The following is a 115,343-nucleotide window of genomic DNA, read 5'->3' on the forward strand; positions in this document are numbered from 1 at the left end:
GAACCGGCGCTGGAAAGCTCAACGATTCGGGAATCCAGATCGCGTATCACAGCTTCATAGTGTCGGATTTTTCGGGCGCATTCATCCCTCTTGGCACTGTAAATCTCTCGGAGATCTGCCCGGTCCCGGGGATTCTCCAGTCCGGAGATGCGTCGGAGGGAAAGGATTCTGTGGATTTCCGCGAGAGAATAGTCCATGTTTTTCAGCTCCAGAATCCACTCCAGATCCCGCAGGGTATCGTCGTCAAAGACGTATTGATTGTTGCGCCGCGGAGGAACCAGCAGACCGTAGTTGATATAGTAGTACAGATTGTCTCTGGAAATTCCGTACCGGCGGGAAACCTGTCCGATTTTCATTTGTGCCACCTCAAGAACATTATAACAAAAACATGGAGTATACTCAACGTTTTTGATAAAAACCCTCGGAATTGCCTCTTGACATCGATTTAACTCAATAAAGTAGTATAGCGGTAAAGGAGATGAATATCGTGAAAATCATAAAAAAAGCAAAGGAACGGACCGCGGAGGACAATCGCAGACTCCGGGGAACGGTAGCGGAAATTATCGATAACGTGTGTGAAAACGGCGATGCGGCTCTGAAGGAATACAGCGCCCGCTTTGACGGATATGTGCGGGAGGAGCTGCGGGTCAGCCGCCGGGAAATTGAAGAGGCGTACAGCAGAATCAGCGAGCAGGAGCTGCAGGATCTGAAGGAGGCACGTAAGAACATCGAGGCCTTTGCCAGAGCGCAGAGGGAATCGATGAGCGAGGTGAAGGACTTCAGCCCCGCACCGGGAATTTTTCTGGGGCACAGAATTATTCCGGTTTCCTCCTGCTGCTGCTATGTGCCGGGCGGAAGCTATCCGCTGTATTCGACGGCGCTGATGCTGATCACACCGGCGAGAGTTGCCGGCGTCAGACGGATTGTGGCGTGCTCCCCGGCGGTACACGGAACAGGAAGCATTCACTACAAAACCCTGGTCGCCATGGATCTTGCCGGCGCGGATGAAATCTACGCGGTCGGAGGCGCGCAGGCGATCGCCGCGTTTGCCTACGGAACAGAACAGATCCGTCCTGTGGATATGATCGTAGGACCCGGAAACAAATTTGTCGCAGAGGCCAAGCGGCAGTGCTACGGACAGATCGGCATCGATTTCATCGCCGGACCCAGCGAGGTGCTCGTGATTGCCGACGGACAGGCGGATCCGGAGGTTCTGGCGGCGGATCTGCTGGCGCAGTGTGAGCACGATCCAAACGCGAAGGGATTCCTGCTGGCGACGGAGGAGTCGCTGGCGAACCGGGTCATAGAAGCGGTCGGACGGGAGCTTGAGAGCCTGAAGACGGCGGGAATCGCCCGGCAGTCCTGGGAGGACTACGGTGAGGTGGTCGTCGTGGACAGCCTGAAGGAGGCGGTGGATGTAGCCAATGAATATGCGCCGGAGCACCTGGAGGTCAATCTGGAGAATCCGGATCAGATTATCGGGAAACTGGAGAATTACGGATCGCTCTTTGTCGGAGGGAATACGGCGGAGGTGTTCGGGGACTACGCCTCCGGCACCAACCACACGCTGCCGACTGTCAGAGCTTCCCGTTACACCGGCGGCGTCTGGGTCGGCACCTTCCTGAAGGTATGCACCGATCAGCGGATGACGGCGGAGGCGTCGGGGAAGATCGCGCCTCTGGTCAGCCGGATGGCCCGCGGCGAAGGTCTGGAGGGACACGCAGTTGCGGCGGAGAAGAGACTTCGCTGAGCAGGCTGAACCGGCGGAACGCCGGTGAACACGGAAAATCCTGTCTGAAGGCGCGGCAGCGCCGAAATCAGGAAAGCAGTAGAAAAGCAGTAGATGAGAAAGAAAGGGAACATTATGTCTAAGAATGCAGAACCTCAGAGCGGAATGACTCTGAAGAGAGCCTTCGGAATGCGGGAGGCGGTGACGATCACCGTGGGCACGGTCATCGGCGTCGGCCTGTTCACTACCGGAGCCCAGATTGTTGGAACCATGGGTTCCATGGTGGTTGTGGCGACGTTTATCGCGATGGTGATCAGCGTGTATCCGGCCATGCTGTACGGCGAGATGGGCGCGGCGCTGCCCTACGCCGGAGGAACTTATAAATACGCTCAGCTGGGGCTGGGAAAGGCGGCCGGGACTATGGCGGGATGGAATTTCATCGCGTCGCTTATCGCGGTGACGTCGGGAGAGGCGCTGGCGTTCGCCTTCTATTTCAAAACGATTTTCAGGGCGTTTGAGGTCGAGCTGCCGGTCAGTGACGCAGTGCTGGCGATGATTCCCATCGTGATCTTCATCGTCACCAATATCCTGGGAACCGAGATGACCGGAAAGCTGCAGAACGGATTCATGTTCTTCTTCTGGGGCGTCGCGATAATCTGGTTCCTGGCGATGATTCCCAACATTCAGATGCCGTCCTATGTGGTGCTCCCGGACGCGATGAAGACCATGACGCCGTGGGGATTCATCGGATGTGTGGCGATGATATGGTGGTGCTTTGCGGGCTTCGAGACCTGCTGCGCAATGGGTGAGGAGATCCGTTATCCGCAGATCAACCTGCCCCGCGCGCTGATTCTGTCGCCCTTCATCGTATTCGCAGTAAACGCGCTGTTCCAGTGGTTCCTTGTGGGAATTACGCCGGTGAACAAAGTCGCAGCCCTGGCCTCCGCCAACGCACCCTTCGCGGAGGCGATGTCCGCGGCGGGGATTCTGGGACTTCCGATGGCGCTTCTGGCAGTGGGAATCGCCTTCGGCGGGGATTTCTCGACACTGAACGCCAGCATCGCCGTGCCGCCCCGCTATTTGTACGCCATGGCAAGAGAGGGCTCCATGCCGAAATTCTTCGCGAAGCTGCATCCCAGGTATCAGACGCCCTATATCTCGATTCTGTTTCTGGGGATCCTGTCGCTGATTCTGACGGTGTATCCCATTAACTTTGTGGCGTCCGTCAGCCTCTTTGCGGATCTCTTCTATTACATTATCGGAATCGCCGCGGCGCTGGGACTCCGCATCCGTCACCCTGAACTGAAAAGGCCCTTTACGGCGCCGGGCATCCGGGTCGGCGTTCCGGTCAGCATTGTCATTTATTTCATCATGATGACTCAGCTGGACCGTTACGCGATTGTGACAGGAATTATTTGGTGTATCGTCGGTCTTGTGGTATATTATATCTGTCGGAGGATATACGGAGAGGCGGAGAATGAGAAGCTCGACGCCTATGTACTGCAGGAGGAGCTGCCCGGCGACGCTGAACGCGCGTCGATGGATCGGGAATACCGGATCTGGAAGACGGTGGTAATCGCGGCCTGCGTCGTGGCGGGAGTGCTCTATCTGATACCATTACTATGAGAATACAGCTTTCAGATCATTTTACATACAAAAGACTTTTACGATTCGTATACCCGTCGATACTCATGATGATTTTCACATCGATTTATGGGGTTGTCGATGGGTTATTTGTGTCCAACTTCGCAGGTAAGATCCCGTTTGCCGCGGTGAATCTGGTGATGCCGGTGCTGACCATCATGTCGACGCTGGGATTCATGATCGGAACCGGCGGCAGCGCGGTCGTGGGAATCACACTGGGCGAGCGGGACCGTGACCGGGCGAACCGGTATTTTTCCATGTTCATTTATACGCTGATCGGCGTCGGGATTATCGTGACTGTAATCTGCGAGCTTCTGCTGACGCGGCTGGTGAGCCTGCTGGGCGCTGATACGGCGATGGCGCCCTACTGTGTCCTGTACTGCCGGATTACGATGATTTCCATTCCCATGTTCATGCTGCAGGTGGCGTTTCAGACCTTTTTCAATACTGCGGAAAAGCCCAAGCTGGGATTGTTTATAACGGTGGCCGCCGGTCTGACCAACATGGTGCTGGACGGCATTCTTGTGGGCATCTTTCACTGGGGCGTGGCGGGCGCGGCTGTCGCCACGGTGTGCAGTGAGTTCATCGGGGGAGGCATTCCGCTGATTTATTTCTCACGAAAAAACGACAGTCTTCTGCGGCTCGTTCCCGCCCGCATTGAATGGAAAATCCTGGGTCGCGCCTGCTTCAACGGCTCATCTGAGATGATGAGCAGCATTTCCGGTTCGCTGGTCACCGTACTGTATAATTATCAGCTGATGCGCTTCGCCGGCTCGGACGGCGTTGCGGCCTATGGAGCGATTATGTACGTCATGTTCATTTTCCTGGCGATTTTCCTGGGCTTCACCTTCGGATCCGCACCGATCATGAGCTACCACTACGGAGCCGGCAACAAAGACGAAATGAAAAACCTTCTGCGCATTGCCGTCCGGATTCTTTCCGTCTTCGCGGTGGCGATGCTGAGTCTCGGAGAAATCAGCAGCGGACTGGTGACGCGGTTCTTCGTGGGCTACGACGCGGAGCTGTACCGGATGACGCTCCACGCTTTTCGTATTTATTCGCTGGTCTTTCTTGTCAGCGGTTTTAATATTTACGCATCTTCCCTGTTCACATCGCTGGGAGACGGTCTGGTGTCGGCGATTCTGTCCTTTATCAGAACGCTGGTTTTCCAGGTGATCTGTATCCTCCTGCTTCCGGTGCTGTTCGGTCTCGAAGGCATCTGGTGGGCTTCGGTGGCCGCGGAGCTTATGGCGTTCGCGGTGTCGGCGTATTTTGTGATCGGAAAGAGAAAAAAATATCAGTATATGTAGGCGTGCAGGTGCCGGTGGACTCCGGTTTCCGGGGCGTCGGCGGACCCTGCGGCAGATGAGTCGAGGTGAGGACGGATGAAGTATTTACTGGCTTATGACATTGGGACGACAGGAGTCAAGACCTGCCTTTTCGGGGTGGAAGAGACCTTTGAGCTTCTGGCGTCAGCCGGCCGGAGTTATCCTTTGTATGTGCTGCCAGACGGCGGAGCGGAGCAGAGCGGCGAGGACTGGTGGCTGGGGATGTGCGAGTCCACCCGGGAGCTTTTCTCCGGAACAAAGGTCAGTCCGGCGGAGATCGCGGGGATCTCCTTCTGTTCTCAGATGCAGGGTCTGGTGCTGACCGACGCCTCCGGCGTTCCGGTCCGGCGTCCCATGAGCTATATGGATCAGCGCGCTGTGGAGGAGATTCGGAAGGGTATCGCCTACGGGATACGGATCGCCGGCGCGAATATTTTCAAGCTGCTGCCCAGTCTGGTGATTACCGGCGCGGTCAGCAGCAGCGTCAAGGATCCGCTGTGGAAATATAAATGGGTCGAGGCGCACGAGCCGGAAAACTTCGCCCGGGCCGCCTGGTGGCTGGATGTAAAGGACTATCTGGTTTCTCGCTGCACCGGGCGGTTCACCATGACGGAGGACAGCGCTTTCGCCACACTGCTCTATGACAACCGTCCGGGGCATGAGGGATGGAGCGGAAAAATGTGTTCCATGTTCGGGGTCAGACGCGAGCTCCTTCCGCCGATTATACGGTCTGAGGACCAGGCGGGCGAGCTGTGCCCCGGGGCGGCCGGAGAACTGGGGCTTGCCGCGGGGACTCCGGTGTTCGGCGGCGGAGGCGACAGCAGTCTGATCGGAATCGGCGCCGGCGCAGTCGGCATAGGAGACACGCATATCTATTCCGGCACCTCCGGCTGGGTATCCACCGTGACTGACCGCCGTATGGCGGACACTTCCTGTATGATCGCTGCGATAACCGGCGCCCGGAGCGGACGGTTCAACTACTTCGCAGAGATGGAGACCGCCGGAAAAACGCTGGAATGGGTGAAGGATCATCTGGCTCTGGACGAAATCAATATCTATCTGGAAAAGAAGGATATTTCGCAGGGTTATGAGAGCACATACAGGAGCCTTTATGATTATATGACGGAGACGGTGAAAGACGTTCCGCCCGGCTCCGGAGGCGTAATCTTTACGCCCTGGCTGCACGGGAACCGATGTCCCTTTGAGGATCCGGACGCTACCGGGATGTTTTTCGGCATCCGTCTGGAAACCGGCAAAACGGAAATGATCCATGCGGTGCTGGAAGGCGTATTTTACCATCTCCGCTGGATGCTGGAATGTCAGGACCGGAAACTGAAGACCTCCGACCCCATCCGCTTCGTGGGAGGCGGTGCGCTGTCTCCCGTTTCCTGTCAGATGCTGGCGGATATCACCGGGCGGACGATTGAGACGGTACGCTCCCCGCAGAACGCGGGAGCGGTGGGGGCCGCCGCCGTGGCGGCGGCCGGCCTCGGGATTCTTCCGGATCTGGACTGCGTGCGGAGCTTTATCCCTGCCGCGGCCAGATATTCCCCCTCCGCAGAAAAGCATCGCCTTTATGAGCCCTATTATCAGACCTTCCGGAAGATCCACAGCGCGAACCGGAAGCTGTATAAGGGTTTGCGGAAATAATCTGTATACGGGCCTGCGAAAATAATCGCTCTTTACTTTCCGGGCCGGGTCGTGTAGAATATTGAAAAGGGATGAACGGAAAGAGCAGAGGCTCTGCCCGGGAATCCGCAGTGCGGGCAGCCTGAGGGCGCTTGCGGACAAAAGAATACCGCTCTGTACTGACCGCGAGGGCACGCCCCGAACGGAAAGGCGGAAGAGCCGCTGAATCTGACAGCTCCTGCGCCTTTCGGCGCAGGAGCTTTTTCAGACGCGTCTGAAATGCGAACGCGTCTGAAAAAGCGCGAATGTGGACGGATGCGGAGCGGCGGTGAACAGGAGGAGAAAATGGAAAAGAGAGTCGCTATGCTTGCGATCGTTGTAGAGGATAACGAACGGACGGAGGAGCTGAATCATGTGCTTCATGAGTACAGCGAGTACATTATCGGAAGAATGGGTCTGCCCTATCGGGACCGCAGTATTTCCCTGATCAGCATCGCAATTGACGGACCGGCCGACGCGATCAGCGCCCTTTCCGGAAAACTCGGACAGATCCCGGGGGTTTCGGCAAAGGCTGTATACGCAAAGCTGCCGGAGGACGCGTGAATCGCTTCTCTGTCGCAGCAGAGCCGGATGCGGCCGGCATACGGATTCGAGCCCTGCTGGACAGGCTGGAGCGGGAGCACAGCCTCAGCCGGGATGAATGGGTCTTTCTGTTTGAACATCGGAATGCGGAAAGTCTGGAATATCTGAAGCAGAAGGCCCGGGCCGTCGCTGACCGGTGTTTCGGGAAGGATATCTACACCCGCGGACTCATCGAATTTACCAACTACTGCAGAAATGACTGCCTCTACTGCGGAATCAGGCGAAGCAACCGGAATGCGGAACGCTACCGTCTGACCCGGGAGGAGATCCTGCAGTGCTGTGAGGACGGATATGCGCTGGGCTTCCGGACCTTTGTGCTCCAGGGCGGCGAAGACGCGTCGTATTCGGATGAGGATATGGTCAGAATCGTCCGGAGTATCAAAGCCGGATTCCCCGACTGTGCGGTGACGCTGTCTGTCGGGGAAAAAAGCCGTGATTCATACCTGCGTTTCTTTGAAGCCGGAGCGGACCGGTATTTGCTTCGGCACGAGACTGCGGATTTCGAGCATTACCGGCGGCTGCACCCCCCGGAGCTTTCCCCGGAGCACCGAAGGGAATGCCTGTGGAATCTGAAGGAAATCGGCTATCAGGTCGGAACCGGATTCATGGTCGGAGCACCGGGACAGACGGCGGAATGTCTGGCGGAGGACATGCTGTTTATCCGCGAGCTGGAGCCTCATATGGTCGGAATAGGACCCTTTGTGCCCCATCATGAAACGCCCCTGGCGAAGGAGCCGGGAGGCTCGGTGGAGTTGACTTTGTGGTGCATAGGCGTGCTCCGCCTCATGCTCCCGCAGGCGCTGATCCCCGCAACGACAGCCCTTGGAACGATTGCGCCGGACGGACGGGAGCAGGGGATTCTCGCCGGGGCCAATGTGGTGATGCCGAATCTGTCGCCGGTGGCGGTACGGAAGAAATATGAGCTTTATGACAACAAAATCTGTACAGGCGAGGAGGCTGCGGAGTGCCGCTTCTGCCTGGCAGGGAGAATGGAACGGATCGGGTACCGCATCGCGGTATCCAGAGGAGATCATCCGTCGATAAGAAAGGAAGATACAAATGTATGATATGATGTCGCCGCGCGCAGAGGAATTCATTGACCACGAGGAAATTCTGAAGTGTCTTGAGTACGGCGAGAGGAACAAAGACAACCGGGAGCTGATTGACGAAATCCTCGAGAAGGCGCGGCTCCGCAGGGGACTTTCCCATAAAGAGGCGATCGTGCTCCTGAACTGTGAACTGGAGGACAAAAATCAGGAAATTTACGCTCTGGCGGAGCAGATAAAAAAGGACTTTTACGGAAACCGCATCGTGATGTTCGCGCCGCTGTATCTTTCCAACTACTGTGTGAACGGCTGTGAATACTGTCCCTACCACCAGCGGAACAAAGATATCCCGCGGAAAAAACTGACGCAGCAGGAAATCCGGGACGAGGTGATCGCTCTGCAGGATATGGGACACAAAAGGCTGGCCATCGAAGCCGGAGAGGATCCGGTGAACAATCCCATCGAGTACATCCTGGAGTCCATCAAAACGATCTACAGCATAAAACACAAGAACGGCGCAATCCGCCGTGTGAATGTGAACATCGCCGCTACGACGCCTGAGAATTACAGGAAACTGAAGGACGCAGGAATCGGAACGTATATTTTGTTCCAGGAAACCTATCACAAGGAAAACTACGAACGGCTGCACCCCACGGGACCCAAGCACGACTATGCCTGGCACACGGAGGCGATGGACCGGGCCATGGACGCCGGCATTGACGATGTGGGGCTGGGCGTGCTGTTCGGCCTGAACAATTACAAATATGATTTTGTCGGGATTCTGATGCATGCGGAGCATCTGGAGGGGGCGAAGGGATGCGGCCCGCACACCATCAGTGTTCCGAGGGTGCGCCCGGCGGATGATATCGATCCGGAGGTGTTCGACAACAGCATTTCTGACGAGACCTTTGCGAAAATCGTCGCCTGCATCCGCATCGCGGTGCCGTACACCGGGATGATCGTCTCCACCCGGGAAAGCCAGAAAACCCGGGAGCGCGTGCTGCATCTGGGGATTTCGCAGATCAGCGGAGGCTCCAGAACCAGTGTCGGCGGATATGTGAACGAGGAGCGTCACGATGAAACCGCGCAGTTCGATGTCAACGATCTGCGGACGCTGGACGAGGTGGTGAACTGGCTGATGAGGATGGGCTACGTCCCCAGCTTCTGCACGGCGTGTTACCGCGAGGGGCGCACCGGCGACCGGTTCATGTCCCTTCTGAAGAGCGGTCAGATTGTCAACTGCTGTCATCCCAACGCACTCATGACCCTGAAGGAGTATCTGGAGGATTATGCCTCTCCGGGAACAAAGGAAATCGGGGACGCGCTGATCGCGCGCGAGCTCGACGTAATCACAAACCCCGCAGTGAGGGAAAAGTGCGAAGATTACCTGAACAACATTCACACAGGCAAAAGAGATTTCAGATTCTAAAACTGGGGCGCCGGCCGGGACGGCCGGGACATAATGACGCCGCGACGACCTGCGACATGGGCGCGACGACGCGCCGACCTGCGCGACAGTACGCCGCGCTGACCTGCGACATGGGCGCGACGACGCGCCGACTTGCGCGGCAGTACACCGCGCGCCGCGTCGACCTGCGACAGGGCGTGACACCGCGCCGACTTGCACGGCAGTACGCCGCGCCGACGAAGGCTCGCGAAATCGGGATATACAAAAAGCCCCGGTGCACGACGGGAGGAATATATGAGCTTGAATGACACACCATCCGGTGAACGGATCCATATCGGCTTCTTCGGCCGCCGAAACGCCGGGAAATCCAGCATTGTCAACGGTATCACAGATCAGAAGATGTCCATCGTTTCCGACCGGGAAGGAACGACGACAGACCCTGTGTACAAGGCCATGGAGCTGCTGCCTCTGGGACCGGTTGTAATTATTGACACGCCGGGGTTTGACGATGAAGGGACTCTCGGCGAGCTTCGGGTCGCAAAAACCCGAGAAGCATTACGCAAAACAGACATCGCGGTTCTTGTTATTGACGGCGTCCGTGGGGAAACGCCGGAGGACAGGGAACTTCAGCAGCTCTTTATCAAGGAGGGGATCCCATTCATCGTCGTGTATAACAAGGCAGACCTGATGGATCCGGCTGCGGTCGCTGAAATCGAGGACTGTCGCGAAACCGGAACGGCCGACGGCCCCGCAGACGGTGAAATGACAATTGACGAGGAGCAGCCGGTGATTCTTTGTGCCAGCGCAGAGACGGGCCGGGGAATCCTCAAGCTGAAAGAGACACTGGCCGCTCTGTCGCCGAAAAAGTCAGATGCGCCTCCGCTGGTCAGTGATTTGCTTGCTCCAAATGATCTTGTGGTGCTGGTAATACCTATTGACGAGTCGGCGCCGAAGGGCCGCCTGATCCTGCCCCAGCAGCAGGCGGTGCGTGACATTTTGGATGCGGGCGCCATTGCCCTTGCCTGCCGGGAGATGGAGCTTACGGAAACGCTGAAGCGTCTGGGCCGTCCGCCGGAGCTGGTGATCACAGACAGCCAGGCATTTAAGGCTGTTGCGGAAATCGTTCCGGAATCCGTGCCGCTGACATCTTTCTCGATTCTGATGGCGAGGCACAAAGGCTTTCTGGATGCGGCTCTTGCCGCGGTGCCGGCTGTCGGCAGACTTTCTGACGGCGATCGGGTTCTGATTGCGGAAGGATGTACGCATCACAGACAGTGCAACGATATCGGCACGGTAAAAATTCCCCGCTGGCTCCGCGCATACTCTGGCGCAAATATTGAGGTGGAGACCTGCTCCGGGCGCGAATTTCCGGAAAACCCTGACGGATACCGCCTGGTGGTCCACTGCGGCGGCTGTATGCTGAACGAGCGGGAGGTTCAAAGCCGTATGCGGCAGACCGTATCACAGGGTGTGCCGTTCATCAATTACGGCGTACTTATCGCACTTGCGACAGGAATTCTTCCGCGCAGCATCCGCGCGCTGAATAAAAGCGTACCCGCTGAAACGCACTGAAACCCGCTGAAGAGCATGCCGACAGCCCGGAAAACCCTTTCGACGAGGTGAACCCATAACCCGGAATTCGTGCCGCCGGCTGGGTCGCGAGCGGAGAAATCCGAAAACCCTTTCGACGAGGTGAACCCATAACCCGGCGCCGCACCACCGACCGAACCGTGGGTGCAGAATCCAAAAACCCTTTCGACGAGACTGAATGTCAAATATCAAATCGCAAATTAACGATTACAAACCCGCTTAAAAGACCCTTGTTCGGAAAATCTGCCACAAAATCGAAAAAAATCCAAAAATGTGGCAGAGTTTGCGTTGCACATTTACATTTTTTACCATCTAAGCCTGTGAAATACACATATAGGATAAATTTTGTGTTATATTTTTGTTAAAACGCAGTACGAATGACTTATTTTCGATACTCCAATTTTGCAATATATGTTATACATAGTAAAAACGCCATGAAATCTGCCACATTTCTCGAAAAAAACCAAAAATGTTGCAGGGCTGACCGCCCTCTAACTCGTCCGGGATCGTTCAAGGTTGTCCGGCTCTGTTCTGAATCTTAAACCGGAAACTGCCTGGCGCTGTGCACCGCCGACTCTTTTTATCTTGTACCTGCATGCAACTATATTTCTATTCGTGTATACGACCATATACCCGTACATACACTCATGCATTCATATACCTATCTGGAACTGCATGAGTGCATAGCCGTGGTTTTTAATACTTTTGGGCCATCAGCATTTCGCGTATATTCGGATGCGAAACCATGCGGTAAACCTATACGGCAATGGAAAGAAGTGTCGGGATAACTCCGACACACTGAAAAAGGGGGTTGACAGTTCAACCGCCGTCTGTTATGATACTTAAAAATATTTAGTTAAAATATTTTAATTAAATATTTTTAAATTATCTCGTGCGATCTCGCGCGCAACGCGAATTGCCGTATGCGACCGGCGTGGATTATCTCGCGCGACAATGCACAAAAACTGCTTACGAAACAGCATGTCCGGACAGGAAGACCGGCAGACGAGGAGGTACCCGTTATGAATTTTGAAAAAATCAAGGAAATTATGGTAGACACATTGAGCTGTGATGGGGAGAAGATCCGGCCTGAGGCGAGAATCGCAGAGGATCTTTCCATTGATTCGCTGGATGCCGTGGAACTGGTCATGGCGTTGGAGGAAGAGTTTGATATCAAGATTCCGGATGAGGAACTTAGCAACATGAAAACTGTACAGGACATCGCGGATTGTGTCGCCAGATATCAGGCGTAACGCGGTGCACCGGTTTTGCAGGAAACAGTCGGGCAGGAAGCAGGCGGGAAAATGGAAAAGAAAGAGATATTCGATCTTATAAAAAAATTCGAGAGGTCGGAGCTGACTGCACTGGAATATGAGACAGACGGCGAGAGGCTTCGTCTGGAAAAAACAGAGAAAAAAGATGAGAACATTGAGAAACTGCTGAGCCAGCTTCTTCCTCTTGTGACGGCAGGCGCAAGAGCCGGTTCGGGAGCAGGTGTCAGCATGTTTTGTGCGGACGCCGCGGAAAACGATTCGGGTTTTGGTGTTTCGCCGTCCGTCGGCGGCTTGCAGACCGCTGCGGCTGCACCGTCCCCGGGCGCTTCTCTGAAATCGTCGCCGATGTTGAATCCCGACGCTTCCCCGGTTTCTGATTTGCCGAGGGAAGCCGGTTCGCCGGGAATCTCGCCGGAAACCGTCAAAGCGCCCCTGGTTGGGATTTTCTATCGCGCCGCAGCGCCGGGGGCGAAGCCTTTTGTGGAAATCGGCGATACGGTCAGAAAGGGTGAAGTCATGTGCATTATTGAGGCCATGAAGGTCATGAATGAGATTAAGGCTCCCTGTGATCTGACAGTAACGAAGGTTCTGGGGGTTGACGGTGAACTGGTGGATTGCGGAAGGACACTGTTCGAGGTGGAGAAATGCTGAGAAGAGTTCTGATTGCCAATCGCGGGGAGATTGCGGTCCGGATTGTCCGGGAGTGCAGAGACGCTTCAATCGGTACGGTGGCGGTTTACTCAGAAGCGGATCTCAACGCGCTTCATGTGATGCTGGCCGACAAGGCCGTCTGCATCGGGAAGGCTCCTTCCGCTCTGAGTTATCTGAACATGGAAAACATTATCGAAGCAGCCAGAGGAACCGGATGTGAGGCGATTCATCCGGGCTTCGGGTTTCTCTCGGAAAATCCGGAGTTTGCAGCTTTGTGCAGGGAAAACGGACTGATATTCATCGGGCCTCCGGCGCAGGTGATAGAGAAGCTCGGGAACAAAGCTGAGGCCAGGAAGACCATGAAGGCGGCCGGAGTGCCTGTGGTGCCGGGCTCTGACGGGCCGGTGGATACTGTGGAGAATGCGGAAACGATCGCGGAACAGATCGGATATCCTGTGCTGATCAAGGCCTCTGCAGGTGGGGGAGGCCGCGGAATGCGTGTGGCGGAGAATTCCGGTGAAGTGCGCCGGGCCTTTGAGGACGCGCGGCTGGAGGCGGAGAAGTGCTTCGGCGACGGAACCGTTTATCTGGAAAAGCTGATTCGGAATCCACGGCACGTGGAGTTTCAGATTCTCGCGGATCAGTATGGCAACGTGATTCATCTGGGCGAAAGGAACTGCTCGATCCAGCGCAGAAATCAGAAAATGATTGAAGAGGCTCCGGACTGGTGTCTGGGGGAAGAGCTTCGTGCGCAGATGGGAGCGGATGCGGTGAAGGTCGCCCGGGCCGCGGGATACCGGAACGCAGGAACTGTGGAATTCATTGTGGACGGAGAACGGTACTACTTCATCGAGATGAACACGAGACTTCAGGTGGAGCATCCGGTTACGGAGATGATCACCGGGGTCAATCTTGTCAGAGAGCAGCTGAGAATCGCGTCGGGACTTCCGCTGGAAATCAGTCAGAGAGACGTCCGGACCCGCGGACATGCCATCGAGTGCAGAATCAACGCAGAGGATATTTTTCAGAGCTTTGCGCCCAGCCCGGGACATGTGGGGTTTCTGCATTTTCCCGCCGGCAATCATGTGCGTGTGGAAAGTGCTTTGTACAGCGGATGTGATATCAGCCCGTTCTATGATTCCATGGCGGCGAAGATCATCGTCTACGGCGACACCCGGCTGGAGGCCATCCGCAGGATGCGCCGTGCGCTGGGCGAGACCATCATCAAGGGCGTCCGGACGACGCTTCCGATTCAGCATCTGATCATGTATCATCAGGAATTTCTCCGGGGACACTACAACACAGGGTTCATTGAGAACAATCTGGAGGAGCTGATCAGCATCTATGAGGCAGCAGGAGGCCGAAATGAATCCATTCAGTGAACGGAAAGACATTCTGAACGCAATCAATCGGGTGATCCGGCCGGAGACAGAAACCGGCGGGCGCGGCGATGACGGGGAGGTTCTGGAGTGCAGGGCATGCGGGAGCCGTTCTACAAAGGGAGAGCTGCGCGAGAATCTGTATGTCTGTCCTCACTGCGGATTCCACAGCAGGGTTTCTGCCCGGAGCAGGATACGCATGATTGCCGACAAAGGAAGCTTCCGGGAACTTTCCAGAACGCTGGAGGGCTCGGATCCGCTGGATTTTCCGGGATACCGCGAAAAGACGGCGCAGGCCCGTGAGACAACCGGACTGCGGGAGGCCGTGATCACGGGCACCTGCCGTGTCGACGGATGTAAGGTGGTGCTTGCCGTGATGGACAGCCGGTTTCTGATGGCCAGCATGGGAATGGCAGTGGGAGAAAAAATCACCCGCGCCTGCGAGTACGCAGTCAGGAAGAAACTTCCGCTGATCGTCTTTGCCGCATCCGGCGGAGCCCGGATGCAGGAGGGGATTTTGTCCCTGATGCAGATGGCGAAGACCTCTGCGGCGATCGCAAGGCATGACGAGGCCGGGCTTTTGTATATCAGCGTCCTGACGAATCCGACGACCGGAGGCGTCACAGCGAGCTTTGCGAGTCTGGGGGACGTGATTCTGGCAGAGCCGGGAGCACTCATCGGGTTCGCGGGTCCCAGAGTCATCGAGCAGACCATAGGAGAGAAGCTGCCGGAGGGGTTTCAGCATGCGGAGTTTCAGCGGGAGCACGGATTCGTGGATGCGGTGGTTTCCCGGGCGGAAATGAAGGAAACGCTGGCGCGCCTCCTTCGCCTGCATCAGTGATGAAAGGCACGGGCGCGCAGGGCTCCGCGGCCGCATCAGGAGACGAGGCACGGGCGCGTGGCCGCATCAGAGGAGAAAAATACAGATGGACAGAGAATTCACGGCTGCGGATAGGGTTCTGGCAGCCAGAGATCAGAAGAGGCCGACATGCAGGGAATATATCGACCGGATTTTCCATGACTTCACGGAACTTGCGGGAGACCGGGCTTTCGGGGAGGATCCCGGCATTCTCGGCGGAATCGGAAGTTTTCACGGGATTCCGGTGACGGTGATCGGACAGCAGAAGGGAAGAAGTCTGGAGGAGAATCTGAAGTACCGTTTCGGGATGCCGAATCCGGAGGGCTATCGGAAGGCTGTACGGCTGATGAAGCAGGCAGAGAAATTCGGCCGCCCTCTGATCACCTTTGTCGACACCCCGGGAGCATATCCGGGGAAGGAGGCGGAGGAAAGAGGTCAGGGAGAAGCCATCGCACGGAGCATCGAGGTGATGAGCCGGCTCGAGATTCCCTGCATCGCCGTTTTCATCGGAGAAGGAGGAAGCGGCGGTGCGCTGGCGCTGGCTGTGGCGGATCGGATCATCATGCTGGAGAACAGCATCTTTTCAATTTTGTCGCCGGAAGGCTTCGCCAGTATTCTGTGGAAGGATGCCGGACTCTGGAAAGAGGCGGCGGAGGCCATGAAGCTGACAGCGGAGGATCTCAGCCGGCTCGGAATCTGTGATGTTATCGTGCCGGAGCGGAATATCGCGGGGGAAGCCGGGCGCGACCGGCTCTTTGTGGAGACAGATCGGGTGATCTGGGAGCAGCTTGAACGGCTCCTGAAGCTCAGCGGCCGGGAACTTCAACGGGGAAGATACAGAAAACTCAGGAACGTAGGGAATTTCAATGGCAGGAATTAAGATAACCGGGTACGGCTGTGCCCACGGAGACAGAACGGTAACAAATGAGGACCTGGCGCGCGTTGTGGATACCAGCGACGCGTGGATCCGCAGCAGGACCGGAATAGAAAGCAGATATTTCGCGGACAGCCGGTCGAACCTTGATATGGCCTGTGAAGCCGCGGAGACGGCGCTTCAGCGCTGGGGAGGCGACCGTAGAGACGTGGACCTTCTGCTGGTCTGCACCTTTACGCCGGATCTGGCGACGCCTTCGGTGTCGTGCGGAGCGGCGGGGAGACTGGGGCTTTCACAGAAAGTCATGTGTCTGGATATCAACGGTGCCTGCTCTGGATTCGTGTACGGCTGCACTCTGGCGCACGCCATGCTTACCGCCGGAGAAGCGCGCCGCGCGCTGGTCATCGGAAGTGAGAAGATCTCTCCGCTGATGGATCTGACGGAGCGGGGAAGCGCGATTCTTTTCGGGGACGGAGCGGGAGCCGTGGTGCTGGAGGCGGATGGCACAAAGGAATTCGCTTCGTGCTCCGACTGTGTCCCGGAGTCGGAGACACTGTTCTGCGAGCGCTTCGATCCGGCGATTATGATGAAGGGACAGGAGGTCTACCGGTTTGCGGTCAACGCAGTTCCGGAAAGCATTTACGGCGTCCTCCGAAAAGCCGGAAGAAGGGCGGAGGACGTGGACTGGTTTATTTGTCATCAGGCAAATCTCAGAATTCTGCGCAGCGTCGCGGGGAAACTGGATGTGGGAATGGAACGGTTTTATGTGAATATTCAGCGATACGGGAACACATCGGCGGCCAGCGTCGCCATCTGTCTCAGCGAGATGCTGGAAAATGGATTGCTGAAACCGGGACAGCGAGTCGTCATCACCGGCTTCGGAGCAGGGCTGACGTGCGGCTCGGTTCTGCTCACCGTATAGCACTTGCGGCGGAGCGCAGAGGCTGCGACGCAGCAGGGAGTTCGGGGCGGAACGCAGTACTTGCGATGCAGCAGGGAGTCCGCGGTGGAGCACAAGGTGCGCGGCGGAGTATAGCGTCCGCGACGGAATATAGAGGGCAAAGCAGAGTAGGAGGAATATGGATATCAACAAAATGTTCGGGATAGAATTTCCGATTTTTCAGGGCGGTATGGCGAACATCGCGACCGGGGAATTCGCCGCGGCTGTTTCCAACGCCGGCGCCATGGGAATTATCGGAGCCGGAGGTATGGACGGTGCGGATTTGCGGGAGAATATCCGGCGCTGCAAAGACAGAACGGATCGCCCCTTCGGCGTCAATATCATGCTGATGAATCCCTGCGCAGACGAGATGGCGGAAATCGTCTGTCAGGAAGGGGTTTCCCTTGTGACCACCGGAGCCGGGAACCCGGGAAAGTATGTAGAACGATGGAAAAAGGCGGAAATCCGCGTTTTTCCGGTAGTATCGTCCGTGGCGCTGGCAAGACGTCTCGCCGCTTCGGGCGCGGACGGACTGATTGCGGAGGGTTGTGAAAGCGGAGGCCATATCGGAGAGCTGACTACGATGACGCTGGTTCCGCAGGTCGCGGATGCGGTGGATCTTCCGGTAATCGCGGCCGGAGGCATCGCCGGAGGCCGTCAGATGGCGGCCGCGGAGCTTCTGGGAGCTTCCGGCGTGCAGATCGGCACGATCCTGCTTGCCAGTGAGGAATGTCCGATTCATCAGAACTATAAAGACGCGCTGATACGAGCGAAGGATAACGACACTGTAGTTACCGGAAGAACCGTGGGAGCGCCGGTGCGGATACTGAAAAACCCCATGGCCCGGGAATATCTGAGAAAGGAACGGGCAGGCGCGGAGAAGATGGAGCTGGAAGCCTTTACACTGGGATCGCTGCGCAAGGCGGTGCTGGAGGGCGACGTCAGAAACGGTTCGCTTATGGCGGGGCAGGTGGCAGCACAGATTAAGGAAATCCGTCCGGTTCGGGATATCCTTGAACAATTGGAGAAGGAATATGAAGAAATTGCTGGATAAGCTGTCGGTCCCTGTCATCCAGGGCGGCATGGGAATCGGGATCTCCATGGGAGGCCTCGCCGGAGCTGTGGCCGCGGAGGGCGGCATGGGAGTCATCTCCACCGCGAATATCGGGTTCCGCGAGCCGGATTTCCGGGAAAATCCGCTTGCCGCCAATATCCGGGCGCTGCGGCAGGAGATCCGCAAGGCGCGGGAAATCGCAGGAGGACGCGGACTGCTCGCGGTAAACGCAATGGTTGCGACAACGGAGTTCGCAGTCATGGTCCGGGAAGCGGTTCGTGCCGGAATCGATGCGGTAATCAGCGGCGCCGGGCTGCCCCTGACCCTGCCGGAGGCGGCCGGAGAGGGTGCTCTTCTCGCGCCTGTCGTGTCGGGAGACAGGGCTGCTGCGCTTCTGCTGAAGCACTGGGAACGCAGGTTCCAATGCCGGCCGGATTTTGTCGTCGTAGAGGGCAGCGAGGCCGGAGGGCATCTCGGGTTCCGGAAGGAGGAGCTGCTCGACGGTACGGCCCGGAGCCTGCGGGATACGGTGAAGGCAGTGAAACAGAAGGTGGGAGAGATCCCTGTATTCGCGGCGGGTGGCGTTTTCAGCAGAGAGGATATCGATGAAATCCGCCGGGCCGGCGCGGCAGGAGCTCAGATTGCAACACGTTTCATTGCGACGGATGAGTGCGACGCCAGTCAGGCGTATAAGGATGTGATTCTCGCGGCCGGAGAGGAGGACGCGGTGATTATCGACAGCCCGGTGGGAATGCCGGGGAGAGCGCTGCGCACGCCGCTGATCGACAGAATCCGGACACAGGGCCGCATCCCGCCCCGGAGCTGCATGAACTGCATCGTGACCTGCGACCCCGGAACTACCAAATACTGTATCAGCCGGGCGCTGATCGCAGCGTATCACGGTGACCTGGAGAACGGACTGTTTTTCTGCGGGAGCAATGTGGGACGCGTGAACCGGCAGGTGACCGTGCATGAACTGATAAAGGAGTTGACGAAATGAAAACTGCAATTTTGTTCGCCGGACAGGGTGCGCAGCACGTCGGTATGGGAAAGGATTTTTATGCGGAATATCCGAGGTTCCGTCAGGTGTTTAACCTGCTTCCGGAGGAGCAGCGGCGGATCGCCTTCGAGGGGCCGGCGGAGGAACTGAGGAAGACGGAGAACACTCAGCCGATTATGCTGGCATTCGCCCTCGGCGTGTACCGGGTGCTGCAGGAATATGGCTTTGTCCCCGACATGGCCGCAGGCCTCAGCCTCGGTGAATATTCCGCGCTCGCTGCCGCGGGAGTCTTCGATGACAAAACAGCGATCGAACTGATTACGTTCCGCGGAAAGCAGATGGCGAAGGCCTCAGAGGGGACGGATACTGTGATGAGCGCGGTAATCGGACTGGACCGGGAGGCGGCGGAGAACGCGTGCCGCGAAGCGCAGGCGGAAGGAACTGTCGAAATCGCCAATTATAACTGTCCCGGCCAGATCGTGGTGTCCGGAACGGAAGCGGGCGTTGCTGCCTGCGAGAGGAAAGCGAAGGAGCTGGGAGCACGGCGGTGTATACGCCTCGAGGTCAGCGGGCCCTTTCATACATCATATATGAAACCGGCGGGGGAAGCACTGGCGGAATATTTCCGGGGCAGGACCTTCGGGAGCATGAAGCTTCCGGTGGTGTTCAACTGTCTCGGCAGAGAGAAAACCGGGGCAGAAACCGTCAGGGAACTGCTGGTCAGGCAGGTTTCAGGCAGTGTGTATTTCGAGGACACCATACGGTACATGGCGGAGCACGGGATAACCGGGGCTCTGGAGATCGGGCCCGGGAGAGCGCTTTCCGGCTTTGTGCGCAAGACAGAGCGGAGCATCGAAACGATGAGCATTGAGACGACAGAGGATCTCGGAAAGGTGAAAGCATGGACAGAGAAACAGCAGTAATTACCGGCGGAAGCCGGGGCATAGGCAGAGCCGTTGCACTGAAGCTGGCGGAGCGGGGCTGCGACACGGTGATAAATTACGCCGGGAACAGAGAAAAAGCAGAGGAAACCGCCGCTCTATGCCGGAAGCACGGTGTGTCGGCTGTGACTGTGCAGGGAGATATCGCGAGGAAGGAGGACTGCGAAAAGATTATTCAGACTGCGCTGGATAATTTCGGACACATCGATATCCTGGTCAACAATGCGGGAATCACGAGGGACAACATCATCATGCGGATGAGTGATGAGGAGTTCAACGCCGTCATCGACACCAATCTGCGGGGAACCTATCATATGATGAAGCTGGTCTCCCGGCCGATGATGAAGCAGCGTTACGGACGTATCGTCAGCCTGGCGTCGGCGGTGGGCCTGATGGGGAACACCGGGCAGATCAATTACGCGGCCAGCAAGGCCGGCGTCATCGGGATGACAAAGTCTCTGGCCCGGGAGCTCGCGTCCCGGAATGTGACGGTAAATGCGGTGGCGCCGGGATTTATCGAGACGGATATGACGGACGCACTGCCGAAGGCCGCGGCAGAGACCATGAGCAGAATGATTCCTCAGGGTCGTCCGGGAACTCCGGAGGAGGTGGCCGCGGCGGTGTGCTTCCTGGCCGGAAGAGAAGCCGGATACATCACAGGGCAGGTGCTGTGTGTGGACGGCGGAATGCGCATGTAGGGGGAACAAAATGAAGAGAAGAGTAGTCATCACAGGTATGGGAGCGATCTCTCCCATCGGTAATTCAGCAGAGGAGCTGTGGAGAAGTGCAGAAGCCGGAGTCTGCGGAATCGGACCGGTTACGGAATACGACAGCACCGGTATGAAGGTGCAGGTCGCAGCGGAGGTGAAGGACTTCGACCCCACGCGGTATATGGACAAAATGGAGGCCCGGCGGACCGCACGCTTTACGCAGCTCGCCATCGGCGCGGCGGACGAGGCCTTTCTGCAGAGCGGACTCGCGCCGGATGACGGGGAATCGTATCGCTGCGGCGTGAACATCTCCAGCGGCATCGGCGGACTGGATGTCATCGAGAAGGAACATCTGCGGGGGCTTAAGCGTGGCTTTGACCGCGTGTCGCCGCTGTTTGTGCCGTCGGCGATCTGCAATATGGCGGCGGGAGTCGTCGCTATACGCTTGGGTTTTCGGGGAAGCTGCACCTGTGTGCTTACGGCCTGCGCGTCCTCCGCGAACGCGATCGGGGAGGCGTTCCGCAGCATTCGCGACGGATATGCGGACGTGATGGCGACCGGCGGCTCGGAGAGCTGCATCACCGATCTGGGCATGGGAGGATTCACGGCCATGAAGGCTTTGTCAGAGGAAACAGATCCGCGGCGCGCGTCCATTCCCTTTGACGCAGAGCGGGAAGGCTTTGTCATGGGAGAAGGCGCCGGAATCGTGATCCTGGAGGAGTTTGAACACGCGAGGGACAGAGGCGCATCGATTCTGGGAGAAATCGTCGGATACGGGGTCAGCTGCGACGCACATCATATGACTGCGCCGCTGGAGGATGGCAGCGGTGCGGCCCGGAGCATAACGGAGGCGATCCGTGACGCCGGGATCCGGCCTGAAGAGGTGGGATACATCAACGCCCACGGAACGGGAACTCCGATGAACGACCGGTGCGAGACCGCGGCAGTGAAGCTTGCCTTCAGGGAACACGCCCGGAGACTGGCGATGTCTTCCACAAAGTCTATGACGGGACATACGCTGGGAGCCTCCGGCGCGCTGGAGACAATTCTGACCGCGAAAACGCTGGCTTGCCAGATTGCCCCGCCTACGATAAACTATCAGGTTGCGGATCCGGACTGTGATCTGGATATCGTTCCGAACAAGAGCAGGAAGATCGACACGGAGTATGCCATGACGAACTCCTTCGGGTTCGGCGGACATAACGCGTCGCTGATTTTAAGGAGGGTTTAGTATGCAGCTGAATATCAGTCAGATCCAGAAGATTCTGCCTCACCGGTACCCGTTTCTGCTGATCGACAGGATCACAGACATGGAGGAGGGAAAGTGGGCCAGCGGGATCAAGTGTGTTTCTGCCGGTGAAATGCAGTTCCTGGGACATTTTCCGGACTATCCGGTGATGCCGGGAGTGCTGATCATAGAAGCACTGGCGCAGACAGGCGCGGTGGCGCTTCTCAGCGAACCGGAGAACAGAGGAAAGCTGGCCATGTTCGGCGGCGTCCGCAGCTGCCGTTTCAAGAGAGAGGTGCTGCCGGGAGATGTGCTGGAGCTGTACTGTGAAATCGAGTCCCGGCGCGGTCCCATGGGATTCGGAAAGGCCATCGCCAGCGTGGGGAACGAGATCGTCGCCCAGGCCAGACTGTCCTTTGTCATCAAGGATTCAATTGAAAAATGATAAAGAGTCTGGTAGAATCGACACATAAGGAGAGTGCCGAGATGTTAGAGCAGAATTTTTCCCGTGTGTATAATAAATTCAAGCTTCTTTTGTACACCCGTGTGCTGAAGGACTTCAATGATAAAAAGGAAGAAGCGTTGTCCACTCTGGAGGTGATCTGCATGGAAATCATCGTGGCGCTGGGTGAACCGACGGTCAACGAGTTCGCCAGATTCGCCAGGATGTCGGCGCCCAACGCGGCGTACCGGGTCAGCAAACTCTGTAATAAGGGATATATTGAGAAAATCCAGAGCCAGGAGGACAAGCGGGAATATCACCTCCGCCCCACCGGAAAGTATCAGGAAAACTACGGGGACGCCTTCAACTATATCGATGTCGTTTCCGGACGGATAAAGAAGCGTTTCGACGCGGCAGACAGCGAGAAGCTCGACCGCATGCTGGAGATCATTGCCGACGAGCTCATGCCTGAGGTGGATACCATCCGGAACTGCGAATAGCGGTCCGCTCTCTGGAGGAGAACAGAAAGGGAAAAGAAAGCTTATGCCTGAATTCAGTGTCAGACGTCCATACGTGGTTCTTGTGGCGGTGCTTGCGCTCTGTGTCCTCGGAATCACCGGGTTTACCCGCATGACGACGGATTTTCTTCCGGAGATGAATCTGCCTTACATGGTGATCGTTACCAGTGATCCCGGTGCATCGCCCCAGAAGGTGGAGAGCGAAATCACCAATCCTGTGGAAGACGGAGTTTCAACGCTTCCGGGGATTAAAAATGTCACCAGCACCTCGGCGGGCAACGTCAGCCAGGTTATGCTGGAATTTGAGACGGACACCAATATGGACAGCGCCATGGTCAAGGTGACGTCGGCGGTGAATCAGCTGGAGCTGCCGGACGGAGCGGGAAAACCGTCTGTGATGGAGGTCTCCATGGACATGATGCCGGTTCTCTACGTCAGCGTTGACAAAGAAGGACTGGAGGGCGGCGAGCTGTCCCGCTATATCGAGGACAATGTCGTGCCGGACATCAAGCGTCAGGACGGCGTCGCCAGTGTTCAGACCCAGGGCATGGTACAGGACTCGGTTCAGGTGAAGCTGAATCAGAAAAAAATCGATGCGGTCAACAGAAGGATCCGTGCTGCGGCGCTGTCGAAGCTGCAGGAGGCAAAGGATAAGCTTGACCGGGGACAGACGCAGCTGAATGAGGCGAAGGCTGCCCTGCAGAAGCAGAAGGACAGTCTGAACCGGCAGCAGAAGAAGTCCGCCGGTGAAATGGCGAAATTCACCCGGACGATGAACACCCTGCTGGCCGCGAAGGCGGCTCAGCAGTCTCAGGTCACGTCGCTGGCCGCATATACGGCTGCGCTGAACGCTGAAAAGGCGCTGTACGCGCAAAACGATCCCTCCGGCTCGAGAATCGGCGAGATTGAGACGGAGCTTCGGAATCTGAAGACGAAGTCGGCCGCGGCGCAGGCGGCAGCCGACAAGAGCAGTAAACAGATTGACAAAGCACTGAAAAACTATGATAAAGTGGAGGCCGGGAAGATTACCGCGGCGGCCGCTTTCGGCGGCGCCAGCGCACAGATCGCTGTAGCGGAGGCCAGCCTGAACGACAGTCAGAAGGAACTGGAGCAGGGCTACGCAAACTATCGGAGCGGAAGGAAGAAGGCTCTGGCGAACGCCAGCGCGAATCAGCTTTTGTCCCTGGATACCCTCTCTAAATTAATCACAGCGGAGAATTTCTCCATGCCTGCCGGTTACATCACCGGAGGGAATCGTCAGTACCTGGTGCGCATCGATGAGGAAGCGAAGAGCGCCGGCGCTGTCGGAGACATGGTGCTGACCAGCATAGACGGAGTCGGCGACATCACGGTGGACAGTGTGGCCGATGTGAAGATTGAGGATAACGGCAGTGAAACCTACGCAAGAGTAAACGGAAGGGACGCTGCTGTTCTTGCGGTGTACAAAGCCAGTGCTGCCGGGACCTCTGCGGTATCGGATAATGTGAACGCCGCCTTCGACCGGATGCAGAAGGAGCAGAAGGGTCTCGAGGTGACGACGCTGATGGATCAGGGGGAATATATCAACGTCATTATCAACTCGGTCTTTTCCAATCTGATCTGGGGCGCGATTCTGGCGTTTCTGGTGCTGCTGCTGTTCCTGAGAGATTTGCGGCCGACGCTCGTGGTGGCGGTATCTATTCCGCTGAGCGTGCTGTTCACGATTCTTCTGATGTATTTTTCGGATATTTCCATGAACATCATCTCCATGTCCGGACTGGCGCTGGGTATCGGCATGCTGGTGGATAATTCTATCGTTGTGATGGAGAATATTTACCGGCTGCGGAATCAGGGAGTCAGCGCGGCGCAGGCGGCGGTTCAGGGAGCGGGACAGGTCGCGGGAGCTATTGCCGCTTCTACACTGACGACCATCTGTGTGTTCCTGCCGGTTCTGTTCACAAACGGACTGACGAGGGAGCTTGTGCAGGATATGTGCCTGACCATCACCTTCAGTCTGCTGGCCTCACTTGCCGTCGCACTGACGGTTGTTCCATCGGTTTCGGCGACGCTGATGCGGAATGTGCAGCCGAAGGAGCACCGGCTTCTGGAAAGACTCATGGTACGTTATGAAAGAGCACTGAGGTTCTGTCTCCGGAAGAAATGGGTTCCGGTTCTGCTGGCGGTCGTGCTGCTTGGGGTCTGCGCCGCCAGAGTCGCGAGCACCGGCGTGGTGATAATTCCGGAAATGTCCGGAACGCAGATCAGCGTTGCGTTAGAAGGGGATCCGGAGGATGACCTGGAGGACAATTTCAAGGTGATGGATCAGGCCTCCCGGCAGATCCGGAAAATCGACGGGGTGAAGACCGTGGGCGCTATGCAGTCCGCGACACTGTCCATGGGAATGATGGACAGCAGCTCGAGAAATTTTACGACGCTGGTACTGCTGCGGGATGACGCCGCGGATCAGAACCGGAAAATCGGCAGAAGGATCGAGAATATTCTCGACGGCCTGAACGTGAAGAGTTATACTGTCAGCACTGAGGCCATGAGCTCCTCCTCCCTGACGGGGAGCGGTCTGCAGGTGGACATTTACGGCGATGACAATGAAAAGATCCTGGACATCAGCGACGATATCATGAGCATGGTGAAGAAGGAGAAGGGGTTTGAAAACGTGGTCAACGGTCAGGAGGCCGCGGATCCGGAAATCGTTCTGAACATCGACAAAGCAAAGGCCATGCGGCGCGGGCTGACTGTCGCGCAGATATATCAGGCGCTGGCGGAGAAACTGAAGGATTCCCAGACGGCCACGCAGATCCAGATAAACGGGGATCAGATCGATGTGAACCTGAAGGACAGCCGCCGTCAGCTCACAAAGAAAAATCTGCTCGACTTCAGAATTTCCGGCACCACCACCGGTGCGGACGGCACTCAGACCACAAAAAAATACAGACTCGGCGATTTCGCCACCTTCAGGGTTCAGGACGGAATCGCATCTATCGGTCATGATAACGGTTCCAGAATGATTTCCGTCAAGGCTGACACGAAGGACGGCTACAACACGACGCTGCTGTCCCGGAAGCTGGAAAAGAAACTGAGCGCCTATCATGTCCCCGCAGGGTATGAGGTGAAGCTTGCCGGTGAAACAGAATCCGTCAACAAAATGCTGCGCGACATGGGTCTGATGATGCTTGTGGCGCTGATTCTGATTTATCTGATCATGGTGGCACAGTTCGCCAACTTCCTGTCGCCCTTCATCGTCATGTTCACGATTCCCCTGGCCTTTACAGGAGGATTTCTCGCACTGATGATCACGGGTGAGGAACTGTCCATGATTTCTCTGATGGGTTTTCTGATTCTGTCCGGAGTTGTGGTGAATAACGGCATCGTGTTCATCGACTACGCGAATCAGATGCGAAAAGCGGGAATGGACCGGGTGGAGGCGCTGGTGAAGACCGGCAGAGACCGCATGAGGCCGATCATGATGACCGCGCTGACGACGATCCTCGCAATGTCAGTGATGGCGCTGAGTCACGATGAAGGAGCAGAGATGGGCCGGGGCATGGCGATCGTCACCATCGGCGGACTGCTGTACGCCACTCTGATGACACTGTTCATCGTGCCGGTCCTCTACGACGCCTTCTATCGAAAAAGAAATCGCCGTCGCCCCGGATCCCTCCGGAGGAAATTCTTCCGCCGGAAGACATCACAGGTCTGAGACACCGGCGGGCGCAGGCGAGGGCGTCGAACACACTCCGCGGCGCCGGCGAAGCTCCGGATTCATAGCAGTCCGAGGGTTTTCAACACGAAAAGCCAGCCTGTCAGTGTGAACGCGGAAAAAAATGTTGTCAGCATCACTGTGCTGGAGGTCAGTGTACCCTCGTGCCCCATTTCGCGCGCCATGACGTAGCAGCTGACGGTACTGCAGGAACAGCACATAATCAGAATCGCGACGAGCCTGTCCTGCCGGAATCCCAGTGTGACGGCGAGGGGAACAAAAATCAGGCCCAGTCCGATGAGCTTGATGAACGCACCGAGTCCGGCGGTTCGGATGCCGGAGAGTGCTTTCTTCAGATTAAAGGACGCGCCCATGGCCATGATGCCGAGAGGCGTAGCCAGCCGGGCCAGATTTTGTACGGTATGATCCAGGATGCTCCCCATGGGCAGACGCAGCACGGACCAGAAAAGACCGGCGAATATTCCGATCAGAATAGGATTGGTGATGATTCCGAACGCCGTCTTTCTCACCTGCGCCCGATTCATCCCCGTCCGTTTCATTTTGTCCCTCTCCGGCGTGAAAATCGTGAGAACGACCACTGCCGCCGCATTATAAAGCGGAACCGCGCCCAGCATCATCAGCGGGGTCATGCCGGAAGTGCCGTAAAGGTTGGTGACAAGGGAAACCCCCAGGATGGCGGCGCTGCTGCGGTAGCTGACCTGAATGAATTCGCCCTGAACGCGCCGGTCCTTCAGCAGACAGGAGATGGCGACGCACAGCAGGATGGAGACAAGAGTCGCCAGAAAGCAGAAAAGCACGAACCGCAGATCCCAGACGCGCCCGAAGTCTTCGCTGCACAGATCGTAGAACACCAGCGCCGGCAGAGCCACCCGGAACACAAAAGAATTCATTTTCGCCACAAAAGCGTCATCAAAGATTCCGACACGCATAAAAAACATCCCCAGGAGCATGAGCAGAAATATAGGGACGACAGCATTCAGACAAAAGATAAGGTTGTTCAGCATTTCATGCTCCTTTCGGGTCCGCCGGAATTCTCAGACCCTGAGACTTCAAGGCGCGCCGGTTTCATCGAACTATGAATCGACGGGAAGTAAGGGGATAATACGGCGGGCGGCAGCTCCGCACGGATGGCGGTAAATACGGTGTTTTCCATAGTCCTATTATAGCGGCAAAGCGCATAATGTCAACGAACCGGCAGGGAACCGGAGGCTGAGGACCGAGAGCTCGCGTAATTCCGTCATTTCAACCTCGCGTAATTCCGTCATTTCAACAGTTGCCATTGTGCTCCGGCAGGAGTATAATATTGAATCTGAAAAGAAAATCCGTTGATGAATCATCAATAGAAAGGGGAGACTTATGAATATTGTTTGCTTGGACATGGAGGGAGTGCTGGTTCCGGAAATCTGGATTGCGTTTGCGGAGGAGACCGGAATTCCGGAGCTGAAAAGAACCACGCGGGACGAACCGGATTATAACAAACTGATGCGTTTTCGCCTGGACATCCTGAAGGAGCACGGGCTGGGGCTGAAAGAAATTCAGGAAACCATCGGGAAAATCGATCCACTGCCCGGGGCGCGGGAATTTCTGGATGAGCTGCGCCGGACCACGCAGGTGATTATTCTCAGCGATACCTTCGAGCAGTTCGCCAAACCGCTGATGGAAAAGCTGAACTGGCCGACCATCATGTGCAATACGCTGGAGGTTGCGCCGGACGGTGAAATTACAGATTTCCATATGAGAGTGGAGAACTCCAAGCTCAGTACCGTGAAGGCGCTGCAGTCTATCGGTTACGAAACCATTGCGAGCGGAGACAGCCATAACGATCTGGCGATGATTCAGGCGAGCAAGGCCGGATTCCTGTTCCGCAGTACAGACGCTATCAAGGCGGAGTATCCGGAGATCCCGGCATATGAAGAGTTCGACGATCTTCTGGCGGCCATCAAGGCGGCGCTCTAGTGATTGCGGAGGTTACAGGTGATGCAGAAATCGCAGTCCTCGCGGAACTCACGGAACTCACGGAACTCGCGGGTGTCGGGGAATTCACGAAACTCACGGAACCCGCGGAATTCGCAGTCCTCGAAGAAGTCTCCGGCTCGCCGGAGCTCACGAGATACGCAGACAGATAAGACGGTCGAGAAGGTGACAATGAAGCCCGGGACCATGCTGAGTCCCGTGCCGGCGGTACTGGTTTCCTGCGCGTCAGACGGAAAACAGAATCTGATTACAATTGCCTGGACCGGCATCGTCAATTCCGAGCCGCCGATGACCTATATTTCGGTGCGGAAATCCCGTTATTCTCATGAGCTGATCCGCAGAAGCGGCGAGTTCGTCATTAATCTGGCGACGGAGTCGATTGCGGAAAAGGTGGATTTCTGCGGCGTTCGCTCCGGGAGAGATGTGGACAAATTTGCAGAGTGCGGTTTTACGCCGGTTCCGTCGGATCGGATCTCTGCGCCGCTTGTGACGGAATCGCCGGTGAATCTGGAGTGCGTGGTGCGCGATGTAATTGAGTATCCCAGCCATGATATGTTTGTCGCAGAGATTGTCTGCGTTCACGGGGACAAAACCTTATTCGACGAGACCGGACGGTTTTGTCTGGATGAGGCCGGTCTCATTGCGTACAGCCACGGCGAATACTTCGGGCTGAAGCATCGGCCGCTTGGAAGGTTCGGATACTCGGTAATGAAACCGAAAACCCGGCGCCGCATCCGGAGGGAACAGAGAGCTTCACGAAAACGCAGATAGCTCCCGGACAGGCCGGATTCGAATATCAGCAGGCTCTCAGCCGCAGCGGGAGCCCGAACTGACAGCAGGCGGATGCCGGGGAGTCGAGACAGAATGAAACAGAATCGGCATGATGCGGACAAAGCGCTCCGCATCTTTTTTTGTACCGGAATTAAATCACAATCAGCTCCAGAATGAATACGGTCAGGCAGCTCATCCCGGCGACCATAAACAGGCTTGCGCCGAACCAGGCGGCGAGAACGCCGACAGCCATGGCTGCCGCACCGGAAAGGGGCGACTGGGTTGTGGTGAGGATGGCCGGAAATGTCATGACTGCCAGAGTCACATAAGGCACATAGTATAAGAAGGACTGGAAAAACTGATTTTCTATGGGGCGGCGGATCAGCGTGACCGGAAGAACCCGGCAGGCTGCCGTTGCCAGAGCCATGACGGCGATGTAAATGTAAATGTTATGCGGCATTTCCGGTTTCCTCCTTATTTACAGGCGCACTCTGTTTTTTTTTCAGTGGGAAAGCGATGGCCGCGGCGGCAGAGATTACCACGGTCAGAATGATTGTCCTGTTTCCGGCGGACAGATCCTTCACCACCGGAAGCTGCGATGCGGCGTAACTGCTCGCAAAGCTGACGGCAACAAAGGCGCAGACGATTTTGTCCCTGCGCGCGGGCGGGATGATGACGGACAGGAACATTCCGTAGAGCGCAACGCTCAGAGCGCTGACGAGCCGCATAGGGAGAAGGTTCCCCATGACGATTCCGAGCGCGGTTCCCGCCGACCACATAGGTGCCGCGACGGTCCACGCTCCCAGCATATAGAAGGGATTGACGCTGCCCGGACGGGCGATGGTGATGCCGAAGATCTCATCGGTGATGCAAAGCCCGGTAATCAGCCGCTTCATCGGCGGGGTGCTTTCCGGGAGCCGCTGGTTCAGTGCGAATCCCATCAGAAGATAGCGCAGATTGGTAATCAGAGTCATGACCACCAGCTGAAACAGCGTGGCGTTTGCCGCGTACAAAGTAAACCCGATGTATTGTCCTGCGGAGGCGTAGGTCGTGTAGCTCGCCAGAAAACCCTGGAATGCGTTGAAACCGCAGTCTCTGGCAGTGATGCCGAGAGAAAAGGAAACGGCGAAGTATCCCAGTGCGATGGGAATTCCGTGACGCATGCCCTGCAGGAAAACAGCCCGGTTGGATTCCATTCAGATCAGCTCCTTAACAGTAATTCTGACTACAACTATAACACCGGCATTGACATAAGTAAAATTCATTTATATTATATTTAAATAAGTATAACTTATGTGAACGCGCCGCTGCGCGGGACGCCGGGTATGGTATCAGACGCTGCGGGTGCGATGTCTGGGCAGAGACGCCCGTGAGCAAGGAGGAAAGACGATGAATGCACTGTCGAAAAGCCGTATTTTCTGCCGCGTGATGGAGAAGGGCAGTTTTACCGGAGTTGCGGAGGAAATCGGATATTCTCAGAGTGCGGTCAGTCAGATAATAAGGAGCCTTGAGAAGGAACTGGGGACACAGCTGATTGAGCGGCGCAGAGAGGGGATTCGTCTGACGCCGGACGGCGTTCAGTATTTCCCGTATCTGCAGGCGATTTGCGGAGCCGAGGACGCGCTGGAGCGGAAGCGGAGAGAAATGCAGGGTCTGGAAAACAGCATGATCCGTATTCTGACATTTACAAGCGTCAGCCGAAACATTCTGCCGCCGATGATGAAGAAATTCAGACAGAAATATCCCGGAGTGGATTTTCAGCTGAAGCAGGGGGACTATACATCCATCCGCAGAGATATTGTGAACGGCGAGGCGGATTTCGGATTTATGAGTACCGGCGACGCCAGCTATACAGATGTCAGAACTCATGTGCTCTATGAAGACGGAATGGTGGCGGTGCTGCCCGCGGGGCATCCTCTGGCCGCCCGGAAGAGTGTCTCTTTGACGGAGCTGGCAGAGGAGCCCTTTATACTGCTGAATGAGGGCGAGGATTATAATACGGTGGAGACAGGATTTGCCCGGTACGGACTTAAACCCCGCATCGAGTACGATGTATATGATGATTATACGATTCTGGCGATGATCCGGCAGGGCTTCGGAGTGTCCATCCTGTTTCGGAAGGTCATCCAGGGCTTCGAGAAAAATGTGGAAATCCGGGAGATCGACGAGCCGCTGAGCCGCACGGTTGCGCTGGTCTGGCGGGACTGGAATACCATGCCGCTGGCGTCGCGTCGCTTTGCGGATTACATTATCCGTCACATCGAAGAATATAACGGTTAACCGGCGGCCGTAGTTCGGGCGCCGCGGCTGGTCCGTGTGCCGCAGATCACGCAAGCCCCGCCTGAATCAGGAACTTCGCGCCGGCCAGTTCCCTGTGCAGGAGCCGGGCGATATGACGGTGCCGGAGCAGACTGTCGCCCGGATGGGACTTCAGGTAATCGGCGATGGTCAGCGTCAATGTCCTGCGGTTTGCGGCGTCCGCCACATCCCGGAGAATGTCTCTGGCACCGGCGGGATCGAGGTTTCGCAGGGTATTCAGGGACAAAATATGATCCGTCCGCACTGCGATATCCACATCTGCCCGCGCTGCAGCGACAGCGTCCGCCAGGCGGTCCAGAAAATGCTCCCGGCCGTACAGCACCAGAGGGTCCAGGGCGAAAATCTGGGCGCAGGCGTCTGCGTTGCGAAGCGTTTTTTTGTCGAAGGAGCCTTTGATAAATGTGAAGAACTCTCCGTCGTACACGCCGAATTCCTTCATGGCGTGCTGATACCCCAGCCGTACCGTGCGCCGGGAGTTTTTGGGGTCGAAGACCAGGAAATCTCCCAGATCCCATTTGCTCCGGATCAGACGGACGCCCGGTACTCCTTCCGCCTGTTTCGGAAAATACCGTCCGGGCGCGTTCATGTAGACGGCGACGCAGGAGGCGGCGCCGTGTTCCTGTGCCATGGGAACCGGCAGATTGTTGGTGTATCCGCCGTCGATATATTTGCGCCCGTCGATTTCATGATACTGAACGGCAGGAAAGGCGGAAGCGGATGCGATGATGTAGTCTGCCAGACGGCCCTTCGGAATATCACCGATCCAGAAGGGACAGCCCTTCATGGACGGAATTTCAGTCGTCAGAAGTCCCATTTCGATGGGCGAACGACGCACTGCCTCCTCGTCAAGAAATTCCCGGAGAAGCTTTTGCAGTCCGGAGATTCCCGCGCCGCCCTGCTTCACAAACTCCTTCGCGAAGTCTTTTGTTGTCGCATGCGGATCCACGTCGAAGATCATCTCCGTCCCCAGGCTTTTCCACAGCTCATACATGCTGTCCGCATCTCCCTGGGCGATCATCGCCGCGTTCAGCGCACCCACGGAAACGCCGACGACCATATCGAAATGCATATCCAGCTCCGTCAGAGCCTGCCATACCCCGGCTTCATAGGCGCCCCGGGAACCGCCTCCGCCGAGAACAAGCGCCGTTTTATCCTTTTTCATTGATGTTTCTCCTCCATCCGTGCTATACTGGTAATACAAGTATACCCGATGAAGGGAGGACAGACAATGGATGAAAGACTAAAAAAGATTATTGACGCGAGCAGCAATATCGTGTTTTTCGGCGGCGCGGGAGTTTCCACGGAAAGCGGAATTCCGGATTTTCGTTCGGAAACCGGACTTTATCACGCCCGGGAGGTCTACGGACATTCACCGGAGACAATGCTGTCGCATACATTTTACCGGCAGAATCCGGAACTTTTTTTCAGGTATTATAAGGAAAATCTGATCCACACATCGGCAGAGCCTAACGATGCACACAGGGCGCTGGCGAAGCTGGAGGCGGACGGCAAGGTGAAGGCTGTCGTGACGCAGAATATCGACGGGCTGCACCAGAAGGCGGGGAGCCGGAACGTCTACGAGCTTCATGGCAGTGTGCAGCGCAATTACTGCGAGAAATGCGGGAAACCCTATCCTCTGGATTACGTTCTGGATGAGAGCAACTGCGACGGCGGCGTGCCGAAGTGCAGCTGCGGCGGCACGGTCAAACCGGATGTCGTGCTGTACGAGGAGGCGCTGAACGAGGACGTGATCAACGGCGCGGTGAACGCAATTGCAGCGGCGGATACGCTGATTATCGGCGGAACCTCTCTGGTGGTTTACCCGGCGGCCGGGCTGATTCACTATTTCCGCGGCAGTACTCTCGTCCTGATCAACAAAGACAGTACTCCGTACGATGATAAAGCGGATCTCGTCATTCATGACGCGATCGGAAAGGTGATGAAGCTGTGAATATCCTTGTGGTAAATGACGACGGAATCCGCTCTCCGGGAATCGCGCATCTGGTGAGGGCGCTGTCGGAGCGGGCGGACGTATATGTCGCCGCGCCTGCGGGGCAGCGGAGCGGAGCCAGCCAGGCCATCACCATCAGTGAAGAGATATTTGTCCGGCCCGTGGAATTCCCCTGCGCGGAGGCCGCCTATGAGGTTGTCGGGACTCCGGCGGACTGCACCAAAATCGGCCTTCAGTTCTTCGGCGAACAGGGCGTGGCGATGGATATGGTCTACTCCGGAATCAACTTCGGCAGCAACCTCGGCATGGATACTCTTTACTCCGGTACTGTGGGGGCGGCGATGGAGGGCGCCCTGACAGGAGTTCATTCCGTGGCTGTGTCTGTGGACAGTCACGAGGCCAGCCATTTTGACGTAGCCTGCGAGCTGGCGCTGGATGTGATGTCCTTTGTGCGTACAAAGACAAGCCCGGCGACGGTTCTGAACATCAATGTTCCGGACCAGCCCAGGGAAAAGATAAGAGGAATCCGCTTCACCCGGCTGGGCGGAAGATATTACCGCGATATCTTTGTGCCCTCTGAAGGCGGAGGGTACAGAATGGAGGGTGCCCCGGACGCCGCGGCGGATGACAGAAAACTGCTGGATGTGACTGCACTGGCCGAGGGCTATGCCTCTATCACCCCTCTTGCGGTGGACAATACCCGGCTGGACCTGATGACGCCCCTCGCGGAGGCGGGCTTCGGAATCCGGCGCAGAGCGGAAGCGTCTTCCGGAAGAACCCCGGAAAGCCCTTCGGAAGCGTCAGCCGGAGCCGCTGCGGAATAACGCGAAACCCGCGGAAAAGCCGGCGGAAGGAGCGGAAAAAACGCGGAGAGAACCGCTGCAGAAACGGGAGCGGACATCGAGGAGAATATGGTTGCTTTTTGTTCAGCACTGTTGTAGAATGAAAGTGACAAAGATTTAACAAAATATCGGTTGAATTGCCAAATGGCTTTTTAAATAACAAGGAGGTACACTTAATATGAAAGATGTAGTAATCGTAGGCGCTGCGAGAACAGCGATCGGAACCTTTGGCGGAACTCTGAAGGACGTTCCCGCAAGAACTCTTGGTGCCGTTGTAATTAAAGAAGCAATTAAGAGAGCAGGCATCAAGGCGGATCAGGTGGAGGAAGTCATCATGGGCGACGTGCTCCAGGGCGGCCTCGGTCAGAATGTAGCGAGACAGATGTCATTGGATGCGGGAGTTCCCAAGGAAGTACCTGCGATGACGATTAATAAGGTCTGCGGCTCCGGACTGAGAGCGGTTGAGCTGGCTGCGCAGATCATCAAGGCGGGCGACGCTGATATCATCGTTGCCGGCGGAGCCGAGAACATGTCCGCGACTGCTTACGCGCTTCCGAAGGCAAGATGGGGAGCCAGAATGTTCGACGGAAAGATGGTCGACATGATGGTCAACGACGGTCTGTGGGACGCGTTCAACAACTATCACATGGGAATGACCGCCGAGAACGTTGCGGAGCAGTGGGGTCTGACCAGAGAAGAGCTGGACGAGTTCGCTCTGAAATCTCAGCAGAAGGCTGAGGCCGCGATTAAGGGCGGCAAGTTCAAGGACGAGATCGTTCCGGTTGAAGTTCCCCAGAGAAAGGGCGATCCGATCGTCTTCGACACAGACGAGCATCCTAAGTTCGGTTCCACGATTGAGAAGATGGCCAAGCTGAAGCCGGCGTTCAAGAAGGACGGCGGAATCGTTACAGCGGCCAACGCTTCCGGAATCAACGATTCCGGCGCCGCAGTCGTCGTTATGTCTGCGGACAAGGCCAAGGAACTGGGACTGAAGCCGCTGGTCAAGATCGTAAGCTATGCTTCCGCAGGCGTCGACCCGAAGATCATGGGTGTCGGACCGGTTCCGGCTTCCAAGAAGGCTCTGGAGAAGGCCGGCCTGTCCATCGCAGATATGGATCTGTACGAGGCAAACGAGGCGTTTGCGGCGCAGTCCGTTGCGGTAGGCAAGGAGCTGGGCTTCGATCCTGAGAAGCTGAATGTAAACGGCGGCGCAATCGCGCTCGGCCACCCGATCGGAGCTTCCGGCTGCAGAATTCTGATCACTCTGATCTATGAGATGCTGAGAAGAGACGATGCGAACAAAGGACTGGCGACGCTCTGCATCGGCGGCGGTATGGGAACCGCAGTCGTTGTTGAGAAGTGCTGACCCGGATCATACTGATCGCGCGGCGGAGTCCGCGCAGTTGTATCCGTAAGCCTTTGTTGTCACAAAGAACTTAAAATCCCTGCCCGCGCTGCCGGGCAGGACACAGCCCTGCTGACGCGGGGCTTTTTTATGCGGCCGTTCATCGACATTCACCGGAAACTGTGGTAAAATGAGGCAGGGAGCAAAAGGTGAGGAGAAGAATATGACCGGAAAAAAGCTGACGTTGATTATTGTGTTGCTGTTTGCTCTGACGATTGCGGTCGGAACGCTGGGGGGATACAGGTTCTGGCAGGACAGTCAGAGAGAGCCTGTGATTACCCTCGCGCCGGGAAACGCGGATGCCGGCGCTGTCCGTCTGCGGTACGGCGACCGTTACAGGGAGCCGGGATATACCGCCAGAGCAGGTGACGGCAGGGATATCACCGACAGGGTGAAGACACAGATACCGGATATGACGCGTGTCGGGAACTATACCGTCCGTTACACTGTGACGGACAGCGCGGGACGCGAGGTTTCGGCTGTCCGGCAGGTCACAGTGACGTGGCCTGCTCAGACAAAGGCCGGACGGAAACGGGGGCTTGCGGTGCTGATGTATCATGATGTATATGATCCGAAGCGTCCACCGGCAGACCTGAACGCGAATATGATTTCAACCGCAACATTGGAGGGCGAACTGAAGTATCTCGTGGCGTCGGGGTACTACTTTCCTGCCTGGAGCGAGGTGCGGGAGTATCTTGACGGAAAAATCGACCTGCCGGCGAAGAGTGTGGTGCTGACCTTTGACGACGGGACGAAGGGCTTTATTCATCATGCGGCTCCTCTGCTGGAACGCTACAGCGTGCGGGCGACATCCTTTGTGATATGCTCCAAAAACGGCGCGGCTATGGTGAAGAAAAACTACCGGCACATCGATCTGGAATCTCATTCCTACAACATGCACCGGCCGGGCGGGAAAATTGGTCACGGAGGCGTCATGACCGCGCTGAGCGATCAGGAGAGGGTGGCGGATCTGAAGAGGTCTCAGGAGATCCTGGGCAACCGGAACGCGTTCGCCTATCCCTTCGGAGATTATAACGACGGGTGCAGAAAATCGGTGAAGGAGGCGGGCTTCAGAGTTGCGTTCACAACCGCTTACGGAAAAATCCATCCCGGCGACGATCCGTATCTGCTGAGCCGGGTCAGAGTGAACGGAAATATTTCCCTGGAGACATTCAAAAAAATGATATAAAAATGACTGTGATTTTAAACAATATGACAGTCAAAAGAATAAAACTGTGATAAAATGACAGGAGAACAAAGTACGGTATTCGGTTAGGAGGCGAGAGTCATGGAAGAAAACAACAGAACTGAAATCAGCGGCAGCGCGCTGCTTGCGGGCGCGATTGCGCTGGAGGCTGTAGCGGTTGCGGCGGCGTACCGGACACGCGCGCTGGACCGGGTCAAGTACCGGTTGAAGAGGACCGTCGAGGCGACGAATCTGAACGCCTTTGAGAAGTCGGATCAGGGACGGATCCGCAAGCTGGTCCGCAAATACATCCGCAGAATTGATAAGGCGAGAACAAAAGAAGGTGCGATGGCGGCCAAGAAAGCGTTTGATGAAGCTGTCGCGGAGATCGGGACGTCGGCGAGGAAACTGGCGGACGAAAAACTGGAGGCTCTGGGCGACGTATACGGATACGCGATGGACAAATATGCGTATCCCGGAGGCGAGAAGGTGAAAAACGCCGCAGGAAAATATGTGGACAAAATCAGGGACGCCGCGACCAGGGAAAATGTCCGGGAGCTCAGAGACGAATTCCTGTCGCTGGCAGGCCGTGCGCTGAAAAAGAACTGAGAGAATGAAAAACGCCGCGGATTTTCGGATCCCCGGCGTTTATTTTCAGACGGCTTCGGACGGAAACGCACTCCGCAGGCCCGCGACTATACTGCCGGTACGTCTTTTTCTGCCAGTATTTCGCCGTCAATGGAAATCGTGGTTACGCGGAGGGGGACGGATTTACCGCTGTCCTGAAGTGCCTTGTTCACCGCGACTTCCAGTCCGCCGCAGCACGGAACCTCCATGCGGAGGACCGTCACGCTCCGGATGTCATTAGAGCGCAGTATTTCGCCCAGTTTCCAGGAGTAGTCTGTGCCGTCCAGCTTCGGGCAGCCGATTAAGGTGACGCGGTTCCGAAGAAAACGCGTGTGGAACCCGGAATACGCATAGGCGGTGCAGTCTGCGGCGATGAGTAGATCTGCCCCGTCGAAGTACGGAGCCCGGGACGGAGCCAGACGAATCTGCACCGGCCAGTTGGAGAGCCTGATCGGCGCGCCGGAACCGGAAGCCGGAGCAGCGCCGGTGCCCGGAGAACCTGCCTCTGAGGAGTTCTTTTTGTTTATTGCGACCGCTTCCGCGTCATAGGCAGCCGCCTCTCGTTTCACAAAGGTGATCGCGCCTTCAGGGCAGGCGGGAAGACAATCTCCCAGACCGTCGCAGTAATCGTCCCGAAGAAGCTTCGCCTTTCCGTCCACGATGCCGATGGCTCCTTCATGACACGCCGCGGCACAGATCCCGCACCCGTTACATTTGTTCTCATCAATATGGATAATCGTTCGTTTCATGCTCCTGCTTCCTTTCACTTTGATAACTCTACTATAACAAAAGAAGAGGCGAAACAGTGTTGCAAATGTTACAAAAAAAATTTTTTCAGCTTTTTTCGGTGAGAAGAGCCTGCGAAAAAATGCTCTGAAACGTCGGGGTCTCCCGATTTTTTGCATCTTTAGAGGGTTTGGATTTGCCATATCATGAGATTTATTGTATAATAATGTGAAATATAGTCAGAAGGAAGGGACAATACATGCTAGATTCAAGCACAGCATTGATGTTACTGATATTACTGGGTGTCGTGATTCTTGTGATTCTGGTGATTGCCTTCATGTTTAATATGAAGAAATCAGAGGCGCGGAATGATCAGATACTCGGAGATCTTAATGACTCGATCTCGGAACTTCAGAATAGAATGAACACCGTGGAAGGCGACCGGTCCGCCGTGATTGAGGTTGTTTCTCCCCGGGACACCGTGGAAGAGACTTCTGACACGGGCGACTGGGTGAGCTATTCCCGGGCTCCTGCGGATGAACCGTCGAAGGGACGGGAACTGCAGCCGGAATACGCGGAACAGGCGAGGCGTCCGAAGCCGGAAAAACGCACGAAGCGGAAACCGGATACGGCGAGGGAACCGGAACAGCCCCGCAGGGAAGCGGATACAGATGATTTCTGGTCTCAGTTTGAACGTTCTGATTCGGGGACGGAATCAGGGAATATGGAAAGGCAGACCATGGAAGGGTACACTCCGGCGGCGCCGGCAGGAAGAAACCCGGACGTGGATTTTGGTATGTCTGCAGGCAGACATGGCACAGAGGGACGCTCCGGCTCCGGTCAGAGCCCTCTGGACCGTCAGATGGAACCCCGCCGCGGCGCGCATGCCGCACAGAGCGGCGGACTGCTGAACTCCTTCGGATTTGGAAGCCGGAAGGATGATACGATCGTAATTGAACATCGTCCGGAGGAGCGGTGGACAGAGGAAACGGAACCGCAGCAGAGTGCACAGCAATACGCTGATTCGCAGAGACAGCCGCAGCCGCAGACTCCGCAATATGACGGACAGACAATGCAGCAGGAACAGCAGTACGGACAGCAGCAGTACGGCGATTCACAGAGACGGCCGCAGCCGCAGGCTCCGCAGTACGGCGGACAGGCGGTGCAGCAGCAGTCGCCTCAGTACGGACAGCGGCAGTACAGCGGTTCACAGAGACAGCCGCAGCCGCAGGCTCCGCAGTACGACGGACAGACGATGCAGCAGCAGCCGGCTCAGTACGGACAGCAGCAGTACAGCGATTCGCAGAGACAGCCGCAGCCGCAGACCCCGCAGTACGGCGGACAGACGATGCAGCAGAAGTCGCCTCAGTACGGACAGCAGCAGTACGGCGATTCGCAGAGACAGCCGCAGCCGCAGGCTCCGCAGTACGGTGGACAGGCGATGCAGCAGCAGTCGCCTCAGTACGGACAGCAGCAGTACAGCGGTTCACAGAGACAGCCGCAGCCACAGACTTCGCAATACAGCGATCGGCAGCAGCCGCAGACGCCGCAATACGGCGAACAGCAGATGCAGTTCCGGGCGCCCCGGTACGATGGGCAGCCGGTGCAGTCTCAGGCACCGCAGTACGGCGGGCAGCCGCAGTCACAGACGTCACAGTACGGCGGGCAGCAGGTACAGCCTCAGGACAGTCAGAGACCGTCTTCGCTGGCCGAGCAGCTGCAGCAGGCTACACAGCGTATGCAGGAAATGGCGCAGCAGGCGAGAGATGCGGTTCCGCAGATGGATAACGCACGGAAGGATCTGATGGGACAGCGGTCGCAGAATGCGGTTCGGACACCGTCGGCGGAAAGAGCGCCGGATATGACACATCGGACCGCCCGGGACACAGCAAATCATTATGTGGACAGGGAAAGCGGAACTGACAGACAGGGAAGAGTTTATTCTGTTGAGCAATTAAACGAGCAGATTAAATAGATTTAGAGAATTATTGTTATGCAGGAGGCAGATATGATTTGTAAGAATTGCGGACATCTGTTGAACGATGGAGACAGGTTCTGTCCAAATTGCGGCGCAAGGGTCGCGGTGGAAGTTCCAGATGCGAAGGAAAAGCCGAGTACTCTCGACACCCTCGTATCCGGTCTCAATCGGACAGCGGAAAAGCGAGAGGGCCCGGTAGAGAAACCGCAGCAGGTCGAAGAGGCTGCTTCGGAGGAAGACACAAAGCCCCGGCATCACTTTCAGTTCGAGGAATTCAACTGGAATCTTGACGGTTATCCCACCGAAGACACCAAAAGGACCGAGGACATCGATTTCAACTGGGAGTCTGTCGTAGATGAACGCGAAAAATCCCGGGCAGCAGAGACTGACAGCGATCAGGAATTACTGAAGGATAAAATCAAATCAGAGAATTCCGGAAAAGATGAGCGGGAGCAGTCCTCCGGCGGAGAGAAAACAGCAGAGGAAGCGCATGAGCAGGAGCTTGAGGAGATGATTTTCGGAACAAAGGACCGGGAAGGAAATATCTCCGATACAACGAGACTTGACGAGGTTGAGGATCTGGATGATCTGAGCAAGACGACCAGAATCGACAAATTCTATACGTACAACAAGAAAAACGAGGAATTCCAGGAACTTCTGGACAAGGAATACAACCGTCTGAAAGCCCAGATCGAGGCAGACGCCGCCAGAGATCACGAGGCAGAGAGGGAGAAGCCGGAAGCGGACGTGAAAGCCGCGGCGGTATCTGATGCGGAGGCGGCAAAGGCAGAGCCGGCAGGCTCTCCGGAGCCTTCGGAGACGGAGAGCACGGAAGAATCCTTCGGAGGTACCGGCGAGACGCCGGCGTGGTTCGGCGGAAGCGGACAGCCTGAGGAGTCTGAGGCGTCCACAGAGGAGGAGTCCTCCGAATTCCCGAAGGAAGAACCGGAAGCGGAGCCCATCACGCTGCGCGACGATGTTCCCTCCGGCGAGGGCTTTGAGAAGGAAATCGAATCGGATATTCCGGAATATATCAACAGTCTGGATGCGGGAAATCTGTCCCTGGCCGAGCTGCTGAAGGCACAGACCAGACAGGAGGAAGAACCCTGGACGGAGCCGGCAGACTCTGTGATGGATGACATCCCGTCTGACTCGCTGTTCTCGATACCGAATGAGGAGAAGGTGGACGAGTTCTTTGACAGGACTCCGGCAGAAACGGCTGCTGCACCGGCCGCAGAGCCTGCGGCTGAACCTGAGGGAACCGCCTTCGGGATGCCTACGCCGGCGGAGCCGGCATATGAAGCGCCTGCTGACCCGCTTTTCGGGACACAGACGGAGCCCGTTCGGGAAAGCGCGGCAGAACCCGCATATGAAGCCGAAGCTCCGGCCACTTTCAACTATGACGCACCCGCGGGAAGCGGTGCGGCGACCGGGCAGGAACAGCAGAGCGAGGACGATGAATTCCAGATTCCCGCGTTCATGAGAAACTCGGGATCAGGAGAACCTCTTAATGTAATCGAGGATTTACCGACCGAACCTGCCGCAGGGTATTATGAACCGCCGCGGCAGGAGACACTGCAGCAGTATCAGCAGCCGCTGGACATGGCGCAGCAGGAGGTATCGAGGCAGTATCAGCAGCCGTCGGATATGCCGCGGCAGGAGATGCCGCAGCCGACACAGCAGAAGGTTCAGTACCTGGGAGTCGCGCTGGCGCATCCGCCTAAGGGCGTTGTCGCAGATCCGTCGGAAATGAAGGCTCATTCCACGGCAGAACCGATTACCGGAAATGCAGGCTTTGTTCCGCCGGTACAGCAGACGCCGAAGCAGGAAGCCGTCGATCCGCGGACAAATTCTCCGGAGGAAACTTCGCCGCAGAGCTTTTCGGGAGCACCTGCCGCAGAAAGTGATCCCAACTCCCAGAGCATCGAACAGATGATCCGCGAGGACGAGGCGAACGGAAGAGAACAGGCGGACAGCAGGATTACCTTCCAGGATGTGTTCAAGGACGAGATCCAGGCTGAGAAAGAAGATAATAAAAAGAAACCGAAGAAACATACCGGCCTGAAAATCCTGGCGATTATTCTGTGCGTGCTGATCGTGCTGGAAATCATCGTGATCTGCATCAAGACCTTTGCGCCGGACAGCGCAGCGTCCGTCGCACTGCAGGATCTGTTCAACGCCGTATACGGCAGACTGTCATCGTTATTCGGATAGACCGGCATCCGGACAGATCAGCGGATGCTGACAAACTGAAGTATGGAGGAAGATATATTGAAAGGTGCCAAAGTAGAAACAAGGGAAAAGCCGCGCCGCCGGCTTAGCGTAATCATACTGCTTATCGTTATCATCATTGCGCTGCTGCTTCTTCTGGTCAATTTCATCACGGACTGGATGTGGTTCATTGAGATGAAATATGTCAGCGTGTTTTTCACGGAGCTGTTCACCCAACTGAAGATCGGAATTCCGGTCTTCGTGGTGCTCGCGGTGCTGCTGGATTACTATCTACGCCGCCTGCGGAAGGGCTATTTCGCTCACATTGACTCCCATGAACACACGGACATGAAGCGGCTGGGCCGCTACACCAACCTGGTGGCGATTCTGTTCGCCGCGTTTATGGCGTTTTACGCCGCCAACAAAATGTGGTTCAAGGTTCTGGAGTTCGCCAACAGCACGAATTTCGGCAAGAAGGACCCGCTGTTCGGGATGGAGATTTCCTTTTATATCTTCAAGCTGGATTTCCTCAAGGAAATGAACGAGTTCCTGATCGCGGCGATTCTGCTGATTATCGTGATGACGATTCTGTACTATGCGATTCTCATCACGATGCATTCGCCGGATATCCTGAAAGAGGACGACACCGCGGACTTCACGCAGGATGAGGACCGGTACAGCGGAAATTCCAATCCCTTCGGAGGGGATACGCCGTTTGGAAGAGTCTTTGACAACATCAACAATTCCAGACCGCGCAGACCGAGAAGACGGTTTGATGACAATAATTTCAAACAGTTCCTGACCATTGCGTCTCATCAGCTGACCGCACTCGGCGTGATCTTCTTCCTGATGCTGGCGCTGGACTTCTTCCTGAAACAGTTTGACCTGCTGCATGCGCATACAGGAGCTGTCTACGGTGCGGGATTCACCGACGTGAACATCACCCTGTGGATGTACCGCGCACTGATTGTGCTGTCCCTGATCGGGGCGGTTGTAACTGCCGTATGCATCCGCAGAAAACAGATTAAGAAGATCTTCACGGTGCCGGTTATCATGATCGGCGTCGGAGTGCTGGGCGTGGTTTTGGCGCTGATCGTCCAGAATCTGGTGGTTTCGCCGGATGAGCTTAACAAAGAAAGCAAATACCTGTCCAGAAATATTGAATATACACAGTACGCCTATGATCTTGACGATGTGACGACAAAGAACTTCGCGGCGGATGAGAACCTGACCAGCGCGGATATCAGCGACAACAAGGCGACGATTTCCAACATCAGAATCAACGATTACACGCCGGTCAAGACGTTCTACAACCAGACGCAGAGTATCCGTCAGTACTATACGTTCAATGACGTGGACGTGGATCGCTATCAGATTAACGGTGCGCTGACTCAGACATATCTGTCAACCCGTGAAATCGACGAGAGCAAGATCAGCGACACCTGGCTGAACCGGCACATCAAGTACACACACGGATACGGTCTCACCCTGTCCAAGGTCAATACCGTGACCGCCAGCGGACAGCCGGACGTGCTGGTGAAGAATATTCCGCCGGAGTCCTCCATCAATGAAATCGATATCAAGCAGCCCAGAATTTACTTCGGTGAACTGACAAACGATTATTCTCTGGTGGACACCAGCGAGGATGAATTCGATTATCCGGACGGCAGTGAGAACAAGTACACCAAGTACACGGGCTCCGCGGGAATCAAGCTGAATCCCTTTGCACGGCTGATGTTCGCCATTCGCGAAAACAGTCTGAAGCTGCTGGTTTCCACGAACCTGAACAGCAATTCCAGAATCATCATCTACAGGAACGTGGAGGAGCGGGTTCAGAAGATCATGCCGTATCTCAGTTATGAGGACGATCCCTATGCGGTGACTGCGAACGGCCGGATCTACTGGATTGTGGACGCCTATACGACCAGCTCCTATTACCCGTATTCAGAGCCGTACAGCGGCACCACGGGAACGACGAACTACATCCGCAACTCCATCAAGGTTGTGGTGGATGCATACAACGGCGATGTGAATTACTACATCGTCGACAAGTCGGATCCGATTGCGAAGACGTATAAGAAGATCTATCCGGCGCTGTTCAAGGACTTTGATCAGATGCCGGCCGAGCTGCAGTCGCACATCCGGTATCCGAACGCGCTGTTCCAGGTGCAGTCGGACATCTATTCCAGATATCACATGAGCAATGTGAAGGTGTTCTACCAGAACGAGGACCAGTGGGATATCGCCAAGGAGATTTACGGAACAAAGGTTCAGCAGATGACGCCGAACTATTACATCCTCAATCTCCCCGGAGAGAAGGATGCAGAGTTCATCAGCTCCATTCCGTTTACGCCGAAAGGGAAACAGAACATGACGGCGCTGATGATCGCCCGGAACGACGGCGACAACTACGGAAAACTGGTGCTGTACCAGTTTCCGAAGAGCAAGACGATATACGGGCCGAGACAGGTCGAGGCGATGATCGACCAGAATACGAAGATCTCACAGGACTTCTCCCTGTGGAGCTCCGCCGGTTCCAAGTACAGCCGCGGAAATCTGTTCGTCATTCCGATCAAGGATTCGCTGCTCTATGTCGAGCCTGTCTATCTGGAAGCGTCCGATTCCTCAATTCCGGAGGTGAAGAGAGTCATCGTCGTATACGGTGACAAGATCTCCTATGAAGCCACGCTGGGCGACGCCCTGTCGGAACTCTTCGGCTCCAGCGGAGGTGCGGACAAGTCGGATAACGTCAAGAAGGATTCTTCGTCAGACGGAAGCAGGCTCACCAGGAACGACTACATCAAGAAGGCGCAGGAGGCCTACGACAACGCTCAGGATGCGTTGAAGGACGGCGACTGGAGCGCCTACGGCAAGTACATGGATCAGCTGTCCGATTACCTGGAGAAGCTGTCCTGAGGAAGACGAAAAATAGATAAGTTGAGCTTTGGGACATTCAGTTTGGATGTCCCAAAGACTTTTTGATTCACAGAGATAAAACAGAGGTAGAACATGCTGGATTTTGACATTGATAAGATGCTGTTTACGATCCCGCCGGAAAATCATGACTGCCGCGAGGTCAGAAGAATCCTGGAGGAGCACCCCGAGGTGGAGTTTGTATCCTTTGTGGGAATCGATATGGGAGGCCATGACACCGACGAGAAAATCCCGGTCAGAGCCTTTCTCGAGGACATGGAGAAGCTGCTGGAGCACGGCGTGCAGACAGACGGCTCCAGTGTCGCGCTGCCGATGATCGCCGACCTGGGCAATGCCAAGGTGGACATCATCCCGGACAAAACCGTAAACTGGTACGTAGACTACAACTACCGCAACGTCTGCGCCAAGTACGGACTTCCGGTGGGGACGCTCCGGATTCCGTCCTTCCTGGTGCATAACGAGACGTTTGAATGCGGCTCCCGTTCCATCCTGCGCAATGCGCTGCGCTATATGAAGGAGGAACTCCGCCGTGAGCTTCGCGAGCATCCCTATGTGTTCCGCTACATCGAGGGAGCGGACAGCGTGGACGACATTGATGACTTTGTTGTCACCAGCGCCACCGAGCTCGAATTCTGGGTCAGAACCCCGGACGACAAAGGCGACCGGGAACAGCTCTTCATCGCCCAGACCCTGAAGGAGCAGTACTGGAAGCGCACCTACGGAGAGGTTCGCACTGCGCTGGAGGAGACGCTGCTGATCCTGGACAAATACGGGTTCGGCGTTGAGATGGGGCACAAAGAAGTGGGCGGCGTGAAGGCCAGAATGAATAACGGCGGACAATATAATCACGTCATGGAGCAGCTGGAAATCGACTGGAAGTATACCGACGCCATTCAGGCGGCGGACAACGAGAACCAGGTGAAATATGTGGTTCGGGATATCTTCACCCGGCACGGTCTGGACGTTACCTTTATGGCGAAGCCCTTTGAGGGCGTTGCCGGAAGCGGAGAACACACGCATATCGGACTGGCGGCGAGACGTAAAGACGGAAAGCTGATCAGTCTGTTCGCGCCCCGGAGCATGAAAGAGGACTTCATGAGTCCCGTCGGCTTCGGCGCTCTGATGGGAATCCTGAAAAACTATGAGGTCATCAATCCCTTCATCAGCTCGTCCAACGATTCCCTGAACCGCCTGAAGCCGGGATATGAAGCGCCGGTCTGCATTGTCACGTCCCTCGGGAAAGCGGTCGACAAGCCGTCCCGGAACCGGACCGTTCTGGTGGGGCTGATCCGGGATGTTCACAATCCGATGGCGACCAGGTTCGAGCTTCGCGCGCCGAACCCCAAGAGCAACACCTATCTGGTGCTGGCCACCTCCTACATGGCCGTTATGGACGGCGTGAAGGCGGTGCTGGAGGCGGAGAAGACGCCGAAGGAACTGGAAGCGTCTTTGTCGAAAAAATACGGCGAGGAGGACTTCTATCTGGAGAAGGACAGAGAGTACCGCAGCGAAGAGGATGTGTTCGAATATTATACCGAGGAGGAACGGGAAAAACTCTTCGGCAGGGCTCCGGCCACCGTCTGGGAGAATCTGGAGGCCTTCGACCGGTATCCGGAGAAGATTGAGGTGTTCAACCGGGGCAATGTGCTTCCGAACATCCTGTTCGAGTCTTATCGGGAGCAGACCCTGTCTCAGTGGAAGTTGGAACTGCACGACCGCCTGATTCCAAACACCATGGGCTTTATCCGGTCCTGCAGAAAGCGGCACACAGACGAGGACTTCTCAGACTATGATATTAAGAACTGGCTGGAAATCGACAAGATCCGCCACGAGATCGCCAAGGATACGATTACGGACAAATCCCTGCTGACGCAGGCGAAGGAAGCGCTGGACGCCAGGCAGTATGACCGGGCCTCCGCTCTGCAGCTGGAAATCAAGCGCAGAGTAGAGGAACTCACGGCGCTTTACACAAGATATAAAAAGAATCTGTTATAACCGGGGGAGAAAACGATGCTGGACATTAAAAAAATCAGAGAAGATTATGAAGGCGTAAAGGAACGCGTGGAATTTCGCGGAAAGGGAGATTTCGGGATCGCTGAGGTGAAGAGACTGGACGAGGAGCGGCGGAAGCTTCTCGCGGAGGTCGAGACCATGAAACACCGGCAGAACACGGTGTCCCGGGAGATACCGAAGCTGAAGAAGGCGGGAGAGGATACCACGTCGATCATGGCGGAGATGAAGGAGCTTTCCGGCAGAATCAAGGAAATGAACGGAGAACTGTCGCAGATTGAGGATGAGCTGCGCAATACGCTGCTGGGCGTGCCGAATACGCCGGCGGAGGGCGTGCCCTTCGGCAAGGATGACGCGGACAACGTGGAGATGCGCAGATGGGGTGAGCCCACATCCTTCACTTTCGAACCTAAGGCTCACTGGGATATCGGCGAGGATCTGGATATCCTGGACTTCGAGCGCGCGGCCAAGATTGCGGGAGCGCGTTTCACGGTGTACAAAGGACTGGGCGCCAGACTGGAGAGAGCGATCGCGTGCTTCATGCTGGATCTCCATACCCTCGACCAGGACTACACGGAGATCCTGCCGCCCTTCATGGTCAACCGGGCGGCCATGACAGGCACAGGACAGCTGCCGAAATTCGAGGAGGACATGTTCTACGTCCCTCAGAAGGATTTCTTCCTGATTCCCACCGCTGAGGTTCCGGTTACCAACCTGAGGAGCAATGAGATTCTGGACGAAGACGAGCTGCCGGTGCATTATACCGCATATACCCCCTGCTTCCGGGCAGAGGCAGGCTCCGCCGGGAGAGATACCCGGGGTATCATCCGTCAGCACCAGTTCAACAAGGTCGAGCTGGTCAAGCTGTCGAAGCCTGAGGATTCCTGGGACGAGCTGGAGTCGCTGACCGCAGATGCGGAAGAGGTCCTGAAGCAGCTGGGACTCCCGTATCATGTGGTGAAGCTGAGTTCCGGCGACCTGGGCTTCTCGTCGGCGATGACCTATGACATCGAGGTGTGGATGCCGAGCTACGGCAGATATGTGGAAATTTCCTCCTGCTCCAATTTCCTGGATTTCCAGGCCAGAAGAGCCAATATCCGCTTCCGGAGAAAGGAAGGCGGCAAGCCGGAGTTTGTTCATACACTGAACGGCTCAGGACTGGCGGTGGGCAGAACCACAGCGGCGATTCTGGAAAACTTTCAGCAGGAGGACGGAAGCGTCGTGATTCCGGAGGTGCTGAGAAAATATATGGGCGGCGCGGAAAGGATCGAAAAATAAATGTTTACATTACCGGATTATATTGAACCGGATTTCAGTGAGGAACGCTTTGTCTCCGCGCCCAACGCCCGTCTGGAGGCGGCGCCGGTGGACAAGGCGGCGCCCCGGAACTTCCATGCGATGTCCATCTTTCCGGAATACTTTAAAATCGAGGGGAAATGGTACCTGGCGGAGGAGAGCCGGATGGACTGTGTTCCGGTCTTTGAAAAGGGCAGAATTCATGTGCGGGAGTTCCGTAATCTGCGGCAGGGCGACATGGTGGTCACCGGACGCACGGAAAACTGCGAGGAAGGAATATATGTCCATGTCAACTGCTTCGACTGGGCGGTGAGAGCCAGCGCCGGCAGCTTCGCCTTCCGGCAGACCCGGAGCAGGGAAACAGCCTTTTCCTATGATTATGAACGGCTCTGTGAGCTGCTGCGATATGAGAAGGAACACAACGGATACGTGGTCTGGGTCATGGGCCCGGCCTGCTCCTTCGATTCAGTCGCGCGCGAATCCTTTGCGAAGCTTGTGGAAAACGGCTACGTGCAGGCGCTGATGGCGGGAAATGCTCTGGCGACTCACGACCTGGAGGGCGCGTATCTGGGGACGGCGCTGGGACAGGACATCCGGACGCAGGTTCCTCATGAGAACGGACATTACAACCATCTGGACACCATCAACAGAATCAACACCTGCGGATCCATTGAACGCTTCATACAGGAGGAGCACATCGATTCCGGAATTATCCGTGCCTGCGTCAGCAGTGGAGTTCCCTTTGTGCTCAACGGCTCCATCCGTGACGACGGGCCGCTTCCGGAGGTTTATGAGCATACCTACGTGGGGCAGGACGCGATCCGTTCCCACGTCCGGAAGGCCACCACGGTTATCGGGATGGCCACGGTGCTCCACACCATAGCGGTGGGCAATATGACGCCGACCTATCGGGTGCTTGCGGACGGTACAATCCGGCCCGTGTACTTCTATACGATCGACACGTCGGAATTCGCCGTGAACAAGCTGGGGGACCGGGGCAGCCTGGCCGCCAAGGGGATCGTGACCAACGTTCAGGATTTCATGCATAACGTGATCCGCCTTCTGGAGCTGTAAAGCGGGCGGAACGCCGTGCGGCGGAAAGGAAGTTTATGAGAACGGCTTTCGCGAAAGGCTTTAACAAAATATTCAACCGGCTGACCATTACAGTGGCGATCATCATCGTACAGTGCGTCTATCTGGCGATCCTCTTTTTCCAGCTGACGCAGTACGCGAGCTGGATTGAAGTCGGATTCCGCGTGCTGTCTGTCTTTGTCGCGGTGTACATCATATGGAGAGATTACAATCCGGCCTATAAAATAGGCTGGATCGTTTTGATTGCGGTTCTGCCGGCGATGGGTGCGGTGCTCTATCTTCTGTTCGGGAACAAAAGACCCTCCCGCAGCCTCAAGAGGCGGCTGTATCCACTGGAAAAACTGCATCGCGAGGATCTGAAGCAGGAGGAGAACATCCGGATGACCGGCATCGACGAGCGGCTGCAGCGGACGGTGGAGTACGTGGCGGAGAAAGGCCCGTATCCGGCATGGCTCCATACCGCCACCCGCTACTATGAAGTGGGCGACAAGCTGTTTGACGATATGCTGGAGGATTTGAAGAAGGCGGAGCACTATATTTTCCTGGAGTATTTCATCATCGAGAGGGGGCGGCTCTGGGACCAGATCTTCGCGATACTGAAGGAAAAAGCGGCGGAGGGTCTGGATGTCCGGGTGATTTATGACGACATCGGTTCCATCAACAAGCTGCCGCGGCATTTTGCCCATGAACTGACCGCCAGCGGCATCCGGGTACAGGCGTTCAATCCGATGCGGCCCTTTGTATCTCTGGTCTACAACAACAGAGACCACCGCAAGATCTGCGTTATCGACGGCTACATCGGATACAACGGAGGCGCGAACATCGCAGACGAATACGCCAACATCATCGTCCGGTTCGGTCACTGGAAGGACTCGGGGGTGCGCCTCTGCGGCGAAGCGGTGTGGAACTACACCGTGATGTTCCTCAATATGTGGAACGCTTTCCGGCCGGAGGACGTGGAATATGATTTGTTCAGGCCACATGTATGGCACCCGGAGGAATTCCCCTCCGACGGTATCGTGCAGCCGTTTTCCGATACGCCGCTGGACGACGAAAATCTGGGCGAGAATGTCTATATGGAGATTGTGAACCAGGCCCGGGACTACGTGTTCATCTACACCCCCTACCTCGTTCCGGATAACGAGATGATCACGGCGCTGACGCTGGCGGCCAAGAGGGGCGTGGATGTGCGTCTTGTGACGCCGGGGATCCCGGACAAGAAGATGATCTACGACCTGACGCGCTCGCATTACAAAACCCTTCTAGAGGCAGGCGTCCGCATTTATGAGTACACGCCGGGGTTCATTCACGCCAAGAGCTTTGTCAGCGACGACCGCATCGCCTGTGTGGGGACGATTAACATTGACTACAGAAGTCTGTATCTGCATTTCGAGTGCGGCACACTGCTCATTGATAACAGCTCCATCATGGATCTCCGCAGCGACGCGATTACCACGTTCGGCCGCAGTCACGAGATTACGTTGGACAACATGAAAACGCATTTCTTCAGGATGCTCGTGGCGGCGCTGCTGCGGGTAATCAGCCCGGTGCTGTGAGGAAGGAGAGCTTATGAGGAACAAAGAACAGCTGACCGGTTTTCTGCTCGACCATGCGGCACAGAGAACCGTGTCCTTTCATATGCCTGGACACAAGGGAAGCGGTCTGTACCGCCGCTTCGGCTACGACGGGTTTCTGAATCAGATGATGGACTGTGATATCACGGAGATTCCGGGGGCGGACAATCTGTTTCAGCCGGAGGGAGTTCTGCGGAGCACCATGGACCGGTACCGGCGCCTGTACGACAGCCGTGAATCCTATCTGCTTGTCAACGGGTCCAGCTGCGGCCTCGTCGCCGCGGTGATGGCCTCCGTTCCGGCCGGCGGGCGCCTGATACTGGCGCGTAACTGCCACAAGGCGGTGTACAACGCGCTGTCTCTGGCCGGGGCGCAGCCGGTCTACGCGTTTCCCGAAATGCTGCCGGAATACGGAATTACCGGAGAGATCCGGCCGGAGGAAGTCCGCCGCTGCGTCGCCGCCGCGCCGGACGTTTCGGCTGTGCTGATTCCCAGTCCGAATTATTACGGGATATGCAGTGATATTTCAGCTATTGCAGAAATCGTTCACGATGCGGGAATGACCCTGATTGTGGATCAGGCGCACGGAGCGCACCTGAAATTCTTTGACGAAAACCGCAGAGCCGACGGACGTTGTCTAATGGCCGCGGAAAATCTGGGGGCGGACATCGTCATCAACAGCATTCACAAAACGCTGGCGGCTTTCACGGAGGCGGCGCTCTGCAATGTGATGAGCGACAGGGTGGATTCTGACGAGCTGGAAGACGCCCTGCAGAAGATGGAAAGCACCAGCCCTTCTTATCTGCTGATGGCGTCGCTGGATATCAACGCAGATCTGCTGGAAAAGCACGGCGGGGAACTGGTGGATGACTGGCGGAAGGAACTAGAGCTGTTTTATGACAGAGCAGTTTCCATCGACGGCCTGCGGGTCATGACCCATTCCCGGCTGGATGATTCCAAAATCAATCTCGATATGAGCCGGCGGGGGCTGAACGGGTATGAGCTTGAACAGGAACTGCGGAAAAGGGGAATACTGGCGGAGCTGATCACGGGAAACCTTGTGATGTGCATGAGCGGGATCGGAAACAGACGAAACGACTACGAGCGGCTCTATGAGGCGCTGCGGGAAATTGCAGAGCCCGAAAACGCCGCAGCGCCCGCCTGCGACAGGGCAGAGCCCGAAAACGCTGCAGCGCGCGCCTGCGACGAAGACGAAACGGAGCGGCGGAACGGGATGGCGGTCGAAGCGCCGCCATGGCCGGACCAGTCCTTTGTTCTCCACCCTGTTCCGCGCAAAAGAGTCAGAACGCCGATTGACGATGCGGCAGGACGGGTCTGCGCTCAGGCGATTATCCCTTATCCTCCCGGAATCCCCGTGATCTGTCCGGGAGAGGAAATTACAGAAGAGATCGTGACATATGCGAAAACGCTCCGGGCGCTGGGGCAGAATGTCATGGGAATTGACGGTGACGGCTGTGTCCTGGTAGGCGTATGATAAGGCAGGCTTATCTTCTGCGCCGCAACTGATAAGGACGCGTTCTGAGGCAGCCGCGCAGTCCTTGCAAACAGAGGGGTGCGGCGAAAGTGAACCAATTTTGTACGGGGATGTATTTTGTATTTTTTTGTGATGAAAATGTGTATTTTTTTAGTGCTTTTTGTCACTCATAGGTGTATAATGATACCCGTATGATTATAAGGAATAATTTAAATTACTATTTAGAAAGGAAGGTTTCAATATGAGTTCTAATGCAAAGCATTTGCATAGCATCGATGCCGGTCATTACAAGAACACCGCCGGCTGTGAAACCGAAGTGATGCCGATTCCGGACATCGTCAAGATTTCGATGTCCCAGAACATCGGCGCGCCATGTAAGCCTCTCGTGAAAAAGGGCGACGAGGTCAAGGTGGGGCAGGTCATCGGTGACACGGATGCTTTTGTGAGTGTACCTGTTCATGCCAGTGTTTCAGGCACGGTTACCGGCATTGAAACACAGCGCAACGCCATGGGCGGAATGGATACTCTGGTAGTGATCGAGCCGGACAAGAAGCAGGAACTGTCCGATGAGATCAAGGTTCCGGAGATCACGGACATGGACAGCTTTGTGGCCGCGGTCAGAGCCAGCGGTCTCGTCGGTCTGGGAGGCGCGTCCTTCCCGACGCACATCAAGTTCAATCCTAAGAACAAAGATGAGGTGGACACTTTCATCATTAACGGTGCGGAGTGCGAGCCTTTTATCACGTCTGACCACAGAACGATGCTGGAGGATACACAGAACGTCATCGACGGCGCACTGGAAATCATGAAGTATCTGGAGACAAGCCAGGGCTACATCGCCATTGAGGAGAACAAGCCCGATGCTATCGCATTGTTCGATAAGATGATCGCGGAACAGGGGATTACCAACCTGAAGACGTTCAAGCTGCAGGCCCGCTATCCCAAGGGCGCAGAGCGCGTACTGATCTATGAGGTCACCGGTAAGGAATGTCCTGCGGGAGTTCTGCCGGCAGACCTGGGCGTAATCGTTTCCAACGTCACATCCGTCGCTTTCTTCGGACAGTATCTGAAGGACGGCATTCCTCTCATCAAGAAGAGAATGACGGTGGACGGAGATGCGGTGAAAACACCGAAGAACATCATCGCTCCTATTGGAACACAGATTCATGACGTCATCGAATTCTGCGGCGGTTATAAAACTGCGCCGAAGAAGATCCTGATGGGCGGACCGATGATGGGCAGAGCGATCTTCTCAGATCAGATGCCTATCGTCAAGAACAATAACGCTATTCTGGCCTTCTCTGAGGAGCAGGCTTATATCCCGGAAGAAACCGCGTGCATCAACTGCGGAAGATGCCATCAGGCGTGCCCGTTCAATCTGCTTCCTACCGGACTGGCAGAAGCGTATGAAAATCATGACGCGCAGATGCTTTCTGACCTGCAGGTAATGCAGTGCATGGAATGCGGCAGCTGTTCCTTCGTATGTCCCGCGAGAAGACCGCTGGCCTTCATGAACAAGCTGGGCAAAGGTATTGTAAAGGAGGCTGGAATCAAATAATGGATAAGAACTATTACAACAATCTGACGGTATCCTCCTCACCGCATCTGGTGACGACGCTGGATACACAGAAGACGATGCTGATGGTCCTCATCGCGCTGGTGCCATCCTTCATTATGAGTATCGTCGTCTTCGGCGCCCGTCCGATCGCACTGACCGCGGTCTGCGCGATCTCAGCCGTATTCTTCGAATGGGCGTACAACAAGTTAATGAAGAAGCCGGATACTGTGAGCGATCTGAGCGCCTGCGTCACAGGCGTGATTCTGGCGATGAACCTTCCTTCCAGCTTTCCCTTCTGGATGGCGATTATCGGAACCTTTGTCTCCATCGTCGTCGTGAAGTGCATGTTCGGCGGACTGGGCAGAAACATCGCGAACCCGGCTATCGTAGGCCGTATCGTCCTGCTTTTGTCCTTCACAACGCAGATGACGACCTGGCCGGTAACCCGTATGGACAACACTGACGCCACCACAGGCGCGACGGCTCTGGGAATCCTCAGTGAAGTCGCCAAGGGCAAGCAGGAAGTGTCCACCCTTCCGGATAATCTGTCCCTGTTCCTGGGAACCTGCGGAGGTTCCATGGGCGAGGTCAGTGCGATCGCGATTCTCATCGGAGGCGCGTTCCTGATCTGGAAGAAGATCATCTCGCCGATTATTCCGGTGTCCTTCATCGCAACCGTCTTTGTGTTCTCGCTGATCTACTACGCGATTGTCGGCGGCGACTACAATGCGTTCAATATGGCGATTTTCCATGTGTGCGCCGGCGGAGTCATGTTCGGAGCGTTCTTCTGCGCGACGGATTATGTGACGTCCCCGATCATGTCCAAGGGTAAGCTTATCTTCGGTATCGGCTGCGGCGTGGTCACTATGGTCATCCGTATCTGGTGCGCATATCCGGAGGGCGTTTCCTTCGCGATTCTGTTCATGAACATGCTGACGCCGCTGATCGACAGCAGGGTCATCCGGAGCTACTACTGCAAGGGAGGTGCAAAGAAAGATGAAAAGTAACACATTTAAAGAATACATTGCACCGATCGTCGTACTGGTTTGCATCTGTCTCGTTATCACCGCGGCGCTGGCTGTGGTCTACGGCGTCACCAAACCGATCATCGACACGAACTCCAGAGCAAAAGCAGACGCGACGAGAGGAGCGCTGCTCCCCGCGGCAGAAAAGCAGTTTGTCGAATACAAAGGCAAGCTGGTCAGCCACAGCGGAGACGGCGTGGCTGTGACAGAATGCTACACAGCGAAGAACGAAAGCGGAATGGTATGCACTGTTGAGAGCAAATCCTTCGGCGGCACGCTGACCATGATGGTAGGCGTTGACAACAAAGGCGAGGTCACAGGCGTTGAGGTGACAAACCATTCAGATACGCCGGGACTGGGAACCAAAGACTTTGAGCCCTCTTACCTGAAGCAGTATAAAGGGCTGACAAAGCTGAATTCCACATCCGTCAAGGATGACGGTCAGATCAAATACATCAGCGGAGCTTCCGTATCCGGAAGTGCGGTCCACTACGGTGTATACGCCGCGTTAGAGCAATATAAGACCATGGGAGGTGTGAAGTAATGGAAAAGAAAAGCAGACTTAGCATCCTGACCAACGGTATTATCAAAGAAAACCCGGTACTCGTGCTGGTCCTCGGAACCTGTCCGACACTGGCCGTTACCACATCTGTAAGCAACGGCGTTGGAATGGGCGTTTCCGCGATGGCGGTTCTGATCTGCTCCAACATCGTAATCTCACTGCTGAGAAACATCATTCCGGACAAGGTAAGAATCCCGTGCTACATCGTAGTTATCGCCGGATTCGTAACAGTCGTCCAGCTGCTGCTGCAGGCCTATGTGCCGGCGCTGTATTCCTCGCTGGGACTGTTCATACCGCTGATCGTAGTAAACTGCATCATCCTCGGCCGCGCCGAGATGTTCGCCAACAAAAACTCCGTTCTGGATTCCGCACTTGACGGAATCGGAATGGGCATCGGATTCACCTTCGCGCTGTTCCTGATGGGCTCCTTCCGTGAGATCCTGGGTTCCGGCACATGGCTTGGATTCCATGTACTGGACAAGTTCATCCCGGGCATGGGAATTTTCAACCTGGCACCGGGCGGATTCTTCGCGTTTGCGGTCGTCATGGCGCTGGTGACCTACCTGGCGAAAGACAAGAGCAAGATCAGAAAAGACTTCGGCTGCGCGGGCTGCGCAATGGAGGGTCTCTGCTCGGATGAAAAAAAAGCAAATAGAGAGAAAGGAGAGGTGGCATGCTAGCAAATATCGGCGTAATCATTCTCAGCATGGTGCTGGTTAACAACTACCCACTGGCACAGTTCCTCGGTATCTGTCCTTTCCTGGGTGTTTCAAAGGAACTGGATTCGGCAAAGGGTATGGGAATCGCGGTAACCTTCGTCATGGTGCTGGCAACCGCGGCCACCTGGCCGATCATGCAGCTCCTGAACAAATTTGAGATCGGCTATCTGCAGACGATTGTATTCATTCTGGTCATCGCTGCGCTGGTGCAGCTGGTGGAAATGTTCATGAAGAAGAGCATGCCGGCTCTGTATAAGTCCCTCGGCGTATTCCTTCCTCTGATCACGACGAACTGCGCCGTACTGGGCGTCTGCATCTCCGTCATCGATGATGGATACAACTACATTGAGGCTCTGGTCTGCGCGTTCGGCGCGGGAATCGGCTTCCTGGTTGCCATGATCATCTTTGCCGGCGTAAGAAGCAGACTGGTCGACCAGAGCAGAATGCCGGAATCGTTCAGAGGAGTTCCAATCACGTTAATTACTGCTGCGATCCTGTCCCTGAGCTTCATGGGCTTCCAGGGCATGGTGTCTTAAAGATTGGAGGAGACCTGAATGGATTTGATAGTAATTGCAATCGTAGTGGTTGTAGCGATCGGTCTTGTGGCCGCCTGCATCCTTAGTTACGCATCGAAGGTGTTCTATGTGCCCGTCGATGAGCGTGTATCCAAGCTGCGTGAGGAACTGCCCGGCGCGAACTGCGGCGGCTGCGGTTTCGCCGGCTGCGACGACTATGCCAACGCGCTTGTGGAGGATCCGGAGCTGTCCATCAACAAATGTCCTGTCGGCGGTGCGGCTGTTGCCGCGAAGCTGGGCGAGATTCTCGGAAAATCCGCAGAAGCAGGCGAAAAGAAGCTGGCTGTTGTGATGTGCAACGGCACCAGGGATGCGGTCAAGCCGCTCCTGGCCTATAACGACATCAAGACCTGCAAGGCTGCGAAGAACCTGTTCGGCGGCATGAACGCCTGCCCCTTCGGATGCCTGGGTCTGGGTGACTGCGAGGCGGCGTGCGACTTCGACGCTATCCACATCTGCGACGGCGTAGCTGTCGTGAACAAAGATGCCTGCGTTGCCTGCGGCGCCTGTGCAAAGGCCTGCCCGAACTCGCTGATCCGGATCAGCCCTGCCAAAAATCTGGTGGTGGTCAAGTGCCACAACACAGAGAAGGGCGGCGTGGCGCGCAAAGAGTGTTCCAACGCCTGCATCGGATGCATGAAGTGCCAGAAGGTTTGCAAATTCGACGCGATCACAGTGGAAAACAACCTGGCTTACATCGACCCCGAGAAATGTAAGAACTGCGGCATGTGTGCCAAAGAGTGCCCCACCGGCGCGATTCATGACGAGCGCAAAAAGAAAGCCGCTCCGAAGAAGAGCCCCGAGAAAATCGAAGCTCTGAAGAAGGCCGCCGCCGCAAAGAAAGCTGCCGCGGCTGCGAAGGAAGCAGGTACTGCGGCCGACAGCACCGACGCGAAGGCGAAGGCTGGCGATACGAAGGCGGATTCTGCGAAGGAAAAGACTCCGGTCAAGGAAGTCAAGGTTGAAACAACCGTTGAAAAGGCTGAGGAGAAAGCTCCGGAAACCGTCAAAGAGGTTGTGGACGAGTCCGCAGACATCGGTGACGAAAACGTTTAATTGATAACCTTCCTTATAACCGAAATAAAAGGAGATGCGAAAACTGCCGCATCTCTTTTTTTAATGGTGTGTCGGGCGGCTTGCATTATCAGATATCTGTGGTATGATGAACACAAAGAACAGTCTTAGATCTGCGCATTTAACGTGCTGCGCCGGGCTGATCCTTTGTTCACTGATCATCCCAGAACGACAGGAGGAAGAGATGTATAATAAATCAAGTTATATTGTATCTGCGATCTACATTCTGCTGGGCCTGACCCTGATTGTCAAACCGGACATCGTCGGCAATACTCTGTGCTATCTGCTGGCGCTGGCGGTCGGCGCCATGGGGATCATCTATATCCTCAGCTATATGATGACAACCGTGGAAAGCCGGGTCGTCGAAAACACGAACGGACTGGCCGGCGGAATCGTCATGATCATTCTGGCAATCTTCATCATAGCGAAAAAAGAGCTCGTCATCTCGCTGGTGCCGTTTCTGTTCGGACTGCTGATTACCGTCAAAGGGGTTCTCGGAATTCAGCACGCCATCAATATGAAACGCTTCAATGTAAGGAATTTCAAGGGAAGTCTGTTCGGCGCCATCGCAATTATGCTGTTCGGCCTGATTCTGATGATGTTCCCCTTCCATACCGTGAAGCTGTTTTTCGTCATAATCGGCGCAGGCCTTCTGGTCAGCGGCGTTCTGGATATTCTTGCGAACATGACGATCTCTCATCAGCTGAATAAAGCGCGTAACGAACAGTAGCAGCCGTAAGCCGGGCGTGCCCCGACTGCGCTGTGCACTCGCGCAGCCCCGCATCAGTCAGATTTCAGCGGTTTCCGCAGCCAGCCAGTCGGCAAGAGCGGGCGGAAGATGAGGGGACAGGACTTTGTATACCGTGGCGTGATAGTGGTTAAGCCAGGTACGTTCGCCGGTCGTCAGCATTTCCGGCAGAATCGCGGCACGGTCAAAGGGACAGAGCGTCAGGGGCGTGAACCCAAAGATTCCGTCTCCCATGTCTTCGCACAAAAGAAGGTTCTCCAGACGAACGCCGAATTCCCCCTCGAGGTATACGCCGGGTTCGTCGGACGTAATCATTCCCGGCAGAATAGCCTGAGAGGAACCGCGTTTGCTGATGGTGTTCGGACCTTCATGACAGCTCAGCAGATGGCCTACGCCGTGCCCGGTTCCGTGATTGTAATCCAGACCCAGCGCCCGGATCGGACGGCGGGTGATTTCGTCCAGCGCCAGTCCGGTTGTTCCCGGTGCGAATCGCGCAGAGGCGAGAGCAATATGAGCCTGCAGGACGGCGGTGTAGCAGCGTTTCATCTTTGTTGTCAGAGGCCCCAGAGGAATTGTTCGGGTAATATCCGTGGTGCCGTCAGGGTACTGGCCGCCGCTGTCCACCAGGAGAAATCCGGAGGGAGACAGAGTCGCATCAGTTTCCGGCGTCGGGGCGTAGTGGATTACAGCCCCGTTTTCGTTATAGCCTGCAATCGTGGGAAAACTCAGGTCGCGGGCGCCCTGATCCCGGCGGAGGGCCTCCAGATGGTCAGCGGCGTCGATTTCCGTCAGAGGCTCATTTCCGACCGTGGATTTCAGCCAGTAGAGGAAGCGGACCATCGCAATACCGTCTTTCCGATGCGCCGCACGCTCACAGTCAATTTCCGTGTTGTTTTTGATGGCCTTCATCAGGTCGATGGGTGAGGGGGCGTCAAGGATTTTTATGTTCCGGTGCAGGCTGCGGAACAAAGCATAATTGGCTTGTTTCCCGTTCATCCAGAGTGTTGTTCCCGGAGGAATCTGCGCGAGAGCGGAAGAGATGGCTTCGTAGCTGTGTACATGTGCGTCATGGAATCCGGCGGGCAGGACGCCGTCGTAAACAAAGAGCTGTACCCCGCCGTCCGCGGCCGCATTGCTCGCCGACCCTGCCGGAGACTCCGCATCTCCCGCCGGCTTGTCCGCAGACACCTTGTCTGTCGACTCTTCGGGAGACTCCGCATCGGATTCGACGACAGCTCCGTCCGACTCGGCGTCCAGCAGCGCGAAAGCGAAGAAGACCGGGTTGTTGGCGATGTCGCTGCCCCGCAGGTTCAGCAGCCAGGCAATCTCCTCCAGGCTGGTGAGCAGCAGGCGGTCCGCGCCCTTCCGCTTCATCTCGGCGCGGACCGCCCCGATTTTGTCCGCCCTGGTCCGGCCGGTCACGGAAAGGGGCAGCTCATAGACGGCGGCCGGAACTACGGGCGGGCGGTCAGACCAGACGGCGTCCGTCAGGTCCTGATCCCACCGGATGTCCACGTCCAGCGCTTCATAGCGCAGGCCGTCGGCGCGGCTGATGACGCGGCCGTCAAAGCCCAGGACGAAGCGACCGGATTCCCTTTTGTTCTCCAGGAATTCCAGAAGGGTGGGAACGCCGGGCTCACCCGCTTTCATCAGAGTGATGCCAGAGCCCGCAAGCTGGCGGCCGGCCTGCCGGAAATAGCGGCCGTCAGTCCACAGAAGGGCTTCCTGCAGTCCTACCAGAAGGGTTCCGGCAGAGCCGGTGAATCCGGAAAGGAACTGACGGCAGCGGAAATGGGCGTTGACGTATTCGGTGCCGTGGAAGTCCGTGGAAGGGACGATGTACCAGTCTATACAATGCGCTTTCATTTGTGCCCGGAGCGCAGTGATGGATTCTCTCATGAAATGCCTCCTTTGAACATCTGTGAGGGGAGCTTGCGGTTGATGATATATGCGATGACGCCGATGCCGATGCCTGCGGCGATGCCGGAGAACACAAGAACCGGGAAGTAGACGAACATTCTGGCGTTGGTGACAACCAGGGCGGCCACCAGCAGTTGTCCGAAATTGTGAGAAACGCCGCCGGCCATGCTGACGCCGATCATGGAGAACTTTCCGGTGCGCTGGAGGAGCGCCATGACCAATAGACTGATCATTCCTCCCGCCAGCGAATAAAGCATGGCGAAAAGACCGGAGAACATCAGTCCGGCCAGCAGGATGCGGATCAGATCGATCATCAGCGCATAGCGGACGTCCATACGGTACAGGGCGATGAGAATCACCAGATTGGCAAGTCCCAGTTTGACGCCGGGAATCCCCAGATTGTAGGGAATCAGAACCTCCACATAGGTGAAGATCAGCGCCAGAGTGGCGAACATGGCGCTGAGCGTCAGGCGGCGGGTCCGCTCAGTTCGAGACTGCATCGTAACCATCACCTCCCCTGATTTCAATAACGACACGATTGGGCAGACAGACGATGCTCTGGTTCGTCCGGCTGATGGAGCTGTGTTCCACGCAGAGCTGATTTTTACAGTCCGAGTATGTCATTTGCACATGGCCGTTTTTTATGCTAAACTTGTTTGTGTGTCCGTTCTGCCGGATCGTTACGGACTGGTCGCGGCTGAGGCTGTACCTCCCGTACTCCCGTCCGTTGACGGTTACGACGGCGGTCTGTCCGCGGACGCTTCCGGACAGACTGACCCAGGACAGGGCCAGACCGATGGCGACCAGCAGGATCAGAAGAAGGAAATCTGCTTTTGTTAATACTTTAAACATAGATACTGTCAATACTCCTGAGGGGAATGCTTATGAAAAAATTCGTTTCGATGGCGGCGGTCGTCGTGCTCGCCGCCCTTTTGATTATACCACAGACCGGGTGCGGGTCCAATACTGAGCCGATATCGAAGGAGAGCTTCTATTTCGATACCACCTGCAAGATCAGCATCTACGACATGAAGGATATGAGCGAGAAAAGGGCGAACGCCGCCATAGACAAGGCGTTCAGGCAATGCGCCCGGTATGAGAACCTTCTGAGTAAGACGAAAAAGGGCAGCGATATCTACAAAATCAACCACGCCGGCGGCAGGGCCGTCAAATGCGACCCCATCACCGTCGAGGTGATAAAAAAAGGAATCCGCTACGGGAAAATGACCGGCGGAAAGTTCGACATCACCATCGGAAAAGCAGAGGATCTCTGGGATTTCCACGGATCGAACCAGAAACCGCCTGATGCGGAGAAGCTTGCCGAGGCGATGAAATACGTGGATTACAGACAGATTCACGTCAGCGGCAATACGGTGACCATGGGAACCGCAAAAGGCGAGATAGATCTGGGAGGAATCGCCAAGGGCTATATCGCCGACCGGGTCAGTGAATACCTGCGGGAGCTGGGCGTGACCAGCGCCATCATCAGTCTCGGCGGGAACATCGAGTGCGTCGGGGACAAGGCGGGGTCCGACTTCAATATCGGCATCGAAAAGCCCTATTCCGACCAGAGTGAGATCGTCGGGGCGACGCCGCTGTCTGACGGGACGATTGTGACTTCAGGTGTCTACGAAAGATACTTTGAATATAAAGGGAAGAAATACCATCACATTCTCGACAGTAAAACGGGGATGCCCGTCGAGACGGATGTTACGGGGGTGAGCATCCGGTCGACAGAGGGACATTCCGTGGACTGCGACGCGCTTTCCACAACGTGCCTGATTCTGGGAAAGGAAAAGGGGAAGAAGCTGATTGAGAGCATGGATGGCTATGAGGCTCTGTTCATCCTTTCGGATGACAAAATCGTTAAAACAAAGGGATTTGAGTTTAAGGAGGAGTAACAAAAATGCCGCATATGATTGAGATGCGAAAGGTGTCGAAGTTCTATTCCGGTCACGACACGGTGAGTACCGGCTTTTCCAAGGTGGATCTGAATCTGGACATCGGCGAATTCGTGGTGGTCACCGGAGAGAGCGGAGGCGGAAAGTCAACGCTGCTGAACGTGATTTCCGGTCTGGACACCTATGAGGAGGGGGAAATGTTCGTAGCCGGACAGGACACCAGCGCCTTTCGGACAGAAGACTACGAGAACTACCGCAAAACCTATATCGGAAATATTTTTCAGGATTATAACCTGATTAACAGCTATACTGTCTATCAGAATGTGGAACTGGCGATGCTGCTCAACGGCCGGAAAAAGCGGGAACTGAAAACCGGTATCATGGGAATTCTGCGCTGGCTGGGCCTTCGGGACTACGCCAGAACCAGAGTGTCCAGACTTTCCGGAGGACAGAAGCAGAGAGTAGCCATCGCGAGAGCCTTCGCCAAGGACGCGCCGATTATCGTCGCGGACGAACCTACAGGAAACCTGGACAGCGAGTCTGCCGCGCTAGTGATGGAGACACTGTACAAAATCTCCCGTGACAAGCTTGTCATCGTGGTCACCCACAACTATGAGCAGGCCGAGCCCTACGCCACGCGCCGCATCATGATGCGGGACGGAAGAATCATCGAGGACCAGAAACTGAAGCCCGTGCAGAACGCGGAGCAGGAGAGCGAGGCCGTCACCGAAAAGGAAACGAAAAAGAAAAAGACGCATCTTTCGGCGGTATCGGAGCTCCGTCTGGGAATACGGAACACCTTCAACCTGCCCGCCAAATTCCTGCTGCTTCTCTTTATCTATCTTTTTGTCAGCACCGCAGTGCTCGGGGGATATTCTGCTCTGATGAATCAGGAGCACGAGGTCTCCCTGCAGGGGAGCAACCAGTATTTCTACGACACCTCGCCGGAACGGATCGTGCTGCACCGTCAGGACCAGAAGGCCTTTACTGCGGCCGATTACAAGAAAATCGAAGGGATGGCGAACATCGATCACATCGTCAGGAACGATCTGGCTCTGGATCGTGTCGTTTCTCTGGAATCTCAGAAAATTTATGTGGAGGGACCGGCGTACAGTGTGTCCACCATCAGCAGCGGAAAGCTGTCTTTCGGGCGCCTTCCGAAAAAAGCCAATGAAATCGTCGTGGGCGTGAACGATATGTCGGAGGCTTATGAATCTCTGAAGGAGATGGGAGAAAAGTTCCTCGGCAAGACCTACTACCTTGACACCTATAACGTGGACGAGGGTACGGGAGGAAGAATCTCCGACAAAAAAGTCCGCATCGTGGGCGTTATCCTCAATGATGAAGAGGATTCACGGGCCGCGATGTACGCCTATTCCCGTATCTACGTCACGGATGAGCTGGCGAACAGAATCCTCGTGTCCACAGTCGCCACATCCTCCGACACTGCGCTGACCATGAACGGAAAAACTGTTTCGCGGAACAACGCGCAGGCAGTGTTCATTTCAGACCGGGTCAGCCCGGGGAATGTCTGGATTTGCGAGGACGACGCAGAGAGCTATTACAAGGACGGCAAGGCTGTGGGATATCCTCTGAAGGTGAAGATTACGAACCGCTACTTCACCTCCCGCAGAACGCTGAAGATCACAGCCGTGTTCAAGGCGGACAACATGCAGTCACTGCTGGGCTACCAGAAAAGCGACTATGACACATATGCGCAGTGCATCTTTGTGAACAGCAGGGATTTCAACCGTCTGTTCGACCGGGGAAACTACCAGATTTCCGCCTATATGAAGAATGAAGTGAAGTCCGACGCAACCATGAAAGCGCTGAAAAGCGCCGGGTACCAGCCTTTGTCCATGAAGAGTGTCCTCTCGGACGCCACACAGGGCACCGCATTCATCAACAAGATCTTCAGCAGAGTGCTTCTCGGGATCCTGTTCATTGCGCTGTTCTTTATCGCCTACGCGGTGATACGGCTGATCATGCGGTCGAGAAACACGTATTACTCAACGCTCCGGATCCTTGGAGCGAGCCGCGGGAACACAGCGAATCTGCTGCGCATCGAGCTTCTGATGGTGATGCTGATCGCCGTGGCGCTGGTCATGGGCTTTGTGACCATGGTCAACCAGGGCATCCTGCCGCTGGCTGCGGTAAAGAACTTCGTCTCCTTTATGAGACCGCGGTATTACGGTGCTTTGTTCATCATCATGCTGGTCATGTCTCTGCTCATTTCGGAGCGGTATTCCCGCAAGATCTTTAAGAAGAGTGCGATGAACGTATACAGAGGGGAGGCGTAGACATGATCCGGTTAGAGAAGGTAAACAAATATTTCAACCGCCACAAGGCGAATCAGATCCATGTGATCGACAACACCAGTCTGGAGCTGCCGGAGAGCGGCATCGTCACCCTTCTGGGGGCTTCGGGAAGCGGCAAGACCACGCTGCTCAACGCCATCGGCGGGCTGGACCGGGTAAACAGCGGGAGCATCTTTGTTGACGGACAAAGGATTACCCGCCGCCGTTCCGGCAAGATCGATACAATCCGCAACGCGAACATCGGATATATCTTTCAGACTTTCAATCTGATGGATGACCAGACGGTTTTCGACAACGTTGCCGTGGCTCTGCGGATGGTGGGGATCCGGAACAGAGAGGTCATCCGGAAGAGGGTGCATTACTGCCTGGAGGCCGTAGGGATCTATGCGCAGAGGAACAAAAACGCGGGCGCGCTGTCCGGCGGCCAGCGCCAGAGAGTAGCCATCGCCCGTGCCATCGTCAAGAACCCGAAGATTATCATCGCCGACGAGCCCACCGGGAATCTGGACAGCAGCAATACTCTTGACATCATGAATCTCATCAAGAAACTGTCCGGGGATCGCCTGGTGCTGCTGGTCACTCACGAAGAGAATATCGCAGAATTCTATTCCGACCGCATCATCCGCATCCGGGACGGACGGGTGATCAGCGATGAGAAGAATGAACGGAAATCCACTCTGGATTATCAGCTGGAAAACCGCATCTATCTGAAGGATATGCCGGTGCAGGATCATCTGAATTCCCGGGGACTTTCCGTAGATGTGTATGCGGACAGGCCTGTGCAGTCTGCCATTAAACTGGCGGTACGGGGCGGAAATCTGTTCATTGACACCGGCGGTCAGTTCAGTGTTATCGATGAGACCAGTGATATGGAGCTGATCGACGATCATTATTCCGCCATCGACCAGAGCGTGTTTGAAAGCAGCGCGTTTGATTACAGCGCCTGTCTTCCGGAGAACTTCAGGGCGCGCTATCGCTCTGTCTATACGCCGCTGAACTGCATCGGAAAGGGGTTCGCCTCCATCCGTAAATTCCGGACGCTGAAGAAGCTCCTTCTGATCGGCTTTGTAATCGCGGCCATCTTCGCCTTCTACGCGGTGAGTCATATCGTGGGAATTCTGGACGTTCAGCGGGGCGATTTCATGAAGACGGACGAGCATTATGTCACGGTGGCCAATCCGGGGAAGAGCGCTGCCCTTGCGAAAAAGGCTGCGGCGACAAAGGGCGCTGCATACGTGATTCCGGGAGCTTCGACGGTGACATTCACCGTGCCGATGGACGATTACTATCAGACGGCGTCGCTCAACGGACAGCTTCAGGGGTCCATGGTCTCTCAGGAATTCCTGGATAAGGACCGGCTTTACGCCGGAGAAATGCCGGAAAAGTCACATCAGATTGTGGTGGATAAAATGGTGCTGAAGTCGTTCTTCGCCCAGAAGACGGGATCTGCCATCGGACTGACGAAGTACAGGCAGTTCCTGGGACGCAGGGTTACGCTTCCGGGTCTGAAGGCCTACACCGTCGTCGGAATTTCAGACTGCGGCTCTCCTTCGATTTTTGTCCGGAAGAGCCAGTTTACCGACATTCTGGCCGCTGCATCATCGGAAGCGGCGCAGGAAAATTATGACGGAGACCTCCGCAGCGGCGGCGATCTGTCGGAAACCGGTACAGACGAGAGCGGAACGCAGGTGCGGAATTACGACCTGGCGAAGGGAAGCCTGAAAATCAAATCCGGGCATAAGCCGGAGAAGAATTATGAGGTGATCGTCAATAGTTCACATTCCGAGGAAGACAAAATGAAGATCGGCAAGACCATCACGCCGAAGATGAACGGAAGGAAGCTGACTGTCGTAGGATATTACACCTCTGCAAAAGAGGGAGAGGACGCCTATTACGTGACAAAAAATACGGTTGCCCTGGATAATATCCACAGACAGAAAAAACTGTCGGTGTACTCCGAGGATCCGGAGACTCTGGTGGAGAATCTGGCTGCGAAGGGGCTTACCGGCACGGTGAACTTCAATCGTGAGAGGGAGGCCTACGTCAAATCTGTCCACGATGCGCTGAAGACGTCTCTGATCATGTCCGGAGTGATTCTCCTGATCTCGCTGATTGAGATTTATCTGATGCTGCGGTCCTCCTTCCTGTCCAGAATCCGCGAGGTTGGAACACTGCGCGCCATCGGCCTGAAGAAGAGGGACATTTACCGGAAGTTCGCCGGAGAGATTATCGCGATTACGGTAATTACCGCCACCGCGGGCATCGGCGTCATGTATTATATGATGTACCACCTCGTGAGCTTCAGCGCATACTACAAAAGCCTGTACACGGTCAGCCCTGTGACCGCCGGAATCACGTTCCTGCTGATTCTGGTGTTTAACCTGCTGGCGGGTCTGCTGCCGGTGGCGATGGTCATGCGCAAGACGCCTGCGCAGATTCTGGCGAGAAGCGACATATAGCGCGCCGGATGGCTCACGACTGCCGGCGGCCCCGAACGCAGGGCGCGCCGGAGACAACGATGGCGTACTGCTGACGCGCGCTCGCCGCGCCGGACAGATGCCGGAAGCCGCCGGCGCCGTCAGGCGCCGGTCCGCCAGCTCTGTACCATTGCCTGTATCAGAGAATCGATCTCCTCCAGCGGGATCTGATTGTAGTAAAAGATCAGCGCCGCGGTTTCCCGGTGTGTCAGCCGTGCCACCGGGGAAACGTGGATCGCCAGCTGTGCCGCCCGCCGGCTCAGCTCCTCCGGCGGCAGCGCCGTATGAACCTGCAGCGTGATATTGATTCCGGATCGGGTGTTCAGCGGCCGGACGAATCCGTCGGCGTATTTCTCAAAGGCGCTGAGTACGGCGTGCAGTTTCTGTGCATAGAGATTACGCAGCTTGCGGATGTTTGTATAGTAGTACCCCTTTTCCATGAACATAGCCAGGGTCAGCTGCTCCTCCTTGGAGCAGGTCTGATCATAGTCCTTTTTAATTTGTCCGAAAATCCTCGCCATCCCCGGAGGCAGTATCATGTAGCTGATTTTAATCGCCGGGAACAGGGTCGAGGAGAAAGACCCGAAGTACACAACATGATCGCCGCTGTCCAGCCCCTGCAGGGACGGCACCGGCTTCCCGAAGTACCGGAGCTCACTGTCGTAATCGTCCTCCAGGATGATGCTGTTATTTTCTCTCGCCCATTCCAGCAGCCTGTAGCGCCGCCCCACGGGCATCACAGAGCCTGTCGGGAACTGGTTGGAAGGGCTCACGTATACGGCCGACGGGATATTTACCGGAAGCTTTTCAATCACAATGCCGTCCTCCTTCACAGGAATTTTTGTCATCCCGAAGCCCAGATCCCGAAAAATACTCTGCACCGGCAGGTATCCGGGGTCTTCCGTCGCCACGTGGTCGATATGCATCCGCCGCATGATCCTGGCCAGATGGTTGGTCAGCTGCTGAGTCCCCGCACTGATGACGATCTGCTCCGGCGTGCACCGGACGCCCCGGGAGGTGTAGACGTATCGGGAGATTTCATGCCGCAGAACGCGTTCCCCCTGCGGATCACTTTCGGACAAAAGCAGGTCCGGGTGCTCGGTGAGCACTTTCGCCATACATTTTTTCCATTTGACAAAATCAAAGGAGCTGAGATCATATTTGTATTCAGGCTCCTCAAAGGGGTATGTGTCGAAGTCGAAGTTCTCCGGCGCCTCTCCTTCGCCGCCGGCTCCCGAACCGACCTCGGCGACATAGTAACCCGACTGCGGACGGCTGATGATGTATCCCTCCACCAGGAGCTGGTTGTAGGCTCCCGCCGCCGTAGTGATGCTGATGCCCTGTTCCCGGGCCAGACGGCGCAGCGATGGGAGCTTCTCTCCGGCCGTCATATTTCCCCTGGTGATCTCACGCTTCAGGTAGTCGTATAACTGTACATACAGAGGTCGAGAAGAACTGTTATCTAATTCGATTGTAAACGGCTTCATTTTGTTCCTTTCTGCAAACTGTACATCTGAAAATAATTAAAACTGAATGTTTAACAGAATACACTTTAGTGATATTATAAATGTGACCTCAGAAAAGGTCAATACCCTATAAGTGATAAAGCGAGAGAGCTGCGATAAAGCAGCGAAGCAATCAGGCAGTCGGGCAATAAAGCAATTGAGCAGCCGGGCGATGTCTCCGCGGGAATTGAAGATGAGGACGAGGTCAGAACTTTACAGAAAGAATCAGGTGATAAGACATGAAAAGACTGGATACGGACAAGACAATCTACAGAATCGTAATGACCGGGCTGATGATGTGCCTCATTCTGGTGGCAACCAGCCTGTTCAAAATCCCGGTGCCGGGAACGCAGGGCTACGTCCACCTGGGCGACGCCATGATCTTCCTGTCGGTATTGCTTCTCGGGAGAAATTCCGGAGCGCTGGCCGGCGGACTGGGCTCCGCGCTGGGAGATATCCTGGGAGGGTACGCCTTCTGGGCTCCCTGGACTTTTGTGATTAAATTCCTGATGGCGTTCATCATGGGGCTGGTCATTGATCTGCTGGAACGTCGGGGCCGCAAGGTTTCTGACAAAGGAGTGACGGCTGTCGACATCGTTGGCATGGCGTTTGGCGGTGCGGAAATGTGTGCCGGATACTTCCTGGCAGAGCGCGTCATCTACGGAAACTGGATTACTGCGGCTGTCGCCATCCCATGGAACATCGGACAGTTTGTGGTGGGTATCATCGTTGCCGTTGTGATTACGCAGGCTTTGTACAAGACCCCCGCAAAAAAATATTTCGCAGCGAGATAACCGATCTGCGCATCACAGCGGCACGGAACCGCGCGATGCCGCGATGCCCGCAAACGGGCTGAGACAAAACAGAATCTGAATTTTGAACGGGACCGCCGCATCGGAATTAATTGTCTGATGCAGCGGTTTTTTTCTCCGGGTCGCCGCCTGCGATGCGGATGATGTTTCGAACATTGGCATCGTCCATACCGATGAGATAATCGAACTTGTTATAGTCGGTCCGGCTCATTTGCCGGGCATAGTGGCGTTCATAGGGGACGTCATTCTCCTGCAGCTTTTTCTTTGTGCCCGGATGAATGTCATTGCCGATTTCCTCCCGGCTGGTGGCAGCAGACTCGACGAGAAAGTCTTTCTCTCTGCCCGCCTTGCGAACCATATTTCTGAACATGAATTCTGCCATGGTGGATCTGCAGATATTGCCGTGGCAGATGAACAAAATGTTAAGCATTGATTTACGTTACCTCCAATTGACGTGCTTTGTGACGGCCCGGGAAACGACCCCGGAACAGAGAGAACACCTCATAATACGTCAAGATATATCAGGCTACAACAGACCTAATGTGAGATGAAGTCCTGGCGTTTATTTTTTGATACTCCAGTTTGGTGTGATATACTTATTATATCGAACAGGAATAAAAAATCCAAAAAAGTTTTCAAAATGATGTCACATTTTTGCGGTTTCCGAGGTTTATATATATGGAAACGTAAAAGGATGGAAAACTAATAAATACAATATTTATCCTGAATTATCAGATGCGTACCCAAGGACAGAGTTGGTAAAACTAACAGAACTAGGGGGGGAAGATGTCTTATGAAATTTTTAACAAAAAAATGGAACATACCTCCAGGGAAAGAGAGAACTGCAACTGTGGCAACCCTTGCGGCGCTCGTGGTAGCTCCTGCTTTATGGGTTTTGTCAAATTGGATACTTTCTGATGATTGGTTTTCAGCTGCGTGGACTATGATACCAATCTTCTTGGCGATGCAGTATGTCTTTATAGGTTTCTGCAAATGCACTACGCCACTTACGTTCCGTGCACATATGATAGTACGATGGGTGGTTTGTGTGGCTCTTTGCGGAAAAGTGATTACCTCAATTGTTCTGATCCTTACGCAGGGTTTTAAACCAGGACTACTGGTATATGAAGTGATTCTGGCGTTGGTAGGGATACAGTTTTTAAGGAATGGTTATTATAAGCCAGATGATGAAATCTATAATGAAGAATAATGGTAATCTGGCCCCAACGGAAAAGTATAGATACGCCCTAATCACACTTCTTCTGGTACTGGCATTTTTTCTTGCGGCATGTCAAAAAACTGCCTGGTATAAAGAGACGCTAGATTGCGAGGAGTTAGCGAAGTATGATGAATCCACGCAGACTATCGCTTTTATCGATACAGGAATAAGCAAGGAAATTAGAAGAGGATTTCAACATAATTGATAAGTACCGATGTGGAAATAACGTGGTCAGAAAAGGAATGTCAAACCGAGTAATGTACAGAAAAGAGGGGAAATGATGTGGAAAGCTTAGTAAATCGAGAATTCGGTCACTGTTTGAGTAAATGAATTTTAGAAATTCTTTTTTTATTGAAAGGGAAATATTAGGAGCGGCATCATGGAAAAGAAACGTTATTCAATATATTTATTTATATCAGTGCTTCCGGCCCTGGCCAGTGCACAGGCAGCATATCGGACTGATGAGAATCTTCCGTATGTTACCAATTTCTTATTATTACTGGTTGTCAGTTTTGCAGCACTTACAACATGGGATTATTTCCGAAAGAAATCGGTTAGGCGAGACGTAGTAGTGTATCTCTTGAAGTGGACAGTTCCTTTTTTGTGGGGAGTGGCATTTTCTAAATTGTTCTATACGTTAGGAGCATCAGAGCCGGGGATAAGCCTTTCGGCAAGGGGATTGTTATATGCAGGTGCCGTATACTACTCGCTGTTCTTGTCAATTTTCTATCTATCTCAGAGAAAACGTACATGATGGCACATATCTGGTAAATTGACAAAGCATAAAGGTATGGAATTGAAAATAGCAGATTACTACACAGCCTTATGTCCATGACGGCGTGGGGCTTTTTCTTTGTTCGGAACAAAAGTAAATAGTGTCTGCCCATTAAGTCCCCGTCGGAATTAATGAGCGCTGACGGCAGTTTGTCAGCAGCGCCGCGGCGCACCATCCAATGGAAGGGTGCGCCGGCAGACACTAATTGATGCTCGTGCTCAGGGATTCGGCCGTTTCCGAATCCCACTGCCGCAAGGTTTTCGGATGAAACGTCTGAAAACCCTGCAGCAGGCTACCGAATATGTTCTTTGTATTATTGATATTTCAAGCATATTCGGTAGCTGAGAACACATTAAATACGCAATCAGGCATCAAAGGCTTCCGCAGGGCAGGCGAAGTCTGTTCTGTATTTTTCCTTGACGAGAGCCACAAATGAGTTTACACTGAAAAAGTAACTGTAAAGACACATGTCTTGTTAAATAAATGGAGGTTTGGAAATGGAACGTAAATATGCAGTACTTGTGGTGGATATGCTGAATGATTTTGTAACCGGAGCATTGAAATGTGACCGTGGTCTGGCAATCGTGCCGAAGACGGTTGAGCTTCTCAAAGGCTGCCGGGAAAAGGGAATCCCTGTGATCTTTTGCAATGATGCGCATCTGAAAGGCATTGATCACGAACTGAAGCTGTGGGGAGACCATGCTATTGCAGGCACCAGGGGTGCAGAGGTTATTCCGGAGCTGGAATTGTCAGATAAGGACTATGTGGTGCCAAAGCGGCGTTACAGCGGATTTTTCCACACAGATCTGGATCTTCTGCTGAAGGAACTGGGAGTAGACACTGTTGTCATAACAGGTCTCCACGCGCACATGTGTGTTCGCCATACATCCGCAGATGCATACCAGCTGGGCTACGATATTGTAGTTCCTAAGGATGCTACAGATTCCTTCACAGAGGAAGATTACAACATGGGAATCAGATATCTGAAAGAAGTTTACGGAGCGGAAATTACGGATGTAGACAGTTTCCTGGCCAGTCTGTAAAAGAAACGGCTGCATACCGATTATCTAAGGCATCGCACCAGCGGTGCTTTTTTGTAGAAACTGTTGGAAGTGCAGGCGGTATTATTATATAATAGGAACTGAATCTGAGTTAGTTTTGCCTTGAGTATATGGAGGAAGAACGAGGTGTTAGGAAAGACGCATCTTGCGGTAGGCGTTGCTACAGCGCTCATAATAACGCAACCTCATTCATTAGATGAAATCGTGGCTACCGTTATTGGGGGTGCCGTAGGTGGAATCATCTGTGATATAGATGTAAAAATTGACAGAAGCAACAGATTTGCAGAAAAGGCTAGCACAGATGCTCTATACGGAGAAATTGCAGCAGGTATTTTGGCAAGTTCGTTGCTCTTGGCAAATTGGTTCATGGAAGGAACAGTATGCCGTGTGGTAGCAGACAATGGAATGCTTGCGATACTAGGTGCAGTTCTATTTTTAATACTGTTTGTTATCGGAGAAAAAAGCAAACACCGTGATAGAACTCATTCGTTGTTTTTTATGATCGCGTTTACCATTTCAGTGATGCTGATACACCTTAATATCGGATTAGCATTTCTGTTTGGATATGCTTCTCATTTAACTATTGACTTACTTAATAAATCTCCTGAGAGATTATTCTATCCGCGGAAGAAGGGAGTTTGCTTTAAGATCTGTTATGCGGATCGATTCGGGAATGAGCTATTATTTGTTATAGGAATAGCCGTTATCGTTTTATATTTTTATGGAGTGGCTTCGTATTTTATATAAATTATAGTGTATGCTCATTAAGTCCCCGTCGGACTTAATGAGCGCTGACTGCAGTTTGTCAGCAGCGCCGCGGCGCACCATCCAATGGAAGGGTGCGTCGGCTAATTGATGCTTGCGCTCAGGGATTTTTATGTATACATACGCCGGAAATGAGTATACAAAAAGCAAAGGAAAGATAATTGACATGCTATATAATTTATACGATTAAAAAAATAGATTATTATGGCGCTCACGAATCAGGTTGCCAATTTATGTTGCCACATTTTTGTTTTTTTTTCGAAAATGTGGCAGATTTAATGGAGAAAATTTACATATACGGCTCAAAACGCCTTAAAACGCACGGTTAAGTGTACCTAACCATACGTTTTTCATGTGAACTGCGTAGGAGAAGGACAAAAAACGCATACAGAGTACAGTTTTAGAGCTGTACTGTGAAAATTTTAAATATTCACGTGAAAATTCTGCCACATTTTTGGATTTTTTTGGAGATTGTGGCAACTCCTATTATGTTGATAGGATTCAAATGAATTGTATGATGGAGAAAAATCGTTTGCCTGTATTTCCAAAGTCTTATATTTTGTTATCCCTTGATTCGGCTCGCTTTTCCGCAGATATCTGCAATTTATGATCGGGCGGAGACGTTAAGCTGTATTCTGCGCATTATAATTTCCATTATTTTCTACTGTTAATCCACTACATATAGTGCTATAATAGGTGATGCAACGCACATGATGTGCTGTTCGCAAAACAATCTGAATTTAATCAGTGTCTGCTCATCAAGATTCCGTTGGACCTGACGGGTGCTGACGATAGCTTCTAGCAGCGCTGCGGCGCGCCGTCCGATGGCAGTCTGCGGCACGTCAACTACCGGCGCCCGCCGCCTTTGCTGAAGTTGTCGGGGTCTGCGGCTCGCCGTGTATCAGTGGCGCCCGCTCGCCGGTCGTGGGCTTGTCCGTCGTGCGACAATCGCTCGCCCAGCGCCCGCCAACAGTCGGAAGGGCTCGCTCGACGACCGAGGTGTGCAGGAACTGTAATAACTAATGGAAAAGGAGTTGGAATAATGGCAATATCGGATATCAGTGAAAATGCTTTGAAGGTCCTGGAGAAACGGTACCAGGGAAAGGACGAGGACGGAAATGTGGTGGAGTCTGTGGAGCAGATGTTCCGCCGGGTTTCGGACACCATCGCCAGAGTCGACGCTAATTTTGACAATACGGCGGACACAGGGAAAGTGTCCGATGAGTTTTTCGAACTGATGACCAGCCTGCGGTTCATGCCGAATTCTCCGACACTGATGAATGCCGGACGGACGCTGGGACAGCTGTCCGCATGTTTTGTGCTGCCCGTCGGAGACAGCATGGAGGAGATTTTCGATTCCGTGAAGAATGCGGCGCTGATTCATAAATCCGGAGGAGGGACGGGATTCTCGTTCTCCCGCCTGCGTCAGAGCGGTGCGTCTGTAAAATCCACCGGTGGAGTTGCCAGCGGTCCGGTGAGCTTCATGAAGGTCTTTAATGCGGCTACAGAAGCGGTCAAGCAGGGCGGGACCCGTAGAGGCGCCAACATGGGTATTCTGCGGGTGGATCATCCGGACATTCTGGAGTTCATCGACTGCAAGGCCAACAACAGCGACATTACCAACTTCAACATCAGCATCGGAATCACCGAGAAGTTCATGCAGGCGGTAGAGGAGCAGACTGATTACGACCTGATTGATCCCAAGTCCGGAACCGCGGTCGGTCACCTGAGCGCCGTCAAGGTTTTCGAGCTCATTGTGGATCATGCGTGGAAAAACGGAGAGCCGGGAATCATCTTTCTGGACCGCCTGAACCGGGACAATGTGGTGCCGTCCCAGGGAGAGATCGAGAGTACAAATCCATGCGGGGAGCAGCCGCTGCTGCCCTATGAGAGCTGCAATCTCGGTTCCGTCAATCTGACGAAAATGCTTCGCAGAACCCTGACCGGATACGAGTTCGATTTCCGTCTCCTTGAGCAGACCGTCAACGAGGCGGTGCATTTCCTGGATAACGTAATCGAAGCCAATAATTATCCGCTGGACATCATCGCGGAAACCACCCGGGCCACCCGTAAAATCGGGCTGGGCGTCATGGGCTGGGCGGATGCGCTCCTGATGCTGGAGATTCCGTACAATTCCGAGGAGGCGATTCGTCTGGCGGACAAAGTCATGGGCTTCATCAACAACACCGGACATGCGGCCAGTGCGAGACTGGCGGAAAAACGGGGGAGTTTTCCTTTGTTCTCCGTCAGCACCCTCAGAGAGGGTCCCGCAATGCGGAACGCAACCGTCACCACCATCGCGCCTACCGGAACGATTTCCATGATCGCGGGATGCTCCTCCGGCGTAGAGCCGGTGTTCGCCTATGCTTTTGTGCGCAACATCATGGACGGAACAGAGATGGTAGAGGTGAATCCGATCCTCATGCATAAACTGGAAACTCTGGGCCTGGACAAGGACAGGGCGCTCCTGAAGCGGATCGCCAGAGAGGGAACCATCGCTCATATCGAGGAGATTCCGCAGGAAGTCCGGGATGTGTTCGTCTGCGCTCATGACATCAGGCCGGTGGATCACATCAGGATGCAGGCGGCGTTCCAGAACCACACAGACAATGCGGTCTCCAAGACTGTCAATTTCCCGAAGGAGGCCACGCGCGGCGATGTGCGGGAGGCGTATCTGCTGGCCTATGAAGAGGGCTGCAAGGGTGTGACGATTTATCGCGACGGAAGCCGTGAAGAGCAGGTGCTGAACATCGGCGAGGTAAACCATGGGAACAAAACCACTGCCCCTGAGACGCCTGCGGCGCCTCTGCATGTGGAGCCCCGCCCCCGTCCGGAAATCACCAGAGGCTTTACGGAAAAGGTCCGGATCGGCTGCGGCAACCTTTATATTACAACCAATTACGACGAAAACGGAATCTGTGAGGTGTTCACCAGCACCGGAAAAGCCGGCGGCTGTCCCAGCCAGAGCGAGGCTACGGCCCGTCTGGTTTCCGTAGCGCTGCGGAGCGGCATCTCCATCGAGGAGGTTTACGATCAGCTGAAGGGAATCCGGTGCCCGTCAACCATCCGTCAGCAGGGAATGAGCTGTACCTCCTGCCCGGACGCCATCGCCAAGGTGATCATGAAGGTGTCCAAGGCCATCGAGGAGGAGCAGAAAAACGGTATTACGGCGTCACTGGCACAGGAACGGGAGATGCTGAAAAGCAAGCCGCTTCCTAAGCCCGGAACGGTGAATATCCCGTCCAACTCGGCTGAGATCCACGTCTGCCCGGAGTGCGGCGGCCCGGTGGAGCACGAGGGCGGCTGTGTGATCTGTCGTAACTGCGGCTTCAGCAAGTGCGGCTGAAGCCGTGTCTGCACGCCCGCCGCATCGGGAACAGTCTGACGAAAGGAGCCTGACTTGGAGCAGCTGACACCCTATCTGATAACTGTCATAAAATGTCTGGCGGCCATTCTCGCAGCGATTTTTCTGGGGAATGGCGCTGTCTATTTCTTTAACAAAATGCCGGCCCGGTGGTTCTGCGACTATGGCGAGGCTCCGCCCAATGAAGCATCGAAGAAAACACCGAATGGATCGCCTGAGGGAACATCGGAGGAACCGACGGGTTCCGGCAAACGCCGGATTCGAAGCCATCCCTGGAAAATCGTTTTCACGATGCTCTTTGTCGTGCTGGGGATTTGGCTTGTCATCGATGACTGGCGTTTCGCCGTTGCCGCACTGTGCAGCGCCTGGCTGCTGATTGAAATGGCAATCGGAGACGTCCTCTGCCGGATTGTGCCGGATCAGCTGATTCTGCTGCTGGGCGTCACCGCGGTGGGCTACCTGCCGTATTATGATAACTGGCAGTTCTGCGTGATCGGCGGACTGGCCGGCTTCGGCCTGATGGGCTTTGTGGCTCTGCTGGGAAGACTTATCTACTGTCGGGACACGGTGGGCGGCGGAGACATCAAGCTTTTCGCGGCACTCGGCTTTGTCACAGGCGCCTACGGCATCGTTACGATCTTTGTGGCAAGCACGCTGCTCAGCGCAGCGCATTTTCTGTTTCTCATGGCACAAAAAAAGGTGCGGCGCGGCGAGAGCCGCCCGATGGTTCCGTACATTGCTGTTGCGGCGATCGCGTACCTTGCGTTTTTTTGGGGAATCCCCGAAATGATGTTCAGTCTGTAGAGCGGCGACGCTCCGGATGCAGAAGTGATGACGCTCCGGTTGTAGAAAATTGTGGATTCAGATGGCAATGTTTGCTATAATGAATAATACAGTACGTCCGGAAGGAAGACCATGGAACGGAATATTCTGCTGACAATCGAATACGACGGAACCGGATTTTCCGGCTGGCAGAGACAGCCGGACAGGAGAACCGTACAGGGAACGCTGGAGGAGGCGCTCTCCAGAGTCTGCGCCGTACCCGTTCAGGTAGACGGCACCAGCAGGACAGACGCCGGCGTCCATGCGCTGGGACAGAGAGCGAGCTTTCACGGGGATTTCGGAATTCCTGTGGAGCGCATTCCGCTGGCGGTAAACAATCTGGTTTCAGAAGCAGGGAAAGACGGGGATATGAGGATCCGGAAAGCGCAGCTCGTGCCGGAGGGATTTCACGCCCGTTATGACTCGAAGGGAAAGAAGTACCGTTATCGGATTCACAATGGGGAAGAGATGCCGGTATTTTTGCGTAACTACCGTTATCACGTGCGAGGCGCGCTGGACGCGGCCGCGATGCGCCGCGCCGCGGAGCACATCACAGGCACTCACGATTTCGCCTGCTTCCAGGCTGCGGGAGGAACTCCCCGTAAGACGACGGTTCGGACAGTCCGTCAGCTTACAGTCAGTGAATGTGCCGCGGACGGCGGCAGGCTCATCGATATCGATGTCGCCGGAGATGGGTTTCTGTATAACATGGTCCGGATCATAGCTGGGACGCTGGTAGAGGCGGGGCAGGGAAAAATTCCGCCGGGGGCGGTTCCCGGTATTATCGCGTCACGGGACCGGCGCAGAGCCGGACATACGGCGCCTCCGCAGGGACTGTACCTGACAGAGGTATATTACTGATTACTGAAGGCCGGGGCGGACCGCAGAACAGCCGGAACAGATGAAGGGACGGAACAGGCTGCAGAAGAGCCGGAACGGATGAAGGGCCGGAACGGACTGCAGAACAACCGGAACGAACGGATAGAGGTACGGATATATGGCACATTATGAAGATAACAGGCCCTCATGGGATGAATATTTCATGTCCATGGCGGAGCTGACCGCAAAGCGCTCGACCTGTCTCAGGCGGCATGTCGGCGCGGTGATCGTCAAGGATCGCCACATTATCGCCACAGGCTATAACGGCGCGCCGAGAGGCGTGGCGCACTGTGCGGAGAAGGGAGGCTGCCTGCGGGAGGAGCTGGGAGTTCCGTCCGGAGAGCGTCACGAGCTCTGCAGGGCGCTTCACGCGGAGCAGAACGCGATTATTCAGGCGGCGACGCTGGGACAGAGCATTGAAGACGGTGCGATCTATATCACCCATCAGCCCTGCGCCATCTGCGCCAAGATGATTATCAACGCGGGAATCAAGCGCATCGTTGTCCGGGAGGGGTATCCGGACAGCCTTGCCGTCGATATTCTGGATGAAGCCGGCCTGAAGGTCATAACGATGGGAAAAGAAACGACAGAAAAATAGAGGAAACCAATGGAAGTAAGCAGGACAGTTGTCTTTGGCTCCTTTGCGCTGGCATTTGTGATCGCGCTGGCGGCTACGCCCCTGGCGATCCGGATCGCCCCGAAGATAGGAGCCATGGACATTCCAAAGGACAGCAGAAGAATGCATGATCACGCGATGCCCCGGTTCGGCGGGATGGCCATATTTCTGGGCACCATGATTTCGATGATTTTCTTTCTGCACGATAAGCCGAAAATGCTGCCGGTGCTGATCGGCGGAACGCTGATTTATCTGCTGGGAGTCGTGGATGATCTCCGCGATCTGGACGCCCGGGTCAAATTCGGCGGACAGACCGCTGTCGCGATACTCATGTATGTGATGGGCCTGAAGATCGAATTCATCAGCAATTATATCGCGGGCGAGGGACTGTGGCGCTTCGGAACGATTTTATGCTTCGTCGTCACAGTGCTCTGGATCGTGGGAATTACCAATACCATCAACCTGATCGACGGGCTGGACGGGCTGGCGGCCGGCGTGACTGCCATCGCGTCCCTGGCCATCGCATATGTCGCGTATATTCACGGCAATCAGTTCGGGTTCCTGATCGTCTGTGCCGCGATGATGGCGGTGGCGGGCGGCTGTATCGGATTCCTGCCGTATAATTTCTATCCTGCCAGAATTTTTATGGGAGACAGCGGTTCGCTGTTTCTCGGCTTTATGATCGCGGTGCTTTCTGTGGTGGGTCCGCTGAAGCGGTCCACGATGGTGGCGGTGGTAATCCCGGTCATGGTGCTGGGCATTCCGATATTCGATACGTTTTTCGCGATTTTCCGCAGGGTGATTAACCGCAGACCGATTATGCAGGCGGACAAAGGCCATCTTCATCATCATCTGATCGCGTCCGGCTACGGACAGCGCAGGGCCGTTCTGATGCTGTACGGGATAAGCGCCATCATGGGGATGGCCGCTGTCCTGATCAGCCGGGACCTGTACAAGGATTCCTTTGTCCTGATCGGCATCGCATGTATCTACCTGTATGTATTCCTGACCGATCCGAATCATAAGATGCCGCAGATCAAGGCGATCAACATCGAGAAGGAAGAGAAGGAGGAGCAGAAAGCAAGGAAAAATGGAAAATTATAACGAATCTGTTGATGATTTTTTTGAGGTGAGGGAAAAATGAATTTATCAGAAATCGTACCAGTAAAATTTACCGGTGACAAGATGCTTGTGCTGGACCAGACGAAGCTGCCGGGGGAGCAGAAGTATCTTGAGATGACGACGAAGGAGGATGTCTTTGTCGCCATCAAGAAAATGAAGGTCAGAGGGGCCCCGGCCATCGGCGTGGCTGCGGGATACGGACTCTACATTTCGCTGAGAGATTATGACGGGACGAATCTGAACGAGTTCAGAGAGAAAGCGCACAAGGTCGCCGATTATCTGGTCAACGCGCGCCCCACCGCCGTGAACCTTTCCTGGGCTCTCAAAAGGATGCTTGCCCGGCTGGATGATTTCCGCGGATCGGTGTCCGGCGCGAAAAAGCTTTTGTTCGAGGAGGCGGACCGCATCCGTAAAGAGGACGAGCAGTCGTGCCGCAAGATGGGAGAGTACGGTCTGACACTCCTGAAGCCGGGAATGGGGATCCTGACCCACTGCAATGCGGGCACGCTGGCGACCGCCAAATACGGGACCAGCCTGGCGCCGCTGTACCTGGGGCAGGAGAAGAACTACCGGTTCCGCGTATTCGCGGACGAGACGAGACCGGCTCTGCAGGGGGCGCGGCTGACCGCATGGGAGCTGAGCAAGGCAGGCGTCGATGTAACGCTGATCTGCGATGATATGGCCTCTATCGTCATGAAGAACGGATGGATCGACGCGGTCCTTGTGGGCTGCGACCGGATGGCCGCCAACGGAGACGGAGCGAACAAAATCGGAACCTCCGGAGTGGCGATTCTGGCGAAGGAATACGGGATCCCGTTCTATATGTTTGTGCCGACGTCCACTATCGACTACGATACGCCGAAGGGCGACGACATCGAGATCGAGCTGAGGGACGGCCGGGAGATCTGTGAGATGTGGTACAAAACCAGAATGGCTCCGGTCGGCATCAAGACATACAACCCGTCCTTCGATGTCACCAGCGCAGAATACATTACAGCCGTTGTTACGGAGAAAGGCATCGTGTATCCTCCTTACGAGGAGAACCTGCAGAAGCTGCGGGAGAAATAACAGACAAAGACAGATACGGAGGGGACTCGCAGAAGCTGCGGGGAAATGACAGACAAAGACAAAATGGAGAGGAAAAAAAGTTTTTTAGAAAAGTATGTAAAGATTATCGTGGTGCTGGCGGTGGTCGCCGGATCCTCGTCCGGGATCTTCGGCGCCGCGATTTCAGCACCGTCCATGGCTATCGGGTTCTGGAGGCTGACGCTGGGCATGCCGTTTTTTGCTGTTCCGGTGCTGCTGCACCAGAGGGAACAGCTGAAGGCCATCGAGAAGAAGGATCTGCTCTGGACCTTCGCCGCGGGAGCGTTTCTGTTCGGCCACTTTTTCAGCTGGTTCACTGCCGTCAAGCTGACGAATATCGCCAGCGGCGTGGTGCTGGCGGCGCTCCACCCGCTTGTGGTGCTGGTGGTGACGGTTTTCGTGTTCCACCGCCATGTGGGACGGCGGCCCGTGATGGGAATCGTCCTGGCGCTGCTGGGCGGCGTTCTGGTGGCGGGGCTTGACAAGAGCCAGCTGTCCTCGGGGAATTTCAAAGGAGACGTTCTGGCTTTCATGGCCGCGATGTTCATGGGCTTTTATTTTGTGATAGGTAATGAGGTGCGCAGGAGAGTGGCGGGACCGCCGTATGTGTTCCTGTGCTTCCTGTCCTGCTGGATCTGTTTCTGCATCGGCATGGTGGTGACAAAGACTCCGGCACTGGGATATTCCGCGCACGACTATGTGCTGCTGGTCGGGCTGACGCTGGTCTGCCAGATCGGCGCCCACGCGGTATTCAACCTTTGCTTTGGTTATGTGGATTCCCTGTATGTTTCCGCCTGGGAATCCGGAGAATCGGTGTTTGCCATCATTCTGAGCCTGATCTTCCTTCATCAGATTCCGACGTCGTGGGAGGTGCTGGGGGCTGCAGTCGTGGTCATCGGCCTGCTGTACTACAATTACTGTACAGGCCTGGAGGAGAAGGCCAGGACGGAGATACGCGGGAACAAATGAGGTAGCGGATGAGTTACAAAGTCAGACTTCCGATTTTCGAGGGGCCCTTCGACCTTCTCGTTTACCTGATCGAAAACGCGCAGATGAGCATCTACGATATTCAGGTGTCGGAAATTACAAGTCAATATCTGGACTACATCAGTGAAATGCGGCAGCGGAACGTGAACCTGTCTTCCGAGTTCATGGTGCTGGCGGCGGAACTCATCGAGATTAAATCCAGGATGATACTGCCGAAGCCACGGCTGGACGAGGAGCTCCTGAATGTAGAGGATCCGCGCAGCCAGCTGGCAGAGCGGCTGCTGGCGTACAAACGCTGTAAAAAGCAGAGCGAGATGCTGGCGGAACAGGAACGCGCTCAGTCCGGCGTGTTTGAGAAACCCCAGGAAGACATTTCAGTGTATCTGGACAATCCGGACGTCTATCTGAACCTCAGCATAGAGGATTTCGCAGGAGCGTTTCACGCGTTTCTCGGCCGAAAACAGAGAATCGAAGCGGTTCGCCGCCACTATACCCGCGTAGAGCGCGAAAAGGTCACCATGGAAAACCGCATGGAGCTTATCCGGAGAATCTTCCGGAAAACGACGGCCGGCGGCGCCACCTCTGTTCCTTTTCAGGAGCTGGTTCCGGATCTGCGGAACCGCTATGATGTTGTGGTCTCCTTCATGTCCGTCCTTCAGATGATGCGGGACCGTTACCTCGACGCGGTACAGAAGAAGACCTACGGGGAGATTACGGTAATTGCCGGAGAACGGGACTTTGACCGGCCGCCGGATGAAGAGGGGACTGAACGCGAGTACGGGAACAGGCCGGAAGACCGACACGGCGGCGGACGCGGCGACCGGCCTGAGGAGGATCAGAATGACCAGTAGAAAAGTGATTAAATCGGCTTTCGAGTCGATGCTGTTTGTCTGGGGACAGCCGCTTCCGGCAAAGGATGCTGCGGAAATTTTCGATATCAGCGAGCAGGAGGCTATTGGCTGCTTTGAGGAGCTTCAGGCGGAATACGAACAGGAAGGCCGGGGAATCCGGATACGTAGAGTGGGGAAATCCTTTCAGTTTGTGACCTGCGGTGAGAACGAAACGTTCGTGCGGAGGCTTTGTACTCCGGTAAAAATCAAGAAGCTCTCGCAGGCCGCGCTGGAGGTCCTTGCAATAATCGCCTACAAACAGCCGGTGACAAAGGGCGAGATCGATTCCATACGGGGAATCCGGTGTGACCGCGTCGTGGAAGGCCTTCTGAAGAAGGGTCTGATACGGGACATGGGACGTTCCGAGGCGGTCGGGCGGCCGGTCCTTTACGGAACGACGGAAGAGTTTCTGAAGCATTTCGGCTTCTCCTCTCTGAAGGAGCTTCCGGATATCGAGGATATCGAAGGGATTATGGGAGTCGATGACGACGAAGGTGAAGAAGAGGATTCGAGACAGATCTCGATAGAAATGGAGATGGCAGATGGCAGTGGAACTCATTGAGGTGGAATGCCCCGGCTGCGGGGAGATGATTCAGGTTCGCCAGGAAGAATTTGTGGATGTAAAAGAAAATCCGGAATACCGGGAGAAGATTATCGAAGGGGACTTTTTCCTCAACCGGTGCCCGTCCTGCGGAGATGTGGTTATGGTGGAATATCCGCTCATGTACATGGATCCGGACCGGAAACTGAATTTCTACATGGCGCCGGAGCACGAGGACGACCTGCTGGAGCAGCTGAACAGTCTGGAGCTTCCGGAGGCTGCGGTGGACGCGGAGGCGGTGTTCCGCCTGGTTCCAAACGGTCTCGGCCTGACGGAGAAGATTCTGATTGCGGAAACGGGACGGGATGACCGGGTGCTTGAGCTCTGCAAATTTGTAATCTGGGATCAGGTCAGGGAGGAATGGCCGGATCTGGAGCCGGGCGATCTGCTGTACATGTTTGATGAGGACGGGGAATATTTTGTGATCTGGCCCTCGGACAACGGACAGGACGAGAAGCTGACGATTCCTCTGGACGCAGAGCTGTACCGGGAAATCGAGGAGCATTACATGGATGCGCTGGCGATACCGGCGGGGAAATACGCCGAGGTTGATCAGCGATGGATCGGCGAAAGGTTTGAGCGGTAGCGGCAACGTACGATAAGAGTTTCCGCAATAATATTTCATGAGGCTTATCATCTGAACTTCGTGTGGTTGTTCTCCTCTTTTCTCTCTTTTCTTAAGATAGAATGACCACACGTACTTCTGTTATATTTCTCTTTTTACTTAATTTTGGGATTCATTAAAGCTGCTTGAATTCAGCATTCTTCAGGGACTTTCCATTGGGTGCATTATCCCTGTTTCTGTTCTGTCGACTTATGCTGTATAGTTGTACTGTGTTTATTGGTCAACTTACGATAATCCGCTGAGCGATATACGGAACCTCTGCTTGAACGCACGAAACAGTGCCCAGACTTGTAGCCACGACCCCATTATCTCTTTGAACACATTCATCCCTAGGAATCTGTTATTATGATGACTTATTGCAAGCGCAACCAGCATACTGCTGTGTAGATTCAGTATCACTACCACATAAGTTTTCTCGGGTTTGTAGTAATTACCGTGGTATTACTTATCATTTATCTGCTTGACATCAAATGTTCCTTTGGATTTCTGCTATATCTCCCGGAAATCCTTTTGAACGAGAGATTTCGGTTCTATCCTATCGCATTTTACTGTAGTTTTTTCAAGACATGATAATCTCCAATAATATTATTATATCATTTTTTTAAGCTCTACGTTACAGGACCCCTTCATACCGGACGAAAATAAAAATGAAAAAATTCCCGACTTTGCCACTTGTTTGAAGTAAAAACTCCCACAGGCGTGTAGTTGCACGCTTTTGGGAGTTTCTTCTCTAGAATTATGTGACGTACTTAATATTTCATCCTAGAACGTTTTAATCTGCTTCTTCAATTTCCGGATCTCCCCATCGGAGTACAGTTTCTTTGGAATCTTCAGGTCAAAAGCATCCAGGATCTTCAATACATCTTCTGTATCTGCATTCGCAAACCAATAACTGTCATCTCCCATAGGAACCACGCCCCACTTCTGAAGAGCCTCCTGCACACGTCTTCCGGAAATTCCATAGGTCCAGTTGCGGCCATCATTCTTGGATCTGGGATTTTTCAGTAAATATTTCCTCTGAATCAGTCGAACCATGATCAATGCGATCATGCAGATCAGAAGATGCGCATGAATGTGTTCTTTGGTTTTTACAAACATCGGACGTGTTTCCAGAGTGCCTTTCATTTCATGGAACTGATCCTCAATTCTGGAAAGACCGTGATATTTATCAATGACTTCCTGCGGGTCCATGCCCAGTTCACTTGTTCTAAGCTGGTAATATCCCATGAGTGAGGTGTACTGTTCCAGTTTTGTTTCATCGATCATTGCAAGCAGTTTATCGGAATCCAGAATCTCTCCGGTATCCTTGTTCACGACGTCTTTTGACAGGAATCTCCTCAGACTTCTGGCCTGTGCATGGGTGACACGAAAAGATGACGGACTGTCCTTCAGTTTCCTGATAAAGTCAAGGAACTTCCTGTGTTCGGCAACATCGCGGGCATAGAATTTTCTGCTCCAGTAAACGACGGATTTCTGCTGAATTGTCCGGATATTCCCCTCCGCATCCCGGACTTTCCTTGTAATGATACGGGATTTGAATTTGAAATTGTCATCCACAACGGTATATCCATCCTGATCCAGTGTCCATTCTACGTCATTTTTCGTTGATTTTTTCAGGCTCTTGCTGATGATGTAACCGTTGCCGTCATCCAGAAGGCGGCACATAATCGGTCCTGTGCAGATCCCTTTGTCTGCGATAAATATGGATCTTCCGGAAAACCCCAGTTTCGTAACGGTTTCATCATATGTCGGAACAGCCGTCTGATGGTCCAGGGTATTTCCGGGAAACAGATTGATGGAAATGGGAATGCCGTTGCGATCAAGGAACATCGCCATCTGGACAATCGGTTGCTTCCTCTGCTCCTTGCAAACACCGTTCTGCCGTATGCCTTTGCCAATGATGTTGCCGGCTTCATCTTCTTCCTCAGGATCAGGATCACCAATCTCAAAGTAAAAATTCGTTACATCGTAGAACAGAAGAGAAGTATCTCTGCCCATACCTTTCATGATGGACGAATTAATTCTCTGCATGATTTTAAAGCGATTTTCATAGACGACATCTAATGTGTCATAGACATGATAGACATAAGAGTCATCCTTGACCAATGGTACATAGTAGTCATCATTCTCGCGGGCAGTAGCAAATTTCGAAGCCGGACGGCAGATTCTTCCGTAGACCAGAAGCCGCATGTAATTTGCAAGATCGTAGGTGATTCTGGAGTTATGCTTGATCGTTGCCATGAGGGAAGCCAGTCCGAGGTCATGAAAAATCGGATCCAGAAGGATCTGCGCACACATACGCGGATGTGCATACTCTCGTAGAAAGAGTTCAGTTGAATCTGACAGCCCATGTTTAGAAGGCACCAAAGGCTCATTGCAGTAAGGAAGCAGCGAATCAATTAAAGGTTTCCCGTCTTTAAAAGACTGCTTCAGTCGTCTGACATAGTCCGGCTTACCATCATCAAAACGAGATAAAGGACCGATCGATAGTTCGGTATGCTTGTAGGAAGTGATTTTGGAAGGATCTTTTTTTGAAGGTCTGCGAACACTTCGAACAAGTCTGAGATAAGGAATTCCGTTATTATTGTAGCATTCAACGAACATAGTCACCTCCGTTACATACCTATAACTCTATATATAATTATATCACAAACGCAAGAAAAAATCCAGCAGAAATACTGGATTTTCAATGTTTTTTTATGTATTTTTAGTTTGTTTTTACCTCTTCAAGTGGCAAAGTCGGGTTATATCATTTTTTTAAGCTCTACGTTACAGGACCCCTTCATACCGGACGAAAATAAAAATGAAAAAATTTTAAAATAATGTCACATTTTTGGGACTTTCGAGCTTTATATATATGAAGACGTATTTTAGAGGAGGATAATAATCTAACACTCTGAAGGATTAAGGAGTACTGAAGATTATATGAAGCATAATGAAGAACAATGACATAAGTTGCAAAGAAGCTAAGAAGATAGTGAAAAAAAGGCTCTGGTTTGCGTGGATTCTTTGCGTGACGGTAATTGTGGCTGAAGCAATTATCTGCCGCACATTTTACGGCAGCTATGCTTCACTGATGTTGCACGTGAAATATTATATTGGCGGAGCGGTAGCGGCAACTCTGATTTACTTCATCTATACAAGGCTTTTTCTGAAACCTCAGTCTGGGAAATCTCGATGAATGGGGAAACGGCCGGCAGAGTCGATGATATCCGCCGATTGATATTAAATTTACAGATCGGGTCGCTTATTACAATGCTTTTGATGAATATTATGTTAATCATAATCTGAATGCGATGGAAAAGCTGTTTGCCGGGTATCTGAATGCAAGGTTAGACAGCTATCTGGCAATGCTGGAAGAATGAAGATATTGCGGAAGTGTGCGGGAGCGTTTGTTTCAGAATACAGGACTTGTCTGCCGGCGCACCTTGCCGCCGGGCTGTGCGCCGCGGCGCTGACGGCAGACAGCCGTTATCTCTGTTCACCGGTGGCGCCGTTATTTTGTTATGGAGAAACGCGGCCATCTGTGGTACAATATCTGCGGAGAGGCCGGCACATCGACTGACCGGGAGCGGAATCCCCGGAAGGTTTGGAAGGCGTGGCAAGCCAGGACGGAATGCGGCCATTCGGGAGGGAACAAATATTGATTAAGATACTCTTTGTCTGCCACGGCAACATCTGCCGTTCGCCTATGGCAGAATATATGATGAAGGATATGGTTCGGTACCGGCAGCTGGAGGAGCAGTTTTACATTGAATCCGCCGGCGTGGCTTCCGACAATGTGGGAATGGAGATGCAGGAGGGCGCGAAAAACAAGCTGCGTTCTGTAGGAGTTCCCTATGATAATCATCGGACTGCCCGCCAGATGACCCGGGAGGACTATAAAAATTTCGATTATGTGATCTGCATGGACGAGAATAACAGAAAAGAACTGTATAATCTGTTCGGCGGCGATCCGGAGAAGAAGATCCATCTCCTTCTGGATTTTACGGAGAGAGAGGAGAAAAACATCCCCGATCCGTGGTTTACCAACGATTTTGATGATACCTACGATGATATGCTGGTGGGAATCAGCGGGCTGCTGAAGGCTCTCCGGGAGCAGGACGGAGCGCTTTCCCGGGAAACCCCGGCGGCGGCTCCGGCTCCGCGCACTGAACCGGGCCGTGTTTCGGCTCCGCGTACCGAACCGGGCCGTGCCCAGACGCCCCGAAGCCTTGACAAAATGGCGGGATGTCGTTAATATGAATAAGGAACAGAAAAGAAAGGTGGAACATACGATGAAGAGAATTAAAACAATCGAGACGAGAAATCTGAAGGAAAGCCTGAAGGACGGCGGATGCGGCGAGTGCCAGACCTCCTGCCAGTCGGCCTGCAAGACTTCCTGCGGAATTGCCAATCAGAAGTGCGAGAAGGCTGAGTAAATGATACATCAGTACAGGCTGAACGGCTATAATATCGTGCTGGATGTGAACAGCGGTTCTGTACACAGTGTGGATGATGTTGCGTATGACATCATCCAGCTTTTTTGTGACGGAGAAATTTCACGCGAGGAGATTGCGTCCCGCATGCTGGAGAAGTACGGCGAATCCCAGGGACTGACCCGCGGAGAGATTGAAGAGGTTTTCAGGGATATAGACATGCTGCGCGAGGAGGGCAAACTCTTCACGGAGGATCTGTATGAACCCCGCGCCTTTGATCTGAAAAATCACCATACGGAGCTCAAGGCGCTGTGCCTGCATGTGGCCCACACCTGCAATCTCAGCTGCTCTTACTGCTTTGCCGCACAGGGAAGGTTCCACGGAGAGCGTGGACTGATGAGTCTGGAAACCGGAAAACGCGCTCTGGATTTTCTGGTGAAGAATTCCGGTGACCGGGTGAATCTGGAGGTGGATTTTTTCGGAGGCGAGCCTCTGATGAACTGGGACGTGGTAAAGGGCATCGTGGAATACGGCCGCTCCATTGAGAAGGAGCACGGAAAAAACTTCCGCTTCACGCTGACCACCAACGGCGTGGGAATTAACGATGAGGTCATTGAGTTCTCAAACCGGGAGATGCATAATGTGGTGCTGAGTCTGGACGGACGGAAGGAGGTTCACGACCGTCTGCGGAAAACCGTGGACGGTCGCGGAAGCTATGATCTGATTGTCCCGAAATTCCGGAAATTTGTCGAGGCTCGCGGCGGCAGAAATTATTACATGCGGGGAACCTTTACTCACGCAAACACGGATTTTACCAATGATATTTTTCACATGGCGGATCTGGGATTCGATCAGCTTTCGATGGAACCGGTGGTATGTCCGCCGGAGGATCCCGCGGCACTGACGGAGGAGGATCTGCCGGTTCTGTTTCGGCAGTATGAACTGTTGGCTGAGGAGATGCTGCGCCGTGAGAGGAAGGGACATCCGATCACATTCTATCACTATATGATCGATCTCAGCGGCGGCCCCTGCATCTACAAAAGAATATCCGGCTGTGGCTCCGGCACGGAGTATCTCGCTGTAACGCCCTGGGGTGACCTGTACCCATGTCATCAGTTCGTGGGTGAGGAACAGTTCTGTATGGGGGATATCTGGCAGGGAATTACTGCTCCGGACGTTCGGGAGGAGTTCCGCAGCTGTAATGTCTACGCCCGTGAAGAATGCAGAGACTGCTGGGCCAGGCTGTACTGCTCGGGCGGCTGCGCCGCCAACGCCTGGCACGCCGCCGGGTCAGTCCGGGGTGTCTATGAGTACGGATGCAGACTGTTCCGCAAACGGGTTGAATGCGCGATTATGATGAAGGTCGCAGAAGCATACGGAGAAGAAAATGAGAATCAATAAGTATATCGCCGCCGCAGGCGTGACCAGCCGCCGGAAAGCGGATGAGCTGATCCGCGCGGGAAAGGTGGAGGTAAACGGCGTCCGCCTTACGGAGCCGGGATATGACGTGCAGCCCGGGGACAAGGTCTTTGTGGACGGGAACAGAATATCATACGGCGGCCGCGACGCGTACTACGTCATGAATAAGCCGATCGGATGCATCACGGCAGTTTCCGACGACCGGGGGCGGATTACAGTGCTGGATCTGATGCCGGATGTTGAGGAACGGGTCTTTCCGGTGGGAAGACTGGACTACAATACATCGGGACTGCTGTTCCTGACCTCCGACGGCGAGTTCGCCCATCATATCATGCATCCTTCCGGAGCGGTGAACAAAACCTATCGGGTGCGTGTGGCCGGAAGCGTCAGCGCGGTGAAACTCGCAAAGCTCCGCCGCGGCGTCGACATCGGGGGCTTCGTTACCTCCCGCGCAAAGGTGGATGTCATCACCTGGAACCGCCGCTCCACGATTCTGGAAGTCACCATCCACGAAGGCAAAAACCGTCAGATCCGCCGCATGTTCAGCGCGGTGGGATGCCCCGTGCAGGAGCTCACCCGCATCTCCATCGGCAATATCAAGCTCGGACATCTGAAGCCCGGTCAGTACCGGAAAATGACCCGGGGCGAAATCGAACATCTGCGCAGCCTGTGAGAAACGTGCCGGTTCTCGCCGGGCTGACGTGCTGCGAAGGCACAAAAGAAGCCGCGCATCGGCGAACTCTCGTCAGATGCAGCGGCCTCTTTAAAATAAAGGATACTCAAGATGTTCTCTTAATTAAATTTCATATCGGGAAGAATCGAAGAATCAGTGACAGCGCTTATTTCCGCTTCATTTCCTTCGGCGTTACGCAGGTTCCGGTTGCTCTGCAGACCACGATCGGCTCTTCCAGGAAGTCCGCCGCGGAATCATTGATGTCTTTTCTGGAAACGACGACCTTGCGGGCCTCGAACTTCATCTGGCGAGAGGTGTTTCCGATCTTGGTGATTTCGCCGTAAGCTTCAATGTAATCTCCTGCGTAGGTCGGAGCCAGGAACTCTACGTTGTCATATGCGCAGAACAGACCTTCGTCTCCGTCCAGTTTGATCAGCAGCTCGGTCGCCACGTCTCCGAACAGGTGAACCATGTGAGCTCCGTCAACCAGCTCGCCGCCGTAGTGCGCGTCCTTCGCGGACATTCTGACTCTGATCAGTGATGTGATTTTTTCTTCTGCCATTGTTGTACTCCTTTTCCAATATTTGATTTAATCGATAAAATAATTATAGTTTTCTCTTTTTCAGATGTAAATATCAATTGAAAAAAATGTCCGGAGGGTTTATGATTTAATCAGAGTGAACCGTTTTGTGTTCGACTGAAATGAGGTGAATCGAAAATGAACCAGACCAGAGACTTTGGTGAAAACAGAGTGCTGGAACCACAGTACGTTCTGCCGACATCAGCCTGGAAGCTTGATAACCGGAGGGAAATCGAACCCTTTGAGATGCGTGTGAGGCTGAAGAAAATCCACATTGAAGGCACGAGTTTCAAGCAGATTCGGATGGAAGCGAACGACAATGACGAGAAAATCAAACAGAAAATCATCGATATCGTGATCCGTCGCGGCAAGCTGCATAATCCGGTGACAGACACCGGCGGGCTCGCCTACGGCACCGTCGAGGAAATCGGACCGGAGTATGAGAACCGTCTTGGACTCTCTCCGGGAGACGATGTGATCTGCAATGCGTCCCTGACGACGATTCCTATTTATATCGACAAAGTGATATCCGTTGACCGCGCCTTCGGGCAGGCGGACGTGGAGGGCTACACGATTCTCTACTCCAGAATTCCTGTGGTACGGAAGGCAGAAGATGTTCCGATGAATCTGATGCTGTACGCGCTGAACGAGTCGGGAACCCTGCTGAAGGTCAGTAATATTGCGGTAGGAAAACGGAAATTCCTGGTAGTGGGGAACGATGAGCTTACAAATATTTTCTACGGCTACGCTATCCGGAAGATTGCCAGAGAGGATGCGGAGATCATCTGCCTTCTTGATCGTAAGACAGAGTCCGTGCTGCAGGGCAGCTCGATGGAGCGCCTGATGGAGAAGGTCTTCACCGAGGTGCGGATGGTCGATATTCTGAAGCCGATGGAATGTCTGGCGGAGCTGCGGGATCGTGCCCCCTTCGATCTGACGGTGAACTGTGCGGATATTCCGGGGGCTGAAACCATCAACATTCTAGCTACCCGCGAAGGCGGGACCGTAATGTTCGCAAATCTGATTAACAATTACAATATTGCTTTGTACATCACAGAGTCTATCTCTAAGCGGCTGAACGTCCTCTGCGCTGACGGGTACAGCGAGGTCTATGACCGGTTCGACGTGGAGCTGGTCCGCGACCTGGCGCCGTATGTGGAACGGGCGGTGGAGGCGAACGTGCAGCTGGACGATGATCCGGCCTATCCGGTGGACCGCAAGAGCCGGCTGCGCGAGGTTTCCGGACAGCGGCAGACCATGCTGGAGGATTTTGTGTGCGAAAGCCGTGCGATGGCGGCGGTTCTGGACGAGATCCTTACGGTTTCCCGATACGACTGCAACGTGCTGATTGCCGGGGACACGGGGGTCGGGAAGGAAAAAGTCGCCAACATCATCTACAAAAACAGCATGCGGAAGATGCAGCCGTTCATCAAGGTAAACTGCGCGTCGATTACTTCCGACCTGATAGAAAGCGAGTTCTTCGGCTGTGAAGAGGGGGCGATGGGCGAGAAGCGCCCCGGCGGCCGGAAGGGGTATTTCGAGCTGGCGGATAACGGAACTGTTTTCCTGGACGATGTGGGCGAGCTTTCCCAGGATATGCAGGCCAAGCTTCTGCGCGTGATTCAGGACGGCGAATTCCGCAGAGTCGGCGGGAGCGTGCCGGTGAAAACCAACGTGAGGATTTTGTCGGCAACAAACCGCGACCTGGAGGCGGCGATCGAAGACGGGAGCTTCCGGCGGGATCTCTACTACCGACTGAACGTGGTCCGCATACGGATTCCCAGCCTGAAGGACCGGCCCGGCGATATCCCGGCGCTGGTTCATCACTTCCTGAAGAAATACGGGAAGAAATTCGATATGAAACGGCACATCGATGAGGATGCGGTGGAATACCTGAAGCAGTGTGAATGGGAAGGGAATATCCGGGAGCTGGAGAACGTTGTGCAGCGCCTGATGATCAGCTCAGATCAGGAGCAGATTACGCTTCTGGACGTGATGAAGGAGCTGCACGGCGATGTCTTTGAGGCGGCGGCGCTGGACAGTGGAGATACAAAGGAAGACGGGCAGATCATGGATCTGGAGAAAATGGTCCAGAACTTCGAGAAAAACATTCTGAAGATGGCCTGTGAACAGTACGGCTCCACAAGAAAAGCGGCCAGGGCCGTCGGAATCAGCCAGACACAGCTGGTGCGGAAAAAGAAAAAGTATGACATCTGATACGCCTGGAGAGTTTCGGGAAACTGTTACGGGCTGCCGGGGACTGATCTGCTCTGAGTTCAATCCCGGCAGTCCGTTCTGTTCTGTTAAGGGAGAAACAGATTTGTCGCAATGCCGATGGCGACGCTGATGGAAAGCAATATAAGAAAAAGCTTTGCGTGAGACCTGCTGTTTGTAAATGTAATTTCACTGAGCCGGGAGCGAACCGATATAGAATCATGCCCGTTTGCCTTTGAACCCAATTCGGTTCAATTGGCGAATAATCAAATTTTTCACAATCCCCGTGTACTTAATTGTGGACATGATTTCAGTTGGATTTTATAATTAGGTTAATCGGAGAATTCCGATATCACGTAGTTTATATTAATTCAATCAATTTTCTATCTAGGAGGATACAACAATGAAAAAAGGAAATCCATATGGAACACACAGAGTCATCTCCCCGAAGGGTGTTCTGCCGCAGCCGGCAGACGTTATCGATAACGATATGGAGATCTATGACAACGAAGTCAAGATCAACGTCAAGACCCTGAACATCGACTCTGCGTCATTCACATCTGTATGCGATCACGCATGTGGAAAGAAGCCTGCTGACATCACTTCCGACGAGGACAAGAAGGCAGTTGCGGACACCATGCTGGGCATTGTTGCTAAGGCAGGAAAGCATAAGAACCCCTGGACAGGTTCCGGCGGAATGCTGATCGGTACTGTTGAGGAAATCGGACCGAACTGGAAGGGCGACCTGAAGGTCGGCGACAAGATCGCTACGCTGGTTTCTCTGTCCCTGACTCCGCTGGTTATCGATGAGATTCTGGAGATGAGACCGGCAATCGACCAGGTTGACATCAAGGGTCATGCGATTCTGTTCCAGAGCGGCATCTATGCGAAGCTGCCTGACGATATGGAAGAGGGACTGGCTCTGTCTGCTCTGGACGTTGCGGGAGCTCCGGCTCAGGCTGCGAAGCTCTGCCAGCTGGGACAGACTGTTCTGGTCATCGGCGGCGGCGGAAAATCCGGACTGCTGTGCCTGTATGAGGCAAAGAAGAGAGTCGGCGTTACCGGTAAGGTTATCTGCGCTGCGGGATCTCAGAAATCCGAAGACAGAGCGCGCAACCTGGATCTGGCGGACGAGTACTTCCACATGGACGCTACCGATGCGGTCGGTATGTATGAGAAGATCATGGAGCTGACAGACGGACAGCTCTGCGACGTCGTTATCAACTGCGTTAACATCGAGAACACTGAGATGGCTTCCATCCTGACCTGCAAGGACGACGGAACCGTTTACTTCTTCTCCATGGCGACCAGCTTCACAAAGGCTGCTCTGGGAGCTGAGGGCGTAGGCAAGGACGTCAACATGATCATCGGAAACGGCTACACCAAGGGTCACGCGGAGGTTACTCTGCAGGTGCTGAGAGAGCATGACGGAATCCGCAAGCTCTTCCAGGAAATGTATGCGTAAGCATAGGCAACAAAGGGAAATTTAACTGTACCTCATAAAACTTTAAACATTTAACAAATGCGCGGCCGGCGTTCCGGCCGCGCGAAAAATCCTGAGAATATAATCATACGAAAATCCAAGAAATTAAAAACTACTGCGTTTCGTTTAAAAACTTAAGAAACAAACGAAGATAGGAGATTTATTATGGCAATCAGAAATTGGAAGGACATTCCTTTGTTCAAGGATGTCACGGATGAACAGTGGAACGATTGGCACTGGCAGGTATCCCACAGACTTTCAACGGTGGAGGATATCGCTCAGGTTGTGAATCTGACAGATCAGGAGAAGGCTGACATCGAGAAGGTTATGGGCGGATTCCGCGTTGGAATCACTCCGTACTACGCTTCCCTGATGGATCCCGATGATCCGAGAGACCCGGTCAGAATGCAGGCGGTTCCGACGCTGGCAGAGATGCACAGATCGGAAGCGGACGATGCTGACCCGCTGCATGAGGACTCCGACTCTCCGGCTCCGGGACTGACCCACAGATATCCGGACAGAGTTCTGTTCCTGATTACGGACCAGTGTTCCATGTACTGCCGTCACTGCACCAGAAGAAGACTGGCCGGCGAGACTGACGGAGCGAGATCCAGAGAAGACATCGACGCGTGTATCGATTACATCAGACGGACTCCGCAGGTCAGAGACGTCCTGCTGTCCGGCGGCGACGCGCTCTGTGTTGAGGACGATACGCTGGAGTACATCATCAGCGAGCTGAGAAAGATCGACCACGTTGAAATCGTCAGACTCGGTTCCAGAACGCCGGTGGTTATGCCGATGCGTATTACAGACAACCTGGTCAACATGCTGAAGAAATATCACCCGATATGGCTGAACACACACTTCAACCATCCGAAGGAAATGACTCCGGAAGCAGCGGAAGCATGTCGCAAGCTGGCTGACGCGGGTATTCCGCTCGGAAACCAGTCCGTACTGCTGAGAGGCGTCAACGACTGCAAGCACATCATGAGAGACCTGGTACATGTACTGGTCAAGAACAGAGTCAGACCGTACTACATCTACATCTGCGACCTGTCCGTCGGCATCGAGCACTTCAGAACCTCCGTTGCCAAGGGCATCGAGATTATCGAGGGCCTGAGAGGACATACCTCCGGATACTGCGTACCGACCTTTGTTGTCGACGCTCCGGGAGGCGGCGGAAAGACGCCGGTACAGCCTCAGTACGTAATCTCCGAGACACCGGATAAGGTGATCCTGAGAAACTACGAAGGCGTTATCACCACGTACACGCAGCCGCATCTGCCTGATCTGCCGTGCAAATGCGACTACTGCACCGGGAAGAAGACCTACAAGTATGAAGGCGTTTCCGCTCTGGGCGAAGGACTTCAGATTAAATCCATGGAGCCGGCACACCTGGCGAGACATGAGAGAAACGCGAAGAACAAGCAGAAATAAGAGGGCGTCTGCCTGAGCAGACCCGAAGAAAAACGACATAGGGAGGCTTCGGTCTCCCTATGTCATTCAAGAATATCCACAGGCAACAATCAATTATGGGCTTATTATACGATCTGTCAACTGAATACAAGACACTGTCCATTGTCGGCATGGCGAAAAACGCCGGGAAGACCACCGCACTGAACTATCTGATCGAGGAAGCGGATGACGAAATGATCAGACTCGGAATCACATCCACAGGGCGGGACGGGGAGACCTCTGACCTGGTGACGGGAACAGAGAAGCCCCGGGTGTATCTTTATGAGGACACGGTCGTTTCCGTTCCGGCGCAGCTGTATGAGCTGGCTGAGGCGGGGCTGGAGATTCTGGAGCTGACAAAGTTCGGTACGGCGATCGGAGACATCATGCTCTGCCGTGTCGCGGAGAGCGGGTATGTGCAGATTGCCGGACCCGTGGCGACCGCGGACAACAAAAAAATGTGCGCCCGGATGTTTGATCTCGGCGCGGAGCTGATTCTGATCGACGGCGCCATCGACAGGAAGTCCATTGCGGCGCCGGAAACGTCGGACGCGATTATTTTGTCGACCGGAGCGGTTCTCTCCAGGAGCCTGAAAAAGGTGGTGGAGGAAACCTCCCATATCGTCAATCTGTACCGGCTTCCGGAGCTTGAGGACGAAACGGCCCGGCAGGCGCTGGCGGAGACGCGCGGAGAGGAGCGTGTGACGCTGATTGACAGAGACGGCGGTGTGCAGCGGCTGGAGCTGGCTACCGGACTGGGCGGCAGTCGTTTTATCGACGACGCGATTACAGAAGACACGCGGTATGTATATATCCCGGGGGCTTTTACAAACAGCGTGATCGCCGATATCCAGACTGAGAAGCTGAAGAGGGTCAGGTTCATCCTGAAGGATCCCACAAGGATTTTTATCAATGTGATGGACTGGAGACAGCTGATCAAGCGCGGATTTTCGGTAAGCGTCCTGAAGAACATCAGGATTGCGGCGGTGACCGTCAATCCTTTTTCGCCGGGCGGATATTCATTTGAACATGGAGTGCTGAGAGATACAATGCAGGAAGCGCTTCCCGACATACCGGTTATCGATGTGAGAATGTAGTCAGAAAGGGAGTAGACATGAAGCAGGGTTCTAACAGAAGGCTGGCCAATGTGAAGACCAGGACGGAGACGGGTTTTGAGTATGTCATGGCTCATCTGGATCTGAATACGCCTTTTGGAAAGAAACTCCTGAAAGAGAGAAAACCGTTTTATCCCGGTGAGGAGAACGAGCTGCGGCACGAGCTGGACAAGGTCGAAGACATGATGAAATTTGTCCGGGAAAGTGACCGCCAGGTTTCGAGAATACAGGAGACCTTCATGGAAATGAAGGATCTTTCCTACACGATCCGGAGAAGTCACAGAAACGCTTTGTCGGTGCTGGAGCTGTTTGAGGTGAAGACGATGCTTCTGCAGATGCAGAAGATCGGAAAACTTTGCGCGCAGACGGAAAGCCCTGTGCCGGAGGAGTATGTTCTGGACGACGTGACACCCCTGCTGGACAGGCTGGACCCCAGAGGAGATCGACTTAACACATTCTACATCTACGATGACTTTTCGGAAAAACTGGCTGAGCTGCGGAAGGAGAAGCATCGCTGCGAGATTCTGATCCGCAGAACGCAGAAGGCCAGGAAGGAAGAAATCCGGAAGGAATACGGCATCGTACTGACGCCGAAATTCGACGTCATCATTTCCAGGTCCAGCGAGGATCTGGAGAAAGCAAGGCAGATAAAAGATCTTGAGCAGATTTCGGAAGATTATATGTCAGTCACCTTTGAGCTGGCAAAATCGGACAAGGTATATGAGCTCGTCAGAGACATGGAAGAGGTCAACGGCGAGATTGAGGAAGAAGAGTTGAGAATACGGGAGCTTCTTTCGCAGGAGGTGGCCTCCTGTGAGGAGCTTCTGACTGAGAACTGTTGTAAGATAGGAGCTCTGGATCTTGCGCTTGCTAAGGCAATCTATGGAATCAGGCATGATTGTGTCAAACCGGAAATTGTCGAGGAGCACGTTGTTGAATTTGAAGAGGGCAGACACCTGCAGGTAGAAGAGGTCCTGCATTCCAAAGGAAAAGAATACTGTCCCGTCAGCATTGCGCTGGCGGACGGCGTGACCTGCATCACAGGCGCCAATATGGGTGGCAAGACGATTTCACTGAAATTGTCCGGTCTGGTGCCGATGCTGGCCCAATACGGATTCTTTGTCCCTTGCAGGAGGGCGAGAATCGGATTATCGAATTATATGCAGATTCTGATTGGCGACAGTCAGTCTGTGGAACGTGGCTTATCCAGCTTCGGAAGTGAAATGGAGGAGCTGAAGGAGATTCTGGACAACAGTCAGGACCGTTCTCTGATCCTGATCGATGAGATTGCCAGTGGAACCAACCCGATTGAGGGGCTGGCTCTGACCAGGAGCCTGATCGATTATCTGAAGGTCCGCAGCTATATCTCCCTGATCACGACACATTTCGACGCGGTGACAGAAGAACGCGATATCAAGAATATGCAGGTTCGCGGGCTGGCCGACGTGGACTTCAGAAAGCTGGACAGTGAACTTCATCTTGCAAACAGAAGAGAAAGAATAAATATTATTTCCCGGTATATGGACTATCGATTATATACGGTGACAGAAAACAGAGAGATCCCGAAGGACGCTCTGAATATCGCTAAGATGCTGGGCCTCAATGAGGAAATCATCGAAGGCGCCAAAAAGTATATTAAGTAAGGAGATAACAGGATGAAAAGCAAATTGAACATTGATCCTAAAATGGTCGACAGCGCGCGTCAGCACGCCGCTAATGTGGCCAGGGACATGCAGGAATTCATCGACGTACATACGACAGTAAGTACGGAGAGAACCGTCCTGAGACTGCTGGGGGTGGACGGCATTGACGATGTCGAGACGCCGCTTCCGAATGTCATTGTGGAGCAGATCCAGGCGGCCGGCGGCCTCCCGCGCGGCGCTGCGTACTGGATGGGCAACGCAATGATTCAGACGGGACTGCAGCCCCAGGAGATCGCGGAAAAGGTGGGAGCCGGTGAGCTGGATATCACCAAGCTTGACACAGCTTCTGCGAAAGAGGCGGAAGAGGCGATTATGCCTATCGTGCACGCTTCCCTGAAGAGAATCAAGGCACAGACCGCCAAGAGAAACGAATATATTGAACGTCTGGGCGAAGGCAGCAGACCGTATCTGTACGTTATCGTCGCGACCGGAAACATCTATGAGGACGTTGTCCAGGCGAAGGCTGCGGCGAGGCAGGGCGCGGACATCATCGCTGTAATCAGAACCACAGCGCAGTCCCTGCTGGATTACGTACCTTACGGACCGACCACAGAAGGATTCGGAGGAACCTACGCGACGCAGGAGAACTTCCGCATCATGAGAAAGGCACTGGATGAAGTCGGAGAGGAAGTCGGCAGATACATCCGTCTGTGCAACTATTCTTCCGGTATGTGCATGCCGGAAATCGCGGCCATGGGCGCCATCGAGAGACTGGACGTCATGCTGAACGACGCGATTTACGGAATCCTGTTCCGTGACATCAATATGCAGAGAACCATCGTTGACCAGTATTTCAGCCGTGTAATCATCGGCTACTGCGGAATCATCTTCAATTCCGGAGAGGACAACTATCTGACCACCGATGACGCGTTTGAGGCGGCGCATACCGTCACAGCGTCTCAATTCATCAATGAGCAGTTTGCGGTTCTTGCCAACATCCCGGAGGAGCAGATGGGACTCGGCCACGCCTTCGAGATGGATCCGATGATGGAGGACGGTTTCCTGTACGAGCTGGCGCAGGCTGTTATGGCCAAGGAGATTTTCCCGAACGCGAGCCTCAAGTACATGCCGCCGACAAAGTTCATGACCGGAAATATTTTCCGCGGACATATTCAGGACGCGCTGTTCAACCTGGTTTCCATCTGGAGCGGACAGTCGCTGCAGCTCCTCGGTATGATGACCGAGGCGATTCTGACGCCGCATATGCAGGACCGGTACCTGTCCATTGAGAACGCTCAGTACATCTTCAACAACGCCAGACACATCGGCGACGAGGTGGAGTTCAAGAAGGATGGCATCATCCAGAAGAGAGCTCAGCTCGTTCTGTCCAAGGCTAACGACCTGCTGGCGGAGGTTGAGAAGGACGGCCTGTTCTCGACAATCGAACAGGGTAAATTCGGCGGAGTCAAAAGACCTAAGGATGGCGGACACGGACTGGACGGCGTCTGCTCGAAGGACGACCAGTACTTCAATCCGTTCATTCCTCTGATGAAAGAAGGTGCAGAATAATGGCAGATAAGAATTGTGCTGCGGCAATTGCTCAGGTTGATCTGACCAAGGTCAAGCCTTACGGCGATACCCTGAACGACGGCTATATGGAACTCGCTTTTACTCTCCCGGTACCATACGGCGAAGAGGCAGAGGAAGCTGCCAAGCAGTATGTGGTCAAGATGGGCATGGAGGAACCGAACGTAACCTACTACCATGAACTCTGTCCGGGATATACATTCTTTGTTGTATACGCAAAGAGCACGCATACCGTTGACTTCACGAAGATCAAGGTCAAGAAGGTGGACGTCGAGGTGCTGGATCGTGTGGAGTGCGGCAAATGGATCGAGGAAAATGTCGGCAGAGACATCGTCGTCGTCGGCGCCTCCATCGAATCCGACGCGCATACTGTCGGCATCGACGCGATCATTCAGATGAAGGGCTTCCACGGACATTTCGGTCTGGAGCGTTTCAAGAATGTGGTCGCCTACAACATGGGTTCTCAGGTTCCCTGCGAGCAGCTGCTTGCAAAGGCCAGAGAGGTGAACGCGGATGCGATTCTGGTTTCGCAGACGGTTACACAGAAAGACATTCACATCAAGCAGCTGACCCAGATGATCGAGCTGGTCGAGGCAGAAGGCCTCAGAGACAAGCTGATCTGCACCTGCGGCGGACCGAGAATCTCTCATGAGCTGGCACAGGAGCTTGGATATGACGCCGGATTCGGACCGGGTAAATATGCAGAGCATGTAATGTCCTTCATCATGGAAGAAGTCGTGAAGCGCGGCTGGCAGAAGAAACCGAAAATCGAGGACAGATAACACATATTGTGTTAAGAAATGAACAAAACAACGTAAGCGTTGAAATTTAGCGGTTTCGACGCTTACGTCATGTTTTGATAAATTGTTGACAATTCATATCTCCGAGACTATAATGTAGTTGCAGCAGGGAACTGCTGCGGGAAGAATTTTTATTATTGACTTATTATAGTTATAAGGAGAAATGAGATGTTCAAGAAATTAACTGACGGCTGCGTTCACCTGGTGAACCGCTATCTGCCGGACCCGTTCATTTTCTGTATTATCCTGACGATCGTCGTGTTCATCGGCGCATTGCCGGCGACGCACGCCGGCGTCATCGCCGTGATTAACGCATGGGGCGTGGGAGTATGGAATCTGCTGGCGTTCTCGATGCAGATGGTTCTGGTTCTGGTACTGGGCAGCGCATTCGCGAATGCGCCGGCGATCAAGAAGCTGATTGCCAGAATCGCGAGTATTGCCAAGACGCCGGTACAGGCGATTATCGTTGTTACGTTTTTCTCGTTGCTGGCCTGCTGGCTGAACTGGGGATTCGGCTTGGTTGTCGGAGCTATTCTGGCCAAGGAGCTGGCGAGACAGATCAAGGGAGTCGATTACAGACTGCTGATTGCCTCAGCCTATTCGGGCTTTGTCGTATGGCACGCCGGAATTTCCGGATCGATTCCGCTTGCGCTGGCGACTCCGGACGCACCGGGAGCACCTGGCGCTCTGGCGACGGCTACCGGAGGGGCGGTAACTCATATCATTTCCACATCGCAGACGATCTTTGCGCCGTGGAATCTGATCTGCTGCCTGATCATTCTGGTATGTCTGCCGTTCATCAACGCGAAGATGCACCCGGCTCCGGGAGAGGCGATCACCGTTGACCCGAAGCTGCTTGCCGAGGCGCAGATCGAATACGCCGCACCGGTGACCCCGGCTGAGAAAATGGAGAACAGCGTAACCTGCTCGGCGATTATCGCGATCGCGGGACTGGTTTATCTGGTTTACTATTTCGCGACCTCAGGGTTCAACCTGTCGCTGAATATCGTAAACTTCATTTTCCTGATCCTGGGAATTATCTTCCACAAGACGCCGATCGGATATGTGAGGGCGATTGCGGATTCCGCGAAGGGCGCTGCGGGCATCATCCTTCAGTTCCCGTTCTATGCAGGCATCATGGGAATGATGACCTTCGCTCCGGAAGGCGGAACTTCTCTGGCGGGCGTGATCAGTAATTTCTTCGTATCGATTTCGAACAATGTGACGTTCCCGCTGTTCACATTCCTGTCCGCAGGAATCGTAAACTTCTTTGTACCCTCCGGCGGAGGCCAGTGGGCGGTACAGGGACCGATCATGATGCCGGCCGGACTGAAGCTGGGCGTCGATCCGAGCATTACCGGAATGGCCATTGCCTGGGGTGATGCGTGGACCAATATGATCCAGCCGTTCTGGGCACTGCCGGCACTGGGAATTGCAGGACTTTCGGCAAGAGATATTATGGGATATTGCTTGATAACATTGTTCTTTGTTGGTATAGTAGTATGTGGAGGTTTCGTAGTTGTAGGATTGATGGCCTAACGTTTTCGTGAAGCCGGAGATCCTGAGGAAACGGCCTTCCATGACTAAAATTTATAGAAAGGTGATTTATTATGATTGACAAAGTAATTACTGCCGATGAAGCAGTTGCTGGCGTTAAAGACGGTATGACCATCATGATCGGTGGCTTCCTCGGAACAGGTTCCCCGGAAATCCTGATGGATGCGCTTGTCAGAAAAGGCGTCAAGCACTTGACTGTAATCGCGAATGACGGCGGACTGGATGTCGGACAGCCGGCGAACGGTCCCGGAAAGACCCCGAGAGGCGTAGGCAAGCTCCTTGTCGGCCATCAGGTTGACCACATCATCGCTTCCCATCTGGGCGTAAACCCGAAGCTGAACGAGCAGTTCGCTGAGGGAACTCTGACCTACACGCTGGTACCGCAGGGTACTCTGGCTGAGAAGATCAGAGCGGCCAGCTACGGACTGGGCGGCGTTCTGACTCCGACCGGACTGGGAACTCCGATGGAGACCGAGAAGGACGAGCTGGGCAGAGACAAGATGACCATTGAAATCGATGGAAAGCGCTTCCTGCTGGAGAGACCTCTGCACGCGGATTACGCATTCTGCAGAGCTTCCGTTTGCGACAGATTCGGCAACTTCATGAGCGCCAAGGCAACCAAGAACTATAACTACGTTATGGCCGGCGCCGCGGATCACGTTGTCGTCGCGACGGAGAAGCTGGTCGATATCGGCGAGGTTGATCCGGATACATTTGACGTTGCAGGCGTACTTGTAAATGATGTTGTGGAAGGAGAACCAAAATGGCAGATATAAAACTCAAGGAAAGAATTGCCAAGAGAGTGGCAAAGGAAATGCATGACGGGGATGTCGTAAACCTTGGAATCGGCCTTCCGACCATGGTTCCGAATTACATTCCTGAGGATGTGATCGTGACCCTGCACTCCGAGAACGGATTCGCGGGGCTGGATGAGACCGTCAGCGATCCGTCCAAGATCGATGTGGATATCATTGATTCCGGCGGAAGCTACGTTACCGTGCTGCCGAGAGTTAAGTACTTCGATACGTCGGACAGCTTCGGAATCATCCGCGGCGGACATCTGGACGCCACCGTGCTGGGCGCGATGCAGGTTGCGGAGAACGGCGACCTGGCGAACTGGATCATTCCGGGTCACAAAGTTGCCGGTATGGGCGGCGCCATGGACCTGGTGGTCGGCGCGAAAAAGGTTATCATCGCGATGACCCACACCCAGAAGGGCAACCCGAAAATCATGGAGAAGTGCACACTGCCTCTGACCGCAGAGAAGTGTGTTGACCTGATCGTGACCGAAATGGGCGTTATGGAAGTAAGACCGGAGGGGCTGGTCGTAACCGAGCTGCATCCGGATTACAGCAAGGAGGACATCCAGAACGCGACAGCATGCAAGCTGATCTTCGCGGATGACCTCAAACCGATGGAAGAGGAATAATCGGATTCCGACCCGGACGATTCGGGCAAACCGGAAAAAGAGAACAAGAAACGGCGCAGTCGGACATATCGGCTGCGCCGTTGTCTATGTGCATGAACGCTGCGTCTGCGCAAGCACCGCTGCTTACGCGAGCACCGCGTTCAGAAATGCCTCCAGATGTTCTTTGTCCGGGAAAAAGGCTCGTGCTGAGGTTCCGTTCCCGCCGCCCTTGCCGCTGAATTGGGGAGCGGTGGTCTTAACCAGATTTCCGCAGTGCTTTTCGCCGGACAGGAGAATCGCGGTGTGGCTCGGTTCGTGAACCAGCGCAATCACGCCCTGACAGACGGGCCCGATTTTTTTGCCGAGATTGAACAGATCGTCTACGGACAGGTCGTCATAACGGGAGATCAGACCGGGGCGCATTTCCGCAGTGAGACGCTGTTGCTCCGCATTCAGAATCCGGGTGCGGAAAGCAGAAAGTCGGTCGTGGAGCTGCTGGTTCTTCGCCGCCTGTGCGTCGTATTTGCGGAGCAGGTCATCGTATCCCGCAGACATACGGTTTCCCAGCTCGTACAGGGTGTTGAACTGGTTCTGATAATGAGCCAGCGCGCGCTGCCCCGCTTCGAAATAGATGCGGGACATTCCTTTGTTGGGCTCGATTTTATATATCTTAATCAGACCCACCGCACCGCTCCGGGCGGGGTGAGTTCCGCAGCAGGCTACGCAGTCCGCGGGATTGTCCCGGGAACCGATGGTAACGATGGAAATATCCTCGTCAAACGCCAGCGCTTTTCGGAGAGGGAATTTCTCCGCTTCTCCGCGGGTATCAAACCGGTCCACAGAGACCGGGAGATCATGCCAGATGACGCGGTTCGCCTCTGTTTCCGCAGCTTCAGCCATTTCCCACGTCATTTTTTCGTATGTGCCGGATGACGAATCGCCATTGAACGATATGTCGATCGTGATGGAATCCTCGCCCATATGGAAGCCTTTGTTGGCGCCGCCGAACAGCCGGTAAACCGCGCCGCTCAGAATATGCTCACTGCAGTGGCGCTGCATGTTGTCGAAACGGTGCGGCCAGTCGAGGGTCGCCTCTACCGTGTCTCCGGGGCGGAGCTTCTCTGTGCGGCCGGAGATGATATGAAGAATTTCTTCTGCATCGTTCTCCTGAGTATCGACAACGGGGAAGACGGTTCCACCCTTCGTTAAAGTGCCGCGGTCGCCGCTCTGCCCGCCGCCCTCAGGGAAAAAGACGGTCTGATCCAGGGTGACAAGGGTATTATTTGAATCGCAATTGACCGATAAAACAGTCGCTGTCACGCTTTTGAGATAAACATTCTGCTGGAATAATTTTCTGGTTTTCATAGTTCCTCCCATTTACTAAATTCTGAAAAAATAATGCGGTAAAAAATGTGGATAACTACCTCTTGACAAAAAAGAATCAATAGGTATAGTCTTGAAATTCCAACGATTTTCAAGGATTGAATTTTCCACATCGGGTTGTGACAAAAATCGTATACAATTTCTCGGATTCATGTGGAAAACTCCCTCGATTCCCTATATTTATAGGCTTTGCGGAGTGTTGACAATCGTTTGCCAAACCGCGAACATAAGTTGACATAATACCGTTTCCGCAGGCTGGATTTTGTATACTTTTCCGAACAGGATTGCGGAGAGACTGCGGTGCCGCGAGACCGCGGGCGCGTGAGGCCGTGAGTTCGCAGAACCGTGTTTTGCGAAGCCTGCGCTCGCCGAACGCAATGACGCCGGTCGCCGCGGGCTCATTCCACCTTGATGGAGTCGATGAATTCCAGAAAGTCAGTGAAATCGCTGTCCAGGTATTGCATGAGCACAGGCTCATTGAATTCGAAGCTCGAAACCGGCGTCAGCTTCTCCCGCAGCGGGCTGAAGTGCAGGTCGAGCTCCAGCTTCCGTATGTTCCTCAGCGTGGCGGAGCTGACCAGAAGCTGTCCGCTGTCATCCATATGATAGACTCCGGTGAGATCGTTATACAGAAGGTACACCGGCTCCTTGACATGGTCATTAGTCGGGTTGTAAATCATGAACGTCCGGCCGTTGTGCTCCGGCAGAATCATCGCGTTCTTCGTGAGCTCGGTGCTGCTCCGGACGAATTCCTCCGGGCTGCCTTCATACCGGTATACCGTGACGAACTCAGAGTGCGCCAGATTCATATACGCCTCCATGTCGGAAATCCGCATATTTGAGATGCATCGGAATCCGCTGATCTTCATGCCGGTGAATGTCAGCGCAGTGACGATGACGCGGAAGCCCTGTGTCGTTTCAATCAGCGATTCACAGCGGCAGCTGCTCCGCCCCTCTGCCATCGTGATCTCGTTGCGGTAGTAGGTAAGTGCGTTGAGCCCGGGGAACAAATCAAGATCCACGCCGTCGGCAGCAAGTCTGGCGGCCGCCGGAAAGTCATGTCCGAAGACGCGCATCAGAAAATAATTGGCCAGCGCGTTCTTCGAGGTCAGCCGGACGCAGCTTTTGTCGAAAAGTGCGGCCTGCTGTTCCTCCGTCAGCGTTCCGTCCATTTCCAGAAGGAACAGATATTTGTCCTCCGGCTCAGGAAGAGCGAGGGCGTATTTTTTGTTGTAGCGGATGAAATACTGCGCAAGGTGCACGGCCTCCTGCTGCCGTATCGCCACCTTGCGGCCGCCGAGACCGCCGATGAGCGAGGCCTCAAGCTCCCTGAGGGAGGTTTTGTCCACACCGTCATGCCATTCAAAACGGTCGAAGCCCTGTCCCTCGGCTTCAAAATAAAAAAACTGGTAGAGGTCGCCGGACCTGGGACTGTCTCCGGTCCAGCGGATGCAGAGACAGATCACGCCCATCAGCCTCGTGTTGGTGATCCACGCGGAGTGGAATGTCTGGTACAGCGGGGTGGCGGTGCGGGCCAGACCGCCCTCCAGAACCCGGAACGTGCTTCTGATATCAGTCAAGTTGAAACTCCTTTTACTTTTGATAAAAGTATACCTTTTTTTGACAAACATAGCAACATTGTATATTGACGTAGGTACTGCCGATAGTATAGAATGACGGTATCCTTATCAAGAGCGGCGGAGGGAATAGGCCCTTTGATGCCCGGCAACCTGGATGCGGCGCAATACGGCGCTGCCGGCAAGGTGCTACGTCCTACAGTATATCTGAAAGATGAGGAACGTGAAGGTAATCACGCCTTTTCTTTCCGGAAAAGGCTTTTTTATTGCGAAGGCGCCGTGGAGAACGCGCGGCGAGGGAACACCGGAGGGTGTGAAACAGGAGGGAAACATGAAAAGATTATTTACATCGGAATCTGTTACAGAAGGACATCCGGATAAGATGTGCGACCAGATTTCAGACGCGATTCTGGACGCGATTCTGGAGAAGGATCCGAACGGACGCGTTGCCTGCGAGACGACGACGACAACGGGATACGCCATGGTCATGGGCGAAATCAGCACAGACTGCTATGTGGACATCCCCAAGATTGTCCGGGGAGTCATCCGCGATATCGGCTATGACCGCGCCAAATACGGATTCGATGCGGAAACCTGCGCCATTCTCAGCGCGATCGACGAGCAGTCCGCGGATATTGCCATGGGCGTGAACGATGCTCTGGAGCACAAGGAAGGAACCATGGACGACGGCATCGAGGCCATCGGCGCCGGCGATCAGGGAATCATGTTCGGATACGCCTGCAACGAGACGCCTGAGCTGATGCCGATGCCGATTTCGCTGGCGCACAAGCTGGCGCTGCAGCTGACAAAGGTAAGAAAGGATGGAACGCTGAAATATCTGCGTCCGGACGGAAAGACGCAGGTTACGGTGGAATATGACGGTGACAGAGTCAAGAGAATCGATACCGTCCTGATTTCCACTCAGCACGACCCTGAGGCGACTCAGGAGCAGATCCGCAGAGACCTCATCGAATACGTTGTGAAGCCCATTATTCCGGCAGAGCTGCTGGACGACGAGACCAAATACTTTGTGAACCCGACGGGACGTTTCGTCATCGGCGGACCTCACGGAGACTCCGGCCTGACCGGACGGAAGATTATCGTGGACACCTACGGCGGCTACGCTCATCACGGCGGCGGCGCGTTCTCCGGCAAGGATCCTACAAAGGTAGACCGTTCCGCAACCTACGCCGCGAGATATGCGGCCAAGAACCTGGTGGCGGCGGGCTTCGCAGATAAACTGGAAATTCAGCTGGCGTACGCCATCGGCGTTGCGAGACCGGTTTCCATCATGGTGGACACCTTCGGAACAGGAAAGCTTGCGGATGAGAAAATCGCTGAAATCGTAGATAAGCATTTCGACCTGCGTCCGGCGGCGATCATCCGCGATCTGGACCTCAGAAGACCGATTTACAGACAGACTGCTGCATACGGCCACTTCGGAAGAACGGATGTGGAGTTCCCCTGGGAGCGCCTGGACAAGGTGGAGGAGCTGAAAGCAGAGCTGCAATTGGAGGCATAATCGGTATATGGGAGTTAAAGTACTGAAATTCGGCGGGTCCTCTGTGGCGGACGGCATCCAGCTTGAGAAGACCCGCAAGATCATCGAGAGCGATCCGGACCGCAGATACATTGTTGTGTCCGCGCCTGGAAAACGCTTCGAGGTGGATAACAAGGTGACAGATCTGCTGTACCTGTGCAAGACGCACATGGATCAGAATCTGCCCTATGATCAGCTGTTTCAGGTCATCGAGGACCGCTTCAACGCGGCGAAGATGAATCTGGGTATTGATGTGGACCTGCAGAAGCATTTCGATGTTATTTTGCAGAATATGAAGAACGGCGCCAGCGCGGACTATATCGCGAGCCGCGGGGAGTACCTCTCCGCGGTGCTGGTGGCGGCTTACATCGGCTATGACTTTGTAGACACGGCGGGCCTGATTCTGTTCGACAGAAAAGGCCGTCTCCTTGCAGAGGAAACGAACCGTGCTCTTTCCGCGGAACTCTCGAAGCATGAGCATGCGGTAATCCCGGGATTTTACGGCTCTGATAGAGAAACGGGCGAGATCGTCACGTTTTCCCGGGGCGGCTCGGACATCACGGGAGCACTGGTGTCCCGGGCAGTGAACGCGGACATGTATGAGAACTGGACGGACGTCTCCGGCTTTCTGATGGCGGATCCGCGGATCGTGAAGGACCCCCGGCCCATCGACCGCATCTCGTACAAAGAACTGCGGGAGCTGTCGTACATGGGCGCGTCGGTGCTGCATGAGGACGCGATTTATCCGTGCCGCGTGGAGAATATTCCGATTAACATCAGGAACACCAACCAGCCTGAGGATCCGGGCACGATCATTACGGCGGAGGAGGAAACCAGCGAGAAAATCGTCACGGGCATCGCCGGAAGCCGCGATTTCACGGTTATCGCCATCTATAAAAACATGCTGGCTGCGGAGAAGGGGTTCGTGCGCAGAATCCTGATGATTCTGGAGGACTTTGATATCAGCATCGAGCATATGCCTACCGGAATTGACACGATTTCCGTGGTTCTGGCAGACAGCGCCATTGACGGCCGGCTGGATGAAATCCTGGAAGAATTCAACGCACAGCTGAAGCCGGATAATATTGAAGTGTTCGAGGACATCTCTCTGATCGCGACAGTGGGATACGGAATGAACCGGCGCGCCGGCGTGGCGGCCAGACTGTTCACCGCACTGGCGGATGCGAAGGTGAATATCCGGATGATCGACCAGGGCTCCAGCGAGATGAACATCATCGTGGGCGTGGAGAACGGAGATTTCGAGAACGCTATCCGTGCGATTTACGCGGCGTTTTCCTGAGCGTTTGCGACACACGCACTGCGGAATGCGGGAACTTCGGAGCACGGGAATGCAAGTGCTGCAAGATACATGCACTGAGAAATGCCGGTGCACCGGCACACAGCAACACAGGAATGACAGAAAATCCCCGGAGCATTATGTGCTCCGGGTTTTAGTATGCTGCGGGAGCATGACGGAAAATGATGAAATTATCAGGTAATTACTTACCGTGTTGACGCCGCGAGGGGAGTTTTTCCTTTACTTTTGAAGGTTCTGAATTATACTGTAATTAAGGAGGTTTTCATTGAGGTTAATGTGAGAGCGGAACCTCCACCGTTCACAGTTGCTGCGGTATTTATTCCCCGTCGGTCTGGCACGCCGGCAGACATTATTTAACGTGAGTGCTCAATGGAACAGTCACCTCCGGGTTCCCGGGTGATATTTTTTTCCGAATGCCGGGGAGAGGCGCCTTATATGAAACTGCCCTGAATGCTCCGCATGGAGAGGACGCGGAGCATTCAGGGCGGCCGGGCACATTGCCGGATAAAATTCACGAAAGGCGATGAATGCCGGTCGGGCGGAAAGGCAGCGAAAGCGTTTGCAGGAGAACAGGGTGCTGAAATGAATATTATATGTTTTCATAATCCGGATGAAGAAAACGGATATCTGAGCAACTGGTATCTGTCTCAGTTTGTAATTGATGAAATCAATTTTTCTTCTATGGAACAGTATATGATGTATAAAAAAGCTGTTTGCTTTCAAGACTGCGATACAGCAGAGCGGATTCTCAAGACGAAAGACGTTTCCCAAATAAAAAAACTGGGCCGAGAGGTATCAGATTATGATGAAAATTACTGGAACGGAGTGCGTCAGATTATTATTTACCGCGGTCTGCTGGAGAAATTCGGGCAGAATGCTGAACTGAAAAGAAGCCTGTTGGGAACAGGAACTTCAATTCTGGCAGAATGTGCTGTGAAAGACAGAATCTGGGGGATTGGTCTGTCGATGACAGATCCCGACAGAATGGACAGAGCCTGCTGGAAGGGACAGAATCTGCTCGGGTACGCGCTGATGATGACGAGAGAAATTCTTGCAATGTCGTATACTTGAGCTGTTGAAGTCATTCGACGAAGGCGAAATGAACAGAAAAACAATGAAAGCTGTACAATTCCACATGGAATTCTATGGCTTTTTGTGTATACTGGAAGTAACAGGAACCGCACCGGGAAATGAGGAGGAACTGAAATGATAAGGAGCTGCAGACGGTCGGACAGGGAACCCTGGTGCCGGCTTAACAAAGAATTCATGTCGTATGAATACGAAGACGAAAATCTATGGGAAAACCCGCTGGAAAAGGGGGACCCGGGCGAAATTTTCGACGCCGTCATGGACAGTGGTCAATCACCCAACCGGCTGTACATCATCGAGGAGGAGAGCGAAGCAGTTGGCTTTGTTAACGCGGTAGTTTTCACGAGCATATGGGCTCACGGCGAAGTGCTGTTCATCGACGACCTGTTCATTACGGAGCGATGCAGAAACAGAGGCTATGGAGGGAAGGCGCTAAGAGAGCTGGAGGATCTGGTGAACAAAGAAGGGTTCAGACGTGTGCAGCTCCTGGCGGAGGATACGAATCCCGGCGCAGTCTCATTTTACGAAAGAGAAGAATACCGGAGACAGAGAATCAATCTGTTCTGCAAGTATCTGTGAGCAGCTCGAACCAGGGACGGAAAAATTCTGTCCGCTCCTTCCGGCAGGCAACGCCCTTTTTCACAGCAGAACGGCGGGAGAAGATCCGATTCTTCTCCCGCCGTTCTGTTGTGTGGTTGAAACTGCGTTATTCCTTTTCGTAGGAATCGCCTTTCTTTATGTATTTTGTCAGGGTATTCGCCTTGCTGTCGTAGATGGCGATGTGATCTCCGTCTTTGGTATTGTATTCCACCAGATAGGAATGCTCCAGTGAGGGGTCGTCCTTGCAGAGAACCTTAATGGAGTCCTCGTAATCGCCGGTAATCTTTGTGAAGAATTCCCGGAACAACTCGCCTCGAATAATTTTATCTTTGTTCGCCAGACGGGTACCCAGGTAGGCGCAGGTGTGTCCGGCGGTATAGCTGCCGTTCAGCGTGCTGTTGGACATGCCGGAAACGTATACGTCCGGATAGAAGAACAGAATCAGCTCCGCGGCGATGGAGGATTCCACATCGCGGATTCCCAGCTTGTCCAGCTGAGCCTGCTTCTCAGGGTACAGCTTTGTGGGCGTAGCGGGATGACCTTTGTAATAATACATGTATCCGCTGCCGTATTCCTTCATCACGTATTTCGAGAATTCCTCAAAGTTGGGCTCTGAATTGACTCTGGAACCCATGAGGACCATTACCTTCTTCTTCGCTTTGGCGGCGTCCGCAAACATGGTGTCGCTGAAGTGGTACAGTGCCTTGAACTCTTTTACTGCAGAGTCGCCCTTTTTCTGAATGTCAGTCAGCATACTGTTGATTCCCACGAGGGTCATCCTGTCGGTCGCCTCCTTCAGGAACGCCGCGTCTGTGCTCTGGAAGGTTCCGTTTGTCCGGGTCACCCACCACTTGTAATTAGGCTGGGAGGCGACGGCGGCGTAGGTGTATTTCGACATGCAGAGATTTTTCCCTCCGATGGAATAATCAAGGGCGTTGGTGTTCAGACCGTGGCCGTACAGGAACGCGTTCTTTGTCGTCCGCCACTCCGCCTTCATGCTCTTCAGAGCGTCATAGGGATCAGAATCCTTTGCGTTGTATACTTTGTTAAAGAAAGAATACGAAGCGGTTCCGTCGCTCAGCAGGGTCAGGTCGAAATGGTCGTCCTTGATTTTGTTGGCGTACATCAGGTCGAAGACTCGCTTGATGCAGTTGTCGGCAAGGTAGACGTGGAACCTGGAATTCTTGTTCATGCTGTGGAGATCCTTCACGTAGGCCTGCATGCGGAGAACCTTGGTGGTAAAGCTGTAGCTCTTCGGCGTTTTGGACAGCGGATTGGAGTAGACATTCTTCGGCAGCTTCGACCAGTTATATGCGTCCGCGCGGGAAAGCGCAACGACGGTCGGAATCGGCCGGCCGGTCGTCTTGCTGGTGAGAACGCCGTCGTTCCAGAGGTTCATGGTGAACAGAAGCGGACCGAAGGTTCCGTTCAGAGCTGCGATATTGTATTCCTCCGCGACGACGCCGACCTTTTTCAGGGTCAGAGTTTTCCGGGGCGATTTGCCGTTTCCGTAATAGCGGACCTTGACGGTGTATTTGCCGAAGGCCGGGAATTTGAAATTCACTTTATTTTTGGAAGCCCGCAGGCCGGACAGACGGACGGTTTTCGTCTTCTTCTGCATCACGCTTTTGCCCGCGTACATATAGGCGGTGACGGAGACCTTCCGGATCTTTTTCTTCTTCAGGGTTTTATATCCGTAGAACGTAACGGTGCCGTCCTTGTAGTTTACCTTCTTCTGGCTGACCTTGACGCGGTAGCCTCCGGACTTCGCGGTGACCGGCTTCACCTTGACCGCTGCGGAGGCCGCGTGGACCTCGGACGTTGTGTTATTTCCTGCCGCAAAGGTAGATGCGAACGGCATAAACGCCGCTGCCATGACGAAAATCAGCAGTATACTCCCTGCCTTCTTCAGGATATTCATGGTATTCCTCCTCAATAAAAAAAACAAAAACAAATGTCGGTGCATAACAGCGTCAGTGCATGCCGGCGCACACTGCTGTTGAACTGTGCGCCGAGGCGCTGCTGACACGCTGCCGTCAGCGCCGGTTAAGTCCGACAGGGACTTAATCAGTCTGCACTGATTATAACACATACATCATCCAAAATATCAGGAAAATGAATTTTTTGTTCATAAGCGGTATCTTTTTACCGAATTTTTTTACGAGGGCAGAGCAGGAATCGCCTACAAAGAAAAACGCCGCCCGAAAGTCACAAAGGACTTCCGGACGACGTAAGAGAACGCGGTTACTGCCGTTTAGCGCCTGTATACCGGCAGAGAGCGTCGAAGCTCTCTTCACTGATGTCATGTTCAATTTTGCAGGCGTCATCCCGGGCGGTTTCCGGATCTACGCCGATGCTGGTCAGAAAGTCTGTCAGCATGCGATGACGCTCGTAAATGGTCGTCGCTATCTTCATGCCCGATTCGGTCAGCGTGATCAGACCGTCCTGATCCATCGTGATATGGCCGCTCTCGCGCAGGTGTCTGG

100 protein-coding genes and 1 riboswitch (2 of these 101 only partly in view) are annotated in these 115,343 nt (G+C 54.4%); of the genes, 83 read left to right on the top strand and 17 right to left on the bottom strand.

Translation table 11 applies throughout. The annotated features are described in order from the left end of the window. Window positions 1–356: the 5' portion of a MerR family transcriptional regulator gene (locus BHK98_RS09915; RefSeq protein ID WP_075713866.1), read on the bottom strand. Its footprint begins 931 nt before the window's first position; only the first 356 of its 1,287 coding nucleotides appear in the window; it begins with the start codon at window positions 354–356; the stop codon falls past the left edge of the window. Window positions 357–478: 122 nt separating this feature from the next. Between BHK98_RS09915 and hisD the strand changes: the two genes are divergently transcribed. From hisD to BHK98_RS10025, 22 genes are all read left to right on the top strand, one after another. Next, window positions 479–1,750, top strand: coding sequence for a histidinol dehydrogenase (gene hisD, locus BHK98_RS09920; RefSeq protein WP_143404581.1), 1,272 nt, complete (start codon window positions 479–481; stop codon window positions 1,748–1,750). 114 nt (window positions 1,751–1,864) lie between these two features. After that, window positions 1,865–3,355 (top strand): APC family permease, encoded by a 1,491-nt coding sequence (locus BHK98_RS09925; protein WP_075715128.1) that lies wholly within the window; start codon window positions 1,865–1,867, stop codon window positions 3,353–3,355. Between the two features lie 65 nt (window positions 3,356–3,420). Beyond that, a complete protein-coding gene (locus BHK98_RS09930; RefSeq protein WP_342718791.1) occupies window positions 3,421–4,683 on the top strand; it encodes an MATE family efflux transporter in 1,263 nt (420 codons plus the stop codon). Window positions 4,684–4,758: 75 nt separating this feature from the next. Beyond that, entirely contained in the window at window positions 4,759–6,351 is a 1,593-nt protein-coding gene (locus BHK98_RS09935) for a xylulokinase (protein WP_075713872.1), read from the top strand. Window positions 6,352–6,675: 324 nt separating this feature from the next. Then, window positions 6,676–6,933, top strand: coding sequence for a TM1266 family iron-only hydrogenase system putative regulator (locus BHK98_RS09940; RefSeq protein ID WP_075715130.1), 258 nt, complete (start codon window positions 6,676–6,678; stop codon window positions 6,931–6,933). Beyond that, entirely contained in the window at window positions 6,930–8,039 is a 1,110-nt protein-coding gene (gene hydE / locus BHK98_RS09945) for a [FeFe] hydrogenase H-cluster radical SAM maturase HydE (protein ID WP_465250947.1), read from the top strand. Before BHK98_RS09940 ends, hydE begins: the two co-directional genes overlap by 4 nt. Next, window positions 8,032–9,447, top strand: coding sequence for a [FeFe] hydrogenase H-cluster radical SAM maturase HydG (hydG, locus tag BHK98_RS09950; RefSeq protein WP_075713874.1), 1,416 nt, complete (start codon window positions 8,032–8,034; stop codon window positions 9,445–9,447). Before hydE ends, hydG begins: the two co-directional genes overlap by 8 nt. Window positions 9,448–9,720: 273 nt before the next feature. Next, complete coding sequence (hydF, locus tag BHK98_RS09955) at window positions 9,721–10,998, top strand: [FeFe] hydrogenase H-cluster maturation GTPase HydF (protein WP_075713876.1); 1,278 nt, start codon at window positions 9,721–9,723, stop codon at window positions 10,996–10,998. A gap of 1,040 nt (window positions 10,999–12,038) precedes the next feature. Beyond that, window positions 12,039–12,269: an acyl carrier protein gene (gene acpP / locus BHK98_RS09960; protein WP_075713878.1), complete on the top strand. Its 231-nt coding sequence runs from the start codon at window positions 12,039–12,041 to the stop codon at window positions 12,267–12,269. 51 nt (window positions 12,270–12,320) lie between these two features. Then, complete coding sequence (locus BHK98_RS09965; protein WP_075713880.1) at window positions 12,321–12,941, top strand: acetyl-CoA carboxylase biotin carboxyl carrier protein; 621 nt, start codon at window positions 12,321–12,323, stop codon at window positions 12,939–12,941. Further along, window positions 12,935–14,323 (top strand): acetyl-CoA carboxylase biotin carboxylase subunit, encoded by a 1,389-nt coding sequence (gene accC / locus BHK98_RS09970; RefSeq protein WP_075713882.1) that lies wholly within the window; start codon window positions 12,935–12,937, stop codon window positions 14,321–14,323. Before BHK98_RS09965 ends, accC begins: the two co-directional genes overlap by 7 nt. Next, window positions 14,307–15,161, top strand: a complete 855-nt coding sequence (gene accD, locus BHK98_RS09975; protein ID WP_075713884.1) for an acetyl-CoA carboxylase, carboxyltransferase subunit beta — start codon at window positions 14,307–14,309, stop codon at window positions 15,159–15,161. The genes accC and accD overlap by 17 nt, the downstream gene beginning before the upstream one ends. Window positions 15,162–15,246: 85 nt before the next feature. Then, window positions 15,247–16,059: an acetyl-CoA carboxylase carboxyltransferase subunit alpha gene (locus tag BHK98_RS09980; RefSeq protein ID WP_075713886.1), complete on the top strand. Its 813-nt coding sequence runs from the start codon at window positions 15,247–15,249 to the stop codon at window positions 16,057–16,059. After that, window positions 16,046–16,975 (top strand): beta-ketoacyl-ACP synthase III, encoded by a 930-nt coding sequence (locus tag BHK98_RS09985; RefSeq protein WP_075713888.1) that lies wholly within the window; start codon window positions 16,046–16,048, stop codon window positions 16,973–16,975. The genes BHK98_RS09980 and BHK98_RS09985 overlap by 14 nt, the downstream gene beginning before the upstream one ends. A gap of 157 nt (window positions 16,976–17,132) precedes the next feature. Further along, window positions 17,133–18,047 (top strand): nitronate monooxygenase, encoded by a 915-nt coding sequence (locus tag BHK98_RS09990; protein WP_075713890.1) that lies wholly within the window; start codon window positions 17,133–17,135, stop codon window positions 18,045–18,047. Continuing rightward, entirely contained in the window at window positions 18,028–19,047 is a 1,020-nt protein-coding gene (locus tag BHK98_RS09995; RefSeq protein ID WP_075713892.1) for an NAD(P)H-dependent flavin oxidoreductase, read from the top strand. Before BHK98_RS09990 ends, BHK98_RS09995 begins: the two co-directional genes overlap by 20 nt. Continuing rightward, the gene (gene fabD / locus BHK98_RS10000) at window positions 19,044–19,970 is read left to right on the top strand and encodes an ACP S-malonyltransferase (RefSeq protein WP_075713894.1); all 927 of its coding nucleotides are present in this window, start codon (window positions 19,044–19,046) and stop codon (window positions 19,968–19,970) included. Before BHK98_RS09995 ends, fabD begins: the two co-directional genes overlap by 4 nt. Next, entirely contained in the window at window positions 19,949–20,686 is a 738-nt protein-coding gene (fabG, locus tag BHK98_RS10005) for a 3-oxoacyl-[acyl-carrier-protein] reductase (protein WP_075713896.1), read from the top strand. Before fabD ends, fabG begins: the two co-directional genes overlap by 22 nt. A gap of 10 nt (window positions 20,687–20,696) precedes the next feature. After that, entirely contained in the window at window positions 20,697–21,929 is a 1,233-nt protein-coding gene (fabF, locus tag BHK98_RS10010; RefSeq protein ID WP_075713898.1) for a beta-ketoacyl-ACP synthase II, read from the top strand. A 1-nt stretch (window position 21,930) separates the two neighbouring features. Continuing rightward, the gene (fabZ, locus tag BHK98_RS10015; RefSeq protein ID WP_075713900.1) at window positions 21,931–22,371 is read left to right on the top strand and encodes a 3-hydroxyacyl-ACP dehydratase FabZ; all 441 of its coding nucleotides are present in this window, start codon (window positions 21,931–21,933) and stop codon (window positions 22,369–22,371) included. Window positions 22,372–22,412: 41 nt separating this feature from the next. After that, entirely contained in the window at window positions 22,413–22,868 is a 456-nt protein-coding gene (locus BHK98_RS10020) for a MarR family winged helix-turn-helix transcriptional regulator (protein ID WP_075713902.1), read from the top strand. Window positions 22,869–22,911: 43 nt separating this feature from the next. Beyond that, entirely contained in the window at window positions 22,912–26,580 is a 3,669-nt protein-coding gene (locus tag BHK98_RS10025) for an efflux RND transporter permease subunit (RefSeq protein ID WP_075713904.1), read from the top strand. A gap of 62 nt (window positions 26,581–26,642) precedes the next feature. Here the strand turns inward: BHK98_RS10025 and BHK98_RS10030 are convergent, their stop codons facing one another. After that, window positions 26,643–27,605 (bottom strand): AEC family transporter, encoded by a 963-nt coding sequence (locus tag BHK98_RS10030; protein WP_342718797.1) that lies wholly within the window; start codon window positions 27,603–27,605, stop codon window positions 26,643–26,645. A 352-nt stretch (window positions 27,606–27,957) separates the two neighbouring features. Between BHK98_RS10030 and thrH the strand changes: the two genes are divergently transcribed. The 3 genes from thrH to BHK98_RS10040 are packed head-to-tail and all read left to right on the top strand — an operon-like array spanning window position 27,958 to window position 29,346. Then, window positions 27,958–28,557: a bifunctional phosphoserine phosphatase/homoserine phosphotransferase ThrH gene (gene thrH, locus BHK98_RS10035; RefSeq protein WP_075713906.1), complete on the top strand. Its 600-nt coding sequence runs from the start codon at window positions 27,958–27,960 to the stop codon at window positions 28,555–28,557. Continuing rightward, window positions 28,557–28,727 (top strand): hypothetical protein, encoded by a 171-nt coding sequence (locus BHK98_RS13570; RefSeq protein ID WP_158024493.1) that lies wholly within the window; start codon window positions 28,557–28,559, stop codon window positions 28,725–28,727. The genes thrH and BHK98_RS13570 overlap by 1 nt, the downstream gene beginning before the upstream one ends. Before the next feature lie 19 nt (window positions 28,728–28,746). Further along, complete coding sequence (locus tag BHK98_RS10040) at window positions 28,747–29,346, top strand: flavin reductase family protein (protein WP_075713908.1); 600 nt, start codon at window positions 28,747–28,749, stop codon at window positions 29,344–29,346. 151 nt (window positions 29,347–29,497) lie between these two features. On the opposite strand, the gene BHK98_RS10045 is transcribed toward BHK98_RS10040, so the two are convergent. Beyond that, window positions 29,498–29,806 (bottom strand): AzlD domain-containing protein, encoded by a 309-nt coding sequence (locus BHK98_RS10045; protein WP_075713910.1) that lies wholly within the window; start codon window positions 29,804–29,806, stop codon window positions 29,498–29,500. Beyond that, window positions 29,796–30,542, bottom strand: a complete 747-nt coding sequence (locus BHK98_RS10050) for an AzlC family ABC transporter permease (RefSeq protein ID WP_075713912.1) — start codon at window positions 30,540–30,542, stop codon at window positions 29,796–29,798. Before BHK98_RS10050 ends, BHK98_RS10045 begins: the two co-directional genes overlap by 11 nt. Before the next feature lie 193 nt (window positions 30,543–30,735). On the opposite strand from BHK98_RS10050, the gene BHK98_RS10055 reads away from it, so the two are divergent. Next, the gene (locus BHK98_RS10055) at window positions 30,736–31,626 is read left to right on the top strand and encodes a LysR family transcriptional regulator (protein ID WP_075713914.1); all 891 of its coding nucleotides are present in this window, start codon (window positions 30,736–30,738) and stop codon (window positions 31,624–31,626) included. 46 nt (window positions 31,627–31,672) lie between these two features. Here BHK98_RS10055 and BHK98_RS10060 read toward each other — a convergent pair whose 3' ends face one another. Then, a complete protein-coding gene (locus BHK98_RS10060) occupies window positions 31,673–32,827 on the bottom strand; it encodes a patatin-like phospholipase family protein (RefSeq protein ID WP_075713916.1) in 1,155 nt (384 codons plus the stop codon). Between the two features lie 66 nt (window positions 32,828–32,893). Here BHK98_RS10060 and BHK98_RS10065 point away from each other — a divergent pair, with 66 nt between their 5' ends. From BHK98_RS10065 to BHK98_RS10085, 5 genes are all read left to right on the top strand, one after another. Beyond that, entirely contained in the window at window positions 32,894–33,616 is a 723-nt protein-coding gene (locus tag BHK98_RS10065) for an NAD-dependent protein deacylase (RefSeq protein ID WP_075713918.1), read from the top strand. Further along, entirely contained in the window at window positions 33,613–34,440 is an 828-nt protein-coding gene (gene surE, locus BHK98_RS10070) for a 5'/3'-nucleotidase SurE (protein WP_075713920.1), read from the top strand. The genes BHK98_RS10065 and surE overlap by 4 nt, the downstream gene beginning before the upstream one ends. 196 nt (window positions 34,441–34,636) lie before the next feature. Further along, window positions 34,637–35,824: an acetyl-CoA C-acetyltransferase gene (locus tag BHK98_RS10075; protein WP_075713922.1), complete on the top strand. Its 1,188-nt coding sequence runs from the start codon at window positions 34,637–34,639 to the stop codon at window positions 35,822–35,824. A 202-nt stretch (window positions 35,825–36,026) separates the two neighbouring features. Continuing rightward, the gene (locus BHK98_RS10080; protein WP_158024494.1) at window positions 36,027–37,052 is read left to right on the top strand and encodes a polysaccharide deacetylase family protein; all 1,026 of its coding nucleotides are present in this window, start codon (window positions 36,027–36,029) and stop codon (window positions 37,050–37,052) included. A gap of 99 nt (window positions 37,053–37,151) precedes the next feature. Next, complete coding sequence (locus tag BHK98_RS10085) at window positions 37,152–37,658, top strand: albumin-binding GA domain-containing protein (protein ID WP_075713926.1); 507 nt, start codon at window positions 37,152–37,154, stop codon at window positions 37,656–37,658. Window positions 37,659–37,744: 86 nt separating this feature from the next. On the opposite strand, the gene BHK98_RS10090 is transcribed toward BHK98_RS10085, so the two are convergent. Continuing rightward, window positions 37,745–38,425, bottom strand: coding sequence for an ATP-binding protein (locus BHK98_RS10090; protein ID WP_075713928.1), 681 nt, complete (start codon window positions 38,423–38,425; stop codon window positions 37,745–37,747). A 260-nt stretch (window positions 38,426–38,685) separates the two neighbouring features. Between BHK98_RS10090 and BHK98_RS10095 the strand changes: the two genes are divergently transcribed. The 15 genes from BHK98_RS10095 to BHK98_RS10165 all read left to right on the top strand — a co-directional run bounded on the left by BHK98_RS10095 (window position 38,686) and on the right by BHK98_RS10165 (window position 59,235). Continuing rightward, complete coding sequence (locus BHK98_RS10095; RefSeq protein WP_075713930.1) at window positions 38,686–40,377, top strand: hypothetical protein; 1,692 nt, start codon at window positions 38,686–38,688, stop codon at window positions 40,375–40,377. Window positions 40,378–40,410: 33 nt separating this feature from the next. Beyond that, window positions 40,411–42,594 carry a zinc-ribbon domain-containing protein gene (locus BHK98_RS10100; RefSeq protein ID WP_158024495.1) on the top strand — a complete coding sequence of 728 codons (2,184 nt, stop codon included), beginning with the start codon at window positions 40,411–40,413 and terminating at the stop codon, window positions 42,592–42,594. 57 nt (window positions 42,595–42,651) lie between these two features. After that, on the top strand, window positions 42,652–45,507 hold the full coding sequence (locus BHK98_RS10105; RefSeq protein ID WP_245796873.1) for a UPF0182 family membrane protein: 2,856 nt from the start codon (window positions 42,652–42,654) through the stop codon (window positions 45,505–45,507). Between the two features lie 93 nt (window positions 45,508–45,600). Next, window positions 45,601–47,520 (top strand): type I glutamate--ammonia ligase, encoded by a 1,920-nt coding sequence (locus tag BHK98_RS10110; protein WP_075713936.1) that lies wholly within the window; start codon window positions 45,601–45,603, stop codon window positions 47,518–47,520. A gap of 15 nt (window positions 47,521–47,535) precedes the next feature. Continuing rightward, a complete protein-coding gene (serS, locus tag BHK98_RS10115; protein WP_075713938.1) occupies window positions 47,536–48,813 on the top strand; it encodes a serine--tRNA ligase in 1,278 nt (425 codons plus the stop codon). Further along, the gene (locus BHK98_RS10120; RefSeq protein ID WP_075713940.1) at window positions 48,814–49,905 is read left to right on the top strand and encodes a putative NPN-dependent ornithine cyclodeaminase; all 1,092 of its coding nucleotides are present in this window, start codon (window positions 48,814–48,816) and stop codon (window positions 49,903–49,905) included. It abuts the gene before it with no gap. A gap of 35 nt (window positions 49,906–49,940) precedes the next feature. After that, on the top strand, window positions 49,941–51,479 hold the full coding sequence (gene cls, locus BHK98_RS10125; RefSeq protein ID WP_075713942.1) for a cardiolipin synthase: 1,539 nt from the start codon (window positions 49,941–49,943) through the stop codon (window positions 51,477–51,479). A gap of 13 nt (window positions 51,480–51,492) precedes the next feature. Further along, window positions 51,493–52,992, top strand: a complete 1,500-nt coding sequence (locus BHK98_RS10130) for an aminotransferase class I/II-fold pyridoxal phosphate-dependent enzyme (RefSeq protein WP_075713944.1) — start codon at window positions 51,493–51,495, stop codon at window positions 52,990–52,992. A gap of 241 nt (window positions 52,993–53,233) precedes the next feature. Continuing rightward, window positions 53,234–54,550, top strand: a complete 1,317-nt coding sequence (gene rsxC / locus BHK98_RS10135) for an electron transport complex subunit RsxC (protein WP_075713946.1) — start codon at window positions 53,234–53,236, stop codon at window positions 54,548–54,550. After that, a complete protein-coding gene (locus BHK98_RS10140) occupies window positions 54,550–55,557 on the top strand; it encodes an RnfABCDGE type electron transport complex subunit D (RefSeq protein ID WP_075713948.1) in 1,008 nt (335 codons plus the stop codon). Before rsxC ends, BHK98_RS10140 begins: the two co-directional genes overlap by 1 nt. Continuing rightward, window positions 55,547–56,119, top strand: a complete 573-nt coding sequence (locus BHK98_RS10145) for an FMN-binding protein (protein ID WP_075713950.1) — start codon at window positions 55,547–55,549, stop codon at window positions 56,117–56,119. The genes BHK98_RS10140 and BHK98_RS10145 overlap by 11 nt, the downstream gene beginning before the upstream one ends. Then, a complete protein-coding gene (rsxE, locus tag BHK98_RS10150) occupies window positions 56,119–56,817 on the top strand; it encodes an electron transport complex subunit RsxE (RefSeq protein WP_075713952.1) in 699 nt (232 codons plus the stop codon). Before BHK98_RS10145 ends, rsxE begins: the two co-directional genes overlap by 1 nt. Beyond that, window positions 56,811–57,392 carry an electron transport complex protein RnfA gene (locus tag BHK98_RS10155; RefSeq protein ID WP_075713954.1) on the top strand — a complete coding sequence of 194 codons (582 nt, stop codon included), beginning with the start codon at window positions 56,811–56,813 and terminating at the stop codon, window positions 57,390–57,392. The genes rsxE and BHK98_RS10155 overlap by 7 nt, the downstream gene beginning before the upstream one ends. 18 nt (window positions 57,393–57,410) lie before the next feature. Beyond that, entirely contained in the window at window positions 57,411–58,487 is a 1,077-nt protein-coding gene (locus BHK98_RS10160; protein ID WP_075713956.1) for an RnfABCDGE type electron transport complex subunit B, read from the top strand. 202 nt (window positions 58,488–58,689) lie between these two features. Next, entirely contained in the window at window positions 58,690–59,235 is a 546-nt protein-coding gene (locus tag BHK98_RS10165; protein WP_075713958.1) for a DUF308 domain-containing protein, read from the top strand. Window positions 59,236–59,292: 57 nt separating this feature from the next. Here the strand turns inward: BHK98_RS10165 and BHK98_RS10170 are convergent, their stop codons facing one another. Genes BHK98_RS10170 through BHK98_RS10180 form a run of 3 tightly spaced genes read right to left on the bottom strand, consistent with a single transcriptional unit; the run spans window position 59,293 to window position 62,025 of the window. Then, a complete protein-coding gene (locus BHK98_RS10170) occupies window positions 59,293–61,152 on the bottom strand; it encodes an aminopeptidase P family protein (protein WP_075713960.1) in 1,860 nt (619 codons plus the stop codon). Continuing rightward, complete coding sequence (locus BHK98_RS10175; protein ID WP_075713962.1) at window positions 61,149–61,673, bottom strand: Gx transporter family protein; 525 nt, start codon at window positions 61,671–61,673, stop codon at window positions 61,149–61,151. The genes BHK98_RS10170 and BHK98_RS10175 overlap by 4 nt, the downstream gene beginning before the upstream one ends. Then, window positions 61,657–62,025: a NusG domain II-containing protein gene (locus BHK98_RS10180; RefSeq protein WP_075713964.1), complete on the bottom strand. Its 369-nt coding sequence runs from the start codon at window positions 62,023–62,025 to the stop codon at window positions 61,657–61,659. The genes BHK98_RS10175 and BHK98_RS10180 overlap by 17 nt, the downstream gene beginning before the upstream one ends. 32 nt (window positions 62,026–62,057) lie before the next feature. On the opposite strand from BHK98_RS10180, the gene BHK98_RS10185 reads away from it, so the two are divergent. Genes BHK98_RS10185 through BHK98_RS10195 form a run of 3 tightly spaced genes read left to right on the top strand, consistent with a single transcriptional unit; the run spans window position 62,058 to window position 67,851 of the window. Further along, on the top strand, window positions 62,058–63,074 hold the full coding sequence (locus BHK98_RS10185; RefSeq protein ID WP_075713966.1) for an FAD:protein FMN transferase: 1,017 nt from the start codon (window positions 62,058–62,060) through the stop codon (window positions 63,072–63,074). 5 nt (window positions 63,075–63,079) lie between these two features. Continuing rightward, window positions 63,080–65,374 carry an ABC transporter ATP-binding protein/permease gene (locus BHK98_RS10190; protein ID WP_075713968.1) on the top strand — a complete coding sequence of 765 codons (2,295 nt, stop codon included), beginning with the start codon at window positions 63,080–63,082 and terminating at the stop codon, window positions 65,372–65,374. Between the two features lie 2 nt (window positions 65,375–65,376). Then, window positions 65,377–67,851, top strand: a complete 2,475-nt coding sequence (locus BHK98_RS10195; protein WP_075713970.1) for an ABC transporter ATP-binding protein/permease — start codon at window positions 65,377–65,379, stop codon at window positions 67,849–67,851. A 119-nt stretch (window positions 67,852–67,970) separates the two neighbouring features. Here the strand turns inward: BHK98_RS10195 and pdxR are convergent, their stop codons facing one another. Continuing rightward, window positions 67,971–69,356, bottom strand: a complete 1,386-nt coding sequence (gene pdxR, locus BHK98_RS10200; RefSeq protein ID WP_075713972.1) for a MocR-like pyridoxine biosynthesis transcription factor PdxR — start codon at window positions 69,354–69,356, stop codon at window positions 67,971–67,973. Between the two features lie 257 nt (window positions 69,357–69,613). On the opposite strand from pdxR, the gene BHK98_RS10205 reads away from it, so the two are divergent. Next, window positions 69,614–70,168, top strand: a complete 555-nt coding sequence (locus BHK98_RS10205) for an ECF transporter S component (protein WP_075713974.1) — start codon at window positions 69,614–69,616, stop codon at window positions 70,166–70,168. A 106-nt stretch (window positions 70,169–70,274) separates the two neighbouring features. Here BHK98_RS10205 and BHK98_RS10210 read toward each other — a convergent pair whose 3' ends face one another. Continuing rightward, window positions 70,275–70,616: a low molecular weight protein-tyrosine-phosphatase gene (locus tag BHK98_RS10210; protein ID WP_075713976.1), complete on the bottom strand. Its 342-nt coding sequence runs from the start codon at window positions 70,614–70,616 to the stop codon at window positions 70,275–70,277. Window positions 70,617–70,979: 363 nt separating this feature from the next. Here BHK98_RS10210 and BHK98_RS10215 point away from each other — a divergent pair, with 363 nt between their 5' ends. The 14 genes from BHK98_RS10215 to BHK98_RS10285 all read left to right on the top strand — a co-directional run bounded on the left by BHK98_RS10215 (window position 70,980) and on the right by BHK98_RS10285 (window position 84,959). Beyond that, a complete protein-coding gene (locus tag BHK98_RS10215; RefSeq protein WP_075713978.1) occupies window positions 70,980–71,396 on the top strand; it encodes a hypothetical protein in 417 nt (138 codons plus the stop codon). 388 nt (window positions 71,397–71,784) lie between these two features. Beyond that, window positions 71,785–72,159, top strand: coding sequence for a hypothetical protein (locus tag BHK98_RS10225; protein WP_075713982.1), 375 nt, complete (start codon window positions 71,785–71,787; stop codon window positions 72,157–72,159). Window positions 72,160–72,677: 518 nt separating this feature from the next. Next, window positions 72,678–73,223 carry a cysteine hydrolase family protein gene (locus BHK98_RS10230; RefSeq protein WP_075713984.1) on the top strand — a complete coding sequence of 182 codons (546 nt, stop codon included), beginning with the start codon at window positions 72,678–72,680 and terminating at the stop codon, window positions 73,221–73,223. A gap of 144 nt (window positions 73,224–73,367) precedes the next feature. Then, window positions 73,368–73,988 (top strand): metal-dependent hydrolase, encoded by a 621-nt coding sequence (locus BHK98_RS10235; RefSeq protein ID WP_075713986.1) that lies wholly within the window; start codon window positions 73,368–73,370, stop codon window positions 73,986–73,988. A 1,060-nt stretch (window positions 73,989–75,048) separates the two neighbouring features. Then, complete coding sequence (locus tag BHK98_RS10240) at window positions 75,049–77,352, top strand: vitamin B12-dependent ribonucleotide reductase (protein WP_075713988.1); 2,304 nt, start codon at window positions 75,049–75,051, stop codon at window positions 77,350–77,352. Between the two features lie 54 nt (window positions 77,353–77,406). Beyond that, on the top strand, window positions 77,407–78,174 hold the full coding sequence (locus BHK98_RS10245) for a prepilin peptidase (RefSeq protein WP_075713989.1): 768 nt from the start codon (window positions 77,407–77,409) through the stop codon (window positions 78,172–78,174). 111 nt (window positions 78,175–78,285) lie between these two features. Next, the gene (truA, locus tag BHK98_RS10250) at window positions 78,286–79,053 is read left to right on the top strand and encodes a tRNA pseudouridine(38-40) synthase TruA (RefSeq protein WP_075713991.1); all 768 of its coding nucleotides are present in this window, start codon (window positions 78,286–78,288) and stop codon (window positions 79,051–79,053) included. Between the two features lie 136 nt (window positions 79,054–79,189). Next, a complete protein-coding gene (locus tag BHK98_RS10255) occupies window positions 79,190–79,669 on the top strand; it encodes a deoxycytidylate deaminase (RefSeq protein ID WP_075713993.1) in 480 nt (159 codons plus the stop codon). A gap of 9 nt (window positions 79,670–79,678) precedes the next feature. Continuing rightward, window positions 79,679–80,791 carry a glycosyltransferase family 4 protein gene (locus tag BHK98_RS10260; protein WP_075713995.1) on the top strand — a complete coding sequence of 371 codons (1,113 nt, stop codon included), beginning with the start codon at window positions 79,679–79,681 and terminating at the stop codon, window positions 80,789–80,791. Window positions 80,792–80,827: 36 nt separating this feature from the next. Then, entirely contained in the window at window positions 80,828–81,877 is a 1,050-nt protein-coding gene (mtnA, locus tag BHK98_RS10265) for an S-methyl-5-thioribose-1-phosphate isomerase (protein WP_075713997.1), read from the top strand. Between the two features lie 45 nt (window positions 81,878–81,922). Then, window positions 81,923–82,864, top strand: coding sequence for a DMT family transporter (locus BHK98_RS10270; RefSeq protein ID WP_075713999.1), 942 nt, complete (start codon window positions 81,923–81,925; stop codon window positions 82,862–82,864). A gap of 8 nt (window positions 82,865–82,872) precedes the next feature. Then, window positions 82,873–83,733, top strand: coding sequence for a segregation and condensation protein A (locus BHK98_RS10275; RefSeq protein ID WP_075714001.1), 861 nt, complete (start codon window positions 82,873–82,875; stop codon window positions 83,731–83,733). After that, on the top strand, window positions 83,723–84,334 hold the full coding sequence (gene scpB / locus BHK98_RS10280; protein ID WP_075714003.1) for an SMC-Scp complex subunit ScpB: 612 nt from the start codon (window positions 83,723–83,725) through the stop codon (window positions 84,332–84,334). The genes BHK98_RS10275 and scpB overlap by 11 nt, the downstream gene beginning before the upstream one ends. Next, a complete protein-coding gene (locus BHK98_RS10285; protein WP_075714005.1) occupies window positions 84,315–84,959 on the top strand; it encodes a CpXC domain-containing protein in 645 nt (214 codons plus the stop codon). Before scpB ends, BHK98_RS10285 begins: the two co-directional genes overlap by 20 nt. Window positions 84,960–85,760: 801 nt before the next feature. Here the strand turns inward: BHK98_RS10285 and BHK98_RS10290 are convergent. Further along, window positions 85,761–87,296 carry an IS1634 family transposase gene (locus tag BHK98_RS10290; RefSeq protein ID WP_075712359.1) on the bottom strand — a complete coding sequence of 512 codons (1,536 nt, stop codon included), beginning with the start codon at window positions 87,294–87,296 and terminating at the stop codon, window positions 85,761–85,763. A gap of 637 nt (window positions 87,297–87,933) precedes the next feature. Between BHK98_RS10290 and BHK98_RS10295 the strand changes: the two genes are divergently transcribed. The 5 genes from BHK98_RS10295 (at window position 87,934) to BHK98_RS10315 (ending at window position 91,508) form a co-directional block, all read left to right on the top strand. Beyond that, window positions 87,934–88,179 carry a hypothetical protein gene (locus tag BHK98_RS10295; protein WP_075714007.1) on the top strand — a complete coding sequence of 82 codons (246 nt, stop codon included), beginning with the start codon at window positions 87,934–87,936 and terminating at the stop codon, window positions 88,177–88,179. 462 nt (window positions 88,180–88,641) lie between these two features. Next, window positions 88,642–89,238, top strand: coding sequence for a low molecular weight protein-tyrosine-phosphatase (locus BHK98_RS10300; protein ID WP_075714009.1), 597 nt, complete (start codon window positions 88,642–88,644; stop codon window positions 89,236–89,238). A 37-nt stretch (window positions 89,239–89,275) separates the two neighbouring features. After that, entirely contained in the window at window positions 89,276–89,419 is a 144-nt protein-coding gene (gene scfA / locus BHK98_RS10305) for a six-cysteine ranthipeptide SCIFF (RefSeq protein WP_075715136.1), read from the top strand. Further along, entirely contained in the window at window positions 89,420–90,817 is a 1,398-nt protein-coding gene (gene scfB, locus BHK98_RS10310) for a thioether cross-link-forming SCIFF peptide maturase (protein WP_075714011.1), read from the top strand. Continuing rightward, window positions 90,804–91,508, top strand: coding sequence for a pseudouridine synthase (locus BHK98_RS10315; protein WP_075714013.1), 705 nt, complete (start codon window positions 90,804–90,806; stop codon window positions 91,506–91,508). Before scfB ends, BHK98_RS10315 begins: the two co-directional genes overlap by 14 nt. A 166-nt stretch (window positions 91,509–91,674) precedes the next feature. Here BHK98_RS10315 and kal read toward each other — a convergent pair whose 3' ends face one another. Next, the gene (gene kal, locus BHK98_RS10320) at window positions 91,675–92,070 is read right to left on the bottom strand and encodes a 3-aminobutyryl-CoA ammonia lyase (RefSeq protein ID WP_075714015.1); all 396 of its coding nucleotides are present in this window, start codon (window positions 92,068–92,070) and stop codon (window positions 91,675–91,677) included. Window positions 92,071–92,226: 156 nt separating this feature from the next. Here kal and BHK98_RS10325 point away from each other — a divergent pair, with 156 nt between their 5' ends. The 10 genes from BHK98_RS10325 to BHK98_RS10370 all read left to right on the top strand — a co-directional run bounded on the left by BHK98_RS10325 (window position 92,227) and on the right by BHK98_RS10370 (window position 105,371). Next, window positions 92,227–94,305, top strand: a complete 2,079-nt coding sequence (locus BHK98_RS10325; protein WP_075714017.1) for a sigma-54 interaction domain-containing protein — start codon at window positions 92,227–92,229, stop codon at window positions 94,303–94,305. A gap of 400 nt (window positions 94,306–94,705) precedes the next feature. Then, on the top strand, window positions 94,706–95,767 hold the full coding sequence (gene kdd, locus BHK98_RS10330; protein ID WP_075714019.1) for an L-erythro-3,5-diaminohexanoate dehydrogenase: 1,062 nt from the start codon (window positions 94,706–94,708) through the stop codon (window positions 95,765–95,767). 183 nt (window positions 95,768–95,950) lie between these two features. Next, on the top strand, window positions 95,951–97,222 hold the full coding sequence (gene kamA / locus BHK98_RS10335) for a lysine 2,3-aminomutase (RefSeq protein ID WP_281247623.1): 1,272 nt from the start codon (window positions 95,951–95,953) through the stop codon (window positions 97,220–97,222). Between the two features lie 59 nt (window positions 97,223–97,281). After that, entirely contained in the window at window positions 97,282–98,337 is a 1,056-nt protein-coding gene (gene kamB, locus BHK98_RS10340; RefSeq protein ID WP_143404584.1) for a lysine 5,6-aminomutase reactivase subunit KamB, read from the top strand. Between the two features lie 17 nt (window positions 98,338–98,354). Next, the gene (gene kamC, locus BHK98_RS10345; RefSeq protein ID WP_075714023.1) at window positions 98,355–99,998 is read left to right on the top strand and encodes a lysine 5,6-aminomutase reactivase ATPase KamC; all 1,644 of its coding nucleotides are present in this window, start codon (window positions 98,355–98,357) and stop codon (window positions 99,996–99,998) included. 12 nt (window positions 99,999–100,010) lie between these two features. Further along, window positions 100,011–101,567 (top strand): lysine 5,6-aminomutase subunit alpha, encoded by a 1,557-nt coding sequence (gene kamD / locus BHK98_RS10350; RefSeq protein ID WP_075714025.1) that lies wholly within the window; start codon window positions 100,011–100,013, stop codon window positions 101,565–101,567. Next, window positions 101,567–102,367 (top strand): lysine 5,6-aminomutase subunit beta, encoded by an 801-nt coding sequence (gene kamE / locus BHK98_RS10355; protein ID WP_075714027.1) that lies wholly within the window; start codon window positions 101,567–101,569, stop codon window positions 102,365–102,367. Before kamD ends, kamE begins: the two co-directional genes overlap by 1 nt. Window positions 102,368–102,553: 186 nt before the next feature. Beyond that, on the top strand, window positions 102,554–103,924 hold the full coding sequence (locus BHK98_RS10360) for a short-chain fatty acid transporter (protein ID WP_075714029.1): 1,371 nt from the start codon (window positions 102,554–102,556) through the stop codon (window positions 103,922–103,924). Between the two features lie 71 nt (window positions 103,925–103,995). Beyond that, complete coding sequence (locus BHK98_RS10365; RefSeq protein WP_075714031.1) at window positions 103,996–104,718, top strand: CoA transferase subunit A; 723 nt, start codon at window positions 103,996–103,998, stop codon at window positions 104,716–104,718. Next, window positions 104,706–105,371, top strand: a complete 666-nt coding sequence (locus tag BHK98_RS10370) for a 3-oxoacid CoA-transferase subunit B (protein ID WP_075714033.1) — start codon at window positions 104,706–104,708, stop codon at window positions 105,369–105,371. The genes BHK98_RS10365 and BHK98_RS10370 overlap by 13 nt, the downstream gene beginning before the upstream one ends. A gap of 123 nt (window positions 105,372–105,494) precedes the next feature. On the opposite strand, the gene BHK98_RS10375 is transcribed toward BHK98_RS10370, so the two are convergent. Together BHK98_RS10375 and BHK98_RS10380 are read right to left on the bottom strand one after the other, a co-directional pair. Beyond that, window positions 105,495–106,715, bottom strand: coding sequence for an alanyl-tRNA editing protein (locus tag BHK98_RS10375; protein WP_075714035.1), 1,221 nt, complete (start codon window positions 106,713–106,715; stop codon window positions 105,495–105,497). 416 nt (window positions 106,716–107,131) lie between these two features. After that, on the bottom strand, window positions 107,132–108,313 hold the full coding sequence (locus BHK98_RS10380) for a hypothetical protein (RefSeq protein WP_075714037.1): 1,182 nt from the start codon (window positions 108,311–108,313) through the stop codon (window positions 107,132–107,134). A gap of 102 nt (window positions 108,314–108,415) precedes the next feature. Beyond that, a riboswitch (SAM riboswitch) is annotated at window positions 108,416–108,531 on the top strand. Window positions 108,532–108,641: 110 nt separating this feature from the next. On the opposite strand from BHK98_RS10380, the gene metK reads away from it, so the two are divergent. The 4 genes from metK (at window position 108,642) to BHK98_RS10400 (ending at window position 112,836) form a co-directional block, all read left to right on the top strand. Then, entirely contained in the window at window positions 108,642–109,832 is a 1,191-nt protein-coding gene (gene metK, locus BHK98_RS10385) for a methionine adenosyltransferase (protein WP_075715140.1), read from the top strand. 7 nt (window positions 109,833–109,839) lie between these two features. Further along, window positions 109,840–111,150, top strand: a complete 1,311-nt coding sequence (locus BHK98_RS10390; protein ID WP_075714039.1) for an aspartate kinase — start codon at window positions 109,840–109,842, stop codon at window positions 111,148–111,150. Between the two features lie 600 nt (window positions 111,151–111,750). Further along, window positions 111,751–112,239, top strand: coding sequence for an NADAR family protein (locus tag BHK98_RS10395; RefSeq protein WP_075715142.1), 489 nt, complete (start codon window positions 111,751–111,753; stop codon window positions 112,237–112,239). Between the two features lie 135 nt (window positions 112,240–112,374). Further along, window positions 112,375–112,836: a GNAT family N-acetyltransferase gene (locus BHK98_RS10400; protein ID WP_075714041.1), complete on the top strand. Its 462-nt coding sequence runs from the start codon at window positions 112,375–112,377 to the stop codon at window positions 112,834–112,836. A 127-nt stretch (window positions 112,837–112,963) separates the two neighbouring features. Here the strand turns inward: BHK98_RS10400 and BHK98_RS10405 are convergent, their stop codons facing one another. Beyond that, window positions 112,964–114,778, bottom strand: a complete 1,815-nt coding sequence (locus tag BHK98_RS10405; RefSeq protein WP_075714043.1) for a hypothetical protein — start codon at window positions 114,776–114,778, stop codon at window positions 112,964–112,966. Between the two features lie 323 nt (window positions 114,779–115,101). Beyond that, on the bottom strand, window positions 115,102–115,343 hold the 3' portion of the coding sequence (locus BHK98_RS10410) for a metal-dependent transcriptional regulator (protein ID WP_075714045.1). It continues 130 nt past the right edge of the window; only the last 242 of its 372 coding nucleotides appear in the window; its start codon lies beyond the right edge, outside the window; it ends in the stop codon at window positions 115,102–115,104.

Source organism: Hornefia porci, assembly GCF_001940235.1.
GTDB lineage: Bacteria > Bacillota > Clostridia > Peptostreptococcales > Anaerovoracaceae > Aminicella > Aminicella porci.

Excerpts from the sequence above, each read along its gene's own strand:
- hisD (WP_143404581.1), top strand. The coding sequence starts at position 479 with ATGAATATCGTGAAAATCATAAAAAAAGCAAAGGAACGGACCGCGGAG.
- BHK98_RS09925 (WP_075715128.1), top strand. The coding sequence starts at position 1,865 with ATGTCTAAGAATGCAGAACCTCAGAGCGGAATGACTCTGAAGAGAGCC.
- BHK98_RS09930 (WP_342718791.1), top strand. The coding sequence starts at position 3,421 with ATGATGATTTTCACATCGATTTATGGGGTTGTCGATGGGTTATTTGTG.
- BHK98_RS09935 (WP_075713872.1), top strand. The coding sequence starts at position 4,759 with ATGAAGTATTTACTGGCTTATGACATTGGGACGACAGGAGTCAAGACC.
- BHK98_RS09940 (WP_075715130.1), top strand. The coding sequence starts at position 6,676 with ATGGAAAAGAGAGTCGCTATGCTTGCGATCGTTGTAGAGGATAACGAA.
- hydG (WP_075713874.1), top strand. The coding sequence starts at position 8,032 with ATGTATGATATGATGTCGCCGCGCGCAGAGGAATTCATTGACCACGAG.
- hydF (WP_075713876.1), top strand. The coding sequence starts at position 9,721 with ATGAGCTTGAATGACACACCATCCGGTGAACGGATCCATATCGGCTTC.
- acpP (WP_075713878.1), top strand. The coding sequence starts at position 12,039 with ATGAATTTTGAAAAAATCAAGGAAATTATGGTAGACACATTGAGCTGT.
- BHK98_RS09965 (WP_075713880.1), top strand. The coding sequence starts at position 12,321 with ATGGAAAAGAAAGAGATATTCGATCTTATAAAAAAATTCGAGAGGTCG.
- accC (WP_075713882.1), top strand. The coding sequence starts at position 12,935 with ATGCTGAGAAGAGTTCTGATTGCCAATCGCGGGGAGATTGCGGTCCGG.
- accD (WP_075713884.1), top strand. The coding sequence starts at position 14,307 with ATGAATCCATTCAGTGAACGGAAAGACATTCTGAACGCAATCAATCGG.
- BHK98_RS09980 (WP_075713886.1), top strand. The coding sequence starts at position 15,247 with ATGGACAGAGAATTCACGGCTGCGGATAGGGTTCTGGCAGCCAGAGAT.
- BHK98_RS09985 (WP_075713888.1), top strand. The coding sequence starts at position 16,046 with ATGGCAGGAATTAAGATAACCGGGTACGGCTGTGCCCACGGAGACAGA.
- BHK98_RS09990 (WP_075713890.1), top strand. The coding sequence starts at position 17,133 with ATGGATATCAACAAAATGTTCGGGATAGAATTTCCGATTTTTCAGGGC.
- BHK98_RS09995 (WP_075713892.1), top strand. The coding sequence starts at position 18,028 with ATGAAGAAATTGCTGGATAAGCTGTCGGTCCCTGTCATCCAGGGCGGC.
- fabD (WP_075713894.1), top strand. The coding sequence starts at position 19,044 with ATGAAAACTGCAATTTTGTTCGCCGGACAGGGTGCGCAGCACGTCGGT.
- fabG (WP_075713896.1), top strand. The coding sequence starts at position 19,949 with ATGGACAGAGAAACAGCAGTAATTACCGGCGGAAGCCGGGGCATAGGC.
- fabF (WP_075713898.1), top strand. The coding sequence starts at position 20,697 with ATGAAGAGAAGAGTAGTCATCACAGGTATGGGAGCGATCTCTCCCATC.
- fabZ (WP_075713900.1), top strand. The coding sequence starts at position 21,931 with ATGCAGCTGAATATCAGTCAGATCCAGAAGATTCTGCCTCACCGGTAC.
- BHK98_RS10020 (WP_075713902.1), top strand. The coding sequence starts at position 22,413 with ATGTTAGAGCAGAATTTTTCCCGTGTGTATAATAAATTCAAGCTTCTT.
- BHK98_RS10025 (WP_075713904.1), top strand. The coding sequence starts at position 22,912 with ATGCCTGAATTCAGTGTCAGACGTCCATACGTGGTTCTTGTGGCGGTG.
- BHK98_RS10030 (WP_342718797.1), bottom strand. The coding sequence starts at position 27,605 with ATGCTGAACAACCTTATCTTTTGTCTGAATGCTGTCGTCCCTATATTT.
- thrH (WP_075713906.1), top strand. The coding sequence starts at position 27,958 with ATGAATATTGTTTGCTTGGACATGGAGGGAGTGCTGGTTCCGGAAATC.
- BHK98_RS10040 (WP_075713908.1), top strand. The coding sequence starts at position 28,747 with ATGAAGCCCGGGACCATGCTGAGTCCCGTGCCGGCGGTACTGGTTTCC.
- BHK98_RS10045 (WP_075713910.1), bottom strand. The coding sequence starts at position 29,806 with ATGCCGCATAACATTTACATTTACATCGCCGTCATGGCTCTGGCAACG.
- BHK98_RS10050 (WP_075713912.1), bottom strand. The coding sequence starts at position 30,542 with ATGGAATCCAACCGGGCTGTTTTCCTGCAGGGCATGCGTCACGGAATT.
- BHK98_RS10055 (WP_075713914.1), top strand. The coding sequence starts at position 30,736 with ATGAATGCACTGTCGAAAAGCCGTATTTTCTGCCGCGTGATGGAGAAG.
- BHK98_RS10060 (WP_075713916.1), bottom strand. The coding sequence starts at position 32,827 with ATGAAAAAGGATAAAACGGCGCTTGTTCTCGGCGGAGGCGGTTCCCGG.
- BHK98_RS10065 (WP_075713918.1), top strand. The coding sequence starts at position 32,894 with ATGGATGAAAGACTAAAAAAGATTATTGACGCGAGCAGCAATATCGTG.
- BHK98_RS10075 (WP_075713922.1), top strand. The coding sequence starts at position 34,637 with ATGAAAGATGTAGTAATCGTAGGCGCTGCGAGAACAGCGATCGGAACC.
- BHK98_RS10080 (WP_158024494.1), top strand. The coding sequence starts at position 36,027 with ATGACCGGAAAAAAGCTGACGTTGATTATTGTGTTGCTGTTTGCTCTG.
- BHK98_RS10085 (WP_075713926.1), top strand. The coding sequence starts at position 37,152 with ATGGAAGAAAACAACAGAACTGAAATCAGCGGCAGCGCGCTGCTTGCG.
- BHK98_RS10090 (WP_075713928.1), bottom strand. The coding sequence starts at position 38,425 with ATGAAACGAACGATTATCCATATTGATGAGAACAAATGTAACGGGTGC.
- BHK98_RS10095 (WP_075713930.1), top strand. The coding sequence starts at position 38,686 with ATGTTACTGATATTACTGGGTGTCGTGATTCTTGTGATTCTGGTGATT.
- BHK98_RS10100 (WP_158024495.1), top strand. The coding sequence starts at position 40,411 with ATGATTTGTAAGAATTGCGGACATCTGTTGAACGATGGAGACAGGTTC.
- BHK98_RS10110 (WP_075713936.1), top strand. The coding sequence starts at position 45,601 with ATGCTGGATTTTGACATTGATAAGATGCTGTTTACGATCCCGCCGGAA.
- serS (WP_075713938.1), top strand. The coding sequence starts at position 47,536 with ATGCTGGACATTAAAAAAATCAGAGAAGATTATGAAGGCGTAAAGGAA.
- BHK98_RS10120 (WP_075713940.1), top strand. The coding sequence starts at position 48,814 with ATGTTTACATTACCGGATTATATTGAACCGGATTTCAGTGAGGAACGC.
- cls (WP_075713942.1), top strand. The coding sequence starts at position 49,941 with ATGAGAACGGCTTTCGCGAAAGGCTTTAACAAAATATTCAACCGGCTG.
- BHK98_RS10130 (WP_075713944.1), top strand. The coding sequence starts at position 51,493 with ATGAGGAACAAAGAACAGCTGACCGGTTTTCTGCTCGACCATGCGGCA.
- rsxC (WP_075713946.1), top strand. The coding sequence starts at position 53,234 with ATGAGTTCTAATGCAAAGCATTTGCATAGCATCGATGCCGGTCATTAC.
- BHK98_RS10140 (WP_075713948.1), top strand. The coding sequence starts at position 54,550 with ATGGATAAGAACTATTACAACAATCTGACGGTATCCTCCTCACCGCAT.
- BHK98_RS10145 (WP_075713950.1), top strand. The coding sequence starts at position 55,547 with ATGAAAAGTAACACATTTAAAGAATACATTGCACCGATCGTCGTACTG.
- rsxE (WP_075713952.1), top strand. The coding sequence starts at position 56,119 with ATGGAAAAGAAAAGCAGACTTAGCATCCTGACCAACGGTATTATCAAA.
- BHK98_RS10155 (WP_075713954.1), top strand. The coding sequence starts at position 56,811 with ATGCTAGCAAATATCGGCGTAATCATTCTCAGCATGGTGCTGGTTAAC.
- BHK98_RS10160 (WP_075713956.1), top strand. The coding sequence starts at position 57,411 with ATGGATTTGATAGTAATTGCAATCGTAGTGGTTGTAGCGATCGGTCTT.
- BHK98_RS10165 (WP_075713958.1), top strand. The coding sequence starts at position 58,690 with ATGTATAATAAATCAAGTTATATTGTATCTGCGATCTACATTCTGCTG.
- BHK98_RS10170 (WP_075713960.1), bottom strand. The coding sequence starts at position 61,152 with ATGAGAGAATCCATCACTGCGCTCCGGGCACAAATGAAAGCGCATTGT.
- BHK98_RS10175 (WP_075713962.1), bottom strand. The coding sequence starts at position 61,673 with ATGCAGTCTCGAACTGAGCGGACCCGCCGCCTGACGCTCAGCGCCATG.
- BHK98_RS10180 (WP_075713964.1), bottom strand. The coding sequence starts at position 62,025 with ATGTTTAAAGTATTAACAAAAGCAGATTTCCTTCTTCTGATCCTGCTG.
- BHK98_RS10185 (WP_075713966.1), top strand. The coding sequence starts at position 62,058 with ATGAAAAAATTCGTTTCGATGGCGGCGGTCGTCGTGCTCGCCGCCCTT.
- BHK98_RS10190 (WP_075713968.1), top strand. The coding sequence starts at position 63,080 with ATGCCGCATATGATTGAGATGCGAAAGGTGTCGAAGTTCTATTCCGGT.
- BHK98_RS10195 (WP_075713970.1), top strand. The coding sequence starts at position 65,377 with ATGATCCGGTTAGAGAAGGTAAACAAATATTTCAACCGCCACAAGGCG.
- pdxR (WP_075713972.1), bottom strand. The coding sequence starts at position 69,356 with ATGAAGCCGTTTACAATCGAATTAGATAACAGTTCTTCTCGACCTCTG.
- BHK98_RS10205 (WP_075713974.1), top strand. The coding sequence starts at position 69,614 with ATGAAAAGACTGGATACGGACAAGACAATCTACAGAATCGTAATGACC.
- BHK98_RS10210 (WP_075713976.1), bottom strand. The coding sequence starts at position 70,616 with ATGCTTAACATTTTGTTCATCTGCCACGGCAATATCTGCAGATCCACC.
- BHK98_RS10215 (WP_075713978.1), top strand. The coding sequence starts at position 70,980 with ATGAAATTTTTAACAAAAAAATGGAACATACCTCCAGGGAAAGAGAGA.
- BHK98_RS10225 (WP_075713982.1), top strand. The coding sequence starts at position 71,785 with ATGGAAAAGAAACGTTATTCAATATATTTATTTATATCAGTGCTTCCG.
- BHK98_RS10230 (WP_075713984.1), top strand. The coding sequence starts at position 72,678 with ATGGAACGTAAATATGCAGTACTTGTGGTGGATATGCTGAATGATTTT.
- BHK98_RS10240 (WP_075713988.1), top strand. The coding sequence starts at position 75,049 with ATGGCAATATCGGATATCAGTGAAAATGCTTTGAAGGTCCTGGAGAAA.
- truA (WP_075713991.1), top strand. The coding sequence starts at position 78,286 with ATGGAACGGAATATTCTGCTGACAATCGAATACGACGGAACCGGATTT.
- BHK98_RS10255 (WP_075713993.1), top strand. The coding sequence starts at position 79,190 with ATGGCACATTATGAAGATAACAGGCCCTCATGGGATGAATATTTCATG.
- BHK98_RS10260 (WP_075713995.1), top strand. The coding sequence starts at position 79,679 with ATGGAAGTAAGCAGGACAGTTGTCTTTGGCTCCTTTGCGCTGGCATTT.
- mtnA (WP_075713997.1), top strand. The coding sequence starts at position 80,828 with ATGAATTTATCAGAAATCGTACCAGTAAAATTTACCGGTGACAAGATG.
- BHK98_RS10270 (WP_075713999.1), top strand. The coding sequence starts at position 81,923 with ATGACAGACAAAGACAAAATGGAGAGGAAAAAAAGTTTTTTAGAAAAG.
- BHK98_RS10275 (WP_075714001.1), top strand. The coding sequence starts at position 82,873 with ATGAGTTACAAAGTCAGACTTCCGATTTTCGAGGGGCCCTTCGACCTT.
- scpB (WP_075714003.1), top strand. The coding sequence starts at position 83,723 with ATGACCAGTAGAAAAGTGATTAAATCGGCTTTCGAGTCGATGCTGTTT.
- BHK98_RS10285 (WP_075714005.1), top strand. The coding sequence starts at position 84,315 with ATGGCAGTGGAACTCATTGAGGTGGAATGCCCCGGCTGCGGGGAGATG.
- BHK98_RS10290 (WP_075712359.1), bottom strand. The coding sequence starts at position 87,296 with ATGTGTGCGCAGATCCTTCTGGATCCGATTTTTCATGACCTCGGACTG.
- BHK98_RS10295 (WP_075714007.1), top strand. The coding sequence starts at position 87,934 with ATGAAGAACAATGACATAAGTTGCAAAGAAGCTAAGAAGATAGTGAAA.
- scfA (WP_075715136.1), top strand. The coding sequence starts at position 89,276 with ATGAAGAGAATTAAAACAATCGAGACGAGAAATCTGAAGGAAAGCCTG.
- scfB (WP_075714011.1), top strand. The coding sequence starts at position 89,420 with ATGATACATCAGTACAGGCTGAACGGCTATAATATCGTGCTGGATGTG.
- BHK98_RS10315 (WP_075714013.1), top strand. The coding sequence starts at position 90,804 with ATGAGAATCAATAAGTATATCGCCGCCGCAGGCGTGACCAGCCGCCGG.
- kal (WP_075714015.1), bottom strand. The coding sequence starts at position 92,070 with ATGGCAGAAGAAAAAATCACATCACTGATCAGAGTCAGAATGTCCGCG.
- BHK98_RS10325 (WP_075714017.1), top strand. The coding sequence starts at position 92,227 with ATGAACCAGACCAGAGACTTTGGTGAAAACAGAGTGCTGGAACCACAG.
- kdd (WP_075714019.1), top strand. The coding sequence starts at position 94,706 with ATGAAAAAAGGAAATCCATATGGAACACACAGAGTCATCTCCCCGAAG.
- kamA (WP_281247623.1), top strand. The coding sequence starts at position 95,951 with ATGGCAATCAGAAATTGGAAGGACATTCCTTTGTTCAAGGATGTCACG.
- kamB (WP_143404584.1), top strand. The coding sequence starts at position 97,282 with ATGTCATTCAAGAATATCCACAGGCAACAATCAATTATGGGCTTATTA.
- kamC (WP_075714023.1), top strand. The coding sequence starts at position 98,355 with ATGAAGCAGGGTTCTAACAGAAGGCTGGCCAATGTGAAGACCAGGACG.
- kamD (WP_075714025.1), top strand. The coding sequence starts at position 100,011 with ATGAAAAGCAAATTGAACATTGATCCTAAAATGGTCGACAGCGCGCGT.
- kamE (WP_075714027.1), top strand. The coding sequence starts at position 101,567 with ATGGCAGATAAGAATTGTGCTGCGGCAATTGCTCAGGTTGATCTGACC.
- BHK98_RS10360 (WP_075714029.1), top strand. The coding sequence starts at position 102,554 with ATGTTCAAGAAATTAACTGACGGCTGCGTTCACCTGGTGAACCGCTAT.
- BHK98_RS10365 (WP_075714031.1), top strand. The coding sequence starts at position 103,996 with ATGATTGACAAAGTAATTACTGCCGATGAAGCAGTTGCTGGCGTTAAA.
- BHK98_RS10370 (WP_075714033.1), top strand. The coding sequence starts at position 104,706 with ATGGCAGATATAAAACTCAAGGAAAGAATTGCCAAGAGAGTGGCAAAG.
- BHK98_RS10375 (WP_075714035.1), bottom strand. The coding sequence starts at position 106,715 with ATGAAAACCAGAAAATTATTCCAGCAGAATGTTTATCTCAAAAGCGTG.
- metK (WP_075715140.1), top strand. The coding sequence starts at position 108,642 with ATGAAAAGATTATTTACATCGGAATCTGTTACAGAAGGACATCCGGAT.
- BHK98_RS10390 (WP_075714039.1), top strand. The coding sequence starts at position 109,840 with ATGGGAGTTAAAGTACTGAAATTCGGCGGGTCCTCTGTGGCGGACGGC.
- BHK98_RS10395 (WP_075715142.1), top strand. The coding sequence starts at position 111,751 with ATGAATATTATATGTTTTCATAATCCGGATGAAGAAAACGGATATCTG.
- BHK98_RS10400 (WP_075714041.1), top strand. The coding sequence starts at position 112,375 with ATGATAAGGAGCTGCAGACGGTCGGACAGGGAACCCTGGTGCCGGCTT.
- BHK98_RS10405 (WP_075714043.1), bottom strand. The coding sequence starts at position 114,778 with ATGAATATCCTGAAGAAGGCAGGGAGTATACTGCTGATTTTCGTCATG.